We start from the raw sequence: 115,343 nt of genomic DNA, 5'->3' as shown, positions 1-115,343 counted from the left end.
AGTAATAACGGCGGAAGCGATGGCGGCAACAATGGCGGGAATAACGGCGGCAACAATGGCGGGAATAACGGTGGCAACAATGGCGGGAATAACGGCGGCAACAATGGTGGGAATAACGGCGGCAACAACGGCGGAACCACCAATGAAGCGCCAACGCTGACGCTGGCCACGTTTGCCAACGGCAACGTCGTCAATAAAACGGCCGCAGAAAGTACCCAGAATTTCACCGGTGGCACCACTCACGCCGCCGCAGGCAGCACCATCGTGCTGACCATCAATGGCAAAACCTTCACAACCACCGTTGACGGCAATGGCAACTGGAGTGTTCCGCTGACGGCGGCTGAGCTGCACACGCTGGCCGACGGCACTTACGTGGTCAGTGTGACTGTAACCAACACCAATGGCGATAGCGTGACCAAAAGCGTCACCGTGGTGGTTGATACCACCCCGCCGGTGCTGACAGTCAATCCGGTGGATGGTGACAACGTCATCGATGCGATTGAACATCAGCAACCGCTGGTCGTGAGTGGAACCGCCTCGGTTTCTGAAGCCGGGCGCACCGTCGATGTGGTGCTTAATGGCGTGCACTACAGCGCCACCGTGACCTCAGAGGGCACCTGGTCCGTCACTATTCCGGCCAACGTCGTTTCTGCGCTGGCCGAAGGGAATTACACCCTCGCCACCTCGCTCACGGATGCCGCCGGTAACTCAACCACGACACCGGAAAGCTTTGTCATCAATGACAGCGCGGGCATTCTGACCGTCAATCCGATTTCCGGCGACGGCCAGCTCAATGCAACCGAAGCACAGTCCGCGCTGGTGATCACCGGAACGACGTCAAATGTCGCGGCGGGTACGCAAATTACCGTAGTTCTTGGCGGTGTGACGTATCACACAACCACTAACGCTGACGGCGGCTGGAGCCTGAGCGTGCCTTCCCCGGCGCTACAGGCGCTGACCGATGGCGAAACGACCCTGACCGTCAGTCTGGTTGATGCTCAGGGCGATACTATCAGTCAGTCGACCGGTCTTAATGTTGCCATTCACGGCGTCCCGCCAACTCTGGATCCGGTATTTGGCGGCGATAACACGCTTGATGGTACTGAATCCACCGCCACGCAGATTCTGACGGGTAACACCGGCCTGAAAGGCGACGGCCAGACAGTTACCGTGACCATTGGCGGGCAGCAACTCACCGGCACGGTCGACAGCGACGGCAGCTTTACCGTCAGCGTACCGCCATCTGTACTCGGCACTCTGCCACAAGGCACCAACAATATTACGGTGACCGTGACGGACACCGCGGGCAACCATAACACCCTCACCACGCCAGTGAGCGTTGACACCATTGCGCCAACCCTGACCGTCAATCCGCTGGAAGGCGACGGTTATATCAGCGTGGCCGAAGCCGCTGGGGTCATGATCCTGACCGGGACAGCATCGGTCAGTGAAGCAGGGCGCCCGGTGGTTATCACCATCAACGGCGTGGATTATCCCGGCGCGGTGGTTCAGCCGAACGGCACCTGGAGCGTGAGTATTCCGGCCGGTTCCCTGAGTAATCTCGATCAGGACGTCACGGTCACCGCGACCCTGACAGACACCGCAGGCAACCAGACCACCAATACCAGCACGATCCACGTGGCTTCCGATCCTCTCCTGCCGCCGGTTATCAGCATCAATCCGTTTACCGGAGATGATTTTATCAACGGTGCGGAAGTCAAAACGGCGCAGGTATTAAGCGGCACCACAACGCGGGTAGAAGCCGGTCAGATTGTGACGATCACCCTGAACGGACATACCTATACCGCTACTGTTCAGGCCAGCGGTAACTGGAACGTCATCGTTCCGGCTGCGGATATGATTGTGCTGACAAACGGTACGCAAACTATTACGGCGACGGTTTCGGATAAGGCCGGTAATGCGGCCACTCCGGGCACCGACACCTTCAATGTGGATATTACGCAGGAAGGTATCTCCATTGCGCCGATTACCGGCGACAACGTTATCAACGTGCAGGAAACGCAGAACGGTTTCCTGGTGACCGGTACCACGCTGGGGGTCTCAACCTTTGAGCTGGTACAACTTACTTTCGGATCCCTGGTTCGTCTGGCGCTGGTACAGCCGGACGGTACCTGGTCGGTGCAACTGACATCCAACGATTTGCTTGCTGCGGCAGGGGGCCTGACGGGCAACCTGCAATTTACCGCGATTGTTCAGGCAATGGATGGCTCGACGGTAAGTAACAGCGTTTCGGTCAATTACGATGCGATCAGTCCGGTACCGACGCTTAACACACCGTTTGGCGACGGTTATCTCAATATTGCCGAAGCGGCAACAGCTGAAACTCTGACCGGCACCACCGGGAAAGTCGGTGACGGGCAGATTGTGACCGTGACGATTGGCGGACATACCTACAACGCCACGGTGGATGGTACCGGCGCATGGTCGGTCAGCCTTCCGTCCGCCGATTTGCAGGCGTTACCGGCGGGCAGTAATGCGATAGTGGTCAATGTAACGGACAGCGCAGGCAACACCGCCACGCTGAACGCCACCACAACGGTCGATCTGACCGCGCCTGTGCTGACCATCAACCCGGTTTCCGGCGACGGTTACGTCAATATCAGTGAGGCGGCGGCAGACATCGCCGTCACCGGCACCGCCTCTGTTGCGGATGCGGGGCGCACCGTCACGGTGACGCTAAACGGCCAGACTTATACCGGCGTTGTCGGCGTCAACGGACAGTGGAGTGTGACAGTGCCAGCCGGTGCGCTGGCCGGTGTGGCCGACGGACAATATCCGCTGACCGCACAGCTTTCGGATGCGGCGGGCAATAGCACGACAGTCAGCGCTAACGTTCAGCTGGCCACCGATCCGACCTCCGCGCCGACCATTACCCTCAATGCCTTTGCTGGTGACAACATTGTCGATGGAGCTGAGCAGAGAGCGGCGCAGACCCTGAGCGGCACGACCACTCATGTGGAAGCCGGTCAGGTCGTTTCCATCCTGCTCAACGGCATTACTTACACGGCGACCGTGCAGGCAAATGGCAGCTGGAGCACCAGTGTCCCTTCTTCGGCGCTGACCGCACTGACTAACGGAACGCTGCAAATCACCGCCACCGTGCTTGATAAAGCCGGGAATCCGGCCAGCGGTTCGGAAGAGATCACCGTTAACAACCTGCAAAGCGGCCTGTCCGTGGATCCGGTAACCGGCGATAACCAGCTGAACGCACTTGAGGCGGCGGCGGGTGTCACCATCAGCGGAACCTCGGTCAACGTGCCGGTGAACGGCGTCGTGACCATTACGCTGAACGGTAAAACCTACACCGCCACTGTCGGCGTTGGCGGTGCCTGGAGTGCGCTGGTTTCAGCCAGCGATCTGGCGACGCTCAGCGATGGCCCGAACACGATCCGTGTCAGCGCGACCGATGCGACAGGGAACCCGGTCAGCAACACCGACGTTCTGAACGTCATCATTCATAACCTGCCAGCCGTGACCCTCAACCCGCCATTTGGCGATGGCATTCTGAATGCCGCTGAAACGGCGACCAGTCAGACGCTGACCGGTAACACCGGCGTGTCCGGCAACGGGCAAACTGTCACTGTGACGCTGGGCGGGGAAACGTATACCGCAACGGTGGGCGGCGACGGTTCATTCGCCGTGACCGTTCCGTCAACGGTGCTTTCCACACTGGGTCAGGGGGGGACAACGGTTCAGGTCGCGGCTTCCGATGCCGCGGGCAATACCAGCAACATCACGGTCCCGGTCACTGTTGATACTGTCGCACCGACCGTCACAATCAACCCTGTTGCCGGTGATGGCACCATTAATGCTGCGGAAGCGGACGCTGTTATTGCGGTAACCGGCACGACAGGCGTGACAGAAGTCGGCCAGACCGTGACGGTTTCCATCGGCGGGCACACTTACACCGGCGTGGTCGCTGCGGGGGGCGCGTGGACGGTGAATATTCCGGCTGACGCGCTGGCCAGCGTTGCTAACGGTCAGTACACCCTGACGGCGAGCATTACCGATGTGGCAGGCAATACCGGCAGCACCAGCACGCCGGTGACTATCGTGGCGGATCCGGCGCTTCTGCCAACGATTACCGTTAACACCTTCGCCGGTGATGATGTGCTTAATGGCGCCGAGCAACAGACCGCGCAGCTGATCAGCGGAACCACGACGCATGTGGAAGCAGGTCAGACAGTGACGATTACGCTGGGTGCACACACTTATAGCGCCACTGTGCAGGCCAGCGGTGCGTGGAGCGTTTCCGTTCCGGCGGTTGATTTACAGGAACTGGGTAATACCCAGTTTATCATTACGGCCAGCGTAAGTGACAAGGCGGGGAATCCGCAAAACGCCTCGCACCCGATTACGGTTGATACAACGCTGGGGGGGATTTCGATTGATACCATTGCCGGTGACAATAACGTCAACGCGACGGAGGCGGCTGCGGGGATCACCGTCAGCGGCACCACCAGCAATGTCCCGATTGGCACAGTCGTCACCGTATCGTTGGGCGGGCAGAATTACCCGACAACGGTTATTGATGCGGCCGGGCACTGGTCAGTCAATATTCCATCATCCGCCTTTGCGGGGCTGGCGGATGGCACCAGCCATGTGATCGCCACCACGGTGAGCACCGATTTGGGTAACGTCACCAGTACGGTCGATATTGGCATTTACACGCAGGTACCTGTCCCGACCATCAATGCACCGTTTGGTGACGGCCAGCTGGGCACCGCTGAAGCGGCCGCCGTACAGACTCTGACCGGGACGACCGGCCTGACCGGTGACGGCCAGACGGTTGAGGTGATCATCGACGGTCATACCCTGACCGGCACTGTGGCCAGCAATGGCACCTGGACGGTCACCGTGCCAGCGGGCACCCTGACCGGTGTAACCGAAGGTCCGACGCCAATTCAGGTTAACGTGACCGATGCCGGTGGCAACACCGGCACTACGACCGGTTCAGTCAATATCGACTTCACACCGCCGACGCTGACGCTTGCCAACGTTGCAGGCGATAACGTCATCAACGCGCAGGAGCTGGCGGGTATCATTACGCTTTCCGGGCAGGCGGATGCGGCCGATGCCGGGCAGACAGTGACATTGCAATTTGGCGGCCAGACTTATCAGGCCGTCGTGCAACCTGGCGGTGCGTGGAGCTTCGATGTTCCGGCGGGCACGCTGACCGGCACAGCAGACGGTAGCTATACGCTGACCGCCACGCTGAAAGATCTGGCGGGAAATACCACGACGACGACGGAAACCTACACCGTAGTTGCCGCGCATCCGCCGGTGCCGTCACTCAACACGCCGTTTGGCGATACCTTCCTCAACCTCAATGAAGCCGATGTTGCCCAAACCCTGACCGGGACGACCGGCCTTCTGGGCGCAGGCCAGACGGTGGTAGTGAATATTGAGGGTGTCGATCACCCGGCGACTGTAGATGCGAACGGTGTCTGGACGGTTACCCTCAGCGCAACGGATTTGCAGGCCATATCGGAAGGCCCGCAAACGGTTCTGGTCACGGCAACCGACAGCGTCGGCAACGTGGGTACCGTCAGCAGTGCAATCACAGTCGATTACACGTTGCCAACGCTGAGCTTTAACCCGGTGGCGACGGATAACATCATCAACGCCGCCGAAGCGCTGCAACCGGTGGTGATCAGCGGAACGTCCGATCTGCCGGATGCCGGTCAGACGGTTTCTGTCGTACTGAGCTTCAACGGCGTGACGTACAACGCTGTTGTTCAGCCGGATGGCAGCTGGAGCTTCACGCTGCCAAGTGGTGTGGTGCAGGCACTGACGGATACTACTTATACGCTGACGGCAACCATCACCGATGCGGCCGGGAACGTGACGACCGGAACCCATACCTTCAGCGTCGATGCGGCTGCGGCTAATTTGCCAACGCTGACCATTACCGCGGTTTCCACTGATGATTACATCAACGCTATCGAAAAAGGCCAGCCGGTACCGATTACCGGTACCACGACGCATGTAGAAGCAAACCAGGTTGTTACAGTGGTGTTTAACGGCCAGACCTACACGGCCATTGTGCAGCCGAACGGAAGCTGGACGGCGAGTGTACCAGCGGAAGATCTGGTCGGATTGTCCGACGGGCCGCTGACGGTTACGGCGTCCGTGACCGACGCGGCGCAGAATCCGGCCACGGCGTCGCACAATGCTACCGTAATTGCCCAGCCGGGTGACTTGCCAACGGTGACCATTAACGCGGTGTCCGGCGACGGCAACTTCAACATCATCGAACACAACCAGGCGACAACCATTACCGGCACGTCAACCCGTGTTCCTGTGGGCGGAATTATCACGCTGGTCATCACCGGTGAAGGTTATACCCACACGTATACCGCGACCGTGCAGGCCAATGGTAGCTGGAGTATTCCGCTGACGGCGGCGCAGGTGCAGGAATTGCCAGCGGGCAATAACACCTTCACCGTGACGGCGGATGACGTGGCGCAAAATGTGGCGACTGCGACGCAAAACGTCACGGTAGACCTGATTGCTCCGACGCTGAGTGTCACGGTGAATACCGGCGGTGACGGTTACATCAATCTGGCTGAGGCCGTGGCAGGCCTTCCGCTTACCGGTCAGACTGACCCGAATCTGGTCGTCAAAATTACGCTTAACGGTAAGGATTACTTCAGTACGGCCAACGGATCCGGCGTGTGGACGCTGAATATTCCGGGCGTGGATCTTCAGGCCATCACCACGGACGGCAACAAAACGGTCAGCGTCAGCGTCAGCGATGCAGCCGGAAACACCGCCAGTAACTCTGCTGATTTTACGCTGGCAATCCATGCGTTGCCGGTGCTGACGCTGGGCGTTGTGGCCGGCGATGGTGTGCTCAATATCAGTGAAGCAACCGCAGGGATCACACTCACCGGCACCAGCAGCGGGCTGGCACCGGGTTCGACCGTTCTGGTGACCATTCCGGGGCTGGCGACGCCGGTATCCGGGACGGTCAATCCGGACGGACTTGGCTGGACTGCAACCGTTGCGCCGGGTGCGCTCAGCGGGCTGACGAGCGGCGTGGTGCAGGTCACCGTGACGGCGCAGGACGTGGCCGGTAACCCGGCGTCTTCCAGCGCCAGTCTGGATATCGAGCTGGGCGCACCGCCGGTGCCGACGATTAATACGCCGTTCACCGACGGCATTCTGAACGCCGCCGAAGCGGCAGCCACTCAGCTGATTACCGGTACTACCGGCATTACCGGTCCGGGCCAGACCGTTCTGGTGACGATTGACGGCACACCGGTGCTGGCAACAGTCGGCAATAACGGCGTCTGGACGGCCACCGTGCCTTCCGGCCTGTTACAGGGGCTGGCGGATGCGACACACACCATCAGCGTGACCACCACCGACAGTGCGGGCAACGTCAGCACTGCCGGAACCCTTGATTTCACCGCCCTCACGCACACACTGCCGGTAGCCGGGATCAACACGCCATTTACCGACGGCATTCTGAACTTCGATGAAGCATCTAATCCGCTGGGGCAGGTCATCACCGGCACCACCGGGATCACCAGTGCAGGCCAGACAGTTACCGTGGTCATCAACGGTAACGCTGTGCCGGTGGTGGTTGATGCAGCGAACGGAACCTGGAGCGTTTCACTCACTTCTGCCCAGCTGTTGTCCTTGCAGGATGGCACCTGGCCGGTTGTTGTAACCGTGACCGACAGCGCCGGAAACTCCTCGGTGCTGCCAGTTTCTGTCGGGGTACAGATTCATTCCCTGCCTGCACCAACCATCGATTTGCCATTCGGTGACGGCACGCTGAATATTACGGAAGCCTCTGTGGCGACCGGCGGGCAGACCATTACCGGTACAACCGGAGTGATCGGCGCAGGGCAAACCGTCAGCGTCGCTATTGCGGGCATCACGGGCAGTCCGTTTACGGCAACGGTGGATGCGGCAACCGGCGCCTGGAGTCTTAACCTGACGCCTGCCCAGCTGGCAACGCTGGGGCTGGCGACGGCAACGCATGCCATCACAGTCACGGCGACCGATGCTGTCGGTAACCATAATGATGCAACGGTAAGCTTTACCTCCCACCTGTCCGGGCCGGTGCCGGTCATTAATGAACCTTTCGCGGACGGCAACCTGAATATCGCTGAAGCCGCAGGTGTGAACATCATCACGGGTAACACCGGCATCACCGGCGACAACCAGAACGTTAAACTGACTATCGACGTCGGTGGCACCACCTATACCGCGACTGTCGATCCGCTCACAGGTAACTGGACTGTCAGCCTGCCTGCGGGCGTACTGAATTCTCTGGGCAGTGGTACGCATGATATCAACGTGACGGTTACGGATGCGGCGGGCAACAGTGCGCCAGCGACGCTGCCATTCACCAGCTATCTCACCGCACCAGGTGTCACCATCAACACGCCATTTGGTGATGGTTATCTGAGTGCCGCCGAAGCAGCCGCGGTTGCCACAACGCCAGTCATCCTCAACGGGACGACGGGCGTGACGGGTGCCGGGCAAAGCGTGGTGGTACTTGTCGGCGGTATCGCAATTCCGGGCGCGACGGTAGATGCGGACGGTAACTGGACGGTTTCTCTGAGCGCGGGGGAAATCGCCGATCTGCCGCAGGGACCGCAGCTGATCAGCGTGACCGCGACGGACGGCGGCGGTAATACCGGTTCGGCCTCAACCGATGTCGGCATTGCTGTCACCCTGCTTCCATCAGTGGCAGTCACCTCGTTTGCCGGTACCGGTTTTGACCTGACCTATGCAGAAAGTCAAAACCCGCAAACCATTACCGGTACCACCGTGAATGTGCAGGCCGGGCAACAGGTGACTGTTGCTGTCGGCGGCATTACCCATCAGGCAACGGTACTCGGTGATGGCTCATGGACATTAACGCTGACCCCGGCGGAACTGGCTACGCTGACCACCGGTGAAATTATCACTGCGCAAGTTTCCGATCTGGCCGGTAACCTGGCTAACGGTGTTTCCCTGCCGGTCAGCGTGGATCTGACGCCGCCAGTCACGCCAACGCTGACGATTGATCCGGTTACCGGCGACAACGTCATCAACGTGGCGGATAACAATCCGACCAACATCACCGTTTCTGGTAAATCCATCAACGTGCCGGACGGCACGCCGGTGAATGTGACGGTGGGGGGCAATGCGCATGTGGCCACGGTCACCGGGGGGACCTGGTCAGTTTCTGTGGCGGCTTCTGAATTCGTGAACGGCACCAATACAACGGTCACCGCAACCACCCTTCTTCCGCCGACCATTGCCACACAAACCGTCGTGGTCGATACCAGCGCGCCGGTGGTGACCATCAACGACTTTACTGCGGACAACACTATCAACAACCTTGAATCGAAATCGGCGCAAACCATTTCGGGTACGGTGGTTGATAACAACAATAACGATGTGGGCAGTGTGGTGACCGTTTCGCTCAACGGTAAAACCTACACCACGACCGTGCTGGCGGGCGGTCTCTGGTCGGTCAGCGTACCGGCCGCCGATTTGCAGGCGCTGCCGCAGGGCACCGGCAACACCATTACCGCGACGGTCACGGATGCTGCCGGTAACCTCGGGGCTGCGACGCCACATCCGATTACTGTCGATACTTCCGCGCCGCTGCTCGCCCTTAATGCGGTTGCCGGAAACAACATCATTAATCTGGCTGAATCACTGGTAAACGTCGTGCTCGGCGGGACGTCCTCCGGTGCGGATGGTCAGACGGTGACGGTGACACTCGGTGGTGCAACCATCGGGACGGCACTCATTCAGCCGGGCGGCGCCTGGTCTCTGAACCTGACGCCAGCGCAGATGTTGCTGCTCAATGACGGTTCCCTGACCCTGGCGGCGACGGTCTCCGATGCGGCGGGTAACACCACCAGCGTCTCAGCCGGTCTGGATATTTTCTTCAACAAACTGCTCGATGTGAGCGTGGCCAGCGGACTGGGACTAACCGACGGTTACCTCAGTCTGGCGGAATCTCAGGTCGCGCAAATCCTCAGCGGTACGGCAATTGGCGCAGGCGTGGGTTCAGTGGTGTCTACCGTGATTAACGGCACGACACTGTCTGCCATCGTCGGCGCCAACGGTGCATGGGCCTTCACCATTCCGGCAACGTTGCTGGGTGCATTGGGTGATGGCACACAGGTTCTGAACCTGACCATCACTGATGCTGCCGGTAACGTCAAAGTTGAACCGCTGAACATTGACGTCATAAAAACCCTGCCGGTGCTGGGTGCGCTTGATCCGATCTTTGGCGGCAACGGCCTGCTGAATGCGGTCGAAGCACTGACCGCACAGACTATCGGCGGGGTGGCAACGGCAGTGGATGGCACGCAGGTGACCGTCACGCTGGGCGGTAAAACCTACAATACAACGGTGACGGCGGGTGCCTGGAACATCAGCATTCTGCCGGGTGACCTGGCCACGCTGCTCGACGGCAATCTGAACATAGGCATTACGCTGACAGACCCGGCGGGCAACTCCACCAGCACTACGATTCCGGTGGGTATTGCGATCCACAACCTGCCAACCGTCGTGCTTAACACGGTGTTTGGCGACGGCGTGCTCAATATCGCCGATTTGCTGGTCAATCAGACGATCAGCGGAACCGTGTCGAACGTGGCAGCAGGAACGGCGATTGCGGTGCAGGTCGGTACACAGACTATTAATGGCGTGGTCGATGCGACGGGGCATTTCCTGGTCACCGTTACACCGGATATTCTCAGCACGCTGGCCGGTACGACAGCGGCTGTGAGCGTCAGCGTTGTGGATGCGGCGGGTAACGTCGGCACTGCGGCTGCCAACGCCGTACTCGACCTCGTCAGGCCGGTCATCAACCTCACTTCTGTGCTGGGTGACGGGCTGCTCAGCGCCGCTGACGCCCTGACTACTCAGGTGATTGGTGGGACGATCGGGGGTGTGGCGACCGGCACGCAGGTTCAGGTGACGCTTGGCGGGAAAACCTTCCTCGGCGTGACCGACAACACCGGTGCCTTCAGCATCACCCTGCAACCGGGTGACCTGAAAGCACTGGGCGACGGCACCTTTGTGGTCGGCGTTTCTGTCACGGACAGCGGTGGCAACACCACCACGGTCAATGGTTCGCTGACGTCCATTGTCAACGCGATACCGAAAATTGTGCTGGATCCGATCTTTGGCGGTGACGGAATTCTTAATGCTGCTGAAGCGCTGCTCACGCAGACCATCAGCGGGACGGTGACCAACGGACGCGTCGGTGAAACGGTCAACATCAACATTGGTGATGGCTTGCTGAATCTGACTGCGGTCGTCGGCAGTGACGGCAAATTCTCCGCGTCACTTTCGCCGTTGCAACTGGCCGGATTGCTTGACGGCAACCTGACGATCGTCACCTCGGTGACCGATCCGGTGGGCAACACCGCATCGAATACTGTCGGCATCAACGTCGGTATCCACAATCTGCCATCGATTGTTCTTAATCCGATCTTTGGCGATGGCGTGCTTAACGTGGTTGACCTGCTGACGGGCCAGACCATCAGCGGTGTCGCCAGCAACGTGGCGGTGGGAACTCAGGTACAGATTAGCCTCAACGGTAAAAACTACGTGGCGACAACCGGTACCGGCGGCGTATTCAGCGTCACCGTTCCGGTGGTGGATCTGAAGACCATTCTCAATGGCTCGCCAAACGTGGTCGCCAGTTTGACGGATGCCACCGGCAACCCGGCGTCGGTGACCAGTGTACTGAGCGTAGTCGCACAGTCTCTGCCAACCATTACCCTCAACCCGCTGTTTGGCGATGGCCTGCTCAACGCCGCCGATGCGCTGCTCACCCAGACTATCAGCGGGACTACCACTAACGCGCAGGGTTCGACAGTCAGCATCAACGTCGGCGGTAATATCCTGACCGCGCTGGTGAAAGCCGACGGCACCTTTAGTGTCGCGATCCCGCAACTGACGCTTTCGAGCCTGCTCGACGGCACACTGAACGTGGCTGCATCCGTCACTAACGCCGCAGGCAATGCGGTGAGCGGCAACGCAACGGCGACGGTGGGGATTCATACGCTGCCATCGCTGGTGGTCAACACGCTGTTCGGTGGCGACCATTATCTGAATGCGGCGGAAGCGGGGGTGAATACCAACATTACCGGGACGTCCAACCTGACGAACGGTACGGTGAGCGTGACCGTCGGGACGGTGACGCATACCGGCACCATCACGAACGGCGTCTGGAGCGTGCCGTTTACCTCTGCAGAACTCAAAGGGCTGGCCGACGGTTCGACACAGGTTTCTGTGGTGGTCACGGACTCCGTGGGCAACATTGCAACGTCTTCGAACCTGCTGACCGTACTGACTCATGAACTGCCACTGGTCGCGCTGAATCCGTTGCTCGGCCTGACCCTTGGCGTGGTGGGCGGTATTCTGGGCGGACAGGGGCTGACGCTGAGCGGGACCAGCCGCAACATCGCTCAAGGCGGTCTGGTCAGCGTGACCCTGCTGGGGAATACGCTGGCGGGCACCGTACAGGCCGATGGTTCATGGACGGTTAAGTTCAGCAGCGCATTGCTGAGCAGTTACGGACTGACCGGGTTGCTGGCGGCATTACTTGGCGCGGTTGTTGAACTTAAAGCCGTCGATGTGGCAGGTAATGGTTTTGATGCACATGTCGGTCTGACCGTAGGTTCAACGTTGCCGGCTGACACCCAGACGCTCGCCGTACAGTCTCTGGCGGTAGAGGACACCCATACGCTGGCGGCGGTTCACACCACCGATACCAGCAGTTCAACCACAGACACCACCACCCACACCACCAGTACGCTGACCGATCCGCTGGTCACAGCGGACACCAGTTCGTCCACCACCAGCACCTCGACCAGTGCAACGTCGGAAACCACATCTCATGCGGACACGGCGTTCTCGATTGGTGGTGTCACCATCGACCTGACGGCAACGGACGGCGTGGCGATCGGCGGCGCCGGTAACGACACCATCTCGGTTCATACCCTTGATTTCTCGCAAATCGACGGCGGGACCGGTGTCGATACCTTGTTGCTGGCGGGCACCAATCAGCATCTGGATCTGACTTTGCTCGGGCTGAAAGTTGAACATATCGACATCTTCGATTTGGGCACTTCCGGCACCAACAGCATCTCGCTGAATCTGCACGAGGCGCTGAACGTGAAGGACAACCCGACGGATGAAGTGATCATCAAAGGGGGCGAAGGCAGCCTGGTGAACCTGCAAATGGGTACCGACGGCGCATGGGCTGAAACCGGGCAACGTACGGTGGATGGCCTGACCTTCGACGTTTATCACAACGCTTCACTCGATACATCCAACACGTTGGGAGACGTACTGGTGCAACACGGTTTACACGTCCAGCAAAGCTAAGTCAGACCTGCGCCTCCCTTTTAGCGGGGGGAGGCGCAACACCAAAACAATCGGCGTAATTAAGTGGTGTCGGTAATGAAAAATAAGAAAGTGATACGGCCTGTGGCCGTTATCTTGGGCACGTTGTGCCTGACCGGGTTAACAGGGAATTTCAATGTGGTTGTGGCGGCGGTTAAACAGCCGGAATTTAACTGGCAGGCGGCACCGACGGAAGAGATGCGCGCCAGTCTGACATTACGGGATGCCATCTTGCGGGCGTTTGCGCGAAATCCGCAAATCGCGGAGGCGGCGGCGCAAATCCGCGTAGGCGGCGGGAATCTGGATGCGGCGAAAAGTGCGTGGTATCCGCAGGTTTCATTGCAAGGGGCGGGCGGGAAATCCCGTCAGACGTATGCATCCGGAGATCAGAGCAGCAACGGGTCGGCGGGCATTCAGCTCAGCCAGCTGCTGTGGGATTTCGGGAAAACCAACGGCAGTATCAGCGAGCAGGAGTACCTTTCGGACTCTTACCGGTTTTCACTTTACAGCACGATGACCGATGTGGCGCTCAGCACCATGCAGGCCTATCTGTCGGTCAAACGCTATCAGGCGCTGGTTCTGGCGTCTCAGGACAATATCGAATCGCTGACCCGCGTCAGGGATACCGCTAAACTGCGCGCCGACGCCGGGCTGAGTTCTCAGTCTGACGTCTTGCAGGCGGAAACCCGCATCGCCGGGATGCGGGCAACCGTCGAACAATACCGTGCGCAGGCGCGTTCCTCACAGGCGCAACTGACCGTACTGACCGGTGTGGTGTCCAGCGACCTGCCGGATCTGCCTGAAAGTCTGCTCAATCAGAAAGTCACTCTCGACAAAATCCCTTATGAAAACAGCACACTGGTGCGCGCGGCGCAGGCCAAGCAGCAGGCGGCGATTGAGCAGGTCAATCAGGCCGAAGCGCAGCACTGGCCGACAGTGAAAGTTCAGGCCGGGCGCACGCGTTATGACAATAACGGTGGCAGCGGTTCGTACTGGGACGATCAGCTCCAGCTGGCGGTGGATGCGCCGGTCTATCAGGGCGGTGCGGTCAGCGCCAAAGTCCGTGCGGCGGAAGGTCAGCGTCAGGCGGCGCAGGCGGATGTGGAAAAAGCCAAGCTGGATATCAACCAGAAAGCCTCCACCGCCTATGCCGACATGATTGGCGGCCAGCAGCGGCAGGTGGCAGGCGAGGAACAGTATTCCAGCGCCACACACACCCGCAGCGTGTATCAGGATGAATACAAACTCAGCAAGCGCAGCCTGAACGATTTGCTCAGCGTGGAGCAGGACGTTTTTCAGGCTGACACCATGCGTATTGGCGCGCTGTACGACGGCTGGGACGCCACGGTGCGTTACGCCGCAGCGGTCGATAATCTGGTCGATATGCTGGGCATTGACCGCCAGAAACAATCCGGTGACACCCTCCCGGCGCTGTAAAAACAGAGCCGCCGGGAGAAGCCAGAAGCATTCGATAACGAGGTTGAAATGAGCAATGAAGCAGCAACACCTTTGTCGATCGACGTCTGGATAAGCGCCATGGGGCGCGTGGCCGAAACATTCGGTAAACCAGCAGATCCTCTTTTTCTTCGCCAGCAAATGCGCTGGTTCGAACATCAGCCGTTACGCCGTCAGCTTGATCGCCTGAGCGGCCTGATGGGATTGCAAATCGGCATGGTCAGCTGGAATCAGGTACGCTGGCGGCAGGAAGTTTTGCCTGCCGTTATTACGCTGGAGCAGGGTGGTATTGCGGTTCTTGAACAGCTGCATGACGACGGCAACGTTGATTACTGGCTGAGCGACGGTGGCGATTTACTGCGTTCGGCCGAGCTGGTAACGCTGCTTGAACAAAGCACCGGCCCGGTCTTTTTGGTTGGCGTCGCGCCGCGCGGGCGCGATCAGCGTATCGACCAGTTTGTTCAGCCGCATAAAAAACACTGGTTCTGGGAAAACTTCCGCGGTTCCGGGCGCAAAATCGCAGAAATCTCGCTAGCCTCTGTTTTGGGTAACGTGCTGGCACTGGCGGGGATTTTGTTCTCCATGCAGGTCTACGACCGGGTGATCCCGGCGCAATCTTTCCCGACGCTGTGGGTACTGTTCTTCGGCGTGGTGCTGGCGGCGGGGATGGAATACATCATCCGCCTGATGCGTACGCTGGTGTCGGATCTCATGGGCAAAAAGATTGACCTCAAGGTTTCATCGCTGTTTTTCGTGCGGGCGATGAGCATCAAAAATGACGACCGGCCAAAATCCACCGGCTCCTTTATTTCCCAGCTGCGTGAAATCGATCAGGTGCGCGAACTGCTGACATCCACCACGGTCAGCGCCGCCGCCGATATGCCGTTTGTCCTGCTGTTTCTCGGCATCATGTTTTTCATCGGCGGCCCGCTGGTGATCATCCCGCTATTGGCTATCCCGCTGATTGTTATCCCCGGCATTCTGATCCAGTGGCCGATGGCAAAACTGGCGAAAGAAGGCATGCGTGAAAGTGCGCTGCGCAACGCCGTGCTGGTGGAAACCATCGAAGGCATTGAAGACATCAAAGCCTTGCAGGCGGAAGCGTATTTCCAGCGTCAGTGGGAGCAGACTCATGAAGTCAGCGCCGCCGTGGGTATGAAGCAACGTTTGTGGGGCGCGCGCCTGACCGGCTGGGCATCGACGGTTCAGCAACTGACCTACGGCGGCATGCTGGTGTTCGGGGTCTATCTGGTGCTGAGCGGTGATATTACTACCGGTACGCTGGTCGCCAGCAGCATGCTTTCCTCACGGACCATCGCGCCATTAATGCAGCTGACGATGGTCTTCTCCCGCTGGCAGCATGCGAAAAGCGCCATGCGCGGGCTGGATGAGCTGCTGAAAAAACCGGTTGACCGGCCCGCTGATGCGGAGCTGTCGCATTGCCCGACGCTGAGCGGTCATTTCAACGTGCGCAATCTGCAATACACCTACGACAAAGAGAATTCGCCGAACGTGCTCGGCATTGGTCAGCTGGAAATCAAACCCGGCGAACGCGTGGCGATTCTGGGCAAAGTCGGGGCAGGGAAATCGACGTTGCTGAAATTGCTGTCCGGCCAGGCCAGCCCGTCGCAGGGCAAAATCCTGATTGATGGCGTTGATATGACCAAAGTCGAACCGGCAGATATCCGCCGCCAGATTGGTTATCTGTCGCAAGATTCGCGGCTGTTCTTCGGCACCTTGCGCCAGAACCTGATGCTCGGGTATCCGCATGCGACCGATCAGGAAATGTTGCAGGCACTGCGCATCAGCGGCGCGTTGTCGATGGTGCAGGCCGATGCCTCCAGCCTCGACAAAATCATCAACGAAGGCGGGCGCGGATTGTCCGGCGGCCAACGCCAGATGGTGATGCTCAGCCGCATGATTTTACGAAATCCGCAGGTGGTATTGCTCGATGAACCGACCGCGTCGATGGATGAACAGCTTGAGGATTACGTGATCCGCCAGCTTCACGCCTGGCTGGTCGGACGCACGCTGATTGTGGTGACGCACCGTCCGGCGCTGCTCAAACTGGTTGACAGAATTGTGGTGATGGATAACGGACGGGTGGTTGCCGACGGGCCACGGGATCAAATTCTGGCAACTGCCGCCACCAACACACCGGCTCCGGCCGCGGCGGTGGTGGCTGAAACCAAACAGGGCGCAGCCTGAGCTGCTAAGGGTCCCGCATGGCACACGTAACATTGAATGATGAGTTGGAAGCCGAAAGCCGGAAAGTGTCGTGGATTATCTGGGTTACGCTCGGCAGTCTGCTGGTCTTTTTCATCTGGGCGCGTTTTGCCGTGCTGGATGAAGTGACGGTAGGTACCGGTAAAGTGACACCGTCGAGCAAAGCGCAGCAGATTGATTCTCTGGACGGCGGCGTGATTTTAAAACTGATGGTGCAGGAAGGTTCGGTCGTCAGCCGCGGCCAGCTCCTGGCACAACTCGACCCGACCCGTTCGCAATCAAACTACGGCGAAGCGGCCTCACGCGTCAGAACCCTTCGCGCGTCTTCTGAACGTCTGAGCGCGGAACTGACCGGTGCGCCGCTGAAATTCAGCCCGGAAACCATGAAATCCCCGGAACTGGTGGCGCGCGAACGTCAGCTTTATTTGTCGCGTAAACAGAACCGTGATGAGACGGTGACCAACCTGAATCAGTCCCTCAAACTGGTGAATGACGAAATCAACATGACCCAGCCGCTGGTCGCCAAAGGTGCCGCGGGGCAGGTGGAAGTCATCCGCCTGAAACGTCAGGCCAGCGAACTGCGTGGCAAAATCGACGATGCGACCAACCAGTACGCGGTGCGTGCGCGCGAAGAGCAGGTGAAAAATAACGCTGATCTGGATGCAGAGTTGCAGGTCATGGCGGGTAAAGAGGATCAGGTCACCCGTTCCGAGTTGTATTCGCCGGTTCACGGCATCGTAAAAGACATTCAGGTCTCCACCGTCGGCGGCGTACTCCAGCCGGGCGGCAAGCTGATGGAAATTGTCCCGATTGAAGACCAGTTGCTGATCGAAACGCGCATCAACCCACGTGACATCGCCTACATCCGGCCAGGATTACCGGCCACGGTAAAAATCTCGGCCTATGACTCGTCGATTTATGGCGACCTCGAAGGCAAAGTCGAAGGCGTATCGCCGGACACCTTGCAGGATGAAGTGAAGCGCGATCAGTATTACTACCGTGTTTACGTCCGGACGGATAAGGCGTTCCTGACCAATAAAGCCGGACGCCAGTTCCCGATTGTGCCGGGGATGGTGGCGAACGTCGATATCAAAACAGGGCAGAAAAGTGTTCTGGATTATCTGATTAAACCATTGAATAAAGTGAAGGAGTCTCTGAGGGAGCGGTGAGGAGGAGGGCGTTGCTTGTGTGGCTTCAACTTCAACTTCAAGGTCGCGGGCGTCGGCCCACACCGACTTGGGGGACGGCTTATCGCCGCCGCCCCCCAAGACCCCCCGGGCTCTTTCACTGCGCGTTTTGCGGGCACGACGGACATGTTCTGACGCAATTGTGGGTGGCGCAAAATGTCATCGCTGCGCGATTCCCGAATTTCAGGTTTACTCGGCCTACGGCCTCGCCCTTCGGGCCGTCACTACGTGACGTTGTCTCGCTCCGCTCGGCTCGAGCCTCTGGTCTCGAACCATTCATTCGGTGCCATTTTTGAGCACGCCAATAAACTTATCTAAAAGATAAATCCATTCCGTTTTTGAATTTAAGCCCGGATTGGGCGGCGAGCCCAAAATATCACCCGCTATTGCAGCGGCTCCTGCAAACGAAACTCCGCCACCGGATCTTCCACTTCGGCTTTCCGTTTATCCTGCCATAAATTCATGCGTGCCCGCAGTGAGCCGTTGAGATCCTGATGCACCTGTCTGGTGGCTTCGGATTCGGGATTCAGTTCGAGAGCAAACTCAATAAACTTGCTGGCGGTGTAACGGTTTTTCTTTGTGCCGGTGCCTGTCAGCCACGCCATGCCCAGCGTGTAGGCGGCTTCGGCGCGATCGGGATGCGCAGGATTATGCAGAATTTCGGGTAACCACTGGCCGGTGGCGAGACGTTTTTCCGCTTCTGTGCCGTTATCCAGCGCACAGCTGGCGCGGAAGTAGGCGGCGGAAAGATGTCCGGCGTCGGCGGCGCGCTGATACCAATGCATGGCCTGCTCGTAATCCGGCTCTGCGCCAAGGCCTTCCCGCAGGGCGTTGGCACAGGTAAACATGGCGGGCACCAGCCCGGAGCGTGCGGCGCTGAGCACGCAATCCATCGCGTTGCTGTCGTTGTGATATTGCTCCGGCACATCCTGATGCCAGCCGTTGCGGTAGAAAAAGTACAGTTCGTAGCAGTGAATGGCGCTGCCGTGACGGGCCATTTCGGTCATCAGGAAATGCGCGGCGTCCAGATCGTCGTTGATCGCCATGTCGTGCGCCAGTGTGACCAGATCTTTCACCGGCTGTTCGTCACCGGATTGCTGCATCATAGACCAGGCGTGTTCCATTAATCCGCTGCTCAGCTCTGGTCTGGCGGGCAATCCGTACAAACCATATTGCAACGCGGCAGCGGCAAAGCTGACCAGCACCGGATCGGTGGCCTGACTCAGCGCACGGGTCAGCAAGTGCGTCAGAACCGGCAATCCTTCCTGATGGCCATTCGCCAGCACCGCGCGGGAAATAAAGAGCGCGGCAAAATGACCGGGCATCGCCTGCGGGGAAACCGCGAAGAGATCCTGATAAACCGCCAGCCCCGCCTGATCGTCATCCTTCCAGTACGCCATGCAGATCCCGGCCAGATCCAGCAAACGGACGCGGGTGGCGGGCTCCAGTGGTTGTGCAAGTAAACCAGCCAGTTGTTGTTGTAATTGCGCGGCTCGCGGGGATTCCCGGTCCGCGATTTCGCCGGATAAGGCATCGCACAGCGCATTTGCGCGGAACTGGTTGCGCTCATTGTCACTGAATTCCGCGCAGAGCGGGCCGTCGATGATCAGCATCTGCTGCTCATCGCTGCCGCCCCAGAATGCGGAATGGAATAAAAGGTAGGATTCCATCGTGCCGACGTCCGCGTGGCGTACCGACATCGCCATGCGCAGCCAGTAACTGAGCGCTTCGTCGTCCGCTTTGCGGGTTTGTTGCAGGGCGGCAGGCAATGACTGCGGCCAGTGTGTCGCAGGTTCAAAACCCAGCGCATGGATGTGCGCGATACCCGCCTGCCAGATTTCGCTGCCCTGAATCGAGAACTTCTCATGCAGCGGTTTGGGGATTTCACCGGCGAATAAAGATTTAAGCCAGTACGGTTCACCGAAGCCGCCGCTGAGATTCATCATATGGCGGAAAGCGTGGGTCGGGCGGGAATGCAGCTCAATGGCTTTCAGGAAAGCCAGCACGGCGTAATCGCAGCAGAGCTGGGCACCAAGCCACTGGTGATCTTCAATGTCTTCTTCATTGGGTGCCTGACGGATCATCCAGGCATTTTCGTGCCAGACCATCCCCAGTAAAACATGCGCGTGATAGCTCTGCGGACATTGCTGCGCCCAGTCGCTGAGGATCTCCAGCGGATTCAGTGCCTGGAACTCCGTGCCGCCAAACAGCGTGGACGGATGCATTAATAATCCGTAATCGCTGTGGCTTTCGCCCTGATTCTGCCAGCTACGCATATGTGACAACAGCCACTCGTCGAGTTTGAGAAAACGGCGGGTTGCCAGAAGCATTCTGGCTTTGGAGATGTTATCTGGCTGGTCCTGTTGTGGCATGGGGTTCCCTGAACAGTTGAAAAATAAGATCTTGCGTGGCACCGGCAGTGTACCTGTCTCCCCTGAGGCGATCAGCGGGATTGGTCTGACTTTATCTATAGTAACGGATCTGAACCGTCGCTGACCAATAAACCCTCTCCACAATATCGATTAATAATAATCCGGAAATTCCTTAATAATTCCTAGGATTAGATATCAACTATTAATAAAATCGGGGTGTGAATAATGGAGAAACTGTGAGGTAATTATGGAGAAAAGTACTTGTTGTGCGCGATATAATTAAGTGATGAATGTCACATTAAGTTATTATTTCTTATAAAAATCAAAAAAAAACCGACCACTAAGGGTCGGCTGTTGTTTCCACAAGACGGGGAATGAGGGTAATAGAATAACAAATAATGATGATAGCGAGAGGGAGTATATATTATTAGGAGGAAGTTGCTTTATCACTTAGTGCGGTAAGTATCATGTGTATTCTATTGTTTTTATTGTAATTATTATTAAATTAGCTTTGCGTGCTTTATTTTAACAATTATCAGTGGCACTAAAAATGCTCAATTTTAATAAATTGTTACACCTTCTAATAAATAGGAAATGTCTTAACTAATTTCGTATCATTTTCTTTCTGGATTAATAGTAATTATATCCAGAGAATGGATTTGCCATGTCGGGCCAAAATTCATACAAGCGTTATGCAATATCTAAAGCAGTAAAAAAACGTGTACTTTACATTCAGTGGCACGGTCCGACACCTATCGAGGACAGAAAAATGAAACTCCGTGTTCTTTCACTCATGATCCCTGCGTTAGTGGTTGCAGGCTCAGCAAGTGCGGCAGAAGTTTATAATAAAGATGGTAATAAACTGGACCTTTACGGTTTAGTTGATGGTTTGCATTACTTTTCAAACAACGCGGGCAATGACGGCGATCAGAGCTACATCCGTCTGGGCTTCAAAGGCGAAACGCAGATTACCGACCAGCTGACCGGTTACGGCCAGTGGGAATATCAGGTTCAGGCCAACCAGGCCGAAAGCTCAGATGACGGTGACCGCGCCTTTACCCGTTACGGTTTTGCCGGTCTGAAATTTGGCGATATGGGTTCCTTCGACTACGGTCGTAACAATGGCGTCATGTATGACGTAGCCGCCTGGACCGACATGCAGCCAGAGTTCGATGGTTCCACCTACGGTGCTGACCAGTTCCTTTATCAGCGTACCAACGGCGTTGCGACTTACCGTAACGACAACTTCTTCGGGCTGGTGGATGGCCTGCACTTCGCTCTGCAATATCAGGGCAAAAATGACAGCGGTGGCGGCGAGCCTGGTACACGTGATGTGCTGACGCAGAACGGCGACGGTTACGGGATGTCCCTGAGCTACGATATTGGCGCGGGCGTCAGCGTGGCGGGTGCCTTCTTCAATTCTGACCGTACTGATGAGCAAAATACCGCTCCTGGCATCATGGGCGACGGTAAAAAAGCGGAAGGTTACACCGGCGGTCTGAAATATGACGCTAACAACGTTTATCTTGCAGCGATGTTTACTCAGGCTTACAACGCTTCCCGTTTCGGTTCTACCGATTCAGAAGCTTATGGTTATGCTAACCAGTCACAGGCCTTCGAAGCTTACGCAAGCTATCAGTTCGATTTCGGCCTGCGTCCGTTCGTCGCCTATAACCAAACGCGCGGTAAAGATTTAGGAACCGACCGTCTGGGCAACAACTACCAGGATCAGGATCTGGTGAAATTTGTCGACCTGGGTGCGACTTACTACTTCAACAAAAACATGTCGGCCTATGTTGACTACAAAATCAACCTGATCGACAGCAGCACCTTCACCGATAACGCCGGTATCAACACCGATGACGTTACCGCGGTAGGTCTGGTGTATCAGTTCTAAGCGTGCCTTTCTCAGACACAGAATAGCGCTTTGTTTTTGCAAGACTTGAGTACAAGCAGTCAAAAAAGCAGTAAAAGAACGCGGCCTCTGATGGCCGCGTTTTTTGTCACTGTAAGGCTACGATTCTCAGGCTGATTTCTGATGGATCAGATGAAGCGGGGGAGAAACGTCGAGTTCGATGTTCGGGTTTTGGCGAAATTCATGAGGCGTGATGTTAAAACGCTTACGGAACATGTAGGTAAAATGCGACTGCGAGCCAAACCCGAAATCCATCGCGATATCAAAAATCGGGGTTTCACTGCTGCTCAGCTGATAAACAGCGCTCGCCAGACGGCGTTCCCTGATGTACTTCCCCAGAGAAATACCTGTCGATTCTTTAAATAATTTTTGCATGTGCCAAAGCGAATAGCCTGAATACTCAGCCAGTTCTTCAAGATGGATGACGCGACCAAGATGGCCTTCAATCCATTTGCTGAGTGCGCAGACGATAGCGATATGAATGTCTTGAGCCATAACCAGTCTGTATTAAGGTTGAATACCGCTATTATACACGACTTCGCCATGATGGCGTGGCAGGTGTTGCTCAGTTGATGGCGGAGCAGACAACTTGCAGAAATGGCCCGGTGGGCAGAACGACGCGCGTCGTCTGGCGGGCCATCATGTTAACGTAGCAGGATCCAGTGAATTAACCGCGCTATGCCATCGTCAACCACAACAATCCCGACGAGAATAAGAACGATCAAAATGACGAAGTTCTTACCGGTTGGCACAGTGATGTCTCCCTCGTGAACGCTGTTTACCAGGGGCCGCTACCCTGCATATTGAGGGCAATAACGCCCAGACAAACCGCGACAAAAACGATAAAAACGATAAGAAGCCGTTTCATTTTTTTCTGACAGAGCGCGCTGCTCTTCCTCCGCGTGGACTTCAACTGACAAAACATCCGCACGTTAACCGCTTCTTTCGGTGAGATCCAGCGTGTCAGCGTTTTTTCGCTATTTTTCTACGCTTCGTTTAACCATCAGTTGCCGGTCGACGCACCAGATCCGTTTTCTGACCGCCATTGATAACGGTCGTTGGCGGTGTTTCCGGCACCAGCGCATCCGGCGCAATGTTCATGTGGTTAAGAATTTCGCCCATGATATGTCCGAATATCGGGCCCGCTACCGAGCCACCGAAGTGTTTACCGGCCTGCGGGTTGTTGACCATCACCACCAGCGCCACGCGCGGATTACTGGCCGGTGCAACACCGGCGGTGTAGTTGATGTAACCGCCATCGTATTTGCCGCTGGCACCCATTTTTTCGGCAGTACCGGTTTTAATCGCTAAACGGTAGCCGGGCACCGCCGCACTGAGGCCGGAGCCGCCGGGCAGGGCGTCACTTTCCATCATATGAATGACCGTCCTGACCACATCGGCGGACATCACGCGGGTGCCCAGTACCGGAGGCGTAACCTTGGTTATCGACAGCGGACGGTAAATGCCTTCCGCGCCGATGGTGGCGTATTCACGGGCGATTTGCAGCGGCGTGACGCGCAGGCCGTAGCCGAAGGAGAACGTGGCGCGTTCGATGTCAGCCCAGCGGTCACGGTGCGCCGGGAAGTAACCGCTGCTTTCGCCGCCGATCCCTAAATCAGTGGCTTTACCCAGCCCGAACGACTGATAAAGCTGAACCAGCACGTTGGCAGGCATCGCAAGTGCAATGTGTGATACCGCGATGTCGCTGGATTTTTGCAAGATGCCGGTAATGGTCAGCGCTGGCCAGTGCCCAACGTCTTTAATCAGGTGACCGTTAACGGTGTACGGATGGGTATCGAGCACGGAATCCGGGCGAATCATACGGCGCGCCAGACCGGCCATGACCACCAGCGGTTTGACCGTCGAACCGGGTTCAAAACTGTCGCTGATGGCGACGTTACGCATGTCTTTAGGCTGAACGCCCGCGTAGTTATTCGGGTTGTAAGACGGGAAGGAGGCCATCCCCAAAATTTCACCGGTGCTCACGTCGACCAGCACGGCAGCGCCGGATTCTGCCTGGTTGAGCAATACGCCTTCACGCAGCCGCGAATACAACACGTACTGCATAAAGCTGTCGATACTCAGGTTAATGGTCGGCGGCTGTTGCGGTGCGACTTCTTTCAAAATCCCGATGACGTTGCCGTGGCGATCCTGGCGGTATTCGCGCATGCCGGGTTTGCCCTGCAACAAGGCATTGAAACCTTTTTCGATGCCGTTAAGGCCTTCGTTATCAGTACCGACCACGCCGACGAGGTTTGCTGCGGCTTCACTCATCGGATAATAGCGGCTGTCGTCGTTTTGGCTGGAGACACCGCCAAGGTGCAACTGGCCGATATCACCGGCAATCCCTTCTTCGATTTTTCGACCGAGATAAACGAAACGGCGCTGCGGATCACTGTTGATGGTTTGCTGTAATTGCGAAAGCGGGACATTCAGCGCAGAAGCCAGATATTGCCATTTCGGGCTGTTGAGGTCGCTGTGTAGTTCCAGAATACGGAACGGGTCAGCAATAATATCTTTTGACGCCACACTGAGCGCAAGAGGGTGCCCGTTGCGGTCGGCAATCGTGCCGCGCCCGGCGGGAATAATGCTGGAACGCAGTGAACGCGAATCCGCTTCTTTTTCCAGCATGGGCTGATTGAGCAGCTGTAAATAGCCTACGCGGCCCAGCAGAAGTGCCAGACAGCAGACAATGCCGAGACAGATCAGCGCAAAGCGCTTGGTGTAAAAATGAGGTTGGGCGCTGGATTTTCTTGGGCTCGGTGGCATGGCTGTTTCGCAAAGTCGTTGACGCGTTTGAAGCGAAAAGCGATGACGCGAAGGCAGTTAGCCGGATGAAATTAATCCAGACTGTGCCCGATAAAACGGCGGCTCATCGCTCTGAAAGATAATGAATTTATATAACGTTCACATCTTATATTAAGCGATAGCTATGGGTTGTTTAATTCAATTGCTCTTTGTAACCAAGTGCAACCGAGACGCCCCTTTTTACTCGACCGAAAGCCATTCGTCGGCTTCTTCAAACATTTCTTCCAGCATTTGGTTTAATTGCGAACGTTCCTGCTTGCTGGCTCCGTGCGTATTCAGCCCGTTGGCCTGCATCGGTTTCACTTTTACTTCAGCGTCAGGGAACATGCGGTGTACCCGCTTAACCAGTTCTGCCTCAATTTTTTCACTGGCATTTGGGATCCTTGAGACATTCCGTTTGTCAAAAATCAGTTCGACCCGCATAGCTTTCCTCGTTTTCTGGCTGGGGGAGAAAAATAACTGTTGAAATATACAGTGTTATCTTTGCGGGTCCAAGCAATTTTTAGCGTAGTTTCTGGATGATGCCCAGACTGTCCAGCCGTTCACGGTTATGGGCGCGTCGTAAATCCAGTTCCGGGCCCGCCGGGACAATTCCGGTCGGGTTCAGCCACAGAATTCCGTAATAGCCTTGTTTGATGTGCGCCAGATTGACGGTGTCACTGATCCCCGGCCACTGATAGAGTTCACGCAAATAATTTGAAAGATTAGGATAGTCTTCAATACGGCGGATATTGCATTTGAAAGCGCCGTGATATGCGCTGTCGAACCGCACCAGCGTAACGAACAAACGCCAGTCGGCTTCTGTGAGGTACTCCCCGGCGATATAACGGTGGCTGTCTAAATGGGCTTCCAGCATATCAAGTGTGCTGAAAAGCCGGGTGACGGCCACGTCGTAGCTTTCCTGCGTTTTCGCAAAGCCGGTTTTGTACACGCCGTTATTGACGTCGTGATAAATAATTTCGTTCCAGCGGTCGATTCCCTCGCGCAGCGGGGCAGGGTAGAAATCATCCTGATTGCCGTTGAGGGCGTCGAAAGTGTGGTTAAGGATGCGGATGATGTCGGCTGATTCGTTGTTCACGATGCGACCTGCCTGGCGATCCCACAAAACGGGTACAGAAACTTTGCCGGTGTAATGTGCATCGCTGGCGGTATACAGCTCATGAACGTGGCGGATGGCCGGGATTTTATCTCCGGCATCCTGAGGCTCGTCGAACGTCCAGCCATTTTCGCCAATGACCGGTTGTGCGATGGAAACGGAAATAAACTTTTCCAGCCCTTTCAGATGACGGAATATCAGGGTTCGCGAAGCCCACGGGCAAAGATAAGAAACGAAAAGCTGATAACGGCCTGCCTGCGGCTCGATGTGTGTTTCACGAAACGCGGTTTCCTCGCGATGAAAGGCGCCGTTTTTAATTTCTTCTTTAGCGACGTCGCCGCTTACCCATTTTCCGTTGACCAGTCCCGACACGATGGCTGTACTCCGATAACGTTATTATTGTTGATGAACTTACCGTAGCGGTTTTGTATGAGTTCATAAACGACATAATTTTCAAAAAGAAGGTCAAATAAACTGAAGGGGATTTTGACGGGAAGCGGAAGGGATGATTCCATAAAAAAACCAACCGGTTAAGGTTGGTTTTTCAGGTGTCCTGCAAAACGATTAATTGGCCAGGAAGCGTTTTTCGTCGGTCAGAACCTGTAATAGCAGGCCAAGTTCCGGCTTCTGATCTTTAATCCGTTTACCGTTATTATCGAAGGCGCGGTAATCCCCGTCGCTTTCCAGCTCAAGCGTCTGGTCTGGCGTGGTGATCACCAGCGTTCCGTCGTCGCTGGTCGTGACCCAGTTGTGACGGCGTTTCGCGGCAAACAAATCCTCGCCCTGCGAATAATCTGCCGGTGACGTGGTGACGTGAAGCAGACGCTGCATCAGCGTGGTCATTACATCCGCGTGATCGGTAAGCTTGCTGATACTCTGAGCCGGTGTGCCCGGCCAGTGGATAATCAGCGGAACCTGCAACTGGCGGCGGTTCATCGCGTTACCCGAACCCCAGGTGCCGTTCTCGTTAAACTCGATACCGTGCGAAGCGGTAATCACCACCACGGTTTTATCCAGATCGCCGCGATCTTTCAGCGATTGCAGCATGACCGCAATTTGCTGATCAACGCTTTGCGCGCCGTGCTGATAGCGATGAATAAACGTATTTCCGACCGGTACGCTGTCGCCGTCCTGACGCAATGAGCTGCTGATGCCATTCAGGTTGACGTACGAGAACCACGGACCGTTGCCGCGCACATTCAGCCATTGCTGCCACTGAGAAACGGTTTGTGCATCCGACTGTTTTACAGGCGCAGGCAGGGTGAAATCGGTCAGCAGAGCCTGACGGTACAGCGGGCTGTCAAAGCCGTCCGAAGCAAACAGACCAAATTCGTAACCTTGTTGCTCCAGCGATGTCACCAGCGCAGAAGGTTTACGTGCGGCCAGAATGCCCTGCATATAGGTCGGCGAAATTCCGTAGAACAGGCCAAACTGGCCGGTGTCATTACGGTTGCCGGAGCTGAAATGCTGGTCAAAACGAATATTGTGCTTGGCGAAATCGGCCAGCGCAGGCATGTCCTGATCGAGCGTCGCTTCATGCACGCCGTCCAGCACGACCATCAGCAGGTTATATTTCGAGCCGGTTTTGGCGAAACTGATGCTGTTAAGCGGATATTCCACCGCCAGCGCTTCCGGATTCCCTTGCTCAATCAGTCGCTTCTGGTATTCCTCGGCATTCAGCAGACCGTGTTTTTCGAGGAATTTACGCGCCGTCATCGGATACGACAGCGGAAGATTCGCGCGCTGCATGGTAATCGGACGATAGAAATTTGCATCCGCCCAGATGTACATCAGGTGCGACGCAAAGAAGCTCACGATAAACAGCACAACGATTGGCTTGGCGAAATTACGGCGGTTCAGGCTGCGCAGCTTTTGCCACGCCCAGGTGCCGAATAACATTTCGAGCAGGAAAATAACCGGCACGGCAATAAACATCAGCTGCCAGTCGCGCGCCATTTCGCCCTGACCCGGGTTAACGACCAGTTCCCAGACCACCGGATTAATATGCAGGTGGAAGCGGGTAAACACTTCGGTGTCGACCAGAATCAGCGTCAGCCCGGCGGTTGCCAGTATCGCGGATAAGAATCGCAACAACCGTTGCGACATCACCACGAACGTCAGCGGGAAAATAATCAGTAAGTAGGCGGCAAAACCGATAAAGCTGAAATGCCCAAGCCAACTGACCAGCGCGTAAATACGCCCTTCCAGAGAGGAAGGCCAGTCAGAAACAAACAGGTAGCGGCTGCCTAGCCCAAGAATCAACAGGATATTGAAGAGGGCGAACCAGTGGCCCCAGCTGATCATCTGGGAAACTTTTTCGCGATAGCGCTGACTATTTGTCACCATGAGAGGGTCTGGGCAATGAGTGAATTAATGGGCTTTATCTTCTCTTATCGACGCTTGCAAAGCTTTAGCAAAAGATTGGGACAATGCTTTGCGTTGTGCAGGAGCGACGCTGGTGTTAATAAGGTTTGTCACCATATTGCCCAGGACCATCAAAGAAAGGTCGGTCGGGGCGCGGTGTTTTTCCAGAACAGTTGCCAGCTCGGAAAGGATCTGTTCAACGTGTTCGTCACTGTAACGGGATGATTGTGCCATAGAGTAATGTGCTTCTTGATCTGACAAAGTCCAATATCTTAGCCGATCACGCCACCACTTTCCGCATTTTTATAACGGGGGGCGTGTCGGGGTCGTGATCGTATCTGTGAATCAGTATTTCAGGGGCTGGAACAGGTTGCGGCTTTAGCGCTTCGGTGTTTGAATACGCCCCGCAGGCAGACCCTTCTTACACGGCTGCAATTCTTACAGGAGAAAGTCCCCATGAGTCTGGATATTGAGCAGATCGCTCTGCACCAGTTGAATAAACGTGATGAGCAAACGCTGGATGTTGTGCTGCGCGATACGCTTTTGACCCCGAATGCCGCCGTTGATGAAATGATGGCTGAACTGCACCGTGTTTACAGCGCGAAAAGCAAAGCCTATGGCCTGTTCAACGAAGACAGCGAACTGTCAGCGGCGCTGCGCAGTTGCCGTAAAGGGGACGACGATTTCCTGTCATTCAGCCGTGCCGCGACCGGACGTCTTCGTGATGAGCTGGCAAAATACCCGTTCGCAGAAGGCGGCGTGGTGCTGTTTTGTCATTACCGTTTCCTGGCCGTGGAGTATTTGCTGGTTGCGGTGCTTAACAGCCGCAGCAGCATGCGCGTCAACGAACAGCTCGACGTCAGCAGCATCCATTATCTGGATATCAATCACGCCGATATCGTGGCGCGTATTGATCTGACCGAATGGGAAACCAATCCTGAATCTTCCCGCTACCTGACGTTTCTGAAAGGCCGCGTCGGGCGCAAAGTTTCTGACTTCTTCATGGATTTCCTGGGCGCTTCTGAAGGCCTGGATACCAAAGCGCAAAACCGCGGTTTGTTGCAGGCGGTAGATGATTTCTGTACTGAAGCGCAGCTCGATAAAAACGAGCGCCAGAACTATCGTCAGCAGGTGTACACCTACTGCAACGAGCAGTTGCAGGCCGGCGAAGAAATTGCGCTGGATGATTTATCCGAAGAGCTGCCGCCGTGGAATGACAAGAAATTCAAAGAATTCACGCAGGAACAAGGTTATCAGCTGGAAGAAACGTTCCCGGCCGATCGCAGCACGCTTCGCCAGCTGACCAAATTTGCCGGCAGCGGCGGTGGCCTGAGTATTAACTTCGATGCGATGTTAATGGGCGAACGTATTTTCTGGGATCCGGCGACCGATACGCTGACTATTAAAGGCACGCCGCCGAACCTGCGGGATCAATTGCAGCGTAAGGCCGGCAAATAAAACCTGGATCGCAGCCAATAAAAAACACCGCCGGGGCGGTGTTTTTTATTTGTTCTCGCACGGCGTCCCGATGCGCAACAACTCAGTTAGCGATTAAACGCGAACGAAGTCGATGTGAGCCAGTTTTGGCTTGAACGGGTGACGCTGTACAGCCTGAACTTTAACTTTGGTTTCTTTACCGTCGATAACCAGAGTAATAGCTTCAGAGTAGAACTCCGCTTTAACTTCCATGTTCTTAACAGAATCATGGTCCAGTTTGATAGAAACCGGAGCAGCTGAGCCACCGTAAACGATAGCTGGGAATTTGTTTTCTGTACGCAGGCGGCGGCTCGCACCTTTGCCCTGCTCGTCCTGTGGACGTACTTCTACATTGATAGTGAACATGTATGTTTCTCTATATATAAAAAAGTTTGCCCCGCCACCTGCGACCGAGTGACGAGTTGAGTACTACAAGCTTCCACACAAGGCGAAAGCGGGCGGTATGATACCGGAGCAGGGCAGTTGCAGCAATATAAATAGCCGGTTTCAGGTTATTTACTCACCCGCGCAGCTCATTGGCGCGCCGGTAACGCCCTTCATAATCGAACATTTTCTCGCGCACCTGCCAGAACTGGCCTTTCATCCGCGCGACAACAAAATCCGGATGACGCAGTAAAACCTGCTGCGCCACGATATCGGCGGCGGACTTCCATTCCAGCGGCACGCCCGGTGCGCGCTGATGCGGACGCAGGAAATTATGCAAAAAAGCCATCCGCTGGGCGGGCGTTTGCAGGCGGAAACGCTCGGAAACGTCCGCGCCATCCTCATCGTAATAGGTGATTTTCAGCCATTCGCCTTTGTCGTCGCGCCCGTGTTCAAGGTTCATGCCGCCGCAGCGTAAGACCAGCGCATCTTTCAGGCGCAGCGCGGCTTTCAGCATATCGTCCGGGTCGACCAGAATTTCCTGACACTGATGACAGCGCCGCGCCGCAATATCGTTTTCCGCGCCGCAGTGCGGGCAGCTTTTGAAGCGGAAACGGAAATCACACTGCTCGCGGTTGCCGTCGTCATCTTCCAGCACGCCCTGACAGCGGCGGCCAAAATGTTCTATAACCGTGCCGTCTTCGGTGGTTTTGCCCCAGAAGATATTGGCGAAACCGCAGGCCGGGCAGAAAACCTGCACCGGTTTGTTGTCGCCTGCCGGTTTGTGACTGCCCACTTCCGGCGTAAACAGGTCATGCGGATTTCCGGCGTAATCGAGGATCAGGCAATCCGTTTTGCCCGGCGACAGACGCAGCCCGCGCCCGACAATCTGCTGATAAAGGCTGACGGATTCGGTCGGCCGCAAAATGGCAATCAGATCCACATGCGGCGCGTCAAAGCCGGTGGTCAGCACCGAGACGTTCACCAGGTAGCGCAGTTCCTGCTGCTTAAAGGCGGTGATCAGCCGGTCGCGTTCGACGGCGTGGGTTTGCGCGCTGATCAGCGCCGCTTCGCCTTTGGGCAGCAAACCGAAAATTTCACCGGCGTGTTCCACCGTTGAGGCAAAAATCATCACACCTTTGCGGTCGTGCGCGAACTCAACAATCTGGCTGATGATGTGCGGCGTGATGCGTTTTTGCTGACGCAACTCATCGTTAAGATCCGCCTCGCTGAACAGCCCGTTGCTGTTGGCCTGCAACCGGCTGAAATCGTAGCTGACGACCGGCATATCGAGCCGTTCCGGCGGCACCAGAAAGCCGTTTTTAATCATGTAACGCAGTGGCAGTTCGTAAATACAATCGCGGAACAGGCTGTTGGAATCGCCGCGCACAATGCCCTGATGGTGATACTGATAAATCCAGCCTTTGCCCAGACGATAGGGCGTTGCCGTCAGCCCGAGCAGCCGCAGACGCGGGTTTTGCGCTTTAAGATGGCCGATAATTTGCTGGTACTGGCTATTATCGTCGTCGGAAATTCGGTGGCACTCGTCGACAATCAGCAGGGAAAACTCACCGCTGAATTCTGCCAGATTGGGCGCAACGGACTGCACGCTGCCGAACACCACTTTACCGCTGCTTTGTTTGAGATTCAGGCCCGCCGCGAAGATATCCGCTTCCAGCCCGTAAGAAAGATATTTGCTGTGATTCTGCGCGACCAGTTCTTTGACGTGCGCCAGAACCAGCACGCGCCCGCGCGCCACCCTTGCCAGCTCGGCAATCACCAGGCTTTTTCCGGCACCGGTAGGCAATACGATCACCGCCGGTTCATCGTGCTGGCGGAAATGACGCAGCGTAGCGTCAACGGCTTCCTGCTGATAGGGACGAAGGGTAAAAGCGGTCACGGGGAGAATCACCTCAGACTGACTTATTAAAAAAGTTTGTTATTAATGATCACTGTTAATAACTACAGTGGTGAAGTATGCCAAGAAATCCTCTTCATGGCGATCTGCAATCAAATCACCTGCCGTGAATGTTTAGCCTGCTTATTTTTCCTCTTCCTCCTAGGATGCGCCGCCAAGCACAGCTATACTCTTCCGCTCAATGCGGCAGTGAATCTGCCCCCTCGAAGTAATAATCACTCGTTGCAGCTATACGAACTGAAAGTATTACGAATCGAACAACCCTGAACCCTGTCAGTTGCCCTGTTGCAGCGGCGGGGTCTTGTGTTTTATCAGTAACGCGATCACTCAGATCGCCATGAAGGCAAGACTATCCAATGCGTCTGGACAAGTTTCTATCTCAGCAATTAGGTGTAAGCCGTGCGCTCGTTTTACGTGAGCTGCGCAACAAACGTGTCACCGTTGACGGCGAAATCGTCAAAACCGGCTCGATGAAAATCAGCGCTGAACAGCGCGTCGAGTTCGACGGCAATGTGCTGGATCTCATCACCGGCCCGCGTTATTTCATGCTTAACAAGCCGCAGGGTTACGTGTGTTCCACCGATGATCCGGATCATCCGACCGTTCTGTACTTCCTCGAAGAGCCGGTGGCGTACAAGCTTCATGCCGCAGGGCGTCTGGATATCGATACCACCGGTCTGGTGTTGATGACCGACGACGGCCAGTGGTCGCACCGCATCACTTCGCCGCGCCATCATTGCGAGAAAACCTATCTGGTTACGCTCGAAAATCCGCTGGCTGACGACACCGCCGCGCAGTTTGAAGCGGGCGTACAGCTGCACAATGAAGATTCCCTGACCAAACCGGCCAAACTCGAGCAAATCGAAGAGAATCTTGTGCGTCTGACCATCAGCGAAGGCCGTTACCATCAGGTGAAACGTATGTTTGCGGCAGTCGGTAACCGCGTGGTCGCGCTGCACCGTGAGCGGATCGGCGAAATCGTGATGGATGAAGATTTGGAACCGGGCCAGTACCGGCCTTTAACTGAGCAGGAAATTGCCAGCGTTGGCGTTCCCTCGCGATAGTTTTTCTGTTAACTGGAGCAGCTGAAAGTGCAAGAAAAACCGGTATCCCACATCGGACTGATTTTCATCCTGGGATTGATATCGATGCTGATGCCTTTGGCTATCGATATGTATCTGCCAAGCATGCCCGTTATCGCCGAGGAATATGGTGTGGCGGCGGGCAGCGTGCAAATGACGCTCAGCGCATATGTGCTGGGTTTTGCGATAGGGCAGCTGTTTTACGGACCGATGGCCGACAGCCTCGGGCGTAAGCCGGTTATCTTCTGGGGCGTGCTTATCTTTGCTGTGGCGGCCGGTGCCTGTGCGCTTGCGCAGTCCGTCGAACAGCTGGTGTGGATGCGTTTCTTGCACGGTTTAGCGGCGGCAGCGGCCAGTGTGGTCATTAACGCGCTGATGCGCGACATGTTTACCAAAGATGAATTCTCGCGAATGATGTCTTTTGTAGTGCTGGTGATGACCGTTGCGCCGCTGCTCGCACCGATGCTCGGAGGTCTGCTGATGGCGATTTTCAGCTGGCACGCGATTTTCTGGGCGATGGCGATTGCAGCGTTAATCGCCGCCACGCTGGTGGGCGTTTACATCAAGGAAACGCTGCCCAAAGAGCGGCGGCAAAAATTCCATCTGCGCACCACCGTTGGCAATTTCGTCTCCCTGTTCCGCCACAAGCGCGTATTGAGCTACATGCTGGCGAGTGGTTTCTCGTTCGCCGGAATGTTCTCTTTCCTCAGCGCCGGACCGTTTGTTTACATTGAGCTCAATCACGTTTCGCCGCAGCATTTCGGTTTCTACTTTGCGCTGAACATCGTGGCGCTGGTGATCCTGACGCTGATTAACAGCCGCAACGTGCGCCGTGCGGGCGCGGTGAAAATGTTCCGGTTCGGCCTGTTTGTTCAGCTGACGATGGGCATCTGGCTGCTGGTGGTGTGCGCGTTCGGGCTGCCGTTCTGGGCGATGGTGATTGGCGTGGCGGGCTATGTGGGCGTGATTGCGATGGTGACCTCCAACGCGATGGCGGTCATCATGGATGACTTCCCGCACATGGCGGGCACCGCGGCCTCTCTGGCCGGAACGATTCGTTTTGGCACCGGTGCGGCAATGGGTTCCGTGCTTTCGCTGTTTACCGCTAAAAGCGCCTGGCCGATGGTCGGTTCGATGGCGTTTTGCGTCATTGCTGCCACGTTGCTGTATCTCTACGCCAGCCGTCCGGCGAAAGTCACGGCGCATGCGCTGGCCGACTAAGGTTTTTCGTTTTGCTGCTCTGCATCACTCAGGTCGGAAATGACCTGAGTGACATCGTCAAGATGCCCAATCTGCACTTCACTGGTCCGGTTCAGTTTACTTTTATCAAGTAATAAAAGGCTCTGCGCCGCGCGCCGGAGCAGGGCGATTTTGTATTCCGCATTGCTGTCGTTGGAATCCCAGATAGCGCCAGCGGCGTCCACCGCCTCGCAGGAAAACAGAAACAGATCGATTTCCAGCGTTTTCAGCTGTGAGAACAGCGCCGGATTTACGTAACAGTCGTATTTGCGCAGAAGCCGGCCGCCGGAGCTGATGAGCTGAATATTCTGGCGTTTGGACAGTTCCCGGCACACGCGGGCGCTGTTGGTAAACACGGTGATGCCGATATCCGGCAACTGCCGCGCCAGCGACCAGCAGGTCGAGCTGGCATCGAGCGCAATCACCATTCCTTCATCAATCCACGACAGCGCCTGCCGGGCAATGTCCGCTTTCCGGCTCTGATGGCTTTTTTGCCGGACGCGGAAAGAATCCCCGCTGTCCTGCGTTTCCCGTTTAACGATCTTCGCCCAGCCGTGGCGGCGGATCAGCTGGCCCTGCGTTTGTAATTCCTGCAAGTCGCGGCGGATGGTTTCCCTGCTGACCTGTAAATGGCTGGCCAGATTTTCCGTGCTCTGGCTGCCCGTTTCGCGGATCAGTTGCAGGATGGCCTGATGACGCACAGCTTTCATTTTTTATTTTTCTCCCGGCAATGACGGCAATCCCGATTGACCGTTTTTAACATTTTGCGCTGAAACGGACACGCCAATGCGTGGCGGTTTGCGCGAATCGTTCCCTGAATACGGGATAATCAGAAGCCAGTCACATTTTTACCGCCCGGTCACCGGTCAGCGCCGCCTGCGTTACAAAATAAAGTGACAGAAACCAACAATACGCAGACCAAAACCGACGGGGCAAACATGAAAAGAGAACAGCTGGCTGAACAAATTATAGAAACCTGCCTGCAAATGACGCGCATGGGGCTGAATCAGGGAACGTCCGGCAATGTCAGCGTGCGTTATGGCGACGGAATGCTGATTACGCCAACCGGGATCCCGTATGAGGAGCTGACGCCACGGCAGATCGTCGAGGTCAGCGAAGACGGCAGACACGATCCGGCCAAAACACCGTCCAGCGAATGGCGTTTCCATCAGGCCATTTATCGCGCACGACCCGACGCACAGGCCGTTGTTCACAACCACGCGGTACATTGCACGGCGGTTTCCATTCTTAACCGGCCCATTCCGGCCATTCATTACATGATTGCGGCGACCGGCAGTACGGTGATCCCGTGCGCGCCGTACGCGATTTTCGGGTCGCAGGCGTTGTCTGATCATACAGAAGCGGCGATCAGACAATCCAAAGCGATTCTTCTGCAACACCACGGAATGATTGCCTGCGGCAGTAATTTGCAGAAAGCGCTCTGGCTGGCGCAGGAAGTTGAAGTGCTGGCGAGGCTTTATCTGATGCTGCTGCCGGTGACGCCGGAAGTACCGGTTCTGTCGGATGAAGCGATGGAAGCGGTACTGAATAAATTCCATCACTACGGAATTATTACTCGGGAAGAAGCCTGAAGGCTGAAATAAAAATGCCCGTCAGAATATGGCGGGCATCAGGGGATCCAAAAGTAATCAGTTCACGCCCTGCGCTTCCATTTGCTGGAGTTTGCGGGCTTTTTTGGCGCGGGCATATTCATCCGCCATGGCCTTGGCTTTTGCCCCCGGGATCAGCGCCATATCGCACTCTTTCGGCAACAGTGTAGTCACCAGCGCGGCAATCAGCAGGGATGCGACCAGTGCATAAATCGCCGTGCTCTGACCGTACAGACTGACTAACACGCCGACCAGATACGGACCGCAGAAACCGCCCAGATTCCCCAGACCGTTAATCACACCGCGTGCGCTGCCTGCCACTTCCGGCGTGGTGACTTTGCCCGGAATGGTCCAGAAGGCGCTGGTCGCGGCTTGCAGGAAGAAACCGGCACCGACCAGAAAACCGTAGGCCGCCATAATATTGTGACCAAACGCCACGGATGCGGCCAGACAGGCGGCGAAACCGCACAACGGCAGGGCGATAAACATGCGGCGTTTGCCGGTTTTATCGGACAACACGGACATCGCCAGGATCCCCAGCATGGTGCCCACATAAGGGATAATCGCCAGCATGCCGACTGAACTCATGTCGCCGCCGGTGAGGTTTTTCAGGATAGTCGGCAGCCACAGCGTGTAGCCGTAAATCCCGGTCTGATAGAAGAAGTTAATGACAATCAGTTTGACGATAGATTTATTGCGAAAGACCTCTTTGAGCGGCGCGTTATTGACCGGTGCCAGCGCCCGCAGTGCTTCGCGTTCACGGTTTAATTCGGTGACCAGATAATCGCGTTCGCGCTCAGACAGCCATTTCGCTTCTTCCGGACGGTCGCTGATGGTGAACCACCAGAACAGCATCACCACGAAAGATAATGCCCCTTCGATGATGAACAACCAGCGCCAGTCGAGCGTATCCAGGATCAGGCCGGACAGCGGCGCGGTAATCATCCCGCCGAGCGGCGCGAACATCAGCACATACGCATTGGCGCGGCCACGTTCTTTATCCGGGAACCAGTTGCTGACCATCGTCAGCACCACCGGCAACATCCCGCCTTCCGCCACACCCAGCGCAAAACGCAGGAACAGCAGCTGATACTGGTTAGTGATAAAGCCGGTCAGAATGGAGATCACCGCCCATGCAATCAGCGAGCAGGCGATGAATTTACGGCCGCTGCCGTGTACCGCCAGGCTTCCGCCGGGCACCTGTAAAAACAGATACCCGATGAAGAAGATACCGGCAGCCAGACCGGCCATTGATGCGGTGATACCTAATTCGGCATCCATTCCGCCGGGCATGGCAAAACTAATATTGACCCTGTCCATGAAGGAAATAATACAGGCGATAAGTATTGGGGCTATTACACGTAACCAGCGGGCCTTAGGAATTTTATTATTCATCGTCTTTCCTCTGTGTGCTTGTATCCGGCGATGACCTAATAAAAGCATTTTGAGGAAAGTATTTCGTGACAGGTGTCACGTTGAATTATGTTAAGAAAAGGTGTTACCTGCAACGTGATCCTGCACCGTAGTTGGCATGCAGGATGACAGGAAGGAAATAGCAGAAAAGGGCACGTTAAATCGTGCCGCCGAGGGAAATCCGGTAGTGCAAATCGACACGCTCAATGGTCGGCAGTTTTTTGATTTTTTTGAGCAATATTTCGGCGACAACCTTGCCCATTTCAAAGCGCGGAGTAATAACGCTGGCCAGCAACGGCGTGGTCGCCAGCCCGATATCCAGCCCGTGAAAACCTGAAATCGCCATGTCCTGCGGGACGCGGATGCCCAGTTTCAGACATTCCTGTAACACGCCGACGGCAATATCGTCGTTGGTACACAAAATTGCATTGGTGTGCGGATACAGCTGGCGCGCCATCGATAACATTCCGGCGCCGATAGACACCGATGAAACCTTATTCGGGGTGATATGCACCGGCGTCAGCCCGCGTTCAGTCATTGCCCGGCTGTAGCCCTGATAGCGTTTCTGGTCACGCGCGTCTGACATCGAACCGAAATACACCGCATGCTCCTTGCCGCTGGCGAGCAGCGTATTCGCCATGTCATATCCGGCTTGCTGATTATCAAAACCTACCGCAATACGGCCATTCTGATCGTCGAGATCCATCACCTGAGCGACAGGAATTTCAGCCGCATTCAGATACTTATCGGCTTTGAGCGTATGCACGGAATCCGTGAGGATCAGCCCTGCCAGCTGATAACCGAGCAGATTGATAATGTGCTCTTCTTCGCGGTCCTTGCTGTAATCATAATTCACCACCAGCGTCTGGTAGCCCTGCGCGGACGTCACGGACTCAATACCGGCCAGCAAATCGGAGAAAATCTGATTGTTAAAAGAGGGCACCAGAATGCCGATGCGCGGCGCTTTGGCCGGTCCGCGGGCTTCTTCCAGCGGATAACCGACTTCTTCCATGACTTTGGTGATGCGTTCGCGGGTTTCAGGAGAGACTTTTTCCGGCGTGCGCAGAAAACGGCTGACCGTCATCTTGGTAACATCCGCCAGTTGGGCGATGTCCTGTAATGTCACGCGCTGGTTTCTCATGCGGGTTTCCCTGATTATTTCCCAAAATATACCCGATTATTGAAACAGAAAGCGCCGGAGATTGTTATCAAAATGATGATGATCACATCGGGAGTAACAGGGTTTTTTAACATCCTCCAAGGTGATCTGCATCACAGTTTGGCCGCCGGTAAACCGTTGTAGTGGGGCTAACTTTTCATAAGCAGCTTTTTAATAAGGCCAACGTCATGACAAATCTCTTCTCCCTGGATAATAAAAAGATTCTGGTCACCGGTTCTACGCGCGGTCTGGGTTTCCTGCTGGCGAAAGGGCTGGCGCAGCACGGGGCGGAAATTATCGTCAACGGCACGCAGCAGGAATCGACACAAAAGGCCGCTGAAGCGCTGCGTGCGGAAGGGTTTATCGCACACGCTGTGTCATTTGATGTCACGAACAGCCAGGCAGTGAATCAGGCGATTGACCATATCGAAAAGGCCATTGGCCCGATTGATGTGCTGGTGAATAACGCGGGGATCCAGCGTCGCCACAAATTTACCGATTTCCCGGAAAAAGACTGGGACGACGTGATTGCGGTGAATCAGAAGTCTGTTTTCCTGGTGTCGCAGGCAGTTGCGCGTTACATGATCCAGCGTGAGCGCGGCAAGATCATCAATATCGGTTCGATGCAAAGTGAGCTGGGCCGCGACACCATTACGCCGTACGCTGCCTCCAAAGGTGCGGTGAAAATGCTGACGCGCGGGATGTGCGTCGAACTGGCGCGCTACAATATTCAGGTGAACGGCATTGCGCCGGGCTATTTCAAAACCGACATGACGCAGGCGCTGGTCGATAACAAAGAGTTTTCCGAATGGCTGTGCAAACGCACGCCAGCCGCGCGCTGGGGCAACCCGGAAGAGCTGGTCGGCGGTGCGGTTTATCTGTCATCCAGGGCGTCAGATTTCGTGAATGGTCATTTACTCTTTATCGATGGCGGCATGCTGGCCGCCGTTTAGTATAGGAAAATTATGAGCAAAATCGCACTGGTCACCGGCGGTGGCAGCGGTATCGGGCTGAGCGCTGCGAAATCGCTGGCGGGTATTGGGTTTACGGTCATTCTGGCGGGGCGCAATACGGAAAAACTGGCGCAGGCCGTGGCACAGTTTGCACCGGGACAAGCGGTGGCGCGTCAGCTGGATGTCACCAGCCCGCAGTCGGTCGCCGCGCTGTTTGCAGATATTCAGGAAACCTTCGGGCGGCTGGATTTATTGTTTAATAACGCCGGGAATAACGTGAAAGATGTGCCCATTGATGAGCTTGCGGTGGAAGACTGGCTTTCGGTGATCAACACTAATCTGACCGGCGCATTTTTGTGTACGCAGGCGGCGGTCAAACTGATGAAACAGCAGTCTCCGCAGGGTGGCCGCATTATCAATAACGGCTCTGTTTCGGCGCTGTCGCCGCGTCCGAATTCCGCGCCATATACCGCCAGCAAACACGCCATTACCGGGCTGACCAAATCCACGGCACTTGATGGCCGCGCATTCAATATTGCGTGCGGACAGATTGACGTCGGCAACGCCGCAACGGATATGGGCAATAAAGCGCTGGCAGGCAGGATGCAGGCCGACGGGCATATTGCCGAAGAGCCGGTCATTGCGGTGGAGCGCGTCGGTGAAGCCGTGGCTTTTATGGCCGGATTGCCGCCGGGCACCAACGTTCTGACCATGACGGTGATGGCCAGCGCGATGCCGCTGGTCGGACGGGGGTAACGCTTTTCGCATTCAAAAAAAACGGCCCGAATCGGGCCGTTTTGCATTTCATCTTTCGTGATTATGCTTTTCTGACTTTACGCTTTCTGCCGAGCCAGAAAATCAGCACCAGCAGAATGATCACGCCGATGATCATCGCCGGCGCCATGAAAGGTTGCAGTTTTGCCAGAAGTGTCACCGGGCCGCCTGCGCGTAATACCGCCACATCCTGCACGCTGACCTGAACGCCTGCGTTGCCGTAGTTTTTCAACACATAGTTGGAGATATCCGCAATCTGCTGATCGTCGAGCTGACCGACGTACGAACCCACGCCAAATTTTGGCATCAGAACATGATGGTCGCCCACCTGGCGATCGACGCCGTAAAGAATGGCGGAAATCAGGTTAGACGCATTTCCGAGGCCGGTCGCGGTGTTGTTAAACAGCGACGGATACGCCTGATTTTTGCTGCCTGAGCCGTCCGGCTGGTGGCAGCTGGCGCAATACCCGCTGAACAATGCCGCGCCGTTGTCGATGGTTTTATTCGCGTTAAACGGATGTGCGCCGCGCAGGCCGTCTTCCACATTTACCGGCTTACCGAAGGTGTCTGCCGCCTGTGTATCGCGCGGATCGCGAACCGGCGTGCTGTTTTTCAGGTAGTAGGCAATTGCGTTCAGATCGGTGTCAGACATGTATTGCAGACTGTTTTGCACCGCCTCCGCCATACCGCCCGCGGCCTGATTTTTCCCGGCGGTCCGGCCTGTTTTCAGGTATTCCACCAGCTGAGCCTGCGACCAGTTGCCAATGCCGCTGACCGGATCAGAACTGATGTTCGGCGCGTACCACGGGCCGACCATGCCGCCCGCCAGCGGTTTATCCGTCACCGAACCCATCATCAGATTACGCGGCGTATGGCACGTGTCGCAGTGTCCGGCACCGTTCACCAGATACGCACCCCGGTTCCATTGCTCACTTTTGGTCGGATCCGGCTTAAACGGCGTGCTGTCGAGATACATCAGATTCCAGCCCGCCATCGCAATACGCATGTTAAACGGGAACGGCAGGGCAGTTTCAGTATTCGGCTGTTCGACCGGTTTCACACCTTGCTGGAAATAAACATACAGCGCGTGCATATCGGCATCGCTCATATGGCTGTAAGAGGTGTACGGCATGGCCGGATACAGATTTGCACCGTCCGGACGCACACCTTCGCGCACAGCGCGGGTGAACTGTTCTTCGGTGTAATTCCCGATACCAAACTGCTTCGACGGCGTGATGTTGGTGGTGTAAATCGTGCCCATCGGCGAATGGATTTCATATCCGCCCGCGAACGGCTTTCCACCCTCAGGTGCCGTATGACAAGCCTGACAGTCTGCGGCCGTCGCGACTTCCTGGCCCTGGCGGACGAGTTCTGCCTCGTTGTCCTGTGCAACGGCAAAACCGCTCAGGGACGCAGTTAACAGGCAGGCGGTGAGAAGTTTTTTCATGCTGCACCTGCCAGTTTTTTCGACATATCGTCTGCGGCTTTCAGCGCCAGCGCAGCCATGGTTAGCGTACTGTTCACTACGCTGGACGACGGGATTGCGCCGCCACCCGGTAACCACAGGTTGGCATGATCGTGAGTCCGGCAATCGCCGTTCACCACGGAATCCTTCGGATCGTTGCCCATAATCGTGCCACCCATGATGTGGTTGTTGGCGTTCAGGCTGGTGGTGATGTTGAATTCTTCCGCCATAAACAGCGAGCCGATGTGCTCAAGTTGTTTATGCGCCGCTTCCGCGCCTTTACGCACGTAATCGCCGACGTCGTAATGAATATCCGGGCAGGGTAAACCGTGCGGATCTTTACGGGTTTTGCTCAGCGTCAGGCGGTTATCCGGATCCGGCAACGGCTCCAGGCTGATGGACAAGTCCACGCCGAAGATAGAACGGCGGCGGATTTCTTCGTCCAGCTCCTGACCCACCAGCCCCATCTGCAACGCTTTGGACGTTGCCGGGATCACGCGGCTGATGTTGTTGAGGATCATTTTGTTGGCGGAATAATCTTTGCGGAAATCACCGTCGCGCGGGCCGACCAGACAGCTGCTTTGCGCCGGGCCACGGCCAATCCACAGCGGTTCTTTAGCGATGAACGTACAGTGGAAACCGGAGTGGTCCATCATGTTACGGCCCACGTGATCAGAGGAGTTGGCGATGCCGTTCGGGTTTTTGTCGTTGGCTGCCATCAGCAGCAGACGCGGAGTCTCGATGCCGTTACAAGCCAGCGCGAACACTTTGCCGGTCGCTTTGTGGGATTTTTTCTGATTATCCAGCCAGTGAACCGCCGTCACATTGTTATTTTCGTCGGTATCAATCTTGTAAACCACGGCCTCGGCCAGCACCACGGCGCCTTTGTTTTCGGCGCGTTCGACGTGTGCGATACCGTTGTACATCGCACCTATCGGGCAGATCGGCTGACAGTTATTATTGCCGCAACAGGTCGGGCGGCCATTCCACGGACGGGTGCTGCGTCCTTGCGGGATTGGCACCGAGCGGTAACCGTGCGGGTTCACAATCTCGGCAAAACGTGTATCGCCATAGCCGTAAGGAACCTGTTCCATCGGGTAAGGCTTGCTGCGTTCAGAAGGGGATTGCAGTTCAGGATCGTTCGGGCCTGCAACGCCGATTTCTTCTTCTGCGCGGCAGTAATAAGGTTCGAGCTCGTCATACGAAATCGGCCAGTCGCGGCCCACGCCGTACAGCGTTTTCATTTTGAAATCGTTCGGGACGTGACGCCAGCAGGACGCCGCCCAGTGCCAGGTCGTGCCGCCTACGGTGCGCAGATAGCCTTGTTTAAAGCTGCCCGCACTGGGTCCGGTCAGATGAACGTAGTTATTTTCCGGGAAATACAGCGGGGCCGGGGCATTTTCTGACTGCGGGTACAGTCCCTGGAAATCTGAACCTGCACGGTTTTCAAAAGGCATATTGCGCCAGTTTTCGACGGCCTGCGCACGTTCGATGCGTAAACCGGCTTCCAGCACCAGAACGGAATAACCTTCGCTGACCAGTTGATCGGCAATCATGCCGCCCACGACGCCGGAACCGACAACAATCACATCAGCAGACGCATCGCCGTCTGCGGTAAATACGGGTTTTTTCATCAGGCTTTGCTCACATCAGATTCAGAAATACGGGTAAAACGATCGGCGTTCATGGACTCAGGCATCGCGGCATCAGGCGGAGCGGCGGTGAAGTACAGCGGGCCGTTACCGCAGTAGGTCGGCACAATCAGACCGTCGCTCACCGGGCGATACATCAGCGCATCTTTATACGAAATCAAAATGGAATCGGTTCCATGTCCGACCGTGCCGGTATACCAGGCTGTGACGATGCTCGTCACCAGTTCGCCCAGACCGTTCTGCTGCGCGGCTTTCTGCAAATCTTTCGCAGCCTGCCCCGGTTTAACCAGTGCATGCAGTTTGCTGACCTGAGCCGGGAAGTCAGTCTGAGAGCGGAAGAAGGCATTGAAAATCTGGGCTGAAGTTCCTTCACTGATATTTTTATGCTCGGTGATGGCCTGTGATACCAGATAGAACTGGCCGAAGATGACCGGCGACTGCGTGGCTGTTTCTTTCTCCGCCTGGCTCAGGAAGGGAAAGCCGAGAAGGGTTGTTGCGACCATCGCGGAGGTCAGCCCTTTCAGCAGTTCGCGACGACTGAAACCGGTTCCATTTTCGGTGTTATTGCTTGCCATGATTGAAGGATCGTTTTCCATCTCATTTCTCGCTGGGATTGGGTGTGAGCTAAATAACTCAGGATTTGCTTATCTGATTCTTATTATATGTCGCTAATGTCGAGACTTATCAGCAGGTTGATGATGCCCTGTGGTCTCTGCGATAGGGTATACCAGTAATAACGATGCGGATGATAAGCCAAAGAAGAAGAAATTGTGCAAACAAATTGTGCGGATTTATTAACATTAGATCCAGATTTTAACGTATGATGCGACGCCGTAAATTTTGTAACCAACTGGTTCATTTCAAAATGAAATTAACACCATCAAGAGCGGTGTGAAAAGTCAGGATTGATTTTAACTGACTGATTTAATGCTTTTTATTGACGTTAATGAGAAGACTAATAACATTGATTTGTATATTAAATGTAAATAAAAATGCAATAATAAGTAGCGGCATTTGATTAAAATGGTTGTGAATCAAGACTAAAAAGGTTACAAATAAACCAAAATGAGATCTGCCTCTCAGATTCATCGGGAGCAGTCATAAAAATAGCTGGGTCTGTGAGCTTGCACTGGAATGACGTTAATTTAATGTTAATTATTTGAGCAAGAAGTGGGCAAAGCAAAGTCTGTCGGCTATAACTTAATCCGTGTAGTTGTAGCTATTTTGTAAAAATATCGTGTAGATGATTGGTTAACATCATTGTCTGGGGAACCACGTGAATAATATTCAACTTTCGGTAGTACATCGTTTGCCGCAAAGTTATCGCTGGTTGTCAGGTTTTGCCGGTATCAAAGTTGAACCGATTCCGCTGCCTGGTAACGATGAAGATAACAATCTGATCGGCCTGAAACTGCTCAGCCATGAGGGTGAATTCGCCTGGCAGGTGATGCATCAGTTATCTGATGCCTTAGAAGATATTCAGGTTAAAGCGGCGATTGTTGAAATCGACGGCGAACCGTGTTTATTCGTCCATCGTGAAGATGAAAGCGCGACCCTTTGCTGCCTGAAAAATATCGGCGCGGCGATCGCGGAATCTGTCACCGCACTTTATCCCTTCTGAAACGCCTGATAACAACGTCAGGCGGTTTGCTCCTGCGAATCGAACGCATCTGATGCACTCAGCAATTCACGGGTGTAAGCCTGCTGCGGCGCGGTAAAAATCTGCTCGCAATCTCCCTGTTCGACCACTTCCCCGTTCCTGAGCACCAAAAGCTGGTGACATAAAGACCGGACGACATGTAAATCATGGCTGATAAACAGATAAGTCAGGCCGTGGCGTTGCTGAAGTTCGCTCAGAATCGCCAGAATCTGCGCCTGTACCGATTTATCCAGAGACGATGTCGGTTCATCCAGAATCAGCATTTCAGGCTGTAAAATCAGGGCGCGGGCAATAGCAATACGCTGGCGCTGACCGCCGGAGAATTCAGTCGGATAACGGTGACGGCTCTGCGGATCCAGTCCGACTTCCTGCATCGCCCGTATCACTTCCTGTTCGCGCTCCTGCGCACTCACTTTCCGGTGAACCAGCAAACCTTCCGCAATAATCTGCTCCACGGTAAACCGCGGGTTCAGCGCTGAGAAAGGGTCCTGAAACACGACCTGTATCCGGCTACGGAAGGGCAGCATTTGCTTGCGCGAAAACGTGTGCAGCGGCTGGCCATCAAACCAGATTTCGCCCTGAGATTTCATCAGGCGTAAAAGCGCCAGCCCGGTCGTGCTCTTCCCTGAACCTGATTCACCCACTACGCCCAGACTTTCGCCGCGACGCAGCTGAAAGCTCACCTGATTAACGGCGTGTTTAACGCCGACGGTGCGGCGCAGCAGGCCGCGCCTGACGGGAAAGCCCACATCCAGGTTTTTCACGTCTAGCAAAACGGCAGGTTCACCTTTCAGCGGCTGCGGGCGCCCCTGCGGTTCGGCCTGTAAAAGGTGTTGCGTGTAAGGATGCTGAGGCTGGCTGAATAGCGTGGCGCGCGGCTGCTGCTCCACCAGACGCCCTTGTTGCATCACGGCAACGTTATCCGCCAGACGCCGCACGATGCGCAGGTTGTGGGTGATAAAAAGCATCGCCATGCCCATTTCCTGCTTAAGGTCGTCGAGCAGGGACAAAATCTGGGCCTGAACGGACACGTCCAGCGCCGTTGTCGGTTCATCGGCAATCAGCAGTTTTGGCTTTGTCAGCACCGCCATGGCGATCATGACACGCTGGCGTTCGCCGCCTGAAAGCTGATGCGGGAAATCCCGCAGACGGGAAGCCGCCTGGCGGATACCCACACGATCAAGGCAGCTTAGGATTTCGCTCCGCGCCGCATCACCCCGCAGGCCACGATGCAGCGTAAGCACCTCGGTGAGTTGCTTTTCAAGTGTATGCAGCGGATTGAGTGAAACCATCGGTTCCTGAAAAATCATCGAAATCTGGTTGCCACGGATCTGTCGCAGGGTCGAGCCATCGGCTTTGAGCAGCGACCGGCCTTCAAAGAGAATATCCCCTTGCGGATAGACGGCGACAGAAGGCAGCAGGCGCAGCACGGACAGCGCGGTCACACTTTTGCCAGAACCGGATTCTCCCACCAGCGCCAGCGTTTCGCCCGCATGAATATTCAGGGAAACATCGCTGACCACTTCACGCTGCTGATTTCCCTGACGGAAAGCCACGCTCAGGTTGCGGATTTGCAGTAAAGAGTCCGTCATCTCAGAGCGCCTCGCCGTGATGTGCAGAAGGGTTGAAGGCGTCACGGACCGCTTCACCGATGAAAATCAGCAAGGACAACAGGGACGCCAGCACGACAAATGCGCTGATGCCCAGCCACGGTGCCTGCAAATTATTTTTGCCTTCCATCAGTAATGTGCCCAGCGAAGGCGAACCCAGCGGCAATCCGAAACCGAGGAAATCCAGCGACGTCAGCGTGGTGATGGAACCGCAAAGAATAAACGGCAGATATGTCAGCGTGGCGACCATTGCATTGGGCAGCATATGACGCCACATGATGGCCCGGTCGCTGACGCCCATCGCCTGCGCGGCGCGGATGTAATCAAAATTACGGGTGCGCAGGAATTCGGCGCGCACGACGCTCACCAGCGTCATCCAGCCCGAAAGCACGGTAATCAGCAACAGCCACCAGAAGTTGGGCTGCACCACGCTGGCCAGAATAATGATCAGGAACAGCGTCGGAATGCTGGACCACACTTCGATAAAACGCTGCCCGAGCAGGTCGATAAGCCCGCCGTAATAACCCTGCGTGGCACCGGCAATAATGCCGATCACCGAGGTCAGGACGGTGAGGAAAATGCCGAAGAACAGCGAAATCCGTAAGCCATAAAGGATCTGCGCCAGCACGTCGTGCCCGTTGCTGTCGGTGCCCAGCCAGTTTTTCGCCGAAGGCGGGGAAGGGAAGGGCTGCGTGGTCGAGAAATTAATCGAGTTATAACTGCTGCGCACCGGTGCCCAGATGGCCCAGCCGTGATCTTCAAGCTGTTTGAGCACAAACGGATCCTGATAATCCGCCGGCGTTTCCAGCTCACCGCCAAACGTGGTTTCACTGTAATTCACCATAAAAGGCACATACCAGTGCCCCTGATAACGCGCCAGCAGCGGCTTGTCGTTGGCGAGAACGTCGGACAGCAGCACCAGAACCAGCAAAACCATAAAGATCCACAGGGACCAGAATCCTCGCCGGTTTTGGCAAAAACGTGCCCAGCGCGCCTGAGTGACTGTGCTGAGTTTGAAGAGTCTCACGGTCATCAGTGACGGCCCTCGAAGTCGATACGCGGATCAACCAGCGTGTAAGTGATGTCGCTGACGATATTGAGCAGTAATCCAATCAGCGTGAAAACGTAAAGCGTGCCAAAAATCACCGGGAAGTCGCGCTGGACGATGGCGTCATAGCCCAGCAATCCTAAGCCTTGCAGGGAAAACATGACTTCAATCAGCAGGGAACCGGTGAAAAACATGCTGATGAACGTGGCCGGGAAACCGGCAATCACCAGCAGCATGGCGTTGCGAAAGACATGGCGGTACAAGATCTGCTTTTCGTTCAGCCCTTTCGCCCGCGCGGTCACGACGTACTGTTTGCTCACTTCATCCATAAAGGAGTTCTTGGTCAGCATGGTCAGCGTCGCGAAACCGCCAATGACCGTCGCCAGCACCGGTAATGTGACATGCCAGAGATAGTCGGTGATTTTCCCGTACCACGGCAGCGTGTCGAAATTAGGCGACGTCAGGCCGCGCAGCGGGAACCAGTCGAGATAACTGCCGCCGGTAAACAGAACAATCAGCAGGATGGCAAACAAAAACGAAGGCACGGCGTAGCCGATGATAATAAAGGAGCTGCTCCAGGTATCAAACCGTGAACCGTTGCGCACCGCTTTGCGGATCCCCAGCGGAATCGACACCAGATAAATAATCAGCGTGCTCCACAAACCAATACTGACAGACACCGGCAACGCGCTTTTCACCAGCCCCATGACGGTTGAACCGCGAAACAGGCTGTCGCCAAAATCAAAGCGCACATAGCTGGAGAGCATTTCGAAATAGCGGACGTGCAGTGGTTTATCAAACCCAAAGCGATGGGTAATTTCTGCGATAACTTCAGGGTCCAGCCCGCGTGCACCGCGATACTGGCCTTCGCCAAACTGGGCCACGCCGGGTGACGCTTTTCCGTTACCGCTGTTACCGGCAGAATTCGGCAGCCCGCTGGATTGTCCCATTTCTATCGCCGCTATGGCCTGATCTACCGGGCCGCCGGGCGCAATCTGCACGATAAAAAAGTTGATTGTAATGATGGCCCAAAGCGTTGGGATCACCAGAAGCAGTCGTCTTAAGAGATAAGCGGCCACATTGTGCTCCTCAACGGCGTTGTGCAGGCAGACGCGCTGCACGGTTCATGTCATACCACCACGTATCCAGCTCCAGACCGTTGGCCGGAGCGATCGCAGGCATCGAGAATTTATCCCAATAGGCATAGCGTTCGTGATGGGTATACCACATCGGGATCATATACATATTCCAGGTCAGCACCCGGTCCAAAGCATGGCCGAGCGACAGCAGCGCGTCCGGTTTACCCTGGTTAGCGGCAATCTCATCGGTGAGTTTGTCGATGGCCGGATCGCTGACCCCCGGTTTGTTGTAGGTGGAATCCAGATATTTGGTGTTCCAGTAAATCTGTAAATCGCTGCTCGGGTAAGACATCGCCGGATAAACCGTCGGGATCATGTCGTAATCGCGCTGGCGCATGCGGCGGACAAACTGAGAATTGTCGACTTCACGAATCGACATTTTGATGCCCAGACGCTGCAAATTATGCTGGAACGGCAGGACATACTGCGAGTTACCGCCGCCGGGCAGCAGGAGTTCAAAGGTAAACGGCTTGCCGGTTTTGCTGTTGACCAGCACCTGATTTCTGACTTCCCAGCCGGCTTCTTTCAGCAGCCCCGTCGCCTTCAGCAGATTTGCCCGGTCATTACCGGTGCCGTCAGTGCGCGGCGGCTTATACAGCGTGCTGAACACTTCAGCCGGAATCTGATTCTTGAGCGGCCCGAGCCACGCAAGTTCTGCTACGTTCGGGTAATCTTTCGCGGCGTACTCCGTATTCTGGAAATAACTGTCAACGCGCTGATAGGCATCGAAGTAAAGTGCCCGGTTCATCCAGTCGAAATCAAAGGCCAGCGTCAGGGCTTCGCGCACCTTGCGGTCGGCAAACTGAGGGCGGTGAATGTTGAACGCCAGCCAGCGCGTATCCTGCGCCGCCTGATTTTCCTCATCGGCCTTCACGATAAAGTTTTTGCTGAAATTACCGCCCTGATATTGCGTAGACCAGTTCTTTGGTGAGGTTTCCATACGGAAATCAAATGCACCGGATTTGAAAGCTTCAAGGGCGACGTTATCGTCAAGATAGTAGTCGTAGCGGATCGTATCGAAATTATAACGACCCCGGTTAACCGGAAGATTGGCGGCCCAGTAATCCGGCACGCGCGAGTAAGTGATGTACTGGCCAAGCTTGTAATCACTAATGCGATATGGGCCACTGCCCAGCGGTGGCGTGCTCAGCGGCTCATTGAATTTATGTTTTTCCCAGAATGCTTTGGGCAGGATCGGCAGGCCGAGCAGCCCCAGCATCATGTCTTTGTCAGCCTTCGGCAGCACCATGCGTACCGTCAGCCGCGATATGGCTTTGACTTCCACACCCTTGTAAACCACGCGGAACTGCGGAACGCCTTCCGTCATGAATTTTTTGAACGTGAATTCGACGTCGCTGGCGGTGATCGGCGTGTTGTCATTGAAACGGGCGCGGGGATTGATATCCACTTCGACCCAGCGGTACTGGCTGTCGTAACGGGCAGAATCGGCAATCAGCGGATAGTAGCTGCCGATTTCATCACTTGATGTCGTGAAAAGCGGGTCATACAGTGAACCGCTGCGCACCGCCGGATTACCGCGGGAAGCGAAACGGTTGAAATTGTCATAAGTGCCGATGGCAGCCAGCGTGATCTGCCCTCCCTTCGGCGCGGCGGGATTGACGTAGTCAAAACTGGTGAAGTTTGAGACATATTTCGGTTCGCCTAAAATTGCGAACGCGTAGCTGTCTTGTATGACCTCGGCCTGTGCGCTGAGACTCAGCAGGCACAGCGCAACGGCAAACACGCGAGAAAACATCCTGGATCTGCACTCCTGTGATGACGACAGCATGGCGCGGACATGATCGCCGCAGGCTATTGTTCAGTGGTAATCAATTGATCGCTAAGACCTTGTAACACACCAGCCTCAGGTTTCATCCCTGATTTCGGCCTTTTTATCACACTCATGGGCAGACGGCGAAGAGAAAAATGGAACAAAAAATACAGTGCTGATACAGATTAAATCTGGTAAGTCGCTTCTTTCTCATTGAAATCGCGGATGAAATTCATCAGTTCACCGACGCCCAGCGGTTTGCTGTACAGATATCCCTGAAGATAGGTGACGCCGTGATTGCGCAGATATTGCGACTGCAACTCGGTTTCAACGCCTTCTGCCACGGTCTTGAGTTTCAGCTCTTCGGTGAGCTTGAGGACGGTATCCAGCACTGGCGCAATCAGCGTTTTCTGGTCAATGGACATCACGAATCCACGATCAATTTTCAGGTAATCAAGCGTGAACTTTTCCAGATAAATCAGGGCGCTGTGCCCGGTGCCGAAATCATCAATGGCAATCTCAATGTTGTGGTGGCGCAGCCAGTTGAATTCCCGCAGTGCGCCTTCGGTATCGATCATTCCCCGTTCGGTAATTTCAAAAATCACCTGAAATGCGTTTTCCGGTAATGCCTCGATGAAATTCAGCACGTCGTCATGGAAGCTGACCCTGCTCATGTGGTGCGGGGAAATATTAATGCTGAGTTTAGATTTTTCAGGTAAAGCGTGTTGCAGCTGGTGTGCGTCGGCGGCGACCATCGACATCATATGCTGGGTCAGTTCGACAATCAGACCCTGCGTTTCGGCGTAACCGATAAAGATATCCGGCGGAATGCGCCCTTCAATCGGATGCTGCCAGCGCAACAGGGCTTCCAGGCCGGTGACTTTCAAACTTCTGGATTCAATGACCGGCTGGTATTCCACGAAGAATTCTTTGTTTTTAAGGCCGCGGAGAATTTCACGTTCGACGTTGTGCCGGTTAAGCAGGCTGAAATAGATCAGCGCGCACACCAGCAGGCTGAGCAGCAATCCGCCGAGCAGGGTGAAACGAATGTTGTCGCCGGTCAGGGAAGGGGAGTAAAGGCGCAGCGTGAACGGGAGATCGCCGGGGTTCACTTCAGTGAAATGGCTTTGAGGCAGCTTACTGACCTGAACCAGCCCTTCCTCGGAAGAAATCAGCGCGCTGTCGCCGATAAGCAGTGCAAAACCGCGATAACCTGTGCCGGGCAACGCAAAAAGCATATAAGGCGAGAGAGTCAGTTCCAGCGTGGCAATCACGCCATCGTTCGATATGCCGGGATTACGCTGCCAGACAATGATCACTGGCCGATTGGGCACTGCCGGGGTGCCCATTTGCAGGTCGATGCTCATCATTTTATCGAAATCAATATCGTGAAGTGAATGTGTGGCCGAAATGTTCTGGTTACCGGAAGCAGAAGAACAGAAAACCATGCCGTTGCGCACCAGCTGGAAATCGCGGACAGCAATGCTGAATGCGGCCTCGCGGTTAATTTCACTGGCAACGGAAGGGCAGGATTCCGACGTCAGCAGACCAATCCTGCGCATAGTGTCGGTGAGCTGATGAAAATAGCGGGAACTGAATTCTGAGGTTCTTTCGGCAATCTGCCCCTGTTCGCGGGCATTGTTGGCTTTGATCACGGTCAGCGTGACGATAATAAACAGAATAAAGAATAACACTGAAAAAAGGAGGCTTCGTATCAAATAACGGCGCTTGGGCAATACGGTGTGTGTCAGCGCCGTTCGTAAACCCATGTGTTTTGCCCTTTTTCTCGCCAAAGAAATAAAAGTATAACGTAGTTAAAAAACACCAGACCCTTAATACACTTTATTACAGGCATAAAAAAACGCCATCCGGAGATGACGTTTTTTTATTCGCTTGGTATAGGACAACAAGAATTAAATCATGGGGTAACGGAATCAGCCGTTAGCCAGAACTCTTCTTGCTTCGCGGTACCGTTTATTCCAGTAAGTCTCGTTCAAATTCGAAATCATCACACCTGCGCTGGTGGAAGCATGAACGAACTGATCATTACCTAAATAAATTCCGACGTGGCGCCCTGTTGAGCCCGCACCGAACAATACCAGATCACCCGGGCGTAGTTTAGAACGCTGGATTTTCTTACCTTTTTCTTCCTGTTCATACGTCGAACGTGGAAGGTCCATACCAAATTGTTCGCGGAATGTTACCTGGACGAACGCTGAGCAATCGATACCACGCTTGCTGTCACCGCCTAACCGATAACGAACGCCTTTCCAGCCAGCGTACTGATCCATAATTTTGGATTTAACGTTGACGTTACGAACCATTGCTTCGAATTCATCCTGAGAGGCTTGCAGTAGAAGACCGTCTTTGTCATTTACTGCACGCATATCAGTTTGTGCGTTTTCTGTGTTCGAAGAATGTGTACCACTACACGCAGAAAGAATAATTGCTGCGCCAATCGCGGGAATCAGCCGCGTGATATATCTCAGAAACGGTTGAGACTTGACCATTATTGTTGTTATCCCTTGCTGTCCTTAACGATGAAATCGTTATTAAAATTACCAAACCAAGCGAGACTACCTGCCGCGATCAGATGGGACAAACACCTAACGGGCAAAATGTGCGTCAGAGCACGTTTTTTCCTTCAAACCGGGTGTTTTTGCCACATTTCTGTTCAAGCGTTTTGGAGATTACCGTAATGAATAAGGGATTGCGAGAGGTTTTACGGGATTTTTTATAAGAAATTGTGATGTAAGCTGATGTAAGTAAAGATGTTAAAAACGATGGGTGATTTTTATGCTAATTTGGGTTAAATCCGCATCACAAGCGGGTTTTCAAGCCATAATTTAGCAAAGTATATCTGGGAATTGTCTGGAAAAAAGATCATGCAGAACAAAACGTTCTGCATGATCATAATTAAATTATATGTATGGAAAAATCAGGCTGGCGTATTAGGACTTTTTTTACCGGGGAGTTTTCTCTCCAGCCAGTTAATCAGCAAATCACTGGCGGGCGTCATCAGCCACCAGCTTGCCCCGACCAGCACCACAGACAGTGAACCTACCGCGATATCCGTAAACCAGTGCGCCCCGATCATCACGCGCGGCAGCGAGAAGATGGCGGTGATCACCAGTGCAATCACAAATGCCGTCTTACTCAGATAGCGCAACATGAAGCAGGAGAAAATAATCAGCATCATGCCGTGGTCGCCCGGGAAGCTGTCTGCGGACGAATCTTTGGTCGGGATCCCGGTCAGCTGGCTGACGCGATTAACGCCCTCAAAGCTCAGCGACGGGCTCTTATGGCTGACCGGCAGCAAATGCCCGAGCTGATTGAGTACCACGGCGGTGAGCAGCATCACAAAACCAATAATGACGTAACGGCGGCGGCCGGCGGTGTCTTGTTTCAGGAAGTAGCTCAGATAAAGCACCCCCATTGCCAGCAGGGAAATCACGTCGAAAGCCCGGTTATTGGTCACCGCGACCAGATGCAGGAACCAGGCGTCCGTCGTCAGGTGACGGTTAAAGAAGAAGAAAATCGATTTATCAATCGGGAACCAGAAACCGTGGTTTGCAGGTAAATAGAAAGATAAGAAAAGAGCAACGCCTAATACGTTGAGTATCAGGATTGCTGGAATATTTCGGCGCCACATAGCAGGAAGCCCTATTGTTAGCAGGATAAGTATTAATTTAGTCAGCGTTAACTTAATCGGTTGAACTTAAACGAACCTTCAACAAAGTGGATTGTAATGTGTTCCATTGTGCTTTATCGCGAGTAATCAGCTCAATTCTGCTGTCTGAGGGCGCCATTGGTTTGGTTTCAATTCTCAGGTCATTACCCTGACGATTTACCAGCAACGTCCCCTCTTTAATACGCAGAATGCCTTTCACACGGTCAACCGGTGCCTGACGCGCCCAGTCGAGAATACCTGCGGTATCAAAGACGGTTTCAGCATCAAAAATCCACCCGCAGCTGGTGTAACCGTCGGCTTCGTTCAACGCACGACGCCAGCGCTGTGTTTCCGGCAGGCTCAGTGCGGCCAGCCCGCGCACCGGGGCGTGCGCATGATGATGCTTACCCGCGGGTAATTCGGCCTGATTCAGACGCGGTAAATCGAGCAGCGCCGGGTCAATCTCACCCTGAACGGCAGTCACCAGCTGACGTCCGCCGCCGTTCAGGCTAAACCATGCTTCCAGCGCCTGATTATCCTGCGCCTGCGCCACATCGGATTTATTGGCAATAATGACGTCTGCTGAAGCGAGCTGATCGCGGAAGTTTTCATTACCGATGACGCGCTGATCGCTTAACTGGCGGGGATCAATCAGGCATAACGTCGCGTTGAGCGTCAGCCAGTTTTTGTAAACCTCAGACGTTAATAAAGAAAGGATCTGCTTCGGATGGCCCAGCCCGGTAGGTTCAATCAGCAGACGATCAGGTTTTGCCTGTTGCAATAACATATTGAGACCCACCTGCATCGGCAGGCCGTTCACGCAACACATGCATCCGCCGGGAATTTCTTTGAGCACTGCGCCGCTGTCCGCCAGCAATGCCCCGTCAATCCCGACTTCCCCAAATTCATTTACCAATACAGCCCATTTTTCTCCCTCAGGCTTCTGAGCCAGCAGATGGCGCAGCGTCGTCGTTTTGCCGCTGCCCAGAAAGCCGGTGATCAGGTTGGTTTTGGTCATTTTCATGCATCCTTTAAATAAATTTACACGCCAATGTGCAATGACGACTTAAGAAAATCCAGCGTTGTGCCGATGGATAACATGGATTGCTTAGTTTCGACGTCGCGGCACTCAATTATTTTTAGCGGACCGGTGCTAATTGGTTTAGATGTATTAATGTTAAATGGATGTATCGTGAATTTTAAAAATGTAAATTCAAATGAGGTGTTGCCATGAACAGGATCAAATGGGTACTGTTTTTGGGAGTTTTGGCCTCAGGGATGATGCAGTACGCCAGCGCGGGATCAACCGGTACTATCCATTTTTATGGCGCAATTGTTGAAAGTGGCTGTAACTTCAAAACCGGTGGAAATAAGCTTGTCAGCAGTTGTGAGCGGGGCGCTGCGAAAGTCACGCAGGCGCGTCAGATCAGCGCGACGAATCCACTTTCTTTCAGCCTGCCACTGTCTTTAGGCCACGTGACGACACAACAGGTGAACAACAATCCTCATCTGGCGCTGATGACGGTGTCGTATAACTGAATTTGTGAAAAACGATGAGCATTTCTGATTAGTTCATCACCGGTCATTTCTGCACAGACAGTATCAGCGTTAAGTGGCCCGACAACTTTGAAAACTGGCTGACCCAATTTTGATCGGGTCGTCAGTTTTCCCCTCTGGTTCTTCCCCTTTGTGCCCACATGTTATAATTTCCCCTCCTGTATCAGGCATCCGGAGCGCTGAAAAAAGCCGTTTCAGGTGTAGGACCAATTTCATAGCATCACCAGCGGGGCGACATTATGCGACTTTATCAGGAGATTGGCGGCCATCTGCGCCGTGATATCCATGCCGGAAAATACGCCCCTGGCGACCGCCTTCCTCCGGAACGTGATATTGCTGAGTTTTACTCGGTGAGCCGCAGCGTGGTGCGTGAAGCACTGATTATGCTGGAACTTGAGAAGGTCGTTGATGTCCGCAAAGGTTCCGGCGTTTACGTGTTGCACCAGACCGATGTGTTGCCGCAGGAAGATGCAGACAGGGGTTACGGCCCGTTTGAACTGTTGCAGGCGCGGCAGTTGCTGGAAAGTGAAGTGGCGGCATTTGCGGCCATGCAGGCCACCAAAACCGACATTCTTCAAATGCGTGATGCGATTGAAGCGCAGCGAAGTTGTATTGCGCGTGGTGTTTCGGATGATGTGGAAGATCAGCGTTTCCACGCCCTGCTGGCGCAGGCATCGCAAAACAGCGTACTGGTAAAACTGGTGGACGATTTATGGCAGATTCGCCAGCGCAGCTCTATGTGGGAAGGGATCCACCAGCACGTCGGGGATAAAAACTACAGCCAGATATGGCTGCTGGACCATCAGGCGATCCTTCAGGCGGTTTTACGCCGTGATGCCAAAGCCGCGAAACAGGCCATGTGGCAGCATCTGGAAAATGTAAAAGATATGCTGCTGAAAGTCTCGGATGCCGATGACCCGTCTTTTGACGGCTTCCTTTTTTCGTCAGTGCCTTCGGAACTGAATGACTGATTCTGCTCTACAATAAGAAACGGCTGCCGGAGCAGCCGTTTTTTTATACGGTGGATTTTCAGCCCATGTATTTCGCGACGGTTTTCTTCGCGCCAACCCTTTGCAGGTCGGCGTAAGCATTCAGGATGGCCTGCACCACTTTTTCTTCCTGCGGCAATTGCTCACCGAATACGCCCGTCAGCGCAAGCAGCGCTTTCACACGCGGTTCGCCATCAGCGGTAGACGACACGATTTCAGCCAGAGTTTCAGCCATTGGATCTTTAATCTCGATAGGCTGACCCGCATCATCCGTTCCGCCGATATAACGCATCCAGCCCGCAACGCCGAGCGCCAGTAACTCGTAAGAACCGCCGTTTTTCACATGCCAGCGGATGGAGTCGAGCATACGTTGCGGAAGCTTCATTGTTCCGTCCATGGCGATTTGCCAGGTGCGGTGTTTCAGCGCCGTGTTGCAGTAACGGGCAATCAGGCTGTCGGCATAAGCGGTGAGATCGACACCTTCTACGCTCAGCGTCGGTGCCTGTTCTGACAGCATCAGGCGATGGGCTGCTGCTTTATAATTCGCATCTTCCATGCAATCGTTGATGTGCTGATAACCGGCCAGATAACCGAGATAGGCCAGGAATGAGTGGCTGCCGTTCAGCATCCGCAGTTTCATCTGTTCAAACGGCAGAACGTCGGAAACCATCTGCGCACCGGCTTTTTCCCAGTCAGGGCGGCCGGCAACAAAGTGATCTTCCACCACCCACTGAATGAACGGTTCGCAGGCAATGCCGCACGGGTCAGTCACGCCGCCCAGCGCTTCGGTGATTTCTTCCAGCGTGGTGTCCGTGGCCGCCGGAACGATACGGTCAACCATGGTGCTTGGGAAAGAAACGTTCTCAGTGATCCACTTCGCCAGTTCAGATGAGCGGGCTTTCGCCATACCCAGAACGGCGTTTTTGACCACCAGACCATTTTCAGGAATATTGTCGCAACACAGTACGGTAAAGCCAGGCAGGCCGCGCTCATGACGCAGACGCAGGGCTTCCACTAACACGCCGGGCGCTGTGCAGGGCGCCTGACCACCGGCCAGATCCTGCTGAATTTTTGGATTTTGCAGATCCAGCTCGCCGGAGCCGGGTTCAATGCAATAGCCTTTTTCGGTGATGGTCAGTGAAACAATTGCTACTTGTGGCTCGGTCAGTTTCGCCAGCACGGCATCCAGCCCGTCAATCCCGCCGTGGACCGACTCATGCGCTGAGCCGACGATAATGGCCTGATTTCCTTCGGCACCTTTTTCCAGCACGGTAAAAAGATGATCCTGCCCGCGTAAGCTTTTGATTAATGACTCATTGCCAAACAGGCTGACTTCACAGATTCCCCAGTCGCCACCTTGCTGGTTTAACACCCGGTTGGTCAGCAATGCCTGATGGGCGCGATGGAAAGCACCAAATCCGAGATGAACAATGCGGCTTTTCAATGCGTCACGATCATAACCAGGTAATGACACTGCTGCTGGCAGGGACGCTGTGGCAATAGTTTTCATGCAATACTCCAGGCAAGTCAGAAATAAGGAAATTGGTCAGGCCAAATTGGGGCTGTTTACCCGTAAACTGAAAAGTATGCTGGATAAAGCGACGATTTAAGCCGAAATCAGGCTTTAGAGTGTAAAGTCATATGATAGAAAGGGGAATTGGTAAGTCCAGACAGCCACTCGTTTTGTGATACAGATCGAGTGTCTGAGATATTTGTGATGAGAAATGCGGGGCAAAAAAAAGGAACGCCGTGGCGTTCCCTTAAAAAGCGGGGCAACTGACCTTAGTCTGCGCGGCCCATATAACGACGTTCAGCAATATGAATGCGGATTTTGTCGCCGGAGCTCAGATATTCTGGCACCTGAATATTCAGGCCGGTAGCCATCACAGCAGGTTTGGTACGCGAGCTTGCAGACGCACCTTTGATACCTGGCGCGGTTTCAACGATTTCCAGATCCACTGTCTGTGGCATTTCCAGCGCCAGCAGCTGGCTGTCCAGCGTCAGAACCTGCATACCCTGTAAACCCTCTTCAGGAATGAACAGCAGCTCTTCTTCAATCTGCGCTTTATTGAAGGTGTAAGGCGTGAAGTCTTCGTCATCCATAAAGATGTACTCATCGCCGTCAACGTAGGAGAAATTCACCTTACGGCGGGTCAGGGTGACGGTGTCGAGAATGTCGTCACCCTTGAAGCGTTCTTCCACCTTGCCGCCGGTACGCACATCGGCGAAACGCATTTTGTACAAGGTGCTGGCACCACGGGCACTTGGGCTCTGCACATCAATGTCTTTTACCAGCAGCAATTTGCCGTCGTAGTTCACAACGAAGCCGCGTTTAATTTCGTTAGCACGTGCCATATAAATAACCTGTCAGCAGAGAGAATAATAATTTGCGACACGTTACCCGCGCCGCTGATTTCAGGCAAGCAGATAGCGTAAAAAGAGTCGGGAAAACCCGCTTTCTGACGCAATTTTTGTGGTCTGCCCGCCGACATTAAAAATGTTCGATATACAGTGTTAAAGAGTAGTAAATATTTCGCTGGTGGCGGTGTTGCGCGCCTGCTATTGTCGCGCCTCAAAATGAGGCCTGAGGAGGCTGTTAATGGACTGTCGTACCGATTGCGGAGCCTGTTGCATAGCGCCTTCAATTTCCAGCCCGATCCCCGGAATGCCGGACGGCAAACCCGCCAACACCCGCTGCATTCATCTGGCCGATAACTTCCTGTGCCAGATTTTCACCTCGCCGCTGCGGCCAAAAGTTTGTGGCAGCCTGCAGGCCAGCCGCGAAATGTGTTTCACACACCGCGACCAGGCGCTGACATATCTCATCAAACTCGAAGCCGATACCGCGCCTTAAGCTGCGGCTTCCGGCGTTTCTTCCGCTGGCTTATCGACGTTTTTCACATTCCAGATGCACGCGACCGCGCCCACCACCATCACCAGTGCGGCGTAAAACACTGCGTGATACGTCCAGAACTGCGCGATCACGCCCGCCAGTGAACCGGCGAGGATCCAGCCTGCACGGGTGGAATTGGTGAACAGCGTTGTCGCCGCACCCGCCTGACCCGGCATTAAATCCTGAAAATACAGCATGCCGATGCCGGCCAGAATGCCGATGAAAATGGCGTTCAGCAGCTGTAAAGCAATCATCGCTGCGGCTCCGGTCGTAAATAAAATACAGGTGTAGAAAATCACTCCCGCCACCACGGCAAACCGCATCAGGAAACGCTTACCTAACTGTTTTGCCAGATATCCGGCGATCAGCATGGTCGGGATTTCGAGACAGGCGGCGCTGCCCATCAGCACGCCCGCCAGTTTCTCAGGCAAGCCCAGTTCGCGCACCACGTACAGCGGCATATTGATCAGATAAATACTGTTGGCCGCCCACATCAGAGAACAGGCGATAAACAACATCAGCGTGTCGCGGCGGTTGCGGCGCGGGGCTTCCAGCGTGGCAGTCGTTTTGATGTGCGCTTTAGGCATTGAGGGCAGGAACATCCAGACCATTGCGCCACATAACAGAAACGCCAGCGTGGCGGCGCAATACATGAAGGTAAATCCGAATCCCATCGACAGGGCGAAAGCCAGCGGCGGCCCGACAACCCAGGCCAGAGAAACCTGTGCGCGCAAAATAGAGCTGAACATCACGGCTTCGCGCCCGGTTTTCTCGGAATGCTCGCGCGCAAGGGCAAACATTTGCGGGTTGGCGGTTGAGCCGAAACTCGACAGTAAAACGCCGATAAACAGCAAAATAAAGTAGTTACGGTTGAAGGCGAAAAGGACACACGCCAGTGCGCCCAGAATGCAGCAATACAGGATCAGCGTTTTGCGGTCACCGCGTTTGTCCGACCAGGTCGCCAGCAGCTGGCTGACGAAAATGCCAATCACGGCGCTGCCGGTGAAGAAGATGCCGACCATAAACGGGCTGACGTGTACCTGAGAGGTCAGAAACAGGCTGAGCGTCGGGGTCTGAAGGGCACCGGCAATACCTGTGAGAAAGGCGATGATCAAAAAAGCAGTCGACGTCATGTCGGGTAAGCGGCGGGCTGACGTTGTAGAAATTCGCATTAGATAGCTGAACCAGAGTGAAGAGAAGGAGGACGAAATTTGCGCGAATGTTACGTCAGTTTAAAAAAAACAAAAACAGGTTTTGATCATCAAAAATGTAAACCGGAGTGTATTTGCCATACTGAATAATAAAACCGCACATTGTGTTAAAAATAACCCAAACCGGCAGCCGTCCGGTCACAGGAGGTCATCCACTCAAACCCGCCAGCTAACTTCAGCTAAACTGTTTTTGGCCGCTTCAGCCTGACTTCAGCATTTGCGTTAAGTCACAGGCTTCAGGGCGTCGCAAAAAAGGAAACTGTGCGTGGCATCAAAAAATTGTTACGTCAAATCAGGGAAAGCTTGATTTAAAAACAGGCCGGATTGAGACTCCTTGAAACGTTTCAGCGTTGTCAGTTTCTCTTCTGAAATTTGATGGCGCTCCTTTTTTCTCAGTAAAGCTGAAACGATTCAATTTCAGCAGGAGAGGAGAATTATGTTCCAACTGTCACAGCAAGATATTCATCTCGGTGCGGCTGCCAGCGATAAGCAGGAAGCAATTCGCCAGGTCGCAGCAGCACTGACTCAGGCTGGCCGCGTCAGCGAAGGCTATGTAGACGGCATGTTAGCGCGTGAGCTGCAAACTTCTACATACCTTGGCAACGGCATTGCTATCCCGCACGGCACCACCGATACCCGTGATCTGGTGCTTGATACCGGTGTCCAGGTTTTCCAGTTCCCGCAGGGCATCGCGTGGGGCGAAGGGCAAACTGCTTATGTCGTTATCGGCATCGCGGCGCGTTCTGATGAACACCTCGGTTTGCTGCGTCAGCTGACGCATGTCTTAAGTGACGACAGCGTGGCTGAGCGTCTGGCAAAAACAGATTCAGCTGAAGAACTGCGCAGCCTGCTGATGGGCGAGAAAAATGCCGCTGAATTCCTGTTTGATACCCAGCTGATTGCTGTTGATGTGGCGGCGGAAAGCCTGATCACATTGCAGGCGTTGAACGCAGGCCGTCTGCAACAGGTGGGTGCCGTTGATACCGCTTTCGTCAGCGATGTTATCAGCCGCAAACCACTGAATCTGGGGCACGGCATCTGGCTGAGCGACAGCACGGAAGGCAATCTGAAAAGTGCTGCCACCGTCAGCCGTGCGCATCAGGCGTTTGATCTGGCCGGTGAAAAGGTTTCTATGCTGCTGACGATTTCTGTCGCAGATGACCAGCCGCTGGACGTGCTGAATTACCTGAGCGACCTGCTGATTGCCAATAAAGCTGAACGCTTGCTGACGGCAGATGCCGTTGGCGTGCTGGCATTGCTGACCAGCGAAGTCGAAGAACAAGCCAACGTGCTGACGGCTGAATTCGTTATCCGTAACGAACATGGCCTGCATGCGCGTCCGGGCACGGCATTAGTGAACGTGATCAAACAGTTCAGCAGTGAAATCACCGTTACCAATCTTGATGGCAGCGGTAAACCTGCCAACGGCCGCAGCCTGATGAAAGTCGTGGCGCTGGGCGTGAAAAAAGGTCACCACCTGCGCTTTACCGCCAGTGGTGAAGATGCAGAACTGGCATTAAAAACCATCGGCGAAGCGATTGCCGAAGGTCTTGGGGAGGGCGCATGAGCCGTCGGGTCGCCACAATTACTTTAAACCCTGCGTACGATTTAGTGGGCTATGTGCCTGAAATCGAACGTGGTGAAGTCAATCTGGTGCAAACCACCGGTCTGCACGCCGCCGGTAAAGGCATCAACGTTGCGAAGGTGCTGAAAGATCTCGGCATCGACGTCACCGTTGGCGGCTTCCTGGGCAAAGAAAATCAGGACGGCTTCCAGTTGCTGTTCAGCGATCTGGGCATCGCGAACCGTTTCCAGGTCGTCAATGGCCGTACGCGTATTAACGTCAAACTGACCGAAAAAGATGGTGAAGTCAGCGACTTCAACTTCTCCGGCTTCAATGTGACGCCTGCTGACTGGGAACGTTTCGTGACGGATTCCCTGTCCTGGCTGGGTCAGTTCGACATGGTCGCCGTGAGCGGCAGCCTGCCAGCGGGCGTTGATCCTGACGCATTCACTGACTGGATGAAACGTCTGCGCGCGCAGTGTCCTTGCATCATTTTCGACAGCAGCCGTGAAGCACTGGTGGCCGGTCTGAAAGCTGCACCGTGGCTGGTTAAACCTAACCGTCGTGAACTGGAAATCTGGGCTGGCCGTAAATTGCCGGAACTGAGTGACGTGGTTGAAGCTGCGCATGCCTTGCGTGATCAGGGAATTGCCCACGTGGTGATTTCTCTGGGTGCTGAAGGCGCATTGTGGGTTAACGCCTCCGGCGCGTGGATCGCCAAACCGCCAGCCTGTGAAGTTGTCAGCACCGTCGGTGCCGGTGATTCCATGGTCGGTGGCCTGATTTACGGCTTGCTGATGCGCGAATCCAGCGAACATACGCTACGCCTGGCAACGGCTGTTGCCGCACTGGCTGTCAGCCAGAGTAATGTCGGTGTCACCGATCGTCCGCAGCTCGCGGCGATGATGGCCCGTGTTGATCTGAAACCCTTTTAATCCGCAGGAGGCAGAATGAAAACGCTGCTGATGATAGACAGTTCGCTGGGACAGGCTCGCAGCCATCTGGCGAAAAATTTGCTCGCTGCTGCTGCGGCGAAAGCAGGGCATCAGGTGGTCGATCAGGCCGCTGACGCTGAAGTTGTGATCGTGGCCGGTGAGACCGTACCCAACGATGCGACGCTGACAGGTAAAAACATTTATACCGGTGATGTGGCGGATGCCGTTCGCGATCCTCAGGCATTTCTGGCACGCGCACTGACAGAAGCCAAACCTTACGTGGCACCGGCTGTAGCCGTATCAGCACCTGCCGGTGCAGTTGGTCCAAAACGTATCGTTGCTATCACCGCCTGCCCGACCGGCGTGGCGCACACTTTCATGGCGGCTGAAGCCATTGAAAGCGAAGCGAAAAAACGCGGCTGGTGGGTGAAAGTGGAAACCCGTGGTTCCGTCGGTGCCGGTAACGCCATCACGCCTGAAGAAGTGGCGGCGGCAGATCTGGTCATCGTTGCGGCTGACATCGAAGTGGATCTGGCGAAGTTCGCCGGTAAGCCGATGTACCGTACCTCTACCGGTCTGGCATTGAAAAAGACCAAACAGGAGCTGGATAAAGCACTGGTAGAAGCCGAAGTGTTTGCCCCTAATGCACAGGGCGCAACTTCCACGGCGAAGAAGAAAGAAGCGGGCGGTTCTGGGCCATATCGTCACCTGCTGACCGGCGTGTCTTACATGCTGCCGATGGTAGTGGCGGGTGGCTTGTGTATCGCGTTGTCCTTCGTTTTCGGTATTAAAGCCTTTGAAGTTAAAGGCACGCTGGCGGCTGCGCTGATGCAAATCGGGGGCGCTTCAGCCTTCGCGTTGATGGTTCCGGTTCTGGCGGGCTTTATTGCCTTCTCCATCGCTGACCGTCCTGGCCTGACGCCGGGTCTTATCGGCGGTATGTTAGCCGTGAGCACCGGTGCCGGTTTCCTTGGCGGTATAATTGCCGGTTTCCTCGCGGGTTACGTGGCGAAAGCTATCAGTGGCAAGCTGAAGCTACCGCAAAGTATGGAAGCCCTGAAACCTATCCTGATCATCCCGCTGGTCGCGAGCCTGATTACGGGTCTGGTGATGATTTATGTTGTCGGTACGCCGGTGGCAAAAATCATGTCAGGTCTGACCGCATGGCTGCAATCTTTGGGTACTGCGAACGCCGTACTGCTCGGCGCAATCCTCGGTGCGATGATGTGTACCGACATGGGGGGCCCGGTAAACAAAGCGGCTTACGCGTTCGGCGTCGCGTTGCTGAGTTCTTCCGTGTACGCACCAATGGCCGCCATCATGGCTGCCGGTATGGTGCCACCACTGGCGATGGGTCTGGCGACCTTGCTGGCGCGTAACAAGTTCGAACAAAGTGAACGCGAAGGCGGTAAAGCAGCGCTGGTTCTGGGCCTGTGCTTTATCTCCGAAGGTGCGATTCCGTTCGCTGCCCGTGACCCGATGCGTGTTCTGCCGTGCTGTATCGCCGGTGGTGCACTGACCGGTGCGTTGTCCATGGCATTCCATGCACAACTGATGGCACCGCACGGTGGTCTGTTTGTTCTGCTGATCCCAGGCGCAATCACACCGGTACTTGGTTACCTGGTGGCGATTATTGCCGGTACCGTTCTGGCGGGTGGCGCTTATGCGGTTCTGAAACGTTCAGATGCGCAGCTGGCCGCTAAAGTAGCCTGATAATTGCTGTTCAGCAGGTGAGAGAAGCGCGACTTAAAAATGAGTCGCGCTTTTTTTTGCAGCGGTTATCTGCAAAATTAAGCCGCGACTTCAGCCGCCGCTTCCCCTTTTAACCACGCGATCTCATCTTTCCAGATCTCCGGATCAACCGTCTCGAGGATCATCGGGATACCGTCAAACCGCGCGTCGCGCATCATCCAGCTGAACACCGTATTGCCAATGTTTCCCTGACCGAGGCTGTGGTGGCGGTCGACGCGGCTGTTGAATTCGCTCTTCGCATCGTTGAGATGCATACCGCGCAGGTACTTAAATCCGACAACGTCTTCGAAATGTTTGAAGGTCTTCTCGCACTCTTCGACAGTTCGCAGATCGTAACCGGCGGCGAAAGCGTGGCAGGTATCAATGCAGACGCCGACGCGGCTTTTGTCTTCGACGCCATCAATAATTTTCGCCAGATGTTCAAAGCGGAAACCCAGATTGCTGCCCTGACCGGCGGTGTTTTCGATGACGGCGGTGACGCCCTGCGTCTGTGCCAGCGCGATGTTCAGGGATTCAGAAATGCGTTCGAGACATTTGTCTTCGTCGATTTGCATCAGGTGGCTGCCCGGATGGAAATTGAGCAGCGAAAGGCCGAGCTGTTCGCAACGTTGCAGTTCATCAAGAAAGGCTTCGCGGGATTTTTCCAGCGCTTCGGTAACCGGGTGGCCGAGGTTAATCAGATAGCTGTCATGCGGCAAAATCTGGTTGCTCTGATAGCCATACTTTTCACAGGCTATTTTGAATTTTTCGATGACATCTTCCGGCAACGGTGCTGCTTTCCACTGACGCTGGTTCTTGGTGAAAAGCGCAAAAGCCGTGGCTTCCAGCTCGTGTGCCCGCAGCACGGCCTGATCGACGCCGCCCGCAGCACTCACGTGTGCTCCTATAAACTTCATTTCCGCTCCTCATTTATTCTTGATCTAAGGGAGAATGATAGCGCCTGCACAAGGCAGGCGCAGCAGAGAAGTGTTAAAACCCGCAACATTAGCCAAAAAGATGCTGAACCAGTTCGTTGATCCCCGCGCCGCCTGCAATCAGCCAGACAAACAATATTGCCGCCAGCAACATCGGTTTCAGCCCCGCCTGACGCAGCGCGCTGATGTGTGTTGTCAGGCCAAGCGCTGCCATCGCCATCGCAAGCAGCACGGTGTCGAGCGTGATGAGCGGCGGGATCCAGCTGTGCGGCAGAATATCCAGCGAGTTGAACGCCGCCACCAGAATGAACATCAGCGCGAACCACGGGATCGTGATGTTACGCAAACCTGATTTCTCACCGGCTTCTTTCACACTTTTACCGCGGGCAATCCAGCCGGATAACAGCAGCAGGAACGGAGCCAGCATCATGACGCGGATCATCTTGGCAATCACCGCCGCGTTTTCAGCGTCCGGGCTGACACCCTGACCGGCGGCAACCACCTGCGCCACTTCATGCACCGTCGAGCCGGTATAAATCCCGAACTGTGCAGCCGTGAGGTTCACCCAGTGATAATGCGCGTTAAGTTGCCATAACCACGGATACAGGAAGATGGCCGCGGTGCCGAAAATAACGACCGTAGCCACGGCAACCGTGACTTTTTCTGCTTTGGCGTTGAGCACCGGCTCTGTCGCCATCACGGCGGCCGCGCCACAAATGCTGCTGCCTGCGCCGATGAGCATGGAGGTGTCGCGGTCTAATTTAAACACGCGTTGTCCCAGCCAGCAGGCCAGCGCGAAGGTGGAACACAGCATCATGGCATCAATCAGAATGCCGGTTGCGCCGACGTCAGCGATTTGCGCAAACGTCAGGCGCAGGCCGTAAAGAATGATGCCGAGCCGTAACAGGCGCTGTTTTGCCAGCGTGACGCCTTCCTCGCACCATGGCCGGGCGGCAGGATAAAACGTGTTGCCGATAACCATGCCGATAACGATCGCCAGCGTCAGGGCGCTCAGCCCGAGCTGGCTTAGCGCCGGAAAATCACTCAGCCAGATAGCCAGAGCAGTAATGACGCCGGTCAGCGCCAGGCCGGGAATGACACGACTCATCCGCAGCGGTTGCGGAATGATATTTTTGAGTGTGTCGCGTTTATTAAGCGGCAATGTATTCATCGTCGTTTCCTCATCTAAGGAGTGATGCGATAAGGCTACGCCGCGCTTATATAAAAATGAAATTGATTATAACTTTATAACCTATCTGAAAAACTGGTATAGAATGCGCTGAAAACCGGGGGCAAAATGGTCGCCCCGATCTACGGGTCTATACTGAAGAAAGAGAAAGCGTGCGGTACGCGGCGGTTTTTCTTCTGAACAGATTTCTGAGCAGACATTTTTGAACAAGCAATCAGCGGACCGGAGGGCTTGTAAGGATAGCGGGACATTTATGCACATAACATTGCGACAACTTGAAGTTTTCGCCGAGGTGCTGAAAAGCGGGTCGACTACGCAGGCCTCGGTGGTGCTTTCATTATCACAATCCGCGGTGAGTGCCGCACTGGCCGATATCGAAGGCCAACTTGGCGTGCAATTATTTGACCGTGTCGGTAAACGGCTGGTAATCAATGAGCATGGGCGTCTGTTATACCCGAAAGCGCTGGCGCTGCTTGAACAGGCGGGCGAAATCGAGCGCCTGTTTAATCACGACAACGGTTCGCTGCGCATCGGTGCGAGCAGCACCATCGGCAATTACATGCTGCCGGCGATGATTGCGGAATACCGGCTGGATTTCCCGCATACGCCTATGGAACTTAACGTCGGCAACACCAATGACGTGATTAACGCCGTCTCTGATTTTCGGGTGGATCTGGGGCTTATCGAAGGGCCGTGCCAGTTGCCGGAGCTGATTACGCAACCTTGGCTGGATGACGAACTGGTGGTGTTTGTCGCACCGGAAAATCCGCTGGCAGGGCAGACGGTTTCACTTGAAGCGCTGGCGCGGGAACCGTGGATTTTGCGTGAACGCGGCTCGGGCACGCGCGAAGTGTTAGATCACATGTTGCTGCCACAGTTACCGGATTTCAATCTGGTGATGGAGCTGGGAAATTCCGAGGCCATCAAGCACGCGGTGCGTCACGGAATTGGCATCAGCTGTCTGTCGCGCCGGGTAATTGCCGAGCAGCTTAGCAGCGGCTCGCTGGTGGAAATCCGCCTGCCGGTTGCCCCGCTGGTGCGTAAGCTTTATCTCATTCATCACCGTCAGAAACACATCTCCAACGCCTTATCGCGGTTTTTAACCTATTGTCGCGAATCCTGATTACGGTCTTTCACTAATGATCCGCGGCCTGTTATGAAGGTGTCTTATAACAGGTCGTTCCTGCTATTCAGAGCGGCAGGTTTTGCTACAATCCGCGCTTAAATTTTATAATGACGAGCGGATATAGGGTAAAAATGGCTCAACAACCTACAAAAAATACGCAGGTGGCTCCCACACTGCGTCGCGAGCTCAAGGCACGTCACTTAACGATGATCGCCATCGGCGGTTCAATTGGTACGGGTTTATTCGTCGCCTCCGGCGCGACAGTTTCACAGGCGGGCCCGGGTGGCGCACTGCTGTCCTACGCACTGATCGGCATCATGGTTTACTTCCTGATGACCAGCCTCGGTGAACTCGCGGCATTCATGCCTGTTTCCGGTTCATTCTCCACGTATGGCTCCCGTTATGTCGAAGAAGGTTTCGGTTTCGCACTGGGCTGGAACTACTGGTACAACTGGGCGGTAACTATCGCCGTTGACCTCGTGGCCTCACAACTGGTGATGAACTACTGGTTCCCGGACACGCCGGGCTGGATCTGGAGCGCCTTGTTCCTCGGTCTGATCTTCCTGCTTAACTACATTTCCGTACGCGGTTTCGGCGAAGCGGAATACTGGTTCTCCCTGATCAAAGTGGTCACCGTCATCATCTTCATCGCCGTGGGCGTGCTGATGATCACCGGCATTATGCGCGGTGCTGAAACTGCGGGCTGGCACAACTGGACAATCGGTGATGCGCCGTTTGCAGGCGGGTTTGCCTCGATGATAGGTGTGGCGATGATCGTCGGTTTCTCCTTCCAGGGAACCGAACTGATTGGCGTGGCCGCCGGTGAATCTGAAAACCCGGGCAAAAATATCCCACGGGCAGTGCGTCAGGTGTTCTGGCGTATCCTGCTGTTCTATATTCTGGCGATTCTGGTCATCAGCCTGATCATTCCTTACACCGACCCAAGCTTGCTGCGTAACGAAGTGGGCGATATCTCTGTCAGCCCGTTCACGCTGGTGTTCCGTAATGCCGGTCTGCTTTCCGCCGCAGCGGTGATGAACGCCGTGATCCTGACCGCCGTATTGTCTGCCGGTAACTCAGGCATGTACGCGTCAACCCGTATGCTGTTTACGCTGGCCAGCGAAGGTAAAGCGCCGCGCATTTTCGCCAAACTGTCGAAAGGCGGTGTGCCGCGCAACGCACTTTACGCCACCACCATTGTGGCCGCGCTGTGCTTCCTGAGCTCAATGTTTGGTAACCAGACCGTTTACCTGTGGCTGCTGAACACGTCCGGTATGACGGGCTTTATTGCGTGGCTGGGCATTGCGGTGAGCCATTACCGTTTCCGTCGCGGCTATGTTTCACAAGGTCTTGACCTGAAGAAACTGCCTTATCTGTCCGGCTTCTTCCCGTTCGGCCCGGTCTTTGCCTTTGTGCTGTGTCTGATCATCACGCTGGGCCAGAACTATCAGGCGTTCCTGAAAGATACCATTGACTGGGGCGGCGTTGCGGCGACGTACATTGGTCTGCCACTGTTCCTGATCATCTGGTTTGGCTACAAGCTGACCAAAGGCACCAAAGTGGTGAAATACAGCGAAATGGAATTCCCGGAACACGTGGATAAATAACTGACCGGAACGGCTATTTTGTTGCAAAGGCGGAGCTCAGGCTCCGCTTTTTTTATACCTTTCTTTCCGTAATGCTTTGTTACTTCAGCCCTGTTTCCCCGCGCCCGATCTCTCTGTAACCTTGATAGGTTCTGTAAACTGCATTGATAATCGTTATCATTTCTTTTATTGTTAGCCCCACTTCAGGGAAACGTAAAGGAATCGGAAGAAGATGAATTATCAGCAGAATTTTATCAGTACGCTGTTCAGCAAACGAATTGCTGGCGGATTATTAGGATGCACCCTTGGCATGTTAAGCCTGAGCGCTCAGGCGGTGACGGTCACGGATATTGCCGGAAGAACGGTCACCGTGCCGGATGACGTCCAGCGTGTAGTGCTGGGAGAAGGGCGGTTGTTCTTTGCCGTTTCCCTGCTCGAAGGCCAGAAGCCGTTTGACCGCATTGCGGGCTGGCAGGGCGATTTCCGTAAGCTGGATCCGCAAACGTACGCGACGTATCAGGCTAAATTCCCGCAGATCGATAAAATCCCGCTGATTGGTAACACCAGCGCCGATAGCATCAGTCCGGAAAAAGTGCTGACGCTGAATCCGCAGTTAGCGATTTTTGGTTTGTCGGGCCACGGGCCGGGCAAAGAAAGTGCGCTGGTGACACAATTGCAGAAAGCCGGTGTGCCGGTGGTCTTTGTGGATTTCCGCACGTCGCCGCTGAAAAATACCCTGCCGAGCATGGAGCTGCTGGGTAAAGTGCTCAACCGCGAAAAACAGGCGCAGGACTATATCCGCTTTTATCAGGACAACATCAAACGCGTCACGGATGTGACGAAAGACATTCCTGAGCAGGATAAACCGAAAGTCTTTATCGAATTACGCGCCTCAACCGCGGATGAATGTTGCCGTTCTGCCGGTAAAGGCAACATGGGTGATTTCATCGATCAGGCGGGTGGGGTTAATATTGCCAAACCGTTGCTGCCGGGGCCGCTGGGTCTGGTCAATCTCGAAAAAGTGATTTCGGCGCAGCCGGATGTATATCTGGTCAGCGGTGGCGGGAAACCGGCGAAAGCGGGTGATCCGGCGCCAACCGGATTAGTGCTCGGCGCACAAACCACGCCGGAAGAAGCACGTGCCAGCCTGACGCCGCTCCTGCAACGTAAAGGCATCAGCACGCTGAAAGCCGTGGAAAATGGCCGCAGTTTTGGCATCTGGCACAATTATTACAATTCGCCGTATAACGTGCTGGCCGTGCAGGTCTTTGCCAAAGCATTTTATCCGGAGAAATTTGCGGATTTGGATCCGCAGGAAACGCAGAAACAACTCTATAAGCAGTTCCTTGCCGTGGAACCGACAGGCACTTACTGGACGGATGCGGTTAAACCGGAAAGCGGCAAGTAATTCCGCCGTCAGTTTTACGTTAAAGAGACAGAAGCGAATCATGAGTACAACGACCGAACCCGCGCTGGCGGTGAAAGCCACTACCGACAACAGCGTGATGGGGCGATACCAGAATATCGTCCGCCGCCGTCTGTTAATCATGCTGGTCCTGGTGCTGGCGATTATCGTCTCACTGGTGATTGATTTCATTATGGGGCCGTCGGGGTTGTCACTCGGTACGCTGTGGAAAACGCTGTTCGATGCAGCAGCGGCAGATCCGGGCACGCGCGTGATTGTGTGGGATATCCGCATGCCTTACGCGCTGATGGCGGTGGCGGTGGGGATGTCTCTGGGGCTGGCGGGTGCAGAAATGCAAACCATCCTGAACAACCCGCTGGCCAGCCCGTTTACGCTCGGGGTTTCTTCTGCGGCAGCGTTCGGCGCGGCACTGGCTATCGTGCTGGGTATCGGCATTCCGGGGATCCCGGATCAATGGTTTATCTCCGCGAACGCCTTTATTTTTGCGCTGCTCGCCGCGCTGATGCTTGACGGCATCACCCGCTGGACGCGCGTCGCCAGCTCCGGCGTGGTGCTGTTTGGTATCGCGCTGGTCTTTACCTTCAACGCACTGGTTTCCCTGATGCAGTTCATCGCCACCGAAGACACTTTACAGGGCTTAGTTTTCTGGACGATGGGCAGCCTGGCGCGTGCGTCGTGGGTGAAACTGGGCGTGATGCTGCTGGCGTTTCTGATTTTACTGCCGTGGTCGATGATGAGCGCGTGGAAGCTGACCGCGCTGCGTCTGGGTGAAGATCGCGCGGTGAGTTTTGGTATCGACGTGCGTCGTTTACGTCTTGGCACGTTGCTGCGTATCAGTATTCTTTCCGCGCTGGCGGTGGCATTTGTCGGGCCGATTGGTTTTATCGGGCTGGTCGCGCCGCATATTGCGCGCCTGATGTTTGGTGAAGATCACCGTTTCTATCTGCCGGCGAGTGCGCTGATTGGTGCGCTGGTGCTGTCGATGGCGTCGGTGGCGTCTAAAAATCTGGTGCCGGGCGTCATTATTCCGGTCGGTATCGTGACTTCGCTGGTCGGCGTGCCGTTCTTCCTCAGCATTATTCTTCGCCACAGGGGGAACGTCTGATGTCTGCGATGCTCGAAACCGATCCGCAAACGTTGCTCAATGCCGCCACGCAGGGGCTGCAAATCCGCAATTTCAACGCGGGTTATCCTAAGCGCCCTGTGATCCGCAACCTGAACGTACCGATGCTGCCGCGCGGGAAAATTACCGTGCTGCTCGGGCCCAACGGCAGCGGGAAATCCACCTTACTGCGTTCGCTGGCCGGGCTGAACCGGGCGGAAGGGCAGTTGATGCTCGACGGCCACGATTTAATGCCGATGCCGTTTGCCCGTCGCGCGGAGCAGGTGGTGTATCTGCCGCAAACGCTGCCAGCCGGTGTGCATCTGCATGTGCTGGAATCCATTATCGTGGCGCAGCGTGCGTCCGGCGGTAAAGGAAAAGCCTCTGAAGGCACGGACAGCGTGATGGCGCTGCTGCGTCAGCTCGGTATTGAACATCTGGCGCTGAGTTATCTGGATCAGCTTTCCGGCGGGCAGAAACAGCTGGTCGGGCTGGCGCAATCGCTGATCCGCCAGCCATCGCTGCTGCTGCTTGATGAACCGCTCAGCGCGCTCGATCTGAACTACCAGTTCCACGTGATGGATCTGGTGCGCAGGGAAACGCAAAAACGCAATATCGTGACCGTGGTGGTGGTGCATGACATCAATATCGCGCTGCGCCACGGCGACCGCGTGCTGATGCTCAAGGACGGTAATCTGATTGCTGACGGCGAGCCGGAAGCGGTGATCACCCCGGAAAGTCTCGCGCGCGTTTACGGCGTGCGCGGGAGAATTGAACGCTGCTCGCAGGGAACGCCGCAGATCCTCATCGACGGACTGGTCAGCGACCCTTCGATTTAAGTTCTGACGAAATAAAAACGGACGCAACCAACGCAGCGGCGTCCGCCTTTCACATTGTGAGCCTGAAACTAATAAATACATCCTGATAAACCGGGCGGGTTTGTTCGCGCCGCGTTTACCGGTTTGACGGAATTTAATTACAACGTCCCGCACCGGCGGGGTTGTTTTATCTCATGGAGAGAAGAAATGGTTAAGGTCAAATTTACACCGGCGATCAAAGCCGGGCTGCTCGCTCAGTTGTTTGCCGCCGCGTGTCCTGCGATGGCGGAAGACGTTTCTGAAGTGAAAGAAAAAGAAGACCAGATGGTGGTGACGGCTTCCGCCATCCAGCAAAACCTCAAAGATGCGCCAGCCAGTATCAGCGTCATCACCCGCGAAGACCTGCAAAAAAAACCGGTTCAGAACCTGAAAGACGTTCTGAAAGATGTGCCGGGCGTGCAAATCACCAATGAAAGCGACAACCGTCAGGGCGTCAGTATCCGCGGGCTGGGCAGCGGTTACACCCTGATTCTGGTTGACGGCAAACGCGTGAATTCCCGCAACGCCGTATTCCGCCATAACGATTTCGATTTAAGCTGGATCCCGGCGGAATCAATCGAACGTATCGAAGTGGTGCGCGGGCCGATGTCCTCACTTTATGGTTCCGATGCGCTGGGCGGCGTGGTTAACATCATCACCCGCAAAGTCGGCACCGCGTGGCACGGTACATTGAGCGCGGACACAACGGTTCAGGAACACCGCGATCGCGGCGACAGCGGCAACGGAAATTTCTTCGCCAGCGGCCCGCTGGTTGACGATCTGCTCGGCGTAAAAGTCTACGGCGCGCTGGGTAAACGTGAGAAAGATCAGGCCAGCTCCGCCAGCGGCAGCACCGGCCAGCCACGCATCGAAGGCTACACGTCGCGCAACGCCAATGTGGAATTCTCCCTGACGCCAACCGAAGATCAGGATATGACGTTCGGCTACGGTAGGGATCGTCAGGACAGAGATTCCGATACGCTGGATAAAAACCGCATTGAGCGCGAAAACTACTCGCTGGGCCACAACGGGCGCTGGGGGCTGGCGAACACTGAACTGCGTTTCTACGGTGAAAACATCGAGAACAAAAACGCCGAGACCATCACCTCGAAGAATAATTCCCTCGACGGCAAAGTCGTGATCCCGCTGGGGGATTACAACCAGTTCCTGACGTTCGGCGGCGAATACCGTAACGATAAACTCGAAGATGGCGTCAACATGAAGAGCGGCGGCAGCACGCAGGCCAACCAGTACGCGCTGTTCCTCGAAGACGAATGGCGTATTTTCGAAAGCCTCGCGCTGACCGGCGGCGTGCGCATGGACGACCATGAAAACTACGGCGTCAACTGGAGCCCGCGTGCGTATCTGGTCTACAACGCCACCGACACCGTTACGCTAAAAGGCGGCTGGGCATCGGCCTTCAAAGCGCCGTCCCTGTTACAGCTCAGCCCGGACTGGCAAAGTGCTTCCTGCCGCGGCAGTTGTAATGTGGTCGGCAGCAAAGACCTGAAAGCAGAAACCAGCGAAAGCGTGGAATTCGGCATGTACTACGCCGGTCAGGAAGGCTGGCTGGAAGATGTGAGCGCCAGCGCCACGGTCTTCCAGAACGATATCGACGACATGATCACCGTTATCCGCACCGCCAACCGTAATCTGGCGCCGACCTACGCGAACTTTGTCGGCTTTGACGCCAGCGGTAATCCGATCTTCCGTTACTACAACGTCAATAAAGCCCGCATCCGTGGTCTGGAAACCGAAGTCAGCCTGCCGGTTACCGACGTGCTGAACCTGAAGCTGAACTACACCTACAACGACGCGCGTGACCTGAGCAACGGTGGAAATAAACCGTTGTCCGAACTGCCATTCCACACCAGTAACGCTACGCTGGACTGGAAACCGTGGGATGCCTGGAGCTTCTACGTTTCCGCCAACTACAAAGGTAAAAGCCGCACCGTCACCGACGGTAACGCCACACCTGGCGGATACACCGTCTGGAACACCGGCGGTTCGTATCAGGTGAATAAAGCCGTGAAACTGCGGGCCGGTGTGCTGAACCTGACGGATAAAGACCTGAACCGGGATGACTACAGTTATAACGAGGACGGACGCCGGTACTTTGCGGCGATCGACTATAGTTTCTGATTGCAGGAGGCCGCTGCAAAAGCGGCTTTTTTCTCGCGGCCAGCCAGAAACCGAGTCTTCTTCGATTTGAGCTTCCGGTGGAACCGGAAAAGTTTGCCAGCTTTCTGAAAGCGATTATTTTCCGTCCCACGCCTTTAAGTTTTGCTCTCTGACAGATAATTTCGCTTCCGGCGACAACTTATTGTAATCCTTCGCCAGACCGCTCTCCCAGTCACCGTACAGCGGGTTCGGCAGAACGATATATTGGGTGCCGAACTGCTGATGGTTCTGGTTCACGAAGGCGCGGCGCTGTTCGTTATTCTGGTGATAAGTGGCGGATCCGAAGTCGTTAAGATTGTCGCCCACGTATAAGACAACGTGATAACCGGCGGCTTTGACAGCGTCAAAACGGGCCTGCTTGTTGGAGGTATCGGAACTCAGCAACACGGTTTTGTCGTTGGCGCCGGTGAAGCCCAGACGGTTCATATTGTCGACAGTCGCGGCGTATTCACTGGTTTTGCGGTTTGAAACATAGAACATCGTGCCGCCGTGGGTATTGACGTAGTTGGCGAATTCAACAGCGCCCGGAACGGCGGTTGCCTGACGGGCTGCCGTCCATTGTGACCAGGTTTTGCTGTCGAAAGGTTTGTTCGCTTTGACCTGCCACGCGCTGTAAGCGCTGTTATCAAGCATAGTTTCATCAAGATCGACGATGACGGCTTTCTTCTGTCCTGCCAGTGGCTTGGCCTGGTCATACGCCATTTTCGCGGTGTTAAACGCCTGATAAGCCAGCGCCTGATATTCACCGGATTGCTGGAACCAGTTCAGCGCCATCACCGACTGATCGTTCAGTTTCTGCTGGGTATCCGGCTTTTGCTGCGCACAGCCGGTGAGGGCCAGCATGATCAACGCACTGGTGGTGCAAAGCGAAATTTTATTCATTAGTCATCCCTATGCTTGTTAAGAAAGATTCGCATTCATGAAAATCGTTAAAACTGTAGCAGATTCAGCGGGGTGTGGAAGAGTTTATGACGATTAACGCGAGGCGTGTCGGAAAATGGCAGAGATGAAAAAAGCCGGAGGGTGAGTCCGGCCAAAAAAATCAAAGACAGAGAAATAACAATGAGGGAGGATATTTGACTTAAATCAGAACTGATAAACCAGACCGACAGCCGTCACGTCGTCGTTATTCAGAGCCAATTTATTGTCGTCAGACAGTTGGTTGATTTTATAATCAACATACGCGGACATGTTTTTGTTGAAATAATAAGTTGCCGCTACGTCAACATATTTAACCAGGTCTGCATCACCGATATTTTCAATATCTTTCGCTTTAGTCTGAACATAACCCAGTGACGGACGCAGGCCATTTTCAAACTGATATTGTGCAACAGCTTCGAAAGTTTGTGTTTTATTAGCAAAACCGCTGCCAGCAGGTGCGCCAGCAATACCGCCAGGCACGGTAATAGCGATCATATTACGGGTTTCAGCATACATAGCGGCTAAATAAACACCGTTTGCATCGTATTTCATGCCGCCGGTCCAGGCGTCTGCTTTATCGCCTTTACCGTAAGTAGAATTGCTCTGGCCCGTTGTGCGGTCAGAAGAAGCATAAGCGCCACCGAAGCTCACGCCGGTATCACCCAGTGCGTAAGTGGTCGACAGGGCATAGCCGTCACCGTTTGCGGTGCTGCTGCTGCGGCTGTCGTTTTCGTTTTTACCCTGGTACTGAACGGCAACGTTCAGACCATCAACCAGGCCGAAGAAGCCGCGGTTACGGTAGGTTGCCACACCGTTGGTACGGCCTGTCATGAAGCGGTCAGCTTTGGTGTAACCGTCGCCGCCGAACTCAGGGAACATATCGGTCCAGGCTTCAACATCGTACAGTGCGCCGTAGTTACGGCCGTAGTCGATGGAACCGTATTGACCGAATTTCAAACCTGCAAAGCCCAGACGGGTTTTGGTACCGGTAGTGCTTGGCGTTTTGCTGTCAGATTCAGCGTGGTTAGCCATCACGTTGTATTCCCACTGACCGTAGCCGGTGATTAAATCATTAATTTGTGTCTGGCCTTTAAAACCGAAACGAATGTAACTCTGGTCACCGTCATTGCTGGCAGAATCAGAGAAATAATGCAGCCCTTTAACTTTACCGTACAGATCCAGTTTATTACCGTCTTTATTATAAACTTCCGCTGCGTGAGCTCCTGATGCAATCAGTAAACCAGGAATTAAAAGTGCCAGAATATTACGTTTCATGAAATTGTACCCTGCATTTTTTATTAAAAGCTTTTCGGGAAAGCTTTATATGAAGTCTTATGGAAAGACGCTAATCATCATTTTTGCTATTCATTCCGCATCGGTTGGGAATTTTCTTAGCGAGGATTTTTTACCGTAGATTTGTGATCAATTTATGACAATCAGAAATGAACTTTTCTTTTTTTTACAAGTCCTCCACTTTTTATGCCGAATTATAAGGCGAATTTCGTCGTGATTTCGGGCTGCGCCAGAGGCGGGTCTGTGTGACAATAGACCCCAACATTCCTGTCCCGACCTACAAAAAAGAGATGCATGGCGCTTTCCCCCGCAGTAAAAAATCAGATAAGCCAGTGGTATAAAGCCCTGCAACAGCAAATTCCGGATTTCATTCCCCGTGCTCCGCAACGCGAGATGATTGCGGAGGTGGCGAAAGTTTTCTCCGGTGATTCTGCCCGGCATCTGGCCATCGAGGCGCCGACCGGCGTCGGGAAAACGCTGTCCTACCTCATCCCTGGCATTGCCGTCAGCCGCGAAGAAGAAAAGCCGCTGATTGTCAGCACGGCCAACGTGGCGTTGCAGGATCAAATTTTCAGTAAAGATTTACCCCTGCTGAAAAAAATCATTCCCGACCTGAAATTTACCGGCGCTTTCGGTCGCGGGCGCTACGTTTGTCCGCGCAATCTGGCGGCGATGAGCAATGAAAACGCGCAGGGCGATCTGGGATTATTTCTCGGCGATGAACTTGCGCCTTCCAGCGGTGAAGAACAGAAACTGTCTAAAACGCTGGAAACTGCGCTCTCACGCTACGAGTGGGACGGTTTGCGCGATCACTACCAGAAAACCATCGACGATCCGTTATGGATAAAAATCAGCACTGACAAAGCCAACTGCCTGAGCCGTAACTGTCACTATTTCCGCGAATGCCCGTATTTCGTGGCGCGAAAAGAGATTGAAAGCGCCGATGTGGTGGTCACTAACCATGCGCTGGTGATGGCGGCGCTGGAATCTGAATCCGTGCTTCCGCCGGCCAAAGATTTGCTGCTGGTGCTCGACGAAGGCCACCATCTGCCGGAAGTCGCACGCGATGCGCTGGAAGTGGACGCTGAAATTACGGCCGTCTGGAACCACCTGCAACTGGACAATTTTGTGCGCCAGATTGAGCAATGTCTGGCGCTGTTCACCCCGAAAAATCCGCCGCCGCTGACCAGCGCCGAGCGTCTGCATAATCACTGTGCGGAAATGCGCGAACTGCTGCTGTCGATTGAACAAACAGTAGGCCAGTACTTGCCGCCGGATGAGCCGGAAGCCGAATACCGTTTCGAACTGGGAATGTTGCCTGCGGAGCTGACAGAGCAGTGCAGCCGCCTGTTTAAGCTGACCGACGGGCTGCGCAGTCTGGCGGAATACATGGTGAATGATTTGAGTGAAAAGACCGGTAAACACGACATCATGCGTCTGCACCGGGCGATTTTGCACATGAGCCGCATGCAGGGTTATCTCGAAACGATGAGCAAACTGTGGCGGCTGGCGGCGCTGGACAAAGCGTCAAACGCGCCAATCGGCAAATGGGTCACGCGTACATATTCTGATAACCAGACGCATCTGGTGTTTCACTGCGCGGGTATACGCGTCAGCGAACAGCTGGAAAAAATGCTGTGGCGCAAAGTGCCGCACGTGGTGGTGACGTCCGCAACGTTGCGTTCGCTCAACAGTTTCTCGCGCATTCAGGAAATGAGCGGGCTGAACGAAAAAGCGGGCGACCGTTTTATCAGCCTGGATTCTCCGTTCAATCACGTGACGCAGGGCAAACTGGTGATCCCGCAAATGACGCTTGAGCCGGTTCTGGCTAATGAAGCGGCGCATTTGCAGGAGATGGCAGATTTCTTCCGCACGGAGCTGGCGAAAGGGAAACATACCGGCCAGCTGGTGTTGTTCGCCAGTAACCGCGCCCTGCAACAGTTCGTCTCACTGCTGCCGGATCTGCGCCTGATGCTGCTGGTACAGGGCGATCAGCCGCGCTATCGTCTGGTCGAGGAGCACCGCAAGCGCGTAGCTGCGGGCACCACCAGCGTGCTGATTGGCCTGCAATCCTTCGCCGAAGGGCTGGATCTGAAAGGTGAATTGCTCACGCAGGTGCATATTCATAAAATTGCGTTCCCGCCGGTGGACAGCCCGGTGATTCTGACGGAAGGCGAATGGCTGAAAACGCTGAAGCGTTACCCGTTTGAAGTGCAAAGTCTGCCGAGCGCGTCATTCAATCTGATCCAGCAGGTCGGGCGATTGATCCGTAGCCATGAATGCACTGGCGAAATTGTGATTTACGACCGCCGCTTGCTGACCAAAAGCTACGGTTCGCGCCTGCTGGCGGCTCTGCCGGTGTTCCCGATTGAGCAACCTGAAATGCCCGCGCCGGGGTCGGTTAAACGTCCGGATCTCCTTAAAACCGCGAAAAAAGAGCCCTCTCGTCGCCGTATGCGCCGCCGGTGATTTTTCTCGCAACGTCTTGTTTACCCTGAATAAGCAGTTGAACTAATAAGGTAACGGTACGATGGATTACACCAAACTCATCAAAGAAGTCGGACGCGGAAAAAACCATGCCCGCGATCTGGACCGGGAGCAGTCGCACGCGCTGTATCGTGAAATCCTCGCCGGTGACGTACCTGATTTACAGCTCGGCGCGCTGCTGATTGCGTTCCGAATCAAAGGTGAAGCCGAGGAAGAAATGCTCGGTTTTTACAGCGCGATGGAAGCGTTTGTGATGCGCCTTCAGGCACCCAAAAATCGCCCGCTTCCGGTGGTGATCCCGACCTATAACGGCGCGCGGAAACAGGCGAACCTCACGCCGCTGCTGGCGGTTTTGCTCAACCGGCTGGGTTTACCGGTGCTGGTTCACGGCGTAGACGAAGACCCGACGCGTATCACCAGCGCTGAGATTTTCCGGGCGCTGGGTATCGACGCCGCCCGGTCTCAGGGGCAGGCCCAGCAGCAACTCGATGCAGCCAACGCGCCGGTGTTTGTGCCGGTTTCCGTTCTGTGCCCGCCCATTGAAAAACAGCTGGCCCTGCGCTGGCAGATGGGCGTACGCAACAGCAGTCATACGCTGGCAAAACTCATTACGCCATTTGTCGGGCAGGATTCACTGCGCTTATCCAGCGTTTCTCACCCGGAATATGTGCAGCGCGTTTCCTCATTCTTTCGCCAGATCGACGGTCGCGCTTTGCTGACGCAAGGGACTGAAGGTGAAGTGTATGCGAACCCGTCACGTTTCCCACAGACGCACTTTATCGCTGGTGGTGAACTGAGTGTGCTGGCGGAGAAGGAAGAGATTTTTGCTGCGGATGTACCGGCCGGCAAAGATGTCGAAACGACCGTGAACTACATTCAGGAATGTCTGAAGGGCGAACGCGCTATCCCGCAGGCTATTATCACGCAGATGGCGTGTTGTCTGGTCGCCGCAGAAATTTGTGGCGATATGGCCGAAGCCAAAATGATTGTGGATCAGATTTTTTAAAAGCCCCAATGAGCTCAGTTAGCTCCTCCCCCTGCGAAGGGGGAGGCGGGGAGGGGGTATTAAGGTCAAAACTGTAGTCAATGCATACTTCAAAATTTTTAGTTTTTCTTTAATACCCCACCCCAACCCTCCCCTTCGCAGGGGAGGGAGCTTAAAAAGCCATATTTATCATCGAGAAATTCACTCCATATGCCGGACTCATTTCCCAAAAATCTCCCTTACCCTGTTCAAAAGTGTGGTTAAACGCTAAAATAAAGGAACTACGGAATCTATTTACTGATTTCATTCGTTTTTTTATAAAGTTTTATGGAGATTTAAATATGGAAACGTTGCCAGCTTGCCCGACATGTCAGTCCGAATTCACCTGGCAGGACGGTGAAATGCTTAACTGTCCTGAATGTGGCCATGTCTGGTCAATGAACAGCGATCCGGCGGGTGATGACGATACACTGAAGGTCGTGGATGCAAACGGCAATCTGCTGGCGGATGGCGATTCTGTCACCGTAATCAAAGACCTGAAAGTGAAAGGTAGCTCTTCCATGCTGAAAATCGGTACCAAAGTGAAAGGCATCCGTCTGGTCGAAGGCGATCACAATATCGATTGCAAAATTGACGGTTTTGGGCAGATGAAACTCAAATCTGAGTTTGTTAAGAAAAACTAATCCCAAATTCTGAAGCCTGCCCGCATTCAGCGGTTTTGCCATATCGACAGAACCGCTGACTGAACATACACTCAATGTAAAATCTCTTTAACATTCAGCAGAGAAGATTACATGAAACAGGCTCAGGACTATTTTAACGCCCTCAATCACGACTATCTCGAAGTCCACCGGAACAAAGAAAATCTGTTCTGGCAAAACTATATGGGCACCGGCGATGAAAATGTCTCCCGTGCTTTCTCCGCTGCCGAAACGGCCTATAAACGCTTTATCTCCGAACCGACCCGCCCCGCGCAGTTGCGTGAGGTCATCGCTCGTCTCGAAAAACAAACGCCGGATGCAGAACGTGATGCGCTGTTGCATGGCCTGCGCGGCTGGCTGAGTTTCTTCGACTGCAACGTCATCGAAGATCCTGAAGCGCTGGCGCTGCTTGATGAAATCATTCAGGCGGAATCCGCTCTGTTTAGCAAACGTAAGCAGTACCGCATGACGCACATCAACAGCAAGGGCGAGCGCGTCAATGCCTCGCTGGGTGAGCTGCTGACCAATCAGGCGAACAACGAAAATGAAGCGTACCGCCGCAGTTCTCAAAACGCCTTACGTGAGCTGGAAGAGTGGCTGCTGCATAACGGTTTGCCGCAGCTGATCAGCCTGCGTAACCGCTTTGCGCGTCAGCTGGGTTATCGCAATTACTTCGACTACAAAGTCAATAAAACCGAGCGCATGTCACCGGAACAGCTATTCGCCATCCTCGACCGGTTCGAAGAGCAGACGCGTGAGAGCAACACGCGCAGCCTTAATGAGCTGGTGGCGCGTGAAGGTGACGCCGCGCTGCTGCCGTGGAATATTCGTTTCGCCAGCGCCGGTGACGTTACCCGCCAGCTCGATCCTTACTTCCCGTTTGCCGATTCCCTGCGTCGCTGGATTGACAGCTTCAAGCGCCTGAATATCGGCTTTAACGGCGCAGAGATGCAGCTGGATTTGCTGGTGCGGGAAGGCAAATTTGAGAATGGTTTTATGCACGGACCGGTGCCACCGTTTTATGACAACGGCAAATGGGTGCCTGCGGTGATTAACTTCACCAGTCTGGCAAAACCGGATCAGATTGGCAGCGGTGCGAGCGGGCTGAATACGCTGTTCCACGAAGGCGGCCACGCGGCACATTTCGCCAATATCCGCCAGAATGCGCCATGCTTCTCACAGGAATTCCCGCCAACGTCTATGGCCTACGCCGAAACGCAGTCGATGTTCTGCGACAGCCTGCTGGAAGACGCGGACTGGCTGAAACGTTATGCGAAAAATACCGCCGGTGAGCCGGTGCCGGATGAACTGATTCACGCCAGTATCGAAGCCCGCCAGCCAATGCGTTCCTTTAACGAGCGCCATATTCTGCTGGTGCCGTATTTCGAATGGCAGCTTTATCAGTGGCCGGATGAAAAACGCACACCGGAAGCCATGATCGCGCTGGCGCGTGACGTAGAAACCCATATCCTCGGCGTGACCGGCAGCCCGCGTCCGACGCTGGCGATACCGCATTTACTGTCGATGGAATCCGCCTGTTCTTATCAGGGCTATCTGCTGGCAATGATGGCCGTAGAACAGACGCGCGCTTTCTTCCTTAAACGTGACGGTTACCTGACCGATAACCCGGCGATTGGCCCGGATCTGGCGAAGCATTACTGGACGCCTGGCAACAGTATTAGTCACGACGAGACCTTACGCAGCCTGACCGGTGAGGGCTTCAATCCGGATTATCTGGCGCAGGCGTGTAATCAGACGGTAGACGCCGCGTGGGAAGATGCTCAGCGCACAATCACAGGCGCTTCTGAACGCGAACAGCCGGAAGCCGATTTCGATCTCAACGTGCATATTCGCGTGGCAGACGGGAAACGTATCCTGGCGGACAGCGCCGACGGCGATGAGGCTATGTGCCAGGATTTTGCGGATTTTGTGGATCAGAATTACGGTTCGAAATAACCGCGGCATAACGTAAAAAACCGCCATCTGGTGCTGAACCGGTGGCGGTTTTTTTATGGGTTAAATCAGCGGTTATTGGCGGGCGTCAGGGCGTATTAAATCGAACCGCAAATCTTCCGAAATGCCGTAGTAAGCCGAAGGGCCACCGGCACGCAGAACCGGCTCGGCGAGGGCGGTCTGATAAACACCGTCAACCAGCAGGTGCGGCGCGATATGTACGGCAACGACTTCGCCCAGCACCAGCCAGGTATCGATATCCTCACCTGTCGCCGTTTTTAACTGAATACACTGCGTGAGTTTGCATTCAAAATTCACCGGACTTTCCAGCACGCGATCGGCCGCCACAATCTTGCCCGGCTGCGGCGTCAGGCCGGCAAACGTAAATTCGTCTTCGCCACGTTTCAGCGTGGCCGAGCTTTCATTCATTCTGACCGCCAGCGGGCGCGTGGTCAGGTTCCAGACAAACTCGCCGGTTTCGACGATATTCGCCACGCTGTCTTTCCAGCCGCTACTGGCGAAACCAATGATCGGTGGGCGATAATTGAAGCAGTTAAAAAAGCTGTAAGGTGCCAGATTTCGCTGACCGGCCGCATTGCGCGAGGAGATCCAGCCAATCGGACGCGGGCCGACAATGGCGTTCAACGGGTCATGCGGCAGGCCGTGACCGCTTGCGGGTTCGTAATAATAACGATCATCAACGCTCATGATATTCCTCAGTTAAAAGATTCATCAAAACACTGATTTGTACATTACCCGTTTTAAACAGGCGCTGAGCGTTTTTATGTGCCCGGATGCGCGCGGCAGGCTGCCCCGGTTTGTGTTATCTTGTGCGCCATTAATGAATATCAACGCCCCATCGCATGCTTTGTGCGTCGCGCAACACCTTTCGGAGAGTCAATCAGGTGGAAAAAAAGAAAGTCTTCCCTCAGGAAAAAAGCGGTCTTCACCCGCGAAATCGTCATCGCAGCCGCTATGATTTCCCGGCCCTGATTGCCAGCAGCCCGGAACTGGCGCCGTTTGTCAGTGAAAATAAATGGGGCGATTTGTCTGTCGATTTCGCCAATCCGCAGGCTGTAAAAGCGCTGAACCGTGCTTTGCTCCGTGATTGCTATCAGATTGAAAATTGGGACATTCCGGCAGATTATCTTTGCCCGCCAATTCCTGGGCGCGCTGATTATGTTCACCATCTGGCTGATTTGCTGGCCAGCTGCAACAACGGCAACATCCCGCAGGGTAAAGACATTTCGGTGCTGGATATCGGTGTGGGCGCGAACTGTATTTATCCGATTATCGGCCTGCGTGAATACGGCTGGCGTTTCACCGCCAGTGAGATTGACCCGGTTTCGATGGCTGCCGCGAAAAAAATTGTCGCGACCAACCCGCAACTGACCAATCAGGTACGTTTCCGTTTGCAGGCGAAACCGCCGCGTATTCTCGACACCATTATTCGTCACGATGAGCGTTATGATGCCGTGCTGTGCAACCCGCCGTTCCATGCGTCGGCGGCAGATGCGGCGTCAGGCAGCCAGCGTAAACGTCAGAATCTGGGTCTGGATCGCCGTGCCGGTACAGCGGATCTGAATTTCGGCGGTCAGCACAACGAACTGTGGTGTGAAGGCGGCGAAGAAGCGTTTGTTGTCCGCATGGCGGAAGAAAGCGCCGGTAAAGCACAGAACTGTTTCTGGTACACCGTGCTGGTGTCTAAAAAAACAACACTTCCGCTACTGTATGACGCGCTCAACGAAGAGGGGGTGACGGATATCCGCACCATCGAGATGACGCAGGGGAATAAAATCAGCCGCTTCGTCGCCTGGACCTTCCTGACGCCATCGCAGCAAAAAAGTTGGGCGATTAAGCGCTGGTCAGTTTGATCACATTGTAATCTTCTTTATTCCAGCCTGTTATTCTGACGAAAAACAGGCTGGAAAAAATACTCCTGCCTGACCTTTCTTTTTCATTGGATTAAATTATGCTTAATTCACTATAAGAAAGTTGATTAATTATCCTGATAATGATTTATCGCGTGACTTTATTTAAACGCGTTTTGTTTTGGTTCAGCAAACCTTCCTGCAACCCGCCCAGGGGTCAGACTAATGTTCTGTGAGTTATCGTTATTTGACGAATAACCCACAGGGATTAGCACGTGCGTATTTTTTAAATTAATTGCGACCACGCATTAATTCACGTTATCAGCCACAGGGTGTCTGTCCTATGCAATTATTTTCTCATCAGTTTAGTACGGCATGGCGTGATAAATTCGCAGCACTTCAGGACGCTGTCCCGATGATTGTCTTCACGCCAGAGGGCGTGGTGCTTGAGGTCAATGACCTGTTCCTGAAAGGCATGGGCTACAACAGGCAGGAAGTCGTCGGCCAGCCTCACCGGATTTTCTGCACGCCAGAGTTCGTTGCCAGCGATGCCTATCGCTTGCATTGGGAAGGTTTACGGCAGGGAAAGTCCATCAGCGGAAATATTAAACGTGTACATAAAAGTGGGAAATTAATCTGGCTCGAAGCCACTTATGTTCCTGTTAAAAATAAACAAGGCAAAGTCACTGAAATAATTAAAATTGCCAGTGATGTCTCTGAAAGAATTACAGAATCGCACGAGCATCAGGGGATTTTACAAGCACTTGACCGTTCAATGGCACTGATTACCTTTACCCCGGAAGGTAATGTGATTTCTGCAAACAATAACTTCCTGAAAGTCATGGGTTATTCTCTGCAACAAATTAAAGGCCACTCTCATGCGATGTTTTGTCTGCCGAAGTTTGGTGATACCCACGAATATAAAAATCACTGGCAGCGTCTGCGTAACGGTGAATTCATCCTCGGGCGTTTCGAGCGGATGAACGGTCGCGGCCAGGCGATCTGGCTGGAAGCCAGCTATAACCCGGTCATGGATGATGACGGCAAAGTGTTGAAAATCGTCAAAATCGCTCAGGATATTACCAGCCAGATGGCGCAGCAGCGTCAGCAGGAAAGCATGATGACGCACGTCCACGAACTGTCGCTGACAACGGATAAAACCGCTGCCGAAGGGGTCACCATCGTCCAGAAAGCCGTGGAAGATATGCAGGAAGTGGAAGCGCTGGCGCGCCGCACGTCGGACATTATCGGTCAGCTCGGCCAAACCTCAGAACGGATTGGTGAGATGGTGGATACCATCCGGCGCATCTCGTCGCAAACCAATTTACTGGCGATTAACGCCACCATCGAAGCCGCGCACGCGGGCGAACAGGGCAGGGGATTTGCCGTGGTTGCCGGTGAAGTGCGTTCGCTGGCAGATCAGTCACGGAAAGCCGCCGTGGAGATTGACCAATTGACGCAAAGTATCCGCGACGGTGTGATGGCGGCAATCGATGGCATGGGGAACTGCGTTAACCGAGCGGGCGGCGGTGTCGCGCTGAGCCGTAATGCGGGAGATGTGATTAATCAGGTCAATCTGGGGATGCAGGATCTGGTGCGGATGATGGCGGAGTTTTCGGTTATCACCGGGGATCAGGGGCAAACGAGGCATTGATTGCAGGAGGTCGCTGCACCGGGGCGGCTAACCGATCTTTTTCTCACTTGCAGTGAAGGCGGGATCGAGAGGATTTCGGTTTTTCACTGGCCGTGAGGGCTGAATTGTGAAAATTTCGGTTTTTCACTGGCCGTGAGGGCTGATTTGAGAAAGTTTCGGTTTCTCACGTGCGGTGATCGCTTAACGCGCTGTGGCGAAACCGCCCAAGAGAGGAAAGTGCTTTCCCTCTCTTGGATCTCTCCCCGCTTTTACAACACGCGCTATCGCTTGCTGGCTATGTTCCAGATACCACAATGACAGGCTGGAAATCTTGCCGCTGCGCGGTGCCTTCTCCCGGTCCTGAAGCCATAGGTCTTCAGGCCGCTCCGTTCAGCAAGATTTCTGAATCGCCCTCGGGCAAAGAGCCTGTCTCTGATGTAACTCCATGTAACGACTTAAATTTACTCTGAATCAAGTTCTCAACTTCATGATTTCGCAATTGGCACGCGGTAAGTCATGACGGTATGATCACATCGCTGCGGCTCATCCGCAGTTGGGAGTTGCGGCCCAGATTACTGGAGGTAAAGAACGTTCAACGTGATCGTTTCGTCAATTTGTCCTCTGTAATGGAAGTGTCCAATGAAAACTTATACCGACTGGCATCAGGCCGACATTATTGCCGCACTGCGTAAGCAAGGAACAACGCTTGCCGCCGTTTCACGCGCAGCGGGTTTGTCCTCTTCGACTCTTTCCAATGCATTGTCACGTTCGTGGCCGAAAGGTGAAATGCTGATTGCTTCTGCACTCAATATTGCACCAGCACAAATCAGGCCAAGCCGTTATTTTGATGCGCATGGCCAACTCATCAGCAAGACATTAAGAAATCTCCACGACAAATCAAGAGAATAGTTTTTTGAATTTGTCGAATGGCGCGCTCAAAAATGGCAATCCACATTTCTTAAAGATGGAAAACAGTCTTCTTTTGAATTTAAGATCGTGCGGGCGATTCAGAAATTTTGCTGAACGGAGCGGCCTGAAGACCTATGGCTTCAGGACCGAGTGAAGGCACCGCGAAGCGGCAAGATTTCCAGCCTGTCACGGTGGTAACTGGAACATAGCCAGCAAGCGAAGCGCGGAGTAAAAAGCGAGGGGAAATCCAAAAGGGGAAAAGCACTTTCCCCTTTTGGGCGGTTTCGGCGCGAGAGGCCGCGTGATCACCGCACTTAAAAAACCGAAATATTCTCGGTCAAGCCCCCACGGCGAGTGAAGAAACCGAAATTATCTCGATACAGCTTCAGCCCTGCGGCCAGCACATCACCTGACTGACCCTACCACCGGTAAGGTGCCCCCACCGCCAGCATCTCCTTCATCTTTATATATCTGCACCGCCTGCCTTGGCATCACCATGCCCGCTTTCTCGAAGTGAATCTTCACCAGTCTGTCCAGCGCATACTGCACGGTCCACTGTTCCAGCGCTTTTGTGCGCACCAGCACCCGCAGGGTGAAGAACTGATCGCCTAATCCCACGACACCCTGATAAGTCGGTTCACCGAGCAATAACGGTTTGATGCTTTCATCCTGTTGCAGCGCTTCTACGGCCTTACGCAGAACGGCGTTGGCGGCGTCCACATCTTCATTGCGGCTGACGTTATAGCTGGCGCGGTAGACGCCAAACTCACGTTCATAATTCGAAAGCGTCGTTATCGAAGAGTAGGGAACGATGTGATAAACGCCATAGATATCGCGCAGGCCAATCGAGCGGATGGTCATGCGCTCAACCGTGCCGCTGATGCCCATCACCGTGACGTATTCGCCGGTATTCATACCATTTTCGAACTGGATGAAAATACCGGTGATCACGTCTTTCACCAGCGTTTGCGCACCGAAACTGACGGCCAGACCGAGCGCACCGGCACCGGCCAGCAGTGGGGCGATATTCAGCCCGACCTGCGAGAGCATGATCATAATGGTGATCGTACAAATCACGATCGCGAGGACGTTGCGGAACAGGGTCAGCAGCGTGCGCTCACGGGCGCTCGGACGTGCGCCGTTACTCAGTTCCTGCGCCAGACGATGTTCAATCACGCTGGCAAGTAACGTCCAGGCCACAATGGCGAAGCACAGAATAAACAGCATATGGCCCAGACCGCTGATCACTTTCCCACCGGTCTCAGTCATAAACCATTTGTTGAGATTGAAAATCTGCCACGCGTCGAGCAGCGAGAGCGTCACGCTCAGCACCACCAGCACGCGGATGATTTTCAGACCCGCCGGAATGTACGAATTAATGCGCTTTTGCAGCAGCGGGTAACGGCGGTTAACGTCATCGGGCAGGGTGATACGGCGGTTAATCCAGCGCGAAAGCAGGCCGGAGATGAGCGCGCCGATGCCGATAATCACCAGACTTTTAATCGTCGCGGCCATCATAAAGCGCAGACTTCCGGCGAAATCAAACTGCGAAAGGAAGAACAGCACCACGAAATAACTGACCGCCAGAAGATGCCAGACATGCCCGAGGGCGCGGAGAATGACGCTGAAAAATGCCATCGAGCGTTCAGCCAGCAGGTTGAATTCATGATGAATCGTGCGGCGGTTATGCAGAATCAGCCAGCTGGCGTAAACCGTCAGGGCCAGCATCACCACGAAATTTACCACAGCGGCGGTGGTGTAATTGATTTGTGTGGCAACCACCGGTACGCCGACCATCAGGGCGTAACCAATCAGCCCGCTGACCCACGCCAGACGGGTATTCCAGTAGCGCGCCGTGACATCCGCCAGCGGGAAAGGGCGCAGGTAGCTGAAGCCGGGCGCAAAGATCAGGCGCAAAACGGCTTTGAAGAATTCAATCACCGCAAAGGCGCTGAGGAACAAAGCCTGCAGGCGCGCAATCAGCGGGCTGCCGCCGTTGAAATATTGCGTGAACAAATTCCCGGCAGCGACGGTCAGCAGCAGAATACCGAGGTCAACTGCGAACGCCCCGATAATGCTGGCGGGCAGTTTGTACCAGTGGGCTTCTTTCAGTCGCGCATGGTTTCCCCAACGCCCGAGGCGCAGATAAAGCGGCCCGATTAACCGGCGAATCAGATGGAAAAACGCAAAGGTCACCGCGACGGTCAGCAAAAAATACCCCAACGCCGGGAAGAAACGCGCGGCATTAAAATGATGCTGCGGGCCGGAATTGATGGTGTCTTTAAGCTGCTGTACGCGCTTCATAAATCCGGAAGCGGTTTGCTGCGTGGTATCCACCAGCTGGTCAATCAGCGAAAGCTGTTCAGCCTGCGGTGCGGTGTTTTCGGCAGGCGCTTTTGCTGCCGGTGCGGTTCCGGCGGCTTCCCGCAGATGGGTAATCAGTTGGGCGCGGGCTTTATCATCCTGAAGAATATCGGCCAGCGCGGCGTAAGAAGCTTTCTGTTGATCGGCGGCAGCGGGTTTTTCCTCAGCCGCATGGCTGAAGGCGCTGAACAGGGAGATTGTGATAAACAGCAGAGCTGAAAATATCGGTGTCTGGATGCGGTGAGCCAACGGAGTCCTGTCGTTATGCGGCATTGTTCCTCTCTCAAAATAGCGTTAGTCGGAAGTGTTGCTGCCCTAAGGGTAAAGCATCGGTGACGGTATTGTAGAAAAATTGTGGCAAAACGTTGTGGGGGGACGTGCCATAAGGGAATGACCGGCAGAGCGAGTGTGTTGAAACTTACGGGCGATTCAGAAATCTTGCTGAACGGAGCGGCCTGAAGACCAAAGCCTTCAGGACCGAGAGAAGGCATCGCGTAGCGGCAAGATTTCCAGCCTGTCACGGTGGTAACTGGAACATAGCCAGCCAGCGATAGCGCGGAGTAAAAAGGCGAGGGGAAATCCAAAAGGGGAAAAGCACTTTCCCCTTTTGGGCGGTTTCGGCGCAGCGCGTTAAGCGATCACCGCACTTGAGAAACCGAAATAATTCCGGTCAGAGTTAAAAGCCGCTCTTGCCGCGGCCTTTGGCATCAGGAAACGTGTTGCAGGAACTCCCGCAGACGCTCACTCGGTGGATTATTCACCAGATCTGCCGGTTTACCGTCTTCCGCAATACGCCCTTTATCGATGAAGATTAACCGTGATGCCACTTTCTCGGCGAAGCCGACTTCGTGGGTCACGATAACCATCGTCATGCCTTCTTCGGCCAGCTGCTTCATGACGGTCAGCACTTCATGACGCAGTTCCGGATCCAGCGCAGAGGTTGGCTCATCGAACAGCATCAGCTTAGGTTTCACCGCCAGCGCACGGGCGATTGCCACACGCTGCTGCTGCCCGCCAGAAAGTTCAGACGGATAGTGGTTACCACGCTCGGAAAGGCCGACTTTGGCCAGCAATTCTTTCGCCAGTTTATTGGCTTCATCTTTCGAGGCACCACGAACGCGGATCGGGCCGAAAGCCACGTTTTCCAGCGCGGTCATGTGCGGGAACAGATAGAACTGCTGGAAAACCATACCGGCTTCCTGGCGGATCAGACGTTCGTCGACTTTCGGGTCATTCACTTTCAGGCCATCGACAATCAGCTCGCCGGACGTGATTTCTTCCAGCTTGTTGATGCAACGCAGCAAAGTGGATTTACCGGAACCGGATGGTCCGATAATAACCACGACTTCACCCTGAGAAATGTTCAGATCGATGTCGTGGAGCACCTGGGTTTTACCAAAGTGTTTTGAGACGTTCTTGAATTCAATCATATAATTTTCAGTTTGCGTTCTAAGCGGCGCAGAACAAAGCTCAGAGCCAGCGTGATGATCAGATAGATAACGGCAACCGCACTCCAGATTTCCATGGCGCGGAAGTTACCGGCGATGATTTCCTGGCCCTGACGGGTCAGCTCGGCGACACCGATGACGATAAACAGCGAGGTATCTTTGATACTCACAATCCACTGGTTGCCCAGCGGTGGCAGCATGCGGCGCAACGCCAGCGGCATGATGATGTAACGCAGGGTCGCACGACGCGACAGACCCAGCGCCAGGCCCGCTTCGCGGAAACCATTATGGATGGACAACACGGCACCACGCGTAATTTCAGCGATGTACGCACCTGAGTTGATCATGATTGTCACCACCGCCGCGCTGAACGGGTCGATACGCAGATCGGGAACCATCATCGGCAGTGCGAAATAAATGAACATTACCTGTACGACAATAGGCGTACCGCGGATAAGCTCGATAAATACCAGTGCGATATTGCTGCTAAACCAGCCACCAAACGCGCGGGCAAAACCCGCAATCACACCAATAATCAGACCGCCAACCAGACCGAGGACCGAAATCCACAATGTCATCTTGGCGCCTTCGAGCAGGATAGGCAGAGCGGGCCAAATTACGCTCCAGTCAAACTGCATGGATTATCTCCTGGTAAAACAACAAACTGCGCCTGTCCGGAGAATTCCCCGTCAGGCGCTTCTTATCAAGTCAGATTTCTATATAGAGGAACGACTTAAATGAAAAAATCTTACTTAGGTTCAGTATCGAACCATTTTTTGTAGATTGCCGCGTAGGTACCATTCTCTTTGATGGTTTTCAGAGCCGCGTTGGCTTTCTCACGCAGGTCACTGCCTTGCGGGAAGGCGATACCGTATTGCTGACCAGCCAGTGAATCACCGACGGCCTTGAACTGGCCTTTACCGGCAGTTTTGATGAAATACAGAATGTTCGGGGTGTCGTGCATCACAGCATCAGCACGGCCTGTACCCAGTTCCATGTAAGCGCTGTCGATGTTCGGGAACTGACGCAGATCTTTGGTCTGCACGTTGGCTTTCATGTAGTCAACGGAGCTGGTGCCGCTTTTCACTGCAACCACTTTGCCTTTCAGATCATTAACGCTTTTGATGGCGTCGTTGTTGCTCTTAACCATCACCATCAGGCCGCTGTTGTAGTAGCCGTCAGAGAAGTCGATCGCTTTTTTACGCTCTGGCGTAATGGTGATACCGGCCAGTGCCAGATCGATGTTGTGAGTTTGCAGGGCAGGGATGATGCCGCCGAAATCCATTGGTTTCAGTTCATAAGAGACTTTCATCTCTTTAGCGACCGCGTCCCACAGGTCGATATCGAAGCCGACATACTTGTCGCCTTGTTTGAATTCAAACGGTACAAACGCAGTGTCGGTAGCTACGATCAGTTTTTTGTCTGCTGCGTGTGAGCTAACGGCAAAGGCCAGGGTCAGCGCGGCCAGGGAAACTTTTAAGAGTGACTTCATCAGTGAATTTCCTTTGTACATATTATGGGAACGACCTTATGTTACGACGCTTAACTGCAAAATTCATGCCATTATTCATCTATATTTAAATTCAATGGCTTATCGTCTTGCTGAACCGTTCAAGCAGCGGATAAATCCGAAATTGCACATTTGTGGTGCATTGTTACATTTTGCAATGTTCTATCGTGGTGCATCGCGTCATCATTAACCAGATGTTGTATTTTAAACAATCATTAATTAACAATCATGCCATCCAAATGATAACTCGCTCTAACTTTTTCAGAACGTGCGTAAAACCACTGCTCAATATTGAAGCAAATGTAAAGAGGGGAAGGGTGGGATCTGAGGAAAAACCGAGGTTGGTTGAACCATTATGGTGCAACCGGTCATAAGGAAAAAATCTAGCGCAGCTGGCTGTCTTTACTTCCACGGCGATTATATCCGGCGTGATCCTGCTGCTTTTTATCCAGCTCAGCCTGGCAGGTGACGCAATACTGAACGCCCTGAAGCGCTTTCCGGCGAGCTTCCGGAATCGGCTCCCCGCATTCCCGGCAGAAATGCTCACTTTCGCCGTGCCCGAGCGACTGACGAGCGCGGTCAACCGCATCATTGACTGTTGAATCTATCTGGTCCTGAACTGCGCCATCTTGCGCCCATCCGCTTGCCATGGTGACCTCCGAATGTTTATCAGATTTATTGGAAAGCAATCTCAGTATTAATCTGAAACGCTATTTTAAGAATAATTCTTAGCAGTGAAGATGATTTTTTTTGTAAAACAATGGGTTAATTGTTTTGTTTGTTAATGCTCTGCTTTTATTATAGCTCTGCGTTTACTAAGAGTTTTCTGATAAGATTTGTGTTATTTCGTGCCATATGTTAAAAAAACGCATGAATTGAATGAATGTATTTCTGTCATCAATTGTTCGTGTGAATATGTGCATATTTGTAACAGCTATTCTCCCCATGGACACCTTATTCAGGCCAGTTTGCGCTGACTTCTCATTCAATTCCCTTCTGCTGCATGGCAGCTGCAACTGGCCCGACTAAGAAATGGAATTCATCAGGACACATTTGCTTGATCGGCTAACCATTATAAGTACCCACTCTTTTGCATCGTGACGGAGTGAGTTTAATCCCAGGCAGGGTATTAAAGTGGCAGATAATCAGGTAGTTGGCGGCACGGCAGGTGCATCTTTACAGCCGGGTCTGATCGAATCCGTTCGCAGCACACTTTCCGAGCAGGCCGATGCGTTGCAACGCCTCTCTGCTCAGCTCGACAGCGTCCAGTATCAGAAAGCATTAAAACTGATTATGGAATGCAAAGGCCACGTCATCCTTTCTGGCATGGGAAAGTCAGGCCATGTGGGGCGTAAAATCTCCGCGACGCTGGCCTCGACCGGCACTCCAAGCTTCTTTATTCATCCGGCAGAAGCCTTTCATGGCGATCTGGGAATGATCACGCCGTATGACCTGCTGATCCTGATTTCAGCCAGCGGTGAAACGGACGAAATTCTCAAGCTCATTCCTTCTCTGCGTCAGTTCGGTAACCGGATTATCGCGATCACAAATCACAGCGCATCGACGCTGGCGAAATATGCTGACGCCACGCTTGAGCTGATGATGGAAAGCGAAAGCTGCCCGAACAATCTCGCGCCGACAACGTCAACGACGTTAACCATGGCAATTGGCGATGCGCTGGCCGTTGCGCTGATCCATCAGCGTAAATTCCTGCCGACGGATTTTGCACGTTATCACCCGGGCGGTTCTCTGGGCCGCCGTTTGCTGACCCGCGTAGCGGATGTCATGCAAACCAACGTGCCGACCATTCAGGAAGATACGTTGTTCCGCCAGGTGATCTCAGCAATTACCTGCGGGTGTCAGGGCATGGTGGCCGTTAATAATGCCCGGCAGCAACTGGTCGGCATTATTACTGACGGCGATTTACGCCGTTATATGGAAAAGAATGCACAGCTCGACAGCGCTTGTGCCGCCGACATGATGACCCGTTCGCCGCTGACATTACCGGCGGACATGATGATTACGGATGCAGAAACGCTGATGCAGAAACATCGGGTTTCCGTATTGCTGGTCACCAACAAAGAGAAAAACGTCGCCGGTCTGGTGCGCATTTTCGACTGAAATAATATTTGAAATAATTACGCACCGTGAGTATTCCGCAGGGGAAATAAGGCAGATTCACGGGACTTTTAATAAAGCACGACGCTAAAAGCGTGCTATTTGTCATGATGATAATAAATAAATGCTTATTGAAAAAATGAAGTCTGCCTGGCCCGGGGAACATATTGCCCGGGTTCGTCGATCTCCGCATTTTAGTATGGCCACGCTGAACCGCAATTTGGGCAAAATTGTAGTGGGATTGCCGATGGCGTTGCTGATTATCTATCTGGTGATTTTCAGCCACCCGCGTTATCTCAGCGAATCTACGGTTGCGATTAAAAGCTCAAACGACATCAGTGGCTCCAGTCTGAATGTCGGCTTGCTGCTGGGCGCTGCAAACCCAAGCACTGCTCAGGACGCAATGTATTTAAAAGAATACATAAACTCGCCTGACATGATGATGGCGCTCGATAAGCAACTCGACTTCCATTCTGCCTTTGCAAAAAGCGGCCTGGATTTCTTCTACCGTCTGCCAAAAGACGCGACAAGCGAACAATTCCTCAACTATTACCGCGACCGTATTTCCGTCACTTATGACGATAAAACGGGTCTGTTAACCATCGGCACGCAGGGTTTTACGCCTGAATTTGCCAAACAGTTCAACAATGCGGTTTTGAAAGAATCCGAACGCTTCATCAACGAAATCTCCCATAAGATTGCGCGTGACCAGCAAGCCTTTGCCGAAAAGGAAATGCTTGATGCGCGGGCGCGTCTGAACGTCAGCAAAACACAGTTACTGGCTTATCAGAACCAGAACAACATTCTTGATCCTGAAGCTCAGGCCGTGGCCGCCACCTCGCTGGTGAACACAATGGTCGGGCAAAAAATCCAGATGGAAGCCGAGTTGCGCAATCTGCTGACCTATCTGCGTGAAGATGCGCCGCAGGTGATCAGTGCGCAGAATGCGATTACGTCGCTGGGCAAACAGATTGATCAGGAAAAAAGCAAAATCACCGCGCCGGATGGCCGTCAGCTGAACAGCATGGCGGTTGATTTTGAAGAGATTAAGGCAAAAGTTCAGTTCGACACCGACCTGTACAAGCTCACGCTGACGTCGATTGAAAAGACCCGCGTCGAAGCCGCCCGCAAACTGAAAGTGCTGTCGGTGATCAGCTCGCCGCAACTGCCGCAGGAATCCAGCTTCCCGAATGTGCCTTACATGATTGCCAGCTGGCTGCTGGTCTGCTGCCTTCTGTTCGGGACGATCAAATTATTGCTGGCGGTCATCGATGACCACAAAGATTAATGCGGTTTGTTCCGCTGTCCTTTTAGCCTGAAGAATCGCACACAGAGCTTGTTATGAAATTATTGAAGTCCGTTTTGATTTTGCTGGCCTGCCAGCTCACCCAGGCGAATGCCGTGGGAATTAATGCCGATCCGAACATGACCGGTGCGGCACCTTTGCCGACATTTTTGACCGGCCAGACGCAGCAAACGTCGTCGGATACCGGGTTTGATGATTCTCCACCGCCGCCGGTTCCGGCGGTGATGAGCCGTATGTTTGGTGCGCAGTTGTTCACCGGCGGTGCGGCGGCGGATAACGCGGCAAGCATTGGTTTTAACCCGAACTACGTGGTCGGGCTGGGCGATCAGGTTCAGATCCGCCTCTGGGGCGCTTTCAACTTTGACGGCGCGCTGACTGTTGACCCCAAAGGCAATATCTTCCTGCCAAACGTTGGCCCGCTCAAAGTTGCCGGTATTTCTAACAGCCAGCTAAACAGTGTGATCACCACCAAAGTGAAACAGGTTTATCAGGCCAACGTAAACGTCTACGCCTCGTTGTTACAGGCGCAACCGGTAAAAGTCTTTGTGACCGGTTACGTCACTAACCCCGGCTTATACGGCGGCGTGGCGTCTGATTCTCTGCTCTCTTACCTGAGCAAAGCGGGCGGCGTCGACACCGAACGCGGCAGCTATGTCGATATCGTGGTGAAACACAACGACCGCGTGCGTTCGCGCATCAATCTTTATGACTTTTTGCTGAACGGCGATCTGCGCCTGTCACAATTCTCTGACGGCGATACCATCGTTGTCGGGCCGCGTCAGCACACGTTCAGCGTGGAAGGCGACGTCTTCAACAGCTACGACTTTGAATTCCGCGACAGCACGATCCCGGTGAGCGAAGCCCTGAGCTGGGCACGTCCGAAACCGGGCGCGACGCACATGACCATCATCCGCCAGCAGGGCAGCATGAAACGCAGCGAATACTACCCGCTGAGCTCTGCGCCGGGCCGGTCATTGCAGGATGGCGATAAGCTGATCATCAGCTCTGACCGCTATGCCGGCACCATTCAGGTGCGCATCGAAGGCGCACATTCCGGTGAACACGCCGTGGTACTGCCGTATGGCGCCACCATGAGCCAGCTGTTGCCGAAAATCCGCACCAACTCCATGTCGCAGATCAATGCCATTCAGCTGTACCGCCGCTCCGTGGCGATCCGCCAGAAAGAGATGCTGGATCTGACCTTGCAGAAACTGGAAGAAGCGTCTCTTTCTGCCCAGTCCTCCACGCAAGAAGAAGGGCGTCTGCGCGCACAGGAAGCGCAGCTGGTCAGCCGCTTTGTGAATAAAGCGCGTCAGGTGGTGCCGAAAGGTGAAGTGGTCCTGAACGAAGACAACCTGAACCAGGTGATCCTGGAAGACGGCGACGTGATTAATATTCCGGAAAAAACCTCGCTGGTCATGATCCACGGCGAAGTGCTGTTCCCGAACGCCGTCAGCTGGCAGAAAGGGCTGAGCCCGGAAGATTACATCGAGAAAGTCGGTGGCTTTACGCAGAAAGCGGGTAACTCGAAAGTCATCCTGATTAAACAGAACGGCGAAGCGATTAACGCGGATGACGTGAAAACGCTGCAACCGGGCGATGAGCTGATGGTTCTGCCGAAGTATGAATCGAAGAACATCGAAGTCACGCGCGGTATCTCGACGATCCTGTATCAGCTGGCCGTTGCCGCGAAAGTGGTGCTGACAATTTAATGATCGGGATCTTTTCTGCGGGCATTCAGCGCATCCCGCATCTGGAAGCATTTCTCGGTGAACCGTGCCGCAAGCTTTCGTTGCTGCGGCCGGTGCCGGATGACATCACGCGGATTGCCGTGTGGGGTTACCGGCCAACGGGCGCGAAAGCCGTTGCGCTGGCCGAAAAATCTGGCCGGCCGGTATTGCGCCTTGAGGACGGTTTTATCCGTTCTCTGGGGCTGGGCGTTTCAGGATGTCCGCCGCTTTCCATGGTGCTGGACACGCAGGGCATGTACTACGACGCCTCGCAGCCGAGCACGCTGGAAACGCTGATCCATCAGCATGAAGAGAACCGCCTGCTGCACGACGATGCCCGTCAGGCGATGCAGATGATCGTCGACGGTGACCTGTCGAAATACAACCAGGCACCGGTGTGTACCCTGGCGCAACCGGAACAGGGCGCGGTGCTGGTCGTCGATCAGACCTTTGGCGACATGGCCGTCGTGTACGGCAACGCCGGGAAAGAACAGTTCGACAATATGCTGCAAGCGGCGCTGGCTGAAAACCCGCAGTCTGAGATTTGGGTGAAGGTGCATCCTGATGTGTTATCGGGGAAAAAAGCCGGTTACTTCACGCAGCTCGGGGAGCAGGCGAAACAGGATCCGCGCATAAAACTGATTGCGCAGGACGTCAGCCCGCAGTCGTTATTGCAACGCGTCAGCCGCGTGTATGTGGTGACGTCGAATTATGGTTTTGAAGCGCTGATCGCCGGTAAACCGGTCAGCGTGTTTGGTCAGCCGTGGTACGCGGGTTGGGGTCTGACGGATGACCGTCATGCGCTTGCCGCAGAACTTCGCGTCCGACGCGGTAACGCCAGCATCGAGGATTTATTCGGGGCAGCCTGTTTGCGTTACAGCAGATATCTGAACCCGGTAAACGGCCAGGCGGGAACGTTATTTGACGTACTGAACTGGTTGCTGATGCAGCGTCAGCATCACCAGCAGCGGACAGGGCGCTTGTGGTCGCCGGGTCTGACACTCTGGAAGCGCAGCATTCTTGCGCCGTTCCTGCGGACCAAAACAAACAAAGTGAATTTCAGTAAACGTCATGCCGGTGAATCCGCCTGCGTGGTGTGGGGCACCAAAGGCGAACGCCGCTGGCACGAGGATGCACAAAGAAAAAGACTCCCGCAATGGCGAATGGAAGATGGATTTTTGCGTTCGGCCGGGCTGGGTTCTGATTTGCATCCGCCGCTTTCTCTGGTGCTGGATAAAACCGGTATTTACTACGACGCCACGCGGCCAAGTGACCTCGAAACGCTGCTCAGTGCGAGCCGTCTGACCGGTTTCCAGCAACAACGCGCAACACGACTGCGCCAGAGACTGGTGGCCAGCAAAGTCAGTAAATACAACCTCGGCGCGGCGTTTACGCTGCCAGCCGGAGCCAGCGGAAAGACCGTGATTCTGGTGCCGGGACAGGTGGAAGACGACGCGTCGATCCTGACCGGGACGATGGGATTACGCACCAACGGCGAGCTGTTGCGCACGGTGCGGGAACGCCACCCGGATGCCTACATTATTTATAAGCCGCACCCGGATGTTCTGGTGGGGAACCGGCAGGGAAATATTCCTGCTGAAGATGTCAGCCGGTGGGCAGACAGTCAGGCCCTGGATGCTGACATTATTCAGTGCATTCAGGCTGCTGATGAGCTGCATACCCTGACGTCATTGTCAGGTTTTGAAGCCTTACTCCACGGCAAAAAAGTGGTGTGTTACGGCATGCCTTTTTATGCCGGTTGGGGACTGACGCACGATGAACATACCTGTTCACGCAGAACGCGCAGCCTCACATTAGACGATGTGGTTTATCAGGCGCTGATTGCCTACCCGTCGTATATCGACCCGCATAGCCGGGAGCCTATTTTAGCGGAGCAGGCGGTTGAACTTCTTGCTGCGACGCCACGGGCGCAAATGCAATTCTCAAAGATTAAGGCGGGCAGGATAGTTCGCTATTACAGGAAACTGCTCATGTTGATCCGGGTGACATTGACCACCTGAACCAGCCTCTTTTAAGCTTTTTGCGTAAATGGACACGGACAGAAATGGACAGTAAGGCGCTTACGACATTACTTTCTGGTAAAAAATATCTGCTGTTGCAGGGGCCGATGGGGCCTTTCTTCAGTGATTTAGCACAGTGGCTGGAGTCACTGGGGCGTGAAGCGGTGAACGTCGTTTTCAACGGCGGTGACAGATTGTATTCGCGAAAGCGTGAATACCGTTTGTACCAGCAGACGCCTCAGGAGTTTCCGACCTGGCTGAAAGAAACCTGGCAGGAGTACGACTTCGACACCATCGTGTGTTTCGGGGATTGTCGTCCGCTGCATCAGGCGGCTAAACGCTGGGCGCAGGCCAAGGGCGTGAGATTCCTCGCCTTCGAGGAAGGCTACCTGCGGCCGCATTACATCACGCTGGAACAAGGTGGCGTGAACGCCTATTCCGGCCTGCCGCGCGACGCGGAGTTCTACCGCAGCCTGCCAACAATGACTATGCCGGAAATCGAGCACCTGAAACCTTCAGGCTGGCAGCGCGTCCGCCACGCGACCGTATATTATCTCGCCGGATGGCGCTATCGCCATGATTTCCCGAAATACCGCCATCACAAATCCTTCTCGCCGTGGTACGAGGCGCGTTGCTGGACCCGTGCTGCCTGGCGTAAAAAACTGTATGCCTTCCGTCAGCGCCATGTGTTGCAGCAACTGCAAACAGATCTGGATCAGCGCTATTATCTGGCCATTTTGCAGGTGTATAACGACAGCCAGATCCGTAACCACAGCCCGTATAACGACGTGCGTGATTACATTAATGAAGTGATGCACTCGTTCGCTAAAAAAGCGCCTTCAACCGAGTTTCTGGTGATTAAACATCACCCGATGGACAGGGGGCACCGTCTGTACGGACCGCTTATCCGCCAGCTGGGTAAAAAATACAGTATCGCTAACCGCGTTATTTACGTGCATGACCTGCCGATGCCTGAGTTGCTGACACACTCCAAAGCCGTGGTTACGATTAACAGCACAGCGGGTATCTCCGCGCTTATCCATAACAAGCCGCTGAAAGTGATGGGCAGCGCGCTGTATGACATTAAAGGCATTACCTATCAGGGACATCTGAACCAGTTCTGGACCTCAGGATATAAGCCGGACATGAAACTGTTCAAACAATTCCGACTATACTTGCTGCAAAATACGCAGATTAATGCGGTGTATTATGGCGGTCGCAAAGCCGATATTGCTGCAATAGCCGACAGCCAGTATCAGCCGGTATTTATCAGCCAAAAGCTGGTGATGAATTACATCAAGCGACAACCTTCGTAACGATCACCTTTGAGGAATATGCTCAGATGCAAAAATGTTTACCGATCAAACTCTGCGCATATTTCTCATTATCCATCCTGCTCCCCTTGTTTCTTACCGCCTGCGCGGACGCCGTTCCCTCGATGCATTCTCATGAGTGCGAACTGCCTGATGTCCGCGGTAATACCACGCTATCCCCTCACTGCGTTTATAAAGAAGCGGTCATCATCACCAGCAGCAATACCACGTTAGACTGCCGGGGTGCGGTGCTCGAGGGGGACAATCAACGCCCTTTTGGCATACTGATCAACAGCAAGGGTAAGCCGTTATCCGCTGTCACTGTCCGTAACTGCAAAGTGCGCAACTTTACCCACAGCGGCATCCGTATCACTTCCGACATCGCCGCCAACAAACTCAGCCCGAACCATGAAGAAAACTACCGCCGGACACCGACACGGATAACCCTCGAAAACGTTGAAGTCACCGGCAGCGGACGCGTAGGGATATACTTTGACGATTACGTCACTCATTCGACGTTGAGCCACTCGGTTGTCCGCGACTCGTATATGTCGGGTATCTACCTGGAACATTCATCGCGCAATAACAAAATCGTGGATAACCAGATTATCAATAATGGACATGAGAGTTTCGGCAAGGGAAAGCGGGAAGGATTAGCGGTGGATTCGTCGGCGTACAATCTTATTGAAGGTAACCGGTTTGAATCGAACGGGGCAGGGGGCGTATTTCTGTATAAGAACTGCGGCGAGCATTTCAGCACAGGCAAATCCGTGATCCGCTGGCAGCACAGCGACTACAACGTCATTCGCAATAACACCTTTGTAAATGAACCCGTCGGCATCTGGCTGGCATCCCGGCAAAACCGGGACTTATCAGGATTTGATTGCGGGGATAAACCGAGGGACAGTTCCGGTAAGTACTTCAACGATTATGCGGATAATAATGTGGTGGAGGGGAATAGATTTGATGGGGTAGTGGCTGATATTGAAGATAAGGGCTTAAATAATAGAATCCCAAGCCATTAGTTGAGTCAATAACATTCGGGATTCATTAATTTTTTAAAGTCGAAGACTAATGGGATCTAAAACTGTGTCATCACATCTTTCCAGTAACTAGTTGCGTCATGTTCAATGTCGTCCCTTCTTTTTTTCAGTTTTTCTGAGTGCAATATCCCTTGTTGGAGCTTTACAATTAAGTTGCCAGAAGTAGAAGGGAACGCTTTGATTTGTAGCTGTAACATTCTTGCTTCTTTGAAAAATCTTCTTGAAAATGCCAGTGAAGAAAGGTTTTTATCAGTGATATAGGATTTGTATTTTTCGAATATATCACTTTTTAATTCGCTAACTTTTATGAAGTCTTCGATCGTTTTTTCTGTTGGTGGTCTATTAGTTAAACTGTTTGGATGTCTTACCCAGGAATATAATTTCTTCAATACTATTTCTACCGTAGGGTTGCTACTGTAAGCATTTAAAAGAAATATATGATCTTCCCCATTGTGGATTCCATCGGGAAAGAAACAATCAATATTTAATAAATGTTCTCTTTTATATATTTTCCCCCAAGATAAACGAGGGGTAGAGCCGTCGAGTAAAGTCAGAAACCTATCCTTGTTGGAAATGAAGTTTTCAATGTGTGTGCCGGAAATTATTTCGCCATCTGGCGAAATAGATTTAAACATACATTCAACAATATCAGGTTTATGATTAATCGCGACAGACGTGAATTCTTCAATAAAATTAGTTTCAATACGGTCATCAACATCAATAAAACAGATGTACTCAAAGTCAGTGTTTCTGATGCCAATATTTCTAGCGGTTCCTGGCCCCTGTCCAGTCGATTCTAATATTTTGGATTTAAAGGGGAAGTGCGTATTTTCTAAATATTCAATAGAACCATCGATACTGTCGTCTGAAATGAATGTGACTTGAAAGTTATTAAATGTTTGTTGTGATAAATCATAACAAATATTAGGAAGGTGAGCTTCAGCATCTTTAAATGGAATTAATATATCAATGTTCATTATTTCTTCCCAGCTTAATCTAAAATAGATTCCATGTGGTATTTTTCGCTTGACCAATTGTGTATTGTATTTAAACCCACTCTACGGCCATTAGAATAAGATGTCGCTACGCCATGAGCTTGGTCAGTAAGTGAAAAACCGAATATGTTCTGTCTTGAAACAGGCCCATTTATACTATATAACCAGCTCAAGTATTTAAGTCCACTACTAGGTGATGCCCCGATTTGCTGGGTTAACTTAAGATCGATATTGCGAGGCAATAGGCAAATTTTATCTGCGTGCTCTTGTAAATCGTGAAGTTTAAGCGCAAGGTTTTTAGTTGAATACAGGTTTCCATCAGAAATGATTATAAAATCTAAGCCAAACTTCCTATTGCGCGGCGTTTCATAATAGCGCGGATTAATTACTAGAATATTTGTTTTTCTTCCGTAATCAACACTAAATGGATAGTCTGTGATTGCACCGTTAAACCTAACAACTTTATAATTTCTGTCAATCTCGGTGCCTTTTTTCAAACCTACTTCAATTGGTGAGTTACCAACAATAGACATGCTCGAACCATTTGTTAAAGCATATGTCTCAAATTCCCATTCATTTTTGGCCAATTGAAGAAATAAATCATGATCCTTTTTAGCCCATTCATCTTCCAAAGCACCACTTTTAAAAAGAAGATGAGTTAGACCCAAAAATCTATAACGACTCCAAGCATCTTTATCTTTAGATTTTGCTTTGTTTGCCATCTCGATGGCTTTTTCATATTCCCCACTTTCGGTAAAAAAAGCCGCTAATAACATAATAAATTGAACAGGGAAAAGTTGTTTTCTTATAGAGCTAGCTAGTTTATTTGCAATGCTTTCTAGTTTGGGATCAGGGCCTAAAATTCTATATAGTTTCCTGAATATCAAAATAAGGTCATTTTGATGTAATGTTAAATATTTCGAATCAAGCAGTGTTGTCGCTGCGGTTATTATTTCCGTTGTGTATATGCCTGCATTTAATGCATATTTAACTTTTGATACATCAGTGCATTCGGGTCTATCTTTATAGTAAAAATAAAGTGAGTTAAAGTCATTTAATAGCTTCATATGCAGTACGTTTATTTGGTGTGCTGCATTTGTAATTTTATTCAAAAATTCAGAGTTGCCATCAAATTCTGTTTCTTTAGGGGTTAGAAGCAATAATCCTTTGATAATCGTATTGTTTTCAAATGGGAATGAAATGTCGTAGGTTAATATATGGCCATCGAATTCAAAAAGCACTTCATTGGAGCTTAGCCTATAATCTCCAATTTTTAAATTTACATGCTTGCTACAGCAGTTTTCAATATGAGATTGAAGCTTAAGGCTGTTTGTATATTGTTCTGACAAGTAGAGGTTTATTATATCCTTAGTAATTATACTATTAATGCTAGGGTTTTTATTTTGTTCCTGTGTGTTTTTTTTATGCTGTTTACTAGCATTTAAAAACTTGCTGTCTTGAATAAATTTTTTAGGATTTAGAATTAACTTTCTTGTTTTTCTATACAAAACATTCATTGTCATATCTCATCAAAATGTTTAATGCCATCTAAGTGGGATGTATTTAATGATGCACGATCCCACGTAATCCCACTTTTCACTACTATGGCCGGGTTGCCAACTGCAATAGAATTAGGTGGAATATCTTTACTTACTACTGAACCAATGCCTATAACTGATCCAGTTGATATTGTAACGCCTTTAAGTATAGTTGTTTTATTTGCTAACCAAATATGATCTTCCAAATAAACGGATTTTGAGAAATTAAGCCGTTCTCCTGTATCAATAGAGAAAATTGGGTGGTAATCATGATTGTAGATATTGATATCAATGCCGAACATGCAGTTGTCGCCTATGATAATATCTGATGATTCTGATAGGTGTAATTTCATACCACCAGTAGAGCTAAAATTGCTTCCAATTTTAAGATTGCATTTACGCCCAATTTTTATCAATCCATTAACTTTTGAATATTTCCCAATTTTAATATTATTATTACCGCCGTAATCTACGAGAGTTAAATTATCTATTTTTGAATTTTCATGAAATTCGAAGTTACTATTCAATCCACGTAAATCAATTTTTACAGATTTCCATATGGATGGTTTTCCTATTACTTTACCACCCTTCAATTCAACCAAAGCAATGAATTCTTCAAAAGTCATATTTTTATCTTATATTATAATTTAAGGTTTAGATGTTTTCGTCTATTTTATATTTATGAATGGCTTCATCTATTGAATCAACGTACTCTACTTTGTTATTTCTACCAATGAAAAGAGCTACATCACAGAACTCCCTCAGAGAATTTAAACTATGTGAAACCATAAGGAAATTGGCTTCACTACGTTTGGCACTGAATAGGGTTGAGCACTTTTGTTTAAATCGAGCATCACCAACTGCCGTTACCTCATCAACTAAATAGTAATCGAATTTAAAAGCCATGCTAAGGCCGAACCCTAATCTTGATTTCATTCCAGATGAATAGGTCTTTATTGGCATGTCGAAATACTTTCCAAGCTCCGAAAACTCTTCAACAAAAGCGACTTTTCCGCTTAGTTCTTCTTTAGTTGAATATAATCTAGAAACAAATTTTACATTTTCACGGCCAGTTAGGCTTCCCTGAAAACCACCTGACAATCCGACTGGCCAAGAAATTGTTTTATTTGTTGTTATCCTACCTGAATCTGGGCGATCAATACCTCCAATTACCCTCAATAGAGTGGATTTACCCGCGCCATTTCTACCAATAAGCGCAACACTTTTATTAGAAGGTATTTCTATGTTTAAGTCCCTAAAAACATAATGTCTTCCTTTTGGTGTTTTATAGGACTTTGTCAACCCCTCAATTTTTATCATGATGTGAGCATTGCCTCCTCTTGCGAACGGTAGAGAGCTAATCCAATAAAGAAGATTATTAATGTACAGATTGCTAAATAGTTTAAACTCACACCATCACTAACATAACCAGGGAAAACAGATGATCTAAATAGCTCTACTACATGTACTAAAGGATTCCATAATAAATATGGCCAATAGTCTTTCGGTATACTGTGTAGAGGAAACATAACACAAGATATAAAATAGAGGGGTTTTATCATTATAGGTAAAAACTTCTCAGTTTCAGGGAATGTTTTACCTATCACCATAAATATTAATCCAATGCCGCAAGATAAAATTATCAAAAGAACCCATGTAAATAATAGCATTATTAAATGTACTATTTTAAAGTTTTCACCAGAAATAAAAACGATGGACATCATTAAGATGTATACTAGTGAATAAATAATGCTCTCGAGTAATGCTCTCGAAAAAATGGTATCAATTGGTTTGACGGGTCTATAATTAAATAATCCTTGATTAGCCTCTATAGCTCCTATTGAGCGAGTGCTTATACTACTAAATAAGAAATAAGGGATAATGCCGTTAATTAAGAAAACTGGAAATGAAATATCAGGCATTGTGCGATGCATTATATAGCCGAATATGGCTATCATAATCAGCATATGCGCCATCGGTTCCAGCGCTGCCCACAGATACCCTAAACGGTACTTACCAAAACGGGTTTTAATTTCCCTCAAAAAAAGCGCTTTAACGGCTGCTTTTTGTACTTCCAAGCCACTACGTGCCATCAGATTATTCCAATATTTTTACGTTTTTCCACGCTACCGCCCCTGGCTTACAGCAGCCAATGTGCTTTGAAACTGAGCAGAATGTGAGAAAACAGCAATGCATTACACGTCAGTGATGCTGCCGCAGGGGAGAATCACTTTTGCGTGAGTTTTCGTGTTGGGGGTTAACGCCGGATACCATCCCTGAAAACTATCTTCCTTTTAATTTTTAGTGAGTTAGCAAGAAATGATTTTTCACAAAAATGTAAAGGTTGCGAAAAAATATTTCAGCAAGTTTCAGGGGTGATCACAACTATGTAAAATTGCTTTGAACTATTAATTTGCATTAAATCATTCATCACGCCTATTGGTTTAGGATTTCTCTGAGGTAAAAATTAAAAACTCTATTTTTCAGTGAGATAGTGAAACCGGTTCCATCGGTGAAAGTTGCCAATATAGTTGAGCCTGTAACTATTCATTAGCGGCATTATTCAATTTTGATTAAAAGTTACAGAGATAGGGTGTTTTAAGTGAAATTTTCATAAGAGCTTGGGGGCAGGCGTTTGTTATTGCACAAAAAAAGCCAGTGACTCGCGTCACTGGCTTTCTCGCATTAATCACTCAAATCACCGCAGCCTGATCCTGCGGTGCCGGAATGTGATTATTCGATATTAGATTCGATAAACCACAGGAATTTATCCAGGTCGCGGGATGCGGCAGTGAAGATATCTGCGGTGTCTTCATCTTCCACTTCGCTGATAGCTTTGCGGGTATCGTTAGCCACAACAGCATAACGTTCAGCCAGCGCTTTCAGGTGTTCCTGAACGGTGTGGATATTGGTCGGGTAACTTTTCAGCGGGGTTTTATCGTTAACAACCTGCACGGTACCCAGCGCAACGCCACCTAACTGAACGACACGTTCCGCGATGGTGTCCTGATGGTCAATAATTGCGGTGCGGAAGCCGTCGAGCATTTCATGGACCGCAATAAAGTTTGCGCCACGCATGTTCCAGTGTGCCTGTTTGGTGATCAGCGACAAATCGATATATTCAGTCACCAGACGATTAAGCACTTTGATGGTATTGAGTTTAACACTCTCATCTAAATCGTTGCGTGTGTAGATAAGTTCAGAAGATTTCGTTTTGACCAGTTTAGCGGTACTCATATTCATATCTCCTTGTTTCATTAAAATAAACGCTAAATAATGTATTTCTTAACTACATTCAGTATAGCAATAAATCGAAATTTTGCAGGACAGTCGTTCCTATCGTTCTGATAGCGTGTGTCTAAAAGGACTGTCTCGTCGACCTGTTTAACCTATCATACTGATTTCTCAGGTGCATAGGATTCATCCGTAATTGTGTTTTTTATTCCGGCATTCATAAGCATTAATAGTGATAATTATTTTCATTTAAGCGTGATAAATATTTGTGAATGTAACTTCTGATGTGAATATATATTCATGATTCTCATGTTTAATGGCTGGGAATAACAATCAGATCGGGTAATTATTTATTTTGAATAGAATTAGCAAAAACGGCAGGAAAATATCTGCCGTTTTATATAAGTAACGTGACAGAATTACAGTGCCAGCGTACCGCTATAAAGCACTGTGCCGGTAGGTTGTCCGGTTGGAGAGCCGCCGCGAGGTTCGAGGCTGATCGCCAGCGTATAACCCGGATCCGGCATTTTTGCGGCCAGCGTTAACTGCGTCGGTTGCTGAGTGTTGAGCAAGCCGAGCGAACGCGGTTTACCACCCGGTGGTATCGCCCACAGTTCCAGACTGCGGTCTGCCGCAAGATCCGGTGCGCTGAGCGGTGTCAGCAACAGGCTGCGCGTGCTCATATCGATGCTGACCACCCATTGCCCGTTTTGCTGCCCTGCGCTGCTGGCCAGAATGGCGACCGGCGTTGTCGCAGCGGGTTGTACCAGAAGGTGAGGGATCAGCAACAACGCGGCCAGCCCGGCGGCCAGCGCCCAGCCAATGTATCCGCGCACCGGTCTTTTCGCCGGAGCAGGGCGCTTATCGGGTTGTAACGTCAGATTCTGCTGAATGCGCTTCCAGACTGACGCGGGTGGGATCACCGGGATAATCTGGTTATCGAGTTGCGTAAACGCCTCCTGCCAGCGGGCGACTTCAGCCGCGAGCCCCGGGTCATCGTGCATCTTGCGCTCAAACTGAATCCGCGCCGCGCCGCGCAAGGTGCCGAGTGCATATTCGGCTGCGAGGGCAGCCTGATAATGGCTTCTGCTTTTCATAGTCCGACGCAGCTCTTAAGGTGATCCAGGGCGCGACGGATCCAACTTTTTATCGTCCCCAGGGGTTGTTGTAAATGTGAGGAAACCTCGCCGTGAGACAGGCCTTGATAATAGGCAAGGATCAGGCTCTGCCGTTGTTCTGCGGGAAGGTGGGCCAGGCAGGCCGCCAGAATTTTGGCATCGCTGTCCTGTTGCAGCCGTTGCAAAGGCTCATCAACGTCGCTGGCGTCGCTGTTCATGACGTCGTCATCCAGCTCATCGAGCTGATTGTCGCTCCCGCGCATCCAGTCGATGGCGCGGTTGCGGACAATGTGTGTCAGCCAGGTCATCGGGGAACTGAGCGCCGGATTATACGAACCGGCGCGGTTCCACGCGGTGATGTAGCTGTCGTGCAAAACTTCTTCTGCCCAGGCGTGCCGGCGCAACATGCGTAATGCGACGGCAAACAACCGGGGGGACGTCAGACGGTATAACTGCTCAAATGCCTGTCGATCGCCAACGGCCATGGCGCTCATCAGTTCACGCTGTACTTCCAGCGCATTCTCTGGTGTTGGCTTAACTAAAAAATTGTCATGCATTCGCCCGTCCTGACATGCTGAGGTGCTGTTTCATAAAGAAATCATGCCCTCAGTATAGTCGGTATTATTTTGGCATCAGGACGGTATCAATGACGTCGATCACACCGTTCTTCTGCTGGACGTCATAAGTGCTGATATTGGCGATATTCCCTTTGCCATCTTTAAGCTGAATATTGTGCGGGCCATTATTGAGGATCCACAGTGGCTGGCCGTTTACGGTTTTAAGCTCTGCGGTGCCGTTGCCTTTTTTCAGCAGTTTTTCGAGATCTTTCATTTCATATTTACCCGCAACCACGTGATACGTGAGGATACTGGTCAGCGTGGCTTTGTTCTCCGGTTTTACCAGGTTATCAACGGTGCCTGCTGGTAATTTTGCGAAGGCGGCATTGGTTGGGGCAAACACGGTGAACGGGCCTTTGCCTTGTAAGGTATCAACCAGACCTGCGGCTTTGACGGCAGCCACCAGCGTGGTGTGATCTTTAGAGTTCAGGGCATTTTCTACGATATTTTTAGACGGATACATTTCAGCGCCACCGACCATGGTGGTGTTTTGAGACATCGTTGCAGCCATTGACGCAGTGCTCAGCAGAAGAGAAGCACAGATAGCAGTACGGAGTAATGTTTTCATGATGGTGTCCTTCGCAGGTTAAGTAGGTAAGGTCTTGCCTCACATCTATACATACGAATGACCCCCTGCTTTTGGATGCAGGAAAAGATGAAATAAAATGAAAAAGGCGAAAGTATTTTTCAACATATTGATAGAAAAGAAAAAAGCCACATCGTGATGACGTGGCTTTTTTGAAGATTCGGGATGAATTTACTTCCCTGAAGGATTATTGCCCGGAATATCGACCGTTTCTATTTTGGCTTTGCGTTGGAGCGTCAGCGTTGAACCGGCAGATGCCGCAATAATCGCGGCCAGCCCCAGCCACTGCGAGGCCGTCAGGAACTCACCCAGGAAAATAATCCCGGAAAGTGCCGCCATGGCGGGTTCCATGCTCATCAGCGTGCCGAAGGTTTTCGCCGGAAGCCTGGTCAGCGCCATCATTTCCAGCGAATAAGGTATGGCCGAGGTCAGCAGGGCAATCAGCAAACCTAGCGGCAAAATCTCCCAGCTGAAAATTGAGGTATGCGCCTGAATCGCACCAATCGGGAAGAATATCAGTGCGGCAATCAGTGAACCCATCGCCGCCGTGCCCGGGCCATAACTGCTGCCGGCCCGCTGTCCTGCGAGGATATAAATCGCCCAGCAGGCACCGGCAATCAGCGCAAAACAGGCACCTTTCAGATCCACACCGCCCGCGCTTTGCCCCAGCGGCAGCAGGAACAATAACCCGGCGACGGCCAGCACGACCCAGATGAAATCGACCGGACGGCGCGAGGAAAACATCGCAACGGCCAGCGGCCCGGTGAATTCGAGTGCAACAGAGATCCCTAACGGCACGGTACGTAGCGCCAGATAAAAGCTGTAGTTCATGCAACCGAGCGCGAGGCCGTACATCAGCAGCGCGCGGAAATTACCGCCGCGCATTTTAAGCCGCCACGGTCGGAAATAGAGAAGTAACAGAACAGAACCGATGCCCAGACGCAGTGCAGTCACCCCTTGCGGCCCGACGACCGGAAACAGCGTTTTGGCCAGCGACGCGCCACCCTGTAATGAGAGCATCGCGACGAGTAATAAAAGGATGGCGATCAGCGGTGAAGCTTTCCGGGGTAACGCGGGAAGTGGCGGGCCATTATTATGTGCCGCGTCCTGAGAGTCCTGCGGCTGATTTTGTTCTGACTGTGACATCCATTGCGCCTTTTGAGGTGATCCCATGAATCCAGAATCTTCAGATTTATAGTTTTGAAAAGAAAGGTAAAGCACAGTCAGTGTAGTGGGAAATCACGCGAGAAAAAATCCTCAAAAAAAGTTTTTTCAGAATGAGTTTCTTAAAAAATTGTCAAAAAGTGGCGTTTTTTTGCCCAAAAATTTAGGAATTATCTGCTAATTCCAAAAAGTTCAATAAGTTTATCTTATAGTTTTAGTGACGAAAATCTCAATAAATTTAGATAGATACTAAGCACTGGAAACTTCCTGTTACACCATATGATGCTTTGGACATCTTAATTGAGGCAGAGTTTCACACTGGTTTTTGTTATATTTTGGAACGTGAAGGTTACTTTGGTTTCTCTTTTTGAGGTGGTTTATGAAAAAAATTGCATGTCTTTCCGCATTAGCTTGCGTCGTAGCACTGGGTGTTTCCTCTAGCGCATTCGCTGGTACCAGCACCGTTTCTGCTGGCTACGCTCAGGGTGACGCACAAGGCGTTGTAAACAAAGCAAACGGCTTCAACCTGAAGTACCGTTACGAGCAAGATAACAACCCACTGGGCGTTATCGGCTCTTTCACTTACATTCAAGACGACAGCAACCCAACTTCTGGTGACTACCGTAAAGCAGAATACTACGGCATCACTGCGGGTCCTGCTTACCGCATCAACGACTGGGTTTCTGCTTACGGCGTGATCGGTGTGGGCTACGGTAAATTCCAGTACAACGAAAACGTGGCTTCTACTGCTAACCGTGAAAAATCAGACACCAGCGATTATGGTTTCTCTTACGGTGCTGGTCTGCAGTTCAACCCAATCCAGAACGTTGCTCTGGACGTTTCCTACGAACAGTCCCGCATCCGCAGTGTTGATGTTGGCACCTGGATCGCAGGCGTGGGTTACAGCTTCTAATTCTTCGCCCTGTGTAACGCTTGCCGTTACCCTATCGCGAAAACAAAAACCGCTCGAAAGAGCGGTTTTTTTATGTCTGTGATTCAACGTATTTTACTCTCACACGGTTGCACGTTCATTCCACGCGTCGGCGAACTGAATATTTCCATCTGTATACTTCCAGGTGATTTTTTCATAGCGCAGGGCAACGCTTTCCATGTGGCCCGTTCCCGTACATTCTCGGGTATCATGCATTACCGGTGAAATCGATATCACTTTGACTTCTTCAAGCAGGATATTGAAATATTCAACTTCTTGCCCCGCGTCGCTGATGCAGTACCATCTGATTTCTGCCGATTTTAAAGTTTGGCCTGTTGCGGCAGCTTTGTACAAATAAGGAGATGCGCTATCAATTTCTTTTTCAAACTGAAATGGAGCATGTTGACGGGTGCCGGTCAGTTTTCCTGTTGTACCGTCGGTGGGAATGCTCAGGTTATGATGAATTCCTCTCAATTCTATGCTGCCTTCACGCCCCCTGACATCGGAAGAGCCGCGGATTGCCGCGCCGCCATCATCTTTAAGCCATAAGTGAACAGGTACAGCCATCGTTAAAACTCCTTTTTATTAATCGTATAACCAGCGGCCCGCTTTGGCCGATTCTATTAACATTCCGATAGTGAAATCAGGAGTGTCAACCACATGTTTTTTAAATGGATTCCATGAAAAAATTACATCTGGGTAATAGGTTTCAATTTTAAACTCGCCTCTTTCAACGTTGAATTCTGAAAAGTAATCCTCCATCAACTCTTCAACATCATCCTGATCAAGCTTTACATCAAACTGAATGTTTGAGTCTGCTGTGTAAGTGTCATACTTTTTTTTCTTAAAAAGATAAACTCCACTTTTTCGAGTCACTAGTGCGATTATGCGTTGTTCAATGTTGTCAGTTACCATATTTTATCATTGCCTCTGGCTATGATGTTATAGTCGCGTATCGACCGGTAAAGGATTTGGGAAATATCAGAGAGAATAATAAGTTCACCGATTAATGGTATGGTTCGACCTACAAATGTTCCAATTTTAGCTACCATCCTCCTTTGTACAGTCCAGGGGGTATAGCCTCCAATCCAGGTAGGGAGTTGTATACCAAAAGGGAACTTTACTTGATTGAACACTTCTCTTACTTTTTTCGAAGCGCGAGACGTACCTTCAATCGCAGTTCGGGGTTTCCCTCTCGTTGTCTGGTTATTCATTCCACTGTATAACGCGACGACAGCACCAAAATCTGCGATACCCAAGCCAAATTGATCTACCGTGTTCTCACAAAAAATCATAAACAGGAGTTCACCCGCAGTCAGGTTGGACTTCCCTGCATAGAAGTAGGTTCCTTTTAGCTCTTCAAACGTATCCATACTTTCTCTTAATGGCGTGTTTATGAATCCTTGTATATTACGCGGGCCG

87 protein-coding genes and 1 other RNA gene (1 of these 88 only partly in view) are annotated in these 115,343 nt (G+C 53.2%); 38 read left to right on the top strand and 50 right to left on the bottom strand.

Features of this window, described 5'->3' with window-relative positions:
• The 4 genes from GW579_RS07100 to GW579_RS07085 form a co-directional block, all read left to right on the top strand.
• On the top strand, positions 1 to 13,386 hold the 3' portion of the coding sequence (locus GW579_RS07100) for an Ig-like domain-containing protein (RefSeq protein WP_165058261.1). Its footprint begins 483 nt before the window's first position; 13,386 of the gene's 13,869 nt are visible here — the last part of the coding sequence; its start codon lies off the left edge, out of view; the stop codon is at positions 13,384 to 13,386.
• A gap of 75 nt (positions 13,387 to 13,461) precedes the next feature.
• The gene (locus GW579_RS07095; RefSeq protein WP_165058259.1) at positions 13,462 to 14,841 is read left to right on the top strand and encodes a TolC family outer membrane protein; all 1,380 of its coding nucleotides are present in this window, start codon (positions 13,462 to 13,464) and stop codon (positions 14,839 to 14,841) included.
• 48 nt (positions 14,842 to 14,889) lie between these two features.
• Positions 14,890 to 17,067 (top strand): type I secretion system permease/ATPase, encoded by a 2,178-nt coding sequence (locus GW579_RS07090; RefSeq protein WP_165058257.1) that lies wholly within the window; start codon positions 14,890 to 14,892, stop codon positions 17,065 to 17,067.
• Between the two features lie 17 nt (positions 17,068 to 17,084).
• Entirely contained in the window at positions 17,085 to 18,254 is a 1,170-nt protein-coding gene (locus GW579_RS07085) for a beta-barrel domain-containing protein (RefSeq protein WP_152324340.1), read from the top strand.
• Positions 18,255 to 18,462: 208 nt separating this feature from the next.
• Here the strand turns inward: GW579_RS07085 and GW579_RS07080 are convergent.
• Both GW579_RS07080 and GW579_RS07075 read right to left on the bottom strand, forming a co-directional pair.
• Positions 18,463 to 18,544: non-coding RNA, RtT sRNA (locus tag GW579_RS07080), on the bottom strand.
• A 111-nt stretch (positions 18,545 to 18,655) separates the two neighbouring features.
• Positions 18,656 to 20,644, bottom strand: coding sequence for a DUF4034 domain-containing protein (locus tag GW579_RS07075; protein ID WP_165058255.1), 1,989 nt, complete (start codon positions 20,642 to 20,644; stop codon positions 18,656 to 18,658).
• Between the two features lie 769 nt (positions 20,645 to 21,413).
• Here GW579_RS07075 and ompC point away from each other — a divergent pair.
• Positions 21,414 to 22,541 (top strand): porin OmpC, encoded by a 1,128-nt coding sequence (gene ompC, locus GW579_RS07070; protein WP_152324338.1) that lies wholly within the window; start codon positions 21,414 to 21,416, stop codon positions 22,539 to 22,541.
• A 126-nt stretch (positions 22,542 to 22,667) separates the two neighbouring features.
• Here the strand turns inward: ompC and GW579_RS07065 are convergent, their stop codons facing one another.
• The 6 genes from GW579_RS07065 to GW579_RS07040 all read right to left on the bottom strand — a co-directional run bounded on the left by GW579_RS07065 (position 22,668) and on the right by GW579_RS07040 (position 29,061).
• Positions 22,668 to 23,054, bottom strand: coding sequence for a helix-turn-helix domain-containing protein (locus GW579_RS07065; RefSeq protein WP_104921314.1), 387 nt, complete (start codon positions 23,052 to 23,054; stop codon positions 22,668 to 22,670).
• A gap of 501 nt (positions 23,055 to 23,555) precedes the next feature.
• Positions 23,556 to 25,328 (bottom strand): penicillin-binding transpeptidase domain-containing protein, encoded by a 1,773-nt coding sequence (locus GW579_RS07060; RefSeq protein WP_152324337.1) that lies wholly within the window; start codon positions 25,326 to 25,328, stop codon positions 23,556 to 23,558.
• A 219-nt stretch (positions 25,329 to 25,547) separates the two neighbouring features.
• Positions 25,548 to 25,790, bottom strand: a complete 243-nt coding sequence (locus GW579_RS07055; RefSeq protein WP_152324336.1) for a DinI family protein — start codon at positions 25,788 to 25,790, stop codon at positions 25,548 to 25,550.
• 79 nt (positions 25,791 to 25,869) lie between these two features.
• Positions 25,870 to 26,835, bottom strand: a complete 966-nt coding sequence (locus tag GW579_RS07050; RefSeq protein ID WP_165058253.1) for a glutathione S-transferase C-terminal domain-containing protein — start codon at positions 26,833 to 26,835, stop codon at positions 25,870 to 25,872.
• A gap of 192 nt (positions 26,836 to 27,027) precedes the next feature.
• Entirely contained in the window at positions 27,028 to 28,809 is a 1,782-nt protein-coding gene (gene yejM, locus GW579_RS07045; RefSeq protein WP_165058251.1) for an LPS biosynthesis-modulating metalloenzyme YejM, read from the bottom strand.
• A gap of 24 nt (positions 28,810 to 28,833) precedes the next feature.
• Entirely contained in the window at positions 28,834 to 29,061 is a 228-nt protein-coding gene (locus tag GW579_RS07040; RefSeq protein ID WP_104921319.1) for a YejL family protein, read from the bottom strand.
• 222 nt (positions 29,062 to 29,283) lie between these two features.
• Between GW579_RS07040 and yejK the strand changes: the two genes are divergently transcribed.
• Positions 29,284 to 30,285 carry a nucleoid-associated protein YejK gene (gene yejK / locus GW579_RS07035; RefSeq protein WP_165058249.1) on the top strand — a complete coding sequence of 334 codons (1,002 nt, stop codon included), beginning with the start codon at positions 29,284 to 29,286 and terminating at the stop codon, positions 30,283 to 30,285.
• A gap of 93 nt (positions 30,286 to 30,378) precedes the next feature.
• On the opposite strand, the gene rplY is transcribed toward yejK, so the two are convergent.
• Both rplY and radD read right to left on the bottom strand, forming a co-directional pair.
• Positions 30,379 to 30,669 carry a 50S ribosomal protein L25 gene (gene rplY / locus GW579_RS07030; RefSeq protein WP_095922802.1) on the bottom strand — a complete coding sequence of 97 codons (291 nt, stop codon included), beginning with the start codon at positions 30,667 to 30,669 and terminating at the stop codon, positions 30,379 to 30,381.
• A 154-nt stretch (positions 30,670 to 30,823) separates the two neighbouring features.
• The gene (gene radD / locus GW579_RS07025; RefSeq protein ID WP_165058247.1) at positions 30,824 to 32,587 is read right to left on the bottom strand and encodes a DNA repair helicase RadD; all 1,764 of its coding nucleotides are present in this window, start codon (positions 32,585 to 32,587) and stop codon (positions 30,824 to 30,826) included.
• Positions 32,588 to 32,961: 374 nt separating this feature from the next.
• On the opposite strand from radD, the gene rsuA reads away from it, so the two are divergent.
• Together rsuA and GW579_RS07015 are read left to right on the top strand one after the other, a co-directional pair.
• Complete coding sequence (gene rsuA / locus GW579_RS07020; RefSeq protein WP_152324331.1) at positions 32,962 to 33,669, top strand: 16S rRNA pseudouridine(516) synthase RsuA; 708 nt, start codon at positions 32,962 to 32,964, stop codon at positions 33,667 to 33,669.
• 27 nt (positions 33,670 to 33,696) lie between these two features.
• Complete coding sequence (locus GW579_RS07015; RefSeq protein WP_165058246.1) at positions 33,697 to 34,908, top strand: Bcr/CflA family multidrug efflux MFS transporter; 1,212 nt, start codon at positions 33,697 to 33,699, stop codon at positions 34,906 to 34,908.
• Here the strand turns inward: GW579_RS07015 and fucR are convergent.
• Positions 34,905 to 35,636 (bottom strand): L-fucose operon activator, encoded by a 732-nt coding sequence (fucR, locus tag GW579_RS07010; RefSeq protein ID WP_165058244.1) that lies wholly within the window; start codon positions 35,634 to 35,636, stop codon positions 34,905 to 34,907. The genes GW579_RS07015 and fucR overlap by 4 nt on opposite strands.
• A gap of 228 nt (positions 35,637 to 35,864) precedes the next feature.
• On the opposite strand from fucR, the gene GW579_RS07005 reads away from it, so the two are divergent.
• Positions 35,865 to 36,518, top strand: coding sequence for an L-fuculose-phosphate aldolase (locus GW579_RS07005; protein ID WP_165058234.1), 654 nt, complete (start codon positions 35,865 to 35,867; stop codon positions 36,516 to 36,518).
• Between the two features lie 57 nt (positions 36,519 to 36,575).
• Here GW579_RS07005 and GW579_RS07000 read toward each other — a convergent pair whose 3' ends face one another.
• Positions 36,576 to 37,931, bottom strand: a complete 1,356-nt coding sequence (locus GW579_RS07000; RefSeq protein ID WP_165058233.1) for an MFS transporter — start codon at positions 37,929 to 37,931, stop codon at positions 36,576 to 36,578.
• Positions 37,932 to 38,106: 175 nt separating this feature from the next.
• A complete protein-coding gene (locus GW579_RS06995) occupies positions 38,107 to 39,090 on the bottom strand; it encodes a LacI family DNA-binding transcriptional regulator (protein WP_165058231.1) in 984 nt (327 codons plus the stop codon).
• A gap of 206 nt (positions 39,091 to 39,296) precedes the next feature.
• Here GW579_RS06995 and idnO point away from each other — a divergent pair, with 206 nt between their 5' ends.
• A complete protein-coding gene (idnO, locus tag GW579_RS06990) occupies positions 39,297 to 40,061 on the top strand; it encodes a gluconate 5-dehydrogenase (RefSeq protein WP_152324325.1) in 765 nt (254 codons plus the stop codon).
• A 12-nt stretch (positions 40,062 to 40,073) separates the two neighbouring features.
• Complete coding sequence (locus tag GW579_RS06985) at positions 40,074 to 40,817, top strand: SDR family oxidoreductase (RefSeq protein ID WP_152324324.1); 744 nt, start codon at positions 40,074 to 40,076, stop codon at positions 40,815 to 40,817.
• 61 nt (positions 40,818 to 40,878) lie between these two features.
• On the opposite strand, the gene GW579_RS06980 is transcribed toward GW579_RS06985, so the two are convergent.
• The 3 genes from GW579_RS06980 to GW579_RS06970 are packed head-to-tail and all read right to left on the bottom strand — an operon-like array spanning position 40,879 to position 44,548.
• Positions 40,879 to 42,282, bottom strand: coding sequence for a cytochrome c (locus GW579_RS06980; RefSeq protein ID WP_165058229.1), 1,404 nt, complete (start codon positions 42,280 to 42,282; stop codon positions 40,879 to 40,881).
• Positions 42,279 to 43,934 carry a GMC family oxidoreductase gene (locus GW579_RS06975; RefSeq protein ID WP_152324322.1) on the bottom strand — a complete coding sequence of 552 codons (1,656 nt, stop codon included), beginning with the start codon at positions 43,932 to 43,934 and terminating at the stop codon, positions 42,279 to 42,281. The genes GW579_RS06980 and GW579_RS06975 overlap by 4 nt, the downstream gene beginning before the upstream one ends.
• Entirely contained in the window at positions 43,934 to 44,548 is a 615-nt protein-coding gene (locus tag GW579_RS06970; RefSeq protein ID WP_165058227.1) for a sorbitol dehydrogenase family protein, read from the bottom strand. The genes GW579_RS06975 and GW579_RS06970 overlap by 1 nt, the downstream gene beginning before the upstream one ends.
• A 680-nt stretch (positions 44,549 to 45,228) precedes the next feature.
• Here GW579_RS06970 and GW579_RS06965 point away from each other — a divergent pair.
• The gene (locus tag GW579_RS06965; RefSeq protein ID WP_165058226.1) at positions 45,229 to 45,573 is read left to right on the top strand and encodes a YejG family protein; all 345 of its coding nucleotides are present in this window, start codon (positions 45,229 to 45,231) and stop codon (positions 45,571 to 45,573) included.
• A 17-nt stretch (positions 45,574 to 45,590) separates the two neighbouring features.
• On the opposite strand, the gene yejF is transcribed toward GW579_RS06965, so the two are convergent.
• From yejF to GW579_RS06925, 8 genes are all read right to left on the bottom strand, one after another.
• Entirely contained in the window at positions 45,591 to 47,204 is a 1,614-nt protein-coding gene (yejF, locus tag GW579_RS06960) for a microcin C ABC transporter ATP-binding protein YejF (protein WP_152324320.1), read from the bottom strand.
• Position 47,205: 1 nt separating this feature from the next.
• Entirely contained in the window at positions 47,206 to 48,255 is a 1,050-nt protein-coding gene (locus GW579_RS06955) for an ABC transporter permease (RefSeq protein WP_165058224.1), read from the bottom strand.
• Positions 48,255 to 49,349 carry a microcin C ABC transporter permease YejB gene (gene yejB, locus GW579_RS06950; protein ID WP_165058222.1) on the bottom strand — a complete coding sequence of 365 codons (1,095 nt, stop codon included), beginning with the start codon at positions 49,347 to 49,349 and terminating at the stop codon, positions 48,255 to 48,257. Before yejB ends, GW579_RS06955 begins: the two co-directional genes overlap by 1 nt.
• 10 nt (positions 49,350 to 49,359) lie before the next feature.
• Complete coding sequence (locus GW579_RS06945; protein ID WP_165058221.1) at positions 49,360 to 51,165, bottom strand: extracellular solute-binding protein; 1,806 nt, start codon at positions 51,163 to 51,165, stop codon at positions 49,360 to 49,362.
• 200 nt (positions 51,166 to 51,365) lie between these two features.
• Positions 51,366 to 52,949, bottom strand: coding sequence for a cyclic di-GMP phosphodiesterase (locus GW579_RS06940; protein WP_235937319.1), 1,584 nt, complete (start codon positions 52,947 to 52,949; stop codon positions 51,366 to 51,368).
• Between the two features lie 165 nt (positions 52,950 to 53,114).
• Entirely contained in the window at positions 53,115 to 53,690 is a 576-nt protein-coding gene (gene mepS / locus GW579_RS06935) for a bifunctional murein DD-endopeptidase/murein LD-carboxypeptidase (protein WP_152324316.1), read from the bottom strand.
• A 428-nt stretch (positions 53,691 to 54,118) separates the two neighbouring features.
• Positions 54,119 to 54,832: a phosphatase PAP2 family protein gene (locus GW579_RS06930; protein ID WP_165058219.1), complete on the bottom strand. Its 714-nt coding sequence runs from the start codon at positions 54,830 to 54,832 to the stop codon at positions 54,119 to 54,121.
• 52 nt (positions 54,833 to 54,884) lie between these two features.
• Entirely contained in the window at positions 54,885 to 55,868 is a 984-nt protein-coding gene (locus GW579_RS06925; RefSeq protein WP_165058217.1) for a CobW family GTP-binding protein, read from the bottom strand.
• Positions 55,869 to 56,080: 212 nt separating this feature from the next.
• Here GW579_RS06925 and GW579_RS06920 point away from each other — a divergent pair, with 212 nt between their 5' ends.
• Complete coding sequence (locus tag GW579_RS06920; RefSeq protein ID WP_152324313.1) at positions 56,081 to 56,389, top strand: hypothetical protein; 309 nt, start codon at positions 56,081 to 56,083, stop codon at positions 56,387 to 56,389.
• 257 nt (positions 56,390 to 56,646) lie between these two features.
• A complete protein-coding gene (locus GW579_RS06915) occupies positions 56,647 to 57,378 on the top strand; it encodes an FCD domain-containing protein (RefSeq protein ID WP_152324312.1) in 732 nt (243 codons plus the stop codon).
• Between the two features lie 58 nt (positions 57,379 to 57,436).
• Here the strand turns inward: GW579_RS06915 and GW579_RS06910 are convergent, their stop codons facing one another.
• Both GW579_RS06910 and yeiP read right to left on the bottom strand, forming a co-directional pair.
• Complete coding sequence (locus GW579_RS06910; RefSeq protein WP_165058215.1) at positions 57,437 to 58,906, bottom strand: mannitol dehydrogenase family protein; 1,470 nt, start codon at positions 58,904 to 58,906, stop codon at positions 57,437 to 57,439.
• A gap of 272 nt (positions 58,907 to 59,178) precedes the next feature.
• Complete coding sequence (yeiP, locus tag GW579_RS06905; protein WP_152324310.1) at positions 59,179 to 59,751, bottom strand: elongation factor P-like protein YeiP; 573 nt, start codon at positions 59,749 to 59,751, stop codon at positions 59,179 to 59,181.
• 244 nt (positions 59,752 to 59,995) lie between these two features.
• Between yeiP and GW579_RS06900 the strand changes: the two genes are divergently transcribed.
• On the top strand, positions 59,996 to 60,250 hold the full coding sequence (locus tag GW579_RS06900; protein WP_101076044.1) for a YkgJ family cysteine cluster protein: 255 nt from the start codon (positions 59,996 to 59,998) through the stop codon (positions 60,248 to 60,250).
• Here the strand turns inward: GW579_RS06900 and GW579_RS06895 are convergent.
• Positions 60,247 to 61,461 carry a sugar efflux transporter gene (locus GW579_RS06895; protein ID WP_152324309.1) on the bottom strand — a complete coding sequence of 405 codons (1,215 nt, stop codon included), beginning with the start codon at positions 61,459 to 61,461 and terminating at the stop codon, positions 60,247 to 60,249. The two genes, GW579_RS06900 and GW579_RS06895, sit on opposite strands and share 4 nt — an antisense overlap.
• Before the next feature lie 475 nt (positions 61,462 to 61,936).
• Here GW579_RS06895 and fruB point away from each other — a divergent pair, with 475 nt between their 5' ends.
• Genes fruB through fruA form a run of 3 tightly spaced genes read left to right on the top strand, consistent with a single transcriptional unit; the run spans position 61,937 to position 65,712 of the window.
• Entirely contained in the window at positions 61,937 to 63,067 is a 1,131-nt protein-coding gene (fruB, locus tag GW579_RS06890) for a fused PTS fructose transporter subunit IIA/HPr protein (protein WP_152324308.1), read from the top strand.
• Positions 63,064 to 63,999, top strand: a complete 936-nt coding sequence (fruK, locus tag GW579_RS06885; protein WP_056778537.1) for a 1-phosphofructokinase — start codon at positions 63,064 to 63,066, stop codon at positions 63,997 to 63,999. The genes fruB and fruK overlap by 4 nt, the downstream gene beginning before the upstream one ends.
• A gap of 15 nt (positions 64,000 to 64,014) precedes the next feature.
• Positions 64,015 to 65,712, top strand: a complete 1,698-nt coding sequence (fruA, locus tag GW579_RS06880) for a PTS fructose transporter subunit IIBC (RefSeq protein ID WP_152324307.1) — start codon at positions 64,015 to 64,017, stop codon at positions 65,710 to 65,712.
• Positions 65,713 to 65,789: 77 nt separating this feature from the next.
• Here the strand turns inward: fruA and nfo are convergent, their stop codons facing one another.
• Positions 65,790 to 66,647 carry a deoxyribonuclease IV gene (gene nfo, locus GW579_RS06875; RefSeq protein ID WP_165058213.1) on the bottom strand — a complete coding sequence of 286 codons (858 nt, stop codon included), beginning with the start codon at positions 66,645 to 66,647 and terminating at the stop codon, positions 65,790 to 65,792.
• 88 nt (positions 66,648 to 66,735) lie between these two features.
• On the bottom strand, positions 66,736 to 67,773 hold the full coding sequence (locus tag GW579_RS06870) for a YeiH family protein (RefSeq protein ID WP_235937355.1): 1,038 nt from the start codon (positions 67,771 to 67,773) through the stop codon (positions 66,736 to 66,738).
• A 334-nt stretch (positions 67,774 to 68,107) separates the two neighbouring features.
• On the opposite strand from GW579_RS06870, the gene yieE reads away from it, so the two are divergent.
• The 6 genes from yieE (at position 68,108) to cirA (ending at position 76,093) form a co-directional block, all read left to right on the top strand.
• Positions 68,108 to 68,977 (top strand): DNA-binding transcriptional regulator YeiE, encoded by an 870-nt coding sequence (gene yieE / locus GW579_RS06865; RefSeq protein ID WP_152324304.1) that lies wholly within the window; start codon positions 68,108 to 68,110, stop codon positions 68,975 to 68,977.
• Positions 68,978 to 69,111: 134 nt separating this feature from the next.
• On the top strand, positions 69,112 to 70,587 hold the full coding sequence (locus GW579_RS06860; RefSeq protein ID WP_152324303.1) for an amino acid permease: 1,476 nt from the start codon (positions 69,112 to 69,114) through the stop codon (positions 70,585 to 70,587).
• A gap of 211 nt (positions 70,588 to 70,798) precedes the next feature.
• Entirely contained in the window at positions 70,799 to 71,974 is a 1,176-nt protein-coding gene (locus GW579_RS06855) for an ABC transporter substrate-binding protein (protein ID WP_165058209.1), read from the top strand.
• A 40-nt stretch (positions 71,975 to 72,014) separates the two neighbouring features.
• Complete coding sequence (locus GW579_RS06850) at positions 72,015 to 73,097, top strand: FecCD family ABC transporter permease (RefSeq protein WP_152324301.1); 1,083 nt, start codon at positions 72,015 to 72,017, stop codon at positions 73,095 to 73,097.
• The gene (locus GW579_RS06845; RefSeq protein WP_165058207.1) at positions 73,097 to 73,933 is read left to right on the top strand and encodes an ABC transporter ATP-binding protein; all 837 of its coding nucleotides are present in this window, start codon (positions 73,097 to 73,099) and stop codon (positions 73,931 to 73,933) included. The genes GW579_RS06850 and GW579_RS06845 overlap by 1 nt, the downstream gene beginning before the upstream one ends.
• Before the next feature lie 186 nt (positions 73,934 to 74,119).
• Positions 74,120 to 76,093 carry a catecholate siderophore receptor CirA gene (gene cirA, locus GW579_RS06840; RefSeq protein ID WP_165058206.1) on the top strand — a complete coding sequence of 658 codons (1,974 nt, stop codon included), beginning with the start codon at positions 74,120 to 74,122 and terminating at the stop codon, positions 76,091 to 76,093.
• A 114-nt stretch (positions 76,094 to 76,207) separates the two neighbouring features.
• On the opposite strand, the gene GW579_RS06835 is transcribed toward cirA, so the two are convergent.
• Complete coding sequence (locus tag GW579_RS06835; protein WP_165058204.1) at positions 76,208 to 77,014, bottom strand: 5'-nucleotidase, lipoprotein e(P4) family; 807 nt, start codon at positions 77,012 to 77,014, stop codon at positions 76,208 to 76,210.
• Positions 77,015 to 77,218: 204 nt separating this feature from the next.
• The gene (locus GW579_RS06830) at positions 77,219 to 78,328 is read right to left on the bottom strand and encodes a porin (RefSeq protein WP_152324297.1); all 1,110 of its coding nucleotides are present in this window, start codon (positions 78,326 to 78,328) and stop codon (positions 77,219 to 77,221) included.
• Positions 78,329 to 78,640: 312 nt separating this feature from the next.
• Here GW579_RS06830 and dinG point away from each other — a divergent pair, with 312 nt between their 5' ends.
• The 4 genes from dinG (at position 78,641) to GW579_RS06810 (ending at position 84,475) form a co-directional block, all read left to right on the top strand.
• On the top strand, positions 78,641 to 80,815 hold the full coding sequence (dinG, locus tag GW579_RS06825; RefSeq protein ID WP_165058202.1) for an ATP-dependent DNA helicase DinG: 2,175 nt from the start codon (positions 78,641 to 78,643) through the stop codon (positions 80,813 to 80,815).
• Positions 80,816 to 80,876: 61 nt separating this feature from the next.
• Positions 80,877 to 81,839 carry a DNA-binding protein YbiB gene (ybiB, locus tag GW579_RS06820; RefSeq protein ID WP_165058200.1) on the top strand — a complete coding sequence of 321 codons (963 nt, stop codon included), beginning with the start codon at positions 80,877 to 80,879 and terminating at the stop codon, positions 81,837 to 81,839.
• 320 nt (positions 81,840 to 82,159) lie between these two features.
• Positions 82,160 to 82,501 (top strand): zinc ribbon domain-containing protein YjdM, encoded by a 342-nt coding sequence (locus GW579_RS06815; protein ID WP_152324294.1) that lies wholly within the window; start codon positions 82,160 to 82,162, stop codon positions 82,499 to 82,501.
• 111 nt (positions 82,502 to 82,612) lie between these two features.
• The gene (locus tag GW579_RS06810; protein WP_165058198.1) at positions 82,613 to 84,475 is read left to right on the top strand and encodes a M3 family metallopeptidase; all 1,863 of its coding nucleotides are present in this window, start codon (positions 82,613 to 82,615) and stop codon (positions 84,473 to 84,475) included.
• 72 nt (positions 84,476 to 84,547) lie between these two features.
• Here the strand turns inward: GW579_RS06810 and GW579_RS06805 are convergent, their stop codons facing one another.
• Positions 84,548 to 85,180, bottom strand: coding sequence for a flavin reductase family protein (locus GW579_RS06805; protein ID WP_165058197.1), 633 nt, complete (start codon positions 85,178 to 85,180; stop codon positions 84,548 to 84,550).
• Between the two features lie 197 nt (positions 85,181 to 85,377).
• On the opposite strand from GW579_RS06805, the gene rlmF reads away from it, so the two are divergent.
• From rlmF to GW579_RS06790, 3 genes are all read left to right on the top strand, one after another.
• Entirely contained in the window at positions 85,378 to 86,346 is a 969-nt protein-coding gene (gene rlmF, locus GW579_RS06800; RefSeq protein WP_152324291.1) for a 23S rRNA (adenine(1618)-N(6))-methyltransferase RlmF, read from the top strand.
• Between the two features lie 340 nt (positions 86,347 to 86,686).
• A complete protein-coding gene (locus GW579_RS06795) occupies positions 86,687 to 87,997 on the top strand; it encodes a methyl-accepting chemotaxis protein (RefSeq protein ID WP_165058195.1) in 1,311 nt (436 codons plus the stop codon).
• 618 nt (positions 87,998 to 88,615) lie between these two features.
• Positions 88,616 to 88,885 (top strand): helix-turn-helix domain-containing protein, encoded by a 270-nt coding sequence (locus GW579_RS06790; RefSeq protein ID WP_165058193.1) that lies wholly within the window; start codon positions 88,616 to 88,618, stop codon positions 88,883 to 88,885.
• Between the two features lie 405 nt (positions 88,886 to 89,290).
• Here GW579_RS06790 and ybiO read toward each other — a convergent pair whose 3' ends face one another.
• The 5 genes from ybiO to GW579_RS06765 all read right to left on the bottom strand — a co-directional run bounded on the left by ybiO (position 89,291) and on the right by GW579_RS06765 (position 94,857).
• Positions 89,291 to 91,447, bottom strand: a complete 2,157-nt coding sequence (gene ybiO, locus GW579_RS06785; protein ID WP_420821539.1) for a mechanosensitive channel protein — start codon at positions 91,445 to 91,447, stop codon at positions 89,291 to 89,293.
• A gap of 509 nt (positions 91,448 to 91,956) precedes the next feature.
• Positions 91,957 to 92,679, bottom strand: a complete 723-nt coding sequence (gene glnQ, locus GW579_RS06780) for a glutamine ABC transporter ATP-binding protein GlnQ (RefSeq protein WP_165058189.1) — start codon at positions 92,677 to 92,679, stop codon at positions 91,957 to 91,959.
• Entirely contained in the window at positions 92,676 to 93,335 is a 660-nt protein-coding gene (gene glnP / locus GW579_RS06775; protein ID WP_152324286.1) for a glutamine ABC transporter permease GlnP, read from the bottom strand. Before glnP ends, glnQ begins: the two co-directional genes overlap by 4 nt.
• Positions 93,336 to 93,445: 110 nt before the next feature.
• Positions 93,446 to 94,189, bottom strand: a complete 744-nt coding sequence (glnH, locus tag GW579_RS06770; RefSeq protein WP_152324285.1) for a glutamine ABC transporter substrate-binding protein GlnH — start codon at positions 94,187 to 94,189, stop codon at positions 93,446 to 93,448.
• Between the two features lie 401 nt (positions 94,190 to 94,590).
• A complete protein-coding gene (locus tag GW579_RS06765) occupies positions 94,591 to 94,857 on the bottom strand; it encodes a DksA/TraR family C4-type zinc finger protein (protein WP_165058188.1) in 267 nt (88 codons plus the stop codon).
• A 484-nt stretch (positions 94,858 to 95,341) separates the two neighbouring features.
• Here GW579_RS06765 and GW579_RS06760 point away from each other — a divergent pair, with 484 nt between their 5' ends.
• The 6 genes from GW579_RS06760 (at position 95,342) to GW579_RS06735 (ending at position 103,720) form a co-directional block, all read left to right on the top strand.
• Complete coding sequence (locus tag GW579_RS06760; RefSeq protein WP_152324283.1) at positions 95,342 to 96,328, top strand: KpsF/GutQ family sugar-phosphate isomerase; 987 nt, start codon at positions 95,342 to 95,344, stop codon at positions 96,326 to 96,328.
• 196 nt (positions 96,329 to 96,524) lie between these two features.
• Positions 96,525 to 97,613, top strand: coding sequence for a capsule biosynthesis protein (locus GW579_RS06755; RefSeq protein WP_371819738.1), 1,089 nt, complete (start codon positions 96,525 to 96,527; stop codon positions 97,611 to 97,613).
• 53 nt (positions 97,614 to 97,666) lie between these two features.
• Entirely contained in the window at positions 97,667 to 99,343 is a 1,677-nt protein-coding gene (locus GW579_RS06750; protein ID WP_152324281.1) for a polysaccharide biosynthesis/export family protein, read from the top strand.
• Positions 99,343 to 101,382 carry a capsular polysaccharide biosynthesis protein gene (locus tag GW579_RS06745; protein WP_165058186.1) on the top strand — a complete coding sequence of 680 codons (2,040 nt, stop codon included), beginning with the start codon at positions 99,343 to 99,345 and terminating at the stop codon, positions 101,380 to 101,382. The genes GW579_RS06750 and GW579_RS06745 overlap by 1 nt, the downstream gene beginning before the upstream one ends.
• 44 nt (positions 101,383 to 101,426) lie before the next feature.
• Positions 101,427 to 102,698 (top strand): capsule biosynthesis protein, encoded by a 1,272-nt coding sequence (locus tag GW579_RS06740; RefSeq protein ID WP_165058184.1) that lies wholly within the window; start codon positions 101,427 to 101,429, stop codon positions 102,696 to 102,698.
• Positions 102,699 to 102,724: 26 nt separating this feature from the next.
• Positions 102,725 to 103,720 carry a right-handed parallel beta-helix repeat-containing protein gene (locus GW579_RS06735; RefSeq protein WP_165058183.1) on the top strand — a complete coding sequence of 332 codons (996 nt, stop codon included), beginning with the start codon at positions 102,725 to 102,727 and terminating at the stop codon, positions 103,718 to 103,720.
• A gap of 56 nt (positions 103,721 to 103,776) precedes the next feature.
• Here GW579_RS06735 and GW579_RS06730 read toward each other — a convergent pair whose 3' ends face one another.
• From GW579_RS06730 to rhtA, 10 genes are all read right to left on the bottom strand, one after another.
• Positions 103,777 to 104,715: a glycosyltransferase family 2 protein gene (locus tag GW579_RS06730; RefSeq protein WP_165058181.1), complete on the bottom strand. Its 939-nt coding sequence runs from the start codon at positions 104,713 to 104,715 to the stop codon at positions 103,777 to 103,779.
• Between the two features lie 14 nt (positions 104,716 to 104,729).
• Positions 104,730 to 106,250 carry a glycosyltransferase family 29 protein gene (locus GW579_RS06725; RefSeq protein ID WP_165058179.1) on the bottom strand — a complete coding sequence of 507 codons (1,521 nt, stop codon included), beginning with the start codon at positions 106,248 to 106,250 and terminating at the stop codon, positions 104,730 to 104,732.
• A 2-nt stretch (positions 106,251 to 106,252) separates the two neighbouring features.
• Positions 106,253 to 106,897: an acyltransferase gene (locus GW579_RS06720; protein ID WP_165058177.1), complete on the bottom strand. Its 645-nt coding sequence runs from the start codon at positions 106,895 to 106,897 to the stop codon at positions 106,253 to 106,255.
• A 28-nt stretch (positions 106,898 to 106,925) separates the two neighbouring features.
• Positions 106,926 to 107,591, bottom strand: a complete 666-nt coding sequence (locus GW579_RS06715) for an ABC transporter ATP-binding protein (protein WP_165058175.1) — start codon at positions 107,589 to 107,591, stop codon at positions 106,926 to 106,928.
• The gene (locus GW579_RS06710; protein ID WP_165058174.1) at positions 107,588 to 108,364 is read right to left on the bottom strand and encodes an ABC transporter permease; all 777 of its coding nucleotides are present in this window, start codon (positions 108,362 to 108,364) and stop codon (positions 107,588 to 107,590) included. Before GW579_RS06710 ends, GW579_RS06715 begins: the two co-directional genes overlap by 4 nt.
• Positions 108,365 to 109,004: 640 nt before the next feature.
• Positions 109,005 to 109,508, bottom strand: coding sequence for a DNA starvation/stationary phase protection protein Dps (dps, locus tag GW579_RS06705; protein WP_015696542.1), 504 nt, complete (start codon positions 109,506 to 109,508; stop codon positions 109,005 to 109,007).
• A gap of 416 nt (positions 109,509 to 109,924) precedes the next feature.
• A complete protein-coding gene (locus GW579_RS06700) occupies positions 109,925 to 110,602 on the bottom strand; it encodes an anti-sigma factor (protein WP_165058172.1) in 678 nt (225 codons plus the stop codon).
• Positions 110,599 to 111,180 (bottom strand): sigma-70 family RNA polymerase sigma factor, encoded by a 582-nt coding sequence (locus tag GW579_RS06695; protein WP_152324271.1) that lies wholly within the window; start codon positions 111,178 to 111,180, stop codon positions 110,599 to 110,601. The genes GW579_RS06700 and GW579_RS06695 overlap by 4 nt, the downstream gene beginning before the upstream one ends.
• A gap of 64 nt (positions 111,181 to 111,244) precedes the next feature.
• Positions 111,245 to 111,808, bottom strand: coding sequence for a fasciclin domain-containing protein (locus tag GW579_RS06690; protein WP_165058170.1), 564 nt, complete (start codon positions 111,806 to 111,808; stop codon positions 111,245 to 111,247).
• 189 nt (positions 111,809 to 111,997) lie between these two features.
• Complete coding sequence (gene rhtA / locus GW579_RS06685; protein WP_165058168.1) at positions 111,998 to 112,972, bottom strand: threonine/homoserine exporter RhtA; 975 nt, start codon at positions 112,970 to 112,972, stop codon at positions 111,998 to 112,000.
• Positions 112,973 to 113,369: 397 nt separating this feature from the next.
• Here rhtA and ompX point away from each other — a divergent pair, with 397 nt between their 5' ends.
• Entirely contained in the window at positions 113,370 to 113,903 is a 534-nt protein-coding gene (gene ompX / locus GW579_RS06680) for an outer membrane protein OmpX (RefSeq protein WP_152324268.1), read from the top strand.
• Between the two features lie 99 nt (positions 113,904 to 114,002).
• Here ompX and GW579_RS06675 read toward each other — a convergent pair whose 3' ends face one another.
• Genes GW579_RS06675 through GW579_RS06665 form a run of 3 tightly spaced genes read right to left on the bottom strand, consistent with a single transcriptional unit; the run spans position 114,003 to position 115,294 of the window.
• The gene (locus GW579_RS06675) at positions 114,003 to 114,488 is read right to left on the bottom strand and encodes an Hcp family type VI secretion system effector (protein ID WP_165058166.1); all 486 of its coding nucleotides are present in this window, start codon (positions 114,486 to 114,488) and stop codon (positions 114,003 to 114,005) included.
• A gap of 18 nt (positions 114,489 to 114,506) precedes the next feature.
• Positions 114,507 to 114,836: a DUF1493 family protein gene (locus GW579_RS06670; RefSeq protein WP_152324266.1), complete on the bottom strand. Its 330-nt coding sequence runs from the start codon at positions 114,834 to 114,836 to the stop codon at positions 114,507 to 114,509.
• Complete coding sequence (locus GW579_RS06665; protein WP_165058164.1) at positions 114,830 to 115,294, bottom strand: STM2901 family protein; 465 nt, start codon at positions 115,292 to 115,294, stop codon at positions 114,830 to 114,832. Before GW579_RS06665 ends, GW579_RS06670 begins: the two co-directional genes overlap by 7 nt.
• Between the last annotated feature and the right edge of the window lie 49 nt (positions 115,295 to 115,343).

It is taken from the genome of Rahnella contaminans (assembly GCF_011065485.1).
Classification (GTDB): Bacteria; Pseudomonadota; Gammaproteobacteria; order Enterobacterales; family Enterobacteriaceae; genus Rahnella; species Rahnella contaminans.
This window is presented reverse-complemented; position numbering and strand designations above follow the sequence as displayed.

Excerpts from the sequence above, each read along its gene's own strand:
- GW579_RS07095 (WP_165058259.1), top strand. The coding sequence starts at position 13,462 with ATGAAAAATAAGAAAGTGATACGGCCTGTGGCCGTTATCTTGGGCACG.
- GW579_RS07090 (WP_165058257.1), top strand. The coding sequence starts at position 14,890 with ATGAGCAATGAAGCAGCAACACCTTTGTCGATCGACGTCTGGATAAGC.
- GW579_RS07085 (WP_152324340.1), top strand. The coding sequence starts at position 17,085 with ATGGCACACGTAACATTGAATGATGAGTTGGAAGCCGAAAGCCGGAAA.
- GW579_RS07075 (WP_165058255.1), bottom strand. The coding sequence starts at position 20,644 with ATGCCACAACAGGACCAGCCAGATAACATCTCCAAAGCCAGAATGCTT.
- ompC (WP_152324338.1), top strand. The coding sequence starts at position 21,414 with ATGAAACTCCGTGTTCTTTCACTCATGATCCCTGCGTTAGTGGTTGCA.
- GW579_RS07065 (WP_104921314.1), bottom strand. The coding sequence starts at position 23,054 with ATGGCTCAAGACATTCATATCGCTATCGTCTGCGCACTCAGCAAATGG.
- GW579_RS07060 (WP_152324337.1), bottom strand. The coding sequence starts at position 25,328 with ATGCCACCGAGCCCAAGAAAATCCAGCGCCCAACCTCATTTTTACACC.
- GW579_RS07055 (WP_152324336.1), bottom strand. The coding sequence starts at position 25,790 with ATGCGGGTCGAACTGATTTTTGACAAACGGAATGTCTCAAGGATCCCA.
- yejM (WP_165058251.1), bottom strand. The coding sequence starts at position 28,809 with ATGGTGACAAATAGTCAGCGCTATCGCGAAAAAGTTTCCCAGATGATC.
- GW579_RS07040 (WP_104921319.1), bottom strand. The coding sequence starts at position 29,061 with ATGGCACAATCATCCCGTTACAGTGACGAACACGTTGAACAGATCCTT.
- yejK (WP_165058249.1), top strand. The coding sequence starts at position 29,284 with ATGAGTCTGGATATTGAGCAGATCGCTCTGCACCAGTTGAATAAACGT.
- rplY (WP_095922802.1), bottom strand. The coding sequence starts at position 30,669 with ATGTTCACTATCAATGTAGAAGTACGTCCACAGGACGAGCAGGGCAAA.
- rsuA (WP_152324331.1), top strand. The coding sequence starts at position 32,962 with ATGCGTCTGGACAAGTTTCTATCTCAGCAATTAGGTGTAAGCCGTGCG.
- fucR (WP_165058244.1), bottom strand. The coding sequence starts at position 35,636 with ATGAAAGCTGTGCGTCATCAGGCCATCCTGCAACTGATCCGCGAAACG.
- GW579_RS07005 (WP_165058234.1), top strand. The coding sequence starts at position 35,865 with ATGAAAAGAGAACAGCTGGCTGAACAAATTATAGAAACCTGCCTGCAA.
- GW579_RS07000 (WP_165058233.1), bottom strand. The coding sequence starts at position 37,931 with ATGAATAATAAAATTCCTAAGGCCCGCTGGTTACGTGTAATAGCCCCA.
- GW579_RS06995 (WP_165058231.1), bottom strand. The coding sequence starts at position 39,090 with ATGAGAAACCAGCGCGTGACATTACAGGACATCGCCCAACTGGCGGAT.
- idnO (WP_152324325.1), top strand. The coding sequence starts at position 39,297 with ATGACAAATCTCTTCTCCCTGGATAATAAAAAGATTCTGGTCACCGGT.
- GW579_RS06985 (WP_152324324.1), top strand. The coding sequence starts at position 40,074 with ATGAGCAAAATCGCACTGGTCACCGGCGGTGGCAGCGGTATCGGGCTG.
- GW579_RS06980 (WP_165058229.1), bottom strand. The coding sequence starts at position 42,282 with ATGAAAAAACTTCTCACCGCCTGCCTGTTAACTGCGTCCCTGAGCGGT.
- GW579_RS06975 (WP_152324322.1), bottom strand. The coding sequence starts at position 43,934 with ATGAAAAAACCCGTATTTACCGCAGACGGCGATGCGTCTGCTGATGTG.
- GW579_RS06970 (WP_165058227.1), bottom strand. The coding sequence starts at position 44,548 with ATGGAAAACGATCCTTCAATCATGGCAAGCAATAACACCGAAAATGGA.
- yejF (WP_152324320.1), bottom strand. The coding sequence starts at position 47,204 with ATGACGGACTCTTTACTGCAAATCCGCAACCTGAGCGTGGCTTTCCGT.
- GW579_RS06955 (WP_165058224.1), bottom strand. The coding sequence starts at position 48,255 with ATGACCGTGAGACTCTTCAAACTCAGCACAGTCACTCAGGCGCGCTGG.
- GW579_RS06945 (WP_165058221.1), bottom strand. The coding sequence starts at position 51,165 with ATGTTTTCTCGCGTGTTTGCCGTTGCGCTGTGCCTGCTGAGTCTCAGC.
- GW579_RS06940 (WP_235937319.1), bottom strand. The coding sequence starts at position 52,949 with ATGGGTTTACGAACGGCGCTGACACACACCGTATTGCCCAAGCGCCGT.
- mepS (WP_152324316.1), bottom strand. The coding sequence starts at position 53,690 with ATGGTCAAGTCTCAACCGTTTCTGAGATATATCACGCGGCTGATTCCC.
- GW579_RS06930 (WP_165058219.1), bottom strand. The coding sequence starts at position 54,832 with ATGTGGCGCCGAAATATTCCAGCAATCCTGATACTCAACGTATTAGGC.
- GW579_RS06925 (WP_165058217.1), bottom strand. The coding sequence starts at position 55,868 with ATGACCAAAACCAACCTGATCACCGGCTTTCTGGGCAGCGGCAAAACG.
- GW579_RS06920 (WP_152324313.1), top strand. The coding sequence starts at position 56,081 with ATGAACAGGATCAAATGGGTACTGTTTTTGGGAGTTTTGGCCTCAGGG.
- GW579_RS06915 (WP_152324312.1), top strand. The coding sequence starts at position 56,647 with ATGCGACTTTATCAGGAGATTGGCGGCCATCTGCGCCGTGATATCCAT.
- GW579_RS06910 (WP_165058215.1), bottom strand. The coding sequence starts at position 58,906 with ATGAAAACTATTGCCACAGCGTCCCTGCCAGCAGCAGTGTCATTACCT.
- yeiP (WP_152324310.1), bottom strand. The coding sequence starts at position 59,751 with ATGGCACGTGCTAACGAAATTAAACGCGGCTTCGTTGTGAACTACGAC.
- GW579_RS06900 (WP_101076044.1), top strand. The coding sequence starts at position 59,996 with ATGGACTGTCGTACCGATTGCGGAGCCTGTTGCATAGCGCCTTCAATT.
- GW579_RS06895 (WP_152324309.1), bottom strand. The coding sequence starts at position 61,461 with ATGCGAATTTCTACAACGTCAGCCCGCCGCTTACCCGACATGACGTCG.
- fruB (WP_152324308.1), top strand. The coding sequence starts at position 61,937 with ATGTTCCAACTGTCACAGCAAGATATTCATCTCGGTGCGGCTGCCAGC.
- fruK (WP_056778537.1), top strand. The coding sequence starts at position 63,064 with ATGAGCCGTCGGGTCGCCACAATTACTTTAAACCCTGCGTACGATTTA.
- fruA (WP_152324307.1), top strand. The coding sequence starts at position 64,015 with ATGAAAACGCTGCTGATGATAGACAGTTCGCTGGGACAGGCTCGCAGC.
- nfo (WP_165058213.1), bottom strand. The coding sequence starts at position 66,647 with ATGAAGTTTATAGGAGCACACGTGAGTGCTGCGGGCGGCGTCGATCAG.
- GW579_RS06870 (WP_235937355.1), bottom strand. The coding sequence starts at position 67,773 with ATGAGTCGTGTCATTCCCGGCCTGGCGCTGACCGGCGTCATTACTGCT.
- yieE (WP_152324304.1), top strand. The coding sequence starts at position 68,108 with ATGCACATAACATTGCGACAACTTGAAGTTTTCGCCGAGGTGCTGAAA.
- GW579_RS06860 (WP_152324303.1), top strand. The coding sequence starts at position 69,112 with ATGGCTCAACAACCTACAAAAAATACGCAGGTGGCTCCCACACTGCGT.
- GW579_RS06855 (WP_165058209.1), top strand. The coding sequence starts at position 70,799 with ATGAATTATCAGCAGAATTTTATCAGTACGCTGTTCAGCAAACGAATT.
- GW579_RS06850 (WP_152324301.1), top strand. The coding sequence starts at position 72,015 with ATGAGTACAACGACCGAACCCGCGCTGGCGGTGAAAGCCACTACCGAC.
- GW579_RS06845 (WP_165058207.1), top strand. The coding sequence starts at position 73,097 with ATGTCTGCGATGCTCGAAACCGATCCGCAAACGTTGCTCAATGCCGCC.
- cirA (WP_165058206.1), top strand. The coding sequence starts at position 74,120 with ATGGTTAAGGTCAAATTTACACCGGCGATCAAAGCCGGGCTGCTCGCT.
- GW579_RS06835 (WP_165058204.1), bottom strand. The coding sequence starts at position 77,014 with ATGAATAAAATTTCGCTTTGCACCACCAGTGCGTTGATCATGCTGGCC.
- GW579_RS06830 (WP_152324297.1), bottom strand. The coding sequence starts at position 78,328 with ATGAAACGTAATATTCTGGCACTTTTAATTCCTGGTTTACTGATTGCA.
- dinG (WP_165058202.1), top strand. The coding sequence starts at position 78,641 with ATGGCGCTTTCCCCCGCAGTAAAAAATCAGATAAGCCAGTGGTATAAA.
- ybiB (WP_165058200.1), top strand. The coding sequence starts at position 80,877 with ATGGATTACACCAAACTCATCAAAGAAGTCGGACGCGGAAAAAACCAT.
- GW579_RS06815 (WP_152324294.1), top strand. The coding sequence starts at position 82,160 with ATGGAAACGTTGCCAGCTTGCCCGACATGTCAGTCCGAATTCACCTGG.
- GW579_RS06810 (WP_165058198.1), top strand. The coding sequence starts at position 82,613 with ATGAAACAGGCTCAGGACTATTTTAACGCCCTCAATCACGACTATCTC.
- GW579_RS06805 (WP_165058197.1), bottom strand. The coding sequence starts at position 85,180 with ATGAGCGTTGATGATCGTTATTATTACGAACCCGCAAGCGGTCACGGC.
- GW579_RS06795 (WP_165058195.1), top strand. The coding sequence starts at position 86,687 with ATGCAATTATTTTCTCATCAGTTTAGTACGGCATGGCGTGATAAATTC.
- GW579_RS06790 (WP_165058193.1), top strand. The coding sequence starts at position 88,616 with ATGAAAACTTATACCGACTGGCATCAGGCCGACATTATTGCCGCACTG.
- glnQ (WP_165058189.1), bottom strand. The coding sequence starts at position 92,679 with ATGATTGAATTCAAGAACGTCTCAAAACACTTTGGTAAAACCCAGGTG.
- glnP (WP_152324286.1), bottom strand. The coding sequence starts at position 93,335 with ATGCAGTTTGACTGGAGCGTAATTTGGCCCGCTCTGCCTATCCTGCTC.
- glnH (WP_152324285.1), bottom strand. The coding sequence starts at position 94,189 with ATGAAGTCACTCTTAAAAGTTTCCCTGGCCGCGCTGACCCTGGCCTTT.
- GW579_RS06765 (WP_165058188.1), bottom strand. The coding sequence starts at position 94,857 with ATGGCAAGCGGATGGGCGCAAGATGGCGCAGTTCAGGACCAGATAGAT.
- GW579_RS06755 (WP_371819738.1), top strand. The coding sequence starts at position 96,525 with ATGGCCACGCTGAACCGCAATTTGGGCAAAATTGTAGTGGGATTGCCG.
- GW579_RS06750 (WP_152324281.1), top strand. The coding sequence starts at position 97,667 with ATGAAATTATTGAAGTCCGTTTTGATTTTGCTGGCCTGCCAGCTCACC.
- GW579_RS06745 (WP_165058186.1), top strand. The coding sequence starts at position 99,343 with ATGATCGGGATCTTTTCTGCGGGCATTCAGCGCATCCCGCATCTGGAA.
- GW579_RS06740 (WP_165058184.1), top strand. The coding sequence starts at position 101,427 with ATGGACAGTAAGGCGCTTACGACATTACTTTCTGGTAAAAAATATCTG.
- GW579_RS06735 (WP_165058183.1), top strand. The coding sequence starts at position 102,725 with ATGCAAAAATGTTTACCGATCAAACTCTGCGCATATTTCTCATTATCC.
- GW579_RS06730 (WP_165058181.1), bottom strand. The coding sequence starts at position 104,715 with ATGAACATTGATATATTAATTCCATTTAAAGATGCTGAAGCTCACCTT.
- GW579_RS06725 (WP_165058179.1), bottom strand. The coding sequence starts at position 106,250 with ATGAATGTTTTGTATAGAAAAACAAGAAAGTTAATTCTAAATCCTAAA.
- GW579_RS06720 (WP_165058177.1), bottom strand. The coding sequence starts at position 106,897 with ATGACTTTTGAAGAATTCATTGCTTTGGTTGAATTGAAGGGTGGTAAA.
- GW579_RS06715 (WP_165058175.1), bottom strand. The coding sequence starts at position 107,591 with ATGATAAAAATTGAGGGGTTGACAAAGTCCTATAAAACACCAAAAGGA.
- GW579_RS06710 (WP_165058174.1), bottom strand. The coding sequence starts at position 108,364 with ATGGCACGTAGTGGCTTGGAAGTACAAAAAGCAGCCGTTAAAGCGCTT.
- dps (WP_015696542.1), bottom strand. The coding sequence starts at position 109,508 with ATGAGTACCGCTAAACTGGTCAAAACGAAATCTTCTGAACTTATCTAC.
- GW579_RS06700 (WP_165058172.1), bottom strand. The coding sequence starts at position 110,602 with ATGAAAAGCAGAAGCCATTATCAGGCTGCCCTCGCAGCCGAATATGCA.
- GW579_RS06695 (WP_152324271.1), bottom strand. The coding sequence starts at position 111,180 with ATGCATGACAATTTTTTAGTTAAGCCAACACCAGAGAATGCGCTGGAA.
- GW579_RS06690 (WP_165058170.1), bottom strand. The coding sequence starts at position 111,808 with ATGAAAACATTACTCCGTACTGCTATCTGTGCTTCTCTTCTGCTGAGC.
- rhtA (WP_165058168.1), bottom strand. The coding sequence starts at position 112,972 with ATGTCACAGTCAGAACAAAATCAGCCGCAGGACTCTCAGGACGCGGCA.
- ompX (WP_152324268.1), top strand. The coding sequence starts at position 113,370 with ATGAAAAAAATTGCATGTCTTTCCGCATTAGCTTGCGTCGTAGCACTG.
- GW579_RS06675 (WP_165058166.1), bottom strand. The coding sequence starts at position 114,488 with ATGGCTGTACCTGTTCACTTATGGCTTAAAGATGATGGCGGCGCGGCA.
- GW579_RS06670 (WP_152324266.1), bottom strand. The coding sequence starts at position 114,836 with ATGGTAACTGACAACATTGAACAACGCATAATCGCACTAGTGACTCGA.
- GW579_RS06665 (WP_165058164.1), bottom strand. The coding sequence starts at position 115,294 with ATGGATACGTTTGAAGAGCTAAAAGGAACCTACTTCTATGCAGGGAAG.